The organism is Pseudomonas sp. F8002, from assembly GCF_013385495.1.
GTDB lineage: Bacteria > Pseudomonadota > Gammaproteobacteria > Pseudomonadales > Pseudomonadaceae > Aquipseudomonas.
In genome coordinates this window covers 253,847-364,475 of the sequence record NZ_JACAPW010000002.1, presented here as the reverse complement: position 1 = coordinate 364,475, position 110,629 = coordinate 253,847, and the positions used below count along the sequence as shown (strand labels likewise).

Genomic DNA, 110,629 nt, shown 5'->3' with positions numbered 1-110,629 from the left:
CCTTTATCTGTCCGCTTTACGAAAGGCTGGACAGGTAGTCGTCGTAACCAAATTCACGAACCACTTCGACTGTACCGTCGAGTTGTTTCACTACGATGGACGGCATTTTCAGGCCGTTGAACCAGTTTTTCTTGACCATGGTGTAGCCTGCCGTGTCGATGAACGACAGTCGATCGCCGATGGCCAGCGGCTGATCAAATTGGTACTCACCGAAGATGTCCCCGGCCAGGCACGACTTGCCGCACACCATGTAGGTGTGTTCGCCATTGCTTGGCGCCAGCTTGGCGTTCAGGCGATAGATCAGCAGGTCCAGCAGGTGGGCTTCGATGGAGCTGTCTACCACGGCGAGGTTCTTGCCGTTGTAGAGGGTGTCGAGCACGGTCACTTCCAGGGAGGCGCTGTTGGTGATCGCCGCTTCGCCGGGTTCCAGGTACACCTGCACGTCGTACTTCTGCGAGAACGCCTTGAGGCGCTGGCAGAAGGCGTCGATGGCATAGCCTTCACCGGTGAAGTGGATGCCGCCGCCGAGGCTGACCCAGTTGACCTTGTGCAGCAGCGCGCCGAAGCGTTCTTCGATGGTGTTGAGCATCTGGTCGAACAGGTTGAAATCGCCGTTCTCGCAGTTGTTGTGGAACATGAAGCCGGAGATTTGCTCGATCACACCTTCGATCTTCACCGGGTCCCACTCGCCCAGGCGGCTGAACGGGCGCGCCGGGTCGGCCAGCAGGTAGTCGGAGCTGCTCACTTGCGGGTTGACGCGCAGGCCGCGGGTCTTGCCTTCGCTGCGCTCGGCGAAGCGCTGCAGCTGGCTGATGGAGTTGAAGATGATCTTGTCGCAGTTGTCGAGCATCTCTTCGATTTCATCGTCGGCCCAGGCCACGCTGTAGGCGTGGGCTTCACCTTCGAACTTCTGGCGACCCAGCTTGAGCTCGTACAGCGACGACGAGGTGGTGCCGTCCATGTATTCCTGCATCAGGTCGAACACCGACCAGGTGGCGAAGCATTTGAGGGCCAGCAGAGCCTTGGCGCCGGACTGTTCGCGCACGTAGGCGATCTTCTGCATGTTGACCAGAAGCTTCTGTTTGTCGATGAGGTAGTACGGCGTTTTGATCATTTTCAGAGCCTGCGGCGGTGCCTGCCAAAAAAGGACACGCATTGTGCCCGCACTTGGGACAGATCGAAAGGTTAGTCAGCGGAATTTGCTGGCCCGGTTATAAGCTGGCCTGTGAATATGACAGCCCGTAGGTATGATGAGCCGCTTTGATAACGGACCACGGCTTGGGCGACGAGAGGTGAGAATGGACGCATGGACGCTGCATTGGCTGGAAGCTTCGGGGAGCCTGGCGCAGTTTCGCCCGGAGTTGATCCGAGAGTTTGAGGTTGCCTACGAGGCAATCGCGCAACTGCTGCCGCCGCCGCGGCTGGACATTCTGATCCAGGGGTTGCCGGGGGAGACCCTTCCGGAACTTGGCCTGGTGGGCCGTGCTTATCGCAGCACGATGTTCAGCATGACCCTTGATCCCGATAACCCGAATTTCCTCACCAGCCTGCGAAGCGGTGCATTGCGTCGACACGTGGTGCATGAGGTGCACCATTGCCTGCGCATGGCGGGCCCCGGTTATGGCTGGACGCTGGGGGAGGCGATGGTCAGTGAGGGCCTGGCCGGGCAGTTTGTGCGGCAGGTGCTGGGCAGTGAGCCGGAGTTGTGGGAGCGGGCGCTTGCCCCCCAGGAACTGCTGAGTGCCCCGGTAGACCGCCAGCTTCTAGAATCCACGTATTACGATCACAGTGAATGGTTCTTTGGTACCGGCGCGCGGCCAAGATGGCTGGGATACACGCTGGGCTACCAGATGGTGGAGGCCTGGCTGGCAAAACAGGGCGAGGTGGACGCCGCCACATGGGTCAATGTACCCGCCCAAGACATACTCGCCAATGCCGCCAAAGCGGGGTTGGTGGCCTGACTTTGAAACACAAGCCCACCAAACAACCCCTATCCCCTGTGGGAGCTGTCGAGCCTCAGCGAGGCTGCGAAGGCGGCGGCACAGCCGATAAATAAGCCGCCTGACACACCTCTATCGCAGCCTCGCTAAAGCTCGACAGCTCCCACATGACAAAAACGCACCCACACTGACATTAAACCGTCATCTCCCCCGAACGTATTCAGGCCGGTTGTCGTTGATCACCTGCATGAAGCCTTCTGATCAATTAATGATTTAGCGTGGGTTGCATGTTCGTCCTGTACCGGCTCAAACCCGCAGCGCAGATAAAAGCTTGCGCCCTCGTGGGTGTCGGTAGACAGGCGCACGACATGGAAGGATTGCGCAGCGCGTGCCAAAAGCTGGCCCACCAACGCTTTGCCCACCTGGCGTCCCCTTGATGCCCGTGCGACGTACACCCGGCGCAGCCTGCCAACCTCCGGACCGGCGTAAGGGTCATGGGACAAACCGCCAACGGCGATCAACTGCCCGTTGCTGAATACGCCCAAAAGACATTCGCCTGGCTGGTCGAATCGGTTGGCGTCGTTGTGCCACTCTGCAACGAGTCGCGTGAGAAACCTGAACCCTTCGGCGACGGCTTCTGCTTCCAATACCAGGATCTCTTCGGGCAACGCCGAGAGGGTGCGTATCGACAAACCGTCCTCTGATTCAGCCACTGCGATTCTCCAGATCCAGCCAAGCGGCCTTGGAGTCAACGCAGGAGTGCTCCTGCTTGCCAGGCAAGAGCGGCGTATCGAGTGTAGCGATTGCTATCGAGACCCAGTCTGGGTAAACACCATTGATATCGGACCAGAACATCGACGAGCCGCAGCGTGAGCAAAACTCACGAAACACACCCTCGGAAGATTCATAAGCCTTGAGCGTTTGCAGCGAAGACTCGATGTGCACCGACGATTTCGGAGCACTCGCGTATGTCGCGAAGGCGGAGCCATGACTCTTTTGGCATTTTTTGCAGTGGCAATGCGTCACAGCTTTCAGCGGTGTCGATACTCGGTAGCTGACCGCGCCGCACAGGCAGCTACCCTGGTGAAGTCCTTCCATGTTGATTCAATCCCAAGCTCAATGGAGTGACTATACCGCTCTCCCATGAGCCTTGAGCAAGTCCGGTTTTCGGTATGACGTATTGGTCTTCAACTTGGTCCACAACCGAGTGGCCAGCCGCGCAATCGCTGGCGGCAGGTCCTCCACGATAAACAGCTTGTCCATCACGCTTTTCGGCGGGTAGATCGCCAGGTCTTGCTTCACCTCAGGGGTCACCAGCTCATCCGCCGCGCTGTTGGGGTTGGCGTAGTGGATGCTGTTGCTAATGTTGGCAATCACCTTGGGCTCCAGCAGGTAATTCATATAGGCATAGCCGTTTTTCTCGTGCGGTGCACCCTTGGGCATCACCACCATGTCCAGCCACAACGTCGAGCCTTCGTCCGGGATCGAGTAGGCGATGCTGATACCGTTTTTCGCTTCCCTGGCGCTGGCGGCAGCCTGTACCACGTCGCCGTTAAAGCCGATCACTGCGCAGATATTGCCGTTCGCCAGGTCGCTGATGTACTTGGAGGCATGGAAGTACTGGATGTAGGGGCGGATTTTCAACAGCGCCTGCTCGGCCTTTTTGTAGTCGGCCGGTTCGTGGCTGTGGTGCGGCAGGCCCAGGTAGTTGAGGGTGATCGGCAGGATCTGCGTGGGGTTGTCGATAATCGCCACGCCGCAGGCGCTGAGTTTCTTGATGTTGTTTTCATCAAAGAACAGGCTCCAGGAATGGGTGACGTCGGTGGTGCCGAAGATCGCCTTGATCTTCTCGACGTTGTAGCCAATCCCCGCCGTGCCCCACATGTACGGGAAGCCGTACTGGTTGCCCGGGTCGTTGGTCTCCAGCTTTTTCATCAGCAACGGGTCGAGGTTTTTCCAGTTGGGCAGTTGGCTTCGGTCGAGCTTCTGGATCGCCCCGGCCTTGATCAGCCGCGAGAGGAAGTGGTTGGACGGGCTCACCACGTCATAACCGGTATTGCCGGTCATCAGCTTGGATTCCAGCACTTCATTGCTGTCGTGAATGTCGTAGGTCGCCTTGATCCCGGTCGCTTTGGTAAAACTGGTCAAGGTGTCATCGGCGATGTAGCCGTTCCAGTTGGAAATGTTCACTTCTTCGGCGGCGTACACAGCCGCCGGGAGCGCGCTGAGGATGACCGCCAGGGACAGACTGTTGATGTGCATGTGAATCACCTTTATCGAGGTTTCTTGTTCTAGATTTCTGTCCGCGCTCGAACCGTTTCCACGCCCATACGCAGCATGGCACCGATGTCGAACAACGGCCGGGGTGGCAGCCAGCCGGGCTGTGCCCTGTGCATCACAGAGTGCAGGAGCGAGGAAGTCTGGCCCGACGCCCACTCGGCCAGCAGTCGACCCCACAGCGTGCCGCGGGCCACGCCTGAACCGTTGCAGCCCGCGACGGCATACAGGTTGCTTTCGACCCGCGCGAAATACGGTTGGCCGCTGCGGGAGGCGCTCAAGTGGCCGGTCCAGGTGTAGTGGATGTCTTGTTCGGTCAGCCACGGGAAGCGTCGCTGCAAGCCCTTTACATGGTGTTGGCGCCGGTGCAACAGGTCGCCGTTGGACAAGTCCCGGGTGCGGTACTCCGCTGTGTTGCGGATCATCACCCGATGGTCCGGTGTCAGGCGCACCGTGGCACCCAGTGGCCGCGTGGACAGCACGCCCCACGGTTCCACTGCGCCGATCCGGCGGTATTCCTCATCGCTGAGAGGGCGGGTGAGGCTGGCGCTGAGTTCCATCGGGAACGTCGCACTGGCCTCAAGGCCCACCCGTGGAATAAAGGCGTTGAGGCACACCAGCACCTGGCCGGCTTCAATGCAGGCGTCCAGGCCGTCGGCGCGAATGCCGCCATTGGCCATGCGCTCAAGGCCGGTGATGTCGGTGTTCTCATAAAGCGTCACGTTGTCCGGCAGCGCTTCGAGCAAACCCTTCACATACTTCGCCGGTTGCAGCAAGGCGTTGCCGTGGCCGCACCAGATGGCGGCCTGGTAATGCTCGGTGCCGAGTGTCTGCGCGAGTGCGGCACCTTGCAGGAACTGCGCTGAAGCACCCGCGGCACGCAAGGTCGCCAACTTGGCATCCACATGCGCAAGCTTGTCGCGATCGTGCACGGCGAAGTAGTAGCCGCTGTCCCGAAAGTCGCAGTCGATGGCATGGCGGGCGATGCGCTCGCGCACTTCATCGCTGGCTGCGCGGGAGATCGCGGTGTCCACCTCAAAGTCAGCGAAGCCTGCGTTGCCCATCAGTTCACTTGCAGCGGGATGCTCATGGGCCACCACAAAGCCGGAATTACGCGCTGAGGCACCTTGGGCGGCGCGCTGGCGGTCGACGATCACGATGCGCGCCTCGGGGTGCATCTCGGCCAGGTTGTGGGCCGCACACAAACCGGTGATGCCGGCGCCGATCACCAGCCAGTCGGCTTTTTGTAGGCCGGTGAGTCGGTCCCGGGCGGGGAGGCTTTCAGTCTGGGCAATCCAGCCACATGTGTTTTCCATGAAGATCCTCGGCTGTATGCGTTGCTGGCATAAATAAGTTCGGGCTGCAGCTGGAATCTATAGGGCCTGCGGTGATACAACCAACGTTATAAAATCATCCAACCATTCGGAAAACGCATGGATAACATCCGTCACGTGCCTTCGCTGCAGGGCCTTCAGGCGTTGGTTGAAGTCAGCGACTGCGCGAGCTTCACCGTGGCTGCGCAGAAGCTGTGCCTGACCCAAAGCGCGGTGAGCCGCAAAATCCAGCAACTGGAAAGCCATTTCGGCGTGCCGATGTTCACCCGGACCAGCCGCAGCCTGCGCCTGACCGCCGAAGGTGAGCAGGTGCTGGCCAGTGCCCGGAGCATCCTGGCGCAACTGAAGGGGCTGGAGGATCGGCTCTCGCCTCGTAAACGTCCGTTTCGCATCCGCCTGCATGTGTCGCTGGCGGTGCGCTGGCTGCTGCCCAAGCTCAGCGATTTCTATCGCAACCATCCCGATATTTCCCTGGCAATCGAGACCGTCGCCACCGAGGTGGTCGAGCCGGCGAGTGACAGCGATGCCTACATCCTTTACCTGCCCAAGCCCTACAACGATCCTGCGCGCCTGACCTTGTTCCACGAATCATTGGTGCCGGTCTGCGCGCCGGGTTTGGGGCCACTGGCTTCCGTGGAACAGCTCGAACACTTTGCGCTGCTGCATCGTTCAGCCGACAAGCAGGACTGGACGGCCTGGCTGGCGGCCAATGGCGCGCGGTCGCTGGACGACTACCGGCATATCCCGTTCAACCTCGACGAACTGGCGCTGGATGCCGCTGCGCGTGGGCTTGGGGTGGCGATGACGGATCTGACGCTGGCGGCCGAGTCGATCGAACGGGGTGTGTTGGTGGTGCCGTTTGGTCAGCCGCTGGTGACCGGCGGGGTGTATGCATTGTGCTTGCAGCCATCGGCGGCGTCACACCCAGGCTGCGTGCTGATCATGCAGTGGTTTGGTCAGCAGGCGCGGCATGCTAACGTCACGTCTTGACTCTCTATCGCCAGCCCATCCATGAAAATGCCCGATATCGACGCCATCCAGGCGTTCGTTCTGGTCGCCGAACTCAAGAGCTTTACCCGCGCTGCCGATGCCATCGGCGGCACCCAGGCGGCTATCAGCCTGAAGATAAAACGCCTCGAAGAAAGCCTTGGCCGCAAGCTGCTGGAACGCACGCCGCGACGGGTCACGCTGTCGGCCCATGGCCAGATGTTTTTGGCCAGCGCCCGCCGCTTGCTGGACAACTACCAGGAAGCGATGAACTGTTTTGGCCCGCAGAAACGCACCTTGCGCGTGGGCGTCAGCCACCACATTGTCGGCGCCGATCTCAGCCTGTGGCTGCGACGTTTGGCGACCACCGACCCGGACGTGATCGTGGCGTTCAGCCTCGGCACCTCGCGGGATATGTTGATGAACTACGAGCAGGGCAAGCTGGATGTGGCGATGATCCTGCGGCACGACAACCGTCGTCAGGACGGCGAAGTGGTGGGCATCGAACGCTTTGGCTGGATGGCTTCCCACGACTTCGAATTGCGCCAGGGCGGGGCGTTGCCCCTGGCGATCCAGCCGGAACCCTGCGGCATGCGCAGCATGGTGATGGCGGCGCTGGCCGAGCAGAACCGTGCCTGGGAAGAGGCGTTCGTGGGCAGCGGGATCCTGGCGATCGGCGCTGCAGTGGTGGCGGGAATTGGCATCGGCGCGATGGTGGGGCGAATGGCGCCCGGTGGCTGCGTCGACGTGGAGCAGCGTTTCGACCTGCCGCCGCTGCCCAGTCGTGAAGTGGTGCTGTATACGGCGCAGCGGGACTCTCAGGCGCAAGCGTTGATCCGCACGTTGAGCGCCGATATTCCCGCCGATTGAACTAGAAAATCAGACGCCCGGCCCAGGCCATCAGCAGCGCCAGGCTGCCGATGCCGAGGAGTGTGAGCCCAAGGGCTACGAAGTGAACGAGGAGGGTGGTCAGTGGCTGCTGCTGTTCCATGTGGGGGCTTCCTTGGGGCTTGGGAAGCAAAAGTATGCTGAGCGGCCGGGCACCGAAACAGACGCCGCCAGCTATTTCAGTGATAAGCAAAACGAAGGCCCACCCACTCCCGTGCGCATGGAGCGTGAGCGCCGCGCGATCACTCAAGCCTGGGCGGTGCATTTCATCATGAGTGGAACTTGTGATCATCTCAAATAAAATGAGTTTGTCTCACTATCACTCGATCCCGACAATGGCTCCCATACAAACACATTGGAGCTTTACGTCATGGCTGTTGCCCATTCCCTTGGATTCCCGCGCATTGGTCGCGATCGTGAACTGAAAAAAGCGCAGGAAGCGTTTTGGAAGGGCGAGCTCGACGAAGCCGGCCTGCGCGCCGTAGGTCGTGAACTGCGCAAGACGCACTGGGACCTGCAAAAGAAAGCCGGCATCGAACTGTTGCCCGCCGGTGACTTCGCCTGGTACGACCAGGTACTGACTCACTCGCTGATGTTCGGTGTGATCCCCGAGCGTTTCCGCCCGGCCGACGGCAAAGCCACCCTGCACACCCTGTTCGGTATGGCCCGTGGCGTCAGTGACAACTGCTGCGGCGGTGCCCACGCCCAGGAAATGACCAAGTGGTTCGACACCAACTATCACTACCTGGTCCCTGAATTCAGCGCCGACCAGCAATTCCAGCTGGGTTGGGAGCAACTGTTCGAAGAGGTCAAGGAAGCCCGTGACCTCGGCCACACCGTCAAGCCGGTGGTCATCGGCCCGCTGACCTACCTGTGGCTGGGCAAGGCCAAGGGTGGTGATTTCGACAAACTCGACCTGCTGGACCGCCTGCTGCCGCTGTACGGCCAGATCTTCCAGCGCCTGGCGGACCTGGGCGTGGAATGGGTGCAGATCGACGAGCCGATCCTGGTGCTGGACCTGCCGCAGGATTGGAAAAACGCCTTCGAGCGTGCCTATAACCTGATCCAGCGCGACCCGCTGAAGAAGCTGGTGGCCACCTATTTTGGCGGCCTGGAAGAGAACCTCGGCCTGGCAGCCAACCTGCCGGTGGACGGCCTGCACATCGACCTGGTGCGTGCACCGGATCAGTACCCGACTATCCTCGATCGTCTGCCGGCTTATAAGGTGCTGTCCCTGGGCGTGGTCAACGGCCGTAACGTATGGCGCTGCGACCTGGAAAAAGCCCTGGCCACCTTGCAGCATGCTCATGAGCGCCTGGGGGATCGCCTGTGGGTGGCGCCATCCTGCTCGTTGCTGCACAGCCCGGTAGACCTGTGCCGTGAAGACAAGCTGGATGCCGAGTTGAAAAGCTGGCTGGCGTTTGCCGTACAGAAGTGCGAAGAAGTGGCGGTGCTGGCCCAGGCCGTGAACCAGCCTGAAGCGCCGAACGTGATCGCTGCCCTGGCCGAAAGCCGTGCCGTGCAGGCGGCCCGTGCCGCTTCGCCGCGTATCCACAAGCCGGCGGTGCAAGCCCGTGTGGCGGCGATCACCGCCAAGGACAGCCAGCGTGACTCGCTGTTTGCCCAACGTATCGAGAAACAGCGTGCCGGCCTGAACCTGCCGCTGTTTCCGACCACCACCATCGGTTCGTTCCCGCAAACCGCTTCGATCCGCCTGGCTCGCCAGTCCTACAAGGCCGGCAAGTTGAGCGAAGCCGAATACGTCGAAGCCATGCACAGCGAGATCCGCCACGCTGTCGAAGTGCAGGAAAACCTTGGCCTGGACGTGCTGGTGCATGGTGAAGCCGAGCGTAACGACATGGTCGAATACTTCGCCGAACAGTTGGACGGTTATGTATTTACCCGCTTCGGCTGGGTGCAGAGCTACGGTTCCCGTTGTGTGAAACCGGCGGTGATTTTCGGTGACCTGAGTCGTCCGAAAGCCATGACCGTGGAGTGGATCCGCTACGCCCAGGGCCTCACCAACAAGGTGATGAAGGGCATGCTGACCGGCCCGGTGACCATGCTGATGTGGTCGTTCCCCCGTGAAGACGTGAGCCGCGAAGAACAGGCGCGGCAACTCGCCCTGGCGATTCGTGACGAAGTGGTGGACCTGGAAGCCGCCGGGATCAAGATCGTGCAGATCGATGAAGCCGCGTTCCGCGAAGGCTTGCCGTTGCGCCAGGCGCAGTGGAAGGAATACCTGGATTGGGCCACTGAAGTGTTCCGCCTGTGCGCCTCCGGCGTGCGTGACGAAACCCAGATTCACACCCACATGTGCTACAGCGAGTTCAACGATGTGATCGAGTCCATCGCGGCGATGGATGCCGACGTGATCACCATCGAAACCTCGCGCTCGGACATGGAACTGCTGGAGGCATTCGAAGCCTTCGCCTACCCGAACGACATTGGCCCAGGTGTGTATGACATCCACTCGCCACGGGTGCCGGATGCCTCGGAAATGGCCAACCTGCTGCGCAAGGCAGCCAAACGCATCCCGGCCGAACGCCTGTGGGTCAACCCGGATTGCGGCCTGAAAACCCGTGGCTGGCCGGAGACTGAAGCGGCACTGATTCACATGGTGACTGCGGCGCGTCAACTGCGGGCCGAACTGGCCTGATCCAACACCCGGAATCACACGCCGGGTGAAGATCAAAAATGTGGGAGCTGGCTTGCCTGCGATAGCGGTGTATCAGTCGCCAAAGATGCACGCTGAACCGCCGCTATCGCAGGCAAGCCAGCTCCCACAGGAATCTCCAGCGCTCAGAAAACTGTGAAATTGCCAGTTACAACCCTAGCAGACTAGAATGCGATCAATTCTTAATTACGCTTGGGCCCCACCGCCCAGCGCGCCCCGGTGATCGGCATGTCGTCTCCCCTCAATCTGCATATCCAGGACCTGTACTGCGAACACCATGGATGGTTGCACCGTTGGCTGGACCGCAAGCTGGGCAACGCCAGCGATGCCGCCGACCTGGCCCATGACACGTTCATGCGCCTGCTCACCCGGCAAACCACCGGCAACCTGGGCGCCGAGCCACGGGCATTGCTGACCCATATCGCCAAGGGCCTGATGATCGACAGCTGGCGCCGCCAGGAAGTGGAACGCGCCTACCTGGAAACCATCGCCCACCTGCCCGAACAGCATGTACCTTCGCCGGAAACCCGCTGGCTGATCCTCGAAGCGCTGTACCGCATTGAGGCGATGCTGCGGGATCTGCCGGAAAAAACCCGCCAGGCCTTCCTGATGTCGCAGATCGACGGCCTGACCTATCAGCAGATCGCCGATGCCCTGGGTGTGTCGCTGATTTCGGTCAAACGCTACATGCGCGAGGCCTTCCTGGCCTGCCTGAGCGTGGCATGAGCCAGTCGATTGATCCGCTGATCCTCGGTGAAGCCGCCGACTGGATGGTGCAGTTGCAGTCCGGCAGCGCCACCGATGAGGACCGCCGCGCCATCGCCCAGTGGCAGGGCCGCAGCGCCCAGCATGCCCAGGCCTGGCAACGGGCGCAGGCTATTCTGGGGGACTTCAACAGCGTGCCGGCGGCGATTGCCGGCGATACCCTGAAGCGCATCGGGCACAAAAAATCCCTCGGCCGACGCCAGGCGCTCGGGTTGTTGCTGGCGGCCGGCCCGGCGGCCTGGCTGGCGTATCGGCAGGTGCCGTGGCAGCAGTGGACCGCCGACCAGCACACGGCCATCGGCGAACAAAGGAATCTCACCTTGCCCGACGGCACACGCATGCTGATCAACACCGGCAGCTCGCTGAATATCGCGTTCTCCGAGCAGGTGCGGCGTATCGAGCTGCTCAAGGGCGAAGTGCTGATCACCACCGCCAAGGATTCGGCCCATCGCCCGTTCATCGTCCAGACCCGCCACGGTACCGCCAGGGCCTTGGGCACGCGGTTCAGCGTGCGGGTGGGTGAGCAGGCAAGCCGAGTGGCCGTGACCGAAGGCTCGGTGGAGTTGCTGGCGGCGCATGCCGGCCAGGGGGTGATCGTCAAGGCGGGCGAGCAGGGCGCCTTCAGTGTTGACCGGGTAGCCGCCGTCGAGCCGCTGGACGTCAGCACCCTGACCTGGGAGAACGGCATGCTGCTGGCCCAGCATATGCGCCTGGCGGACCTGCTGGATGAGCTGGGGCGTTATCGCGCCGGCGTATTGCGCTGCCATGCCTCGGTTGCCGACCTCACGGTGTCGGGTGCGTTTCCCCTGCGCGACACCGATGCCAGCCTGCACCTGTTGCAGGAAACCTTGCCGGTCAAGGTCAGCAGCCTGACCGGGTATTGGGTGACGGTCGAGCCGCGCTGATCTTTTTCAACTTTCGCTGATACCTTTTTCGTTGTCGCCCGGTGTAGGGGAGAACCCTCAACATTGCTCCGCGCCGACAGGAATGCCCATGACCGCCAGACCGCTCCCGTACTGCCCCCGTCCGTTGAAGGCTCTGAGCCTGGCGGTCGCCCTTGCCGCCGTCGCACCGCTGCAGAACGCCCAGGCAGAAGATGCTGCGCCAAGCAGTGCGGCGCGCAGCTATAACATCGCGGCGGAGCCGCTGGGGAATGTGCTGGCGCAGTTTGCGGCGTTGTCCGGGGTGCCGTTGTCGTTCGATTCCACGTTGCTCAACGATCAACAAAGCCCGGGGCTGCAAGGCAGCTACAGCGCACAATCGGGTTTTGCCCAGTTGCTGCAAGGCAGCGGCTACACCCTGCAAGGCACCGGCACCAACGGTTATACCGTGGTGCCCCAGGCCAGCGGCGGTGCGTTGGAGTTGGGCGCCACCACCATCAGCGGTGAAGCGAGCGGGGCGCAGGCAGACACGTATGCCGGTGGCCAGGTGGCACGTTCTGCACGCCTGGGCGTGTTGGGCAATCGGTCCATCAACGACGTGCCATTCAGCGTGGTCAGCTACACCTCGAAAACCATCGCCGACCAACAAGCGCGAACCGTCGGCGACGTATTGCTCAACGACGCGTCGGTGCGCCAGTCGTCCGGGTTTGGCAACTTCTCCCAGGTGTTCACCATTCGCGGGCTGCCGCTGAGCACCGATGACATCGCATTCAACGGCCTGTACGGCGTGCTGCCCCGGCAGATCATCACTACCGAAGCCCTGGAACGGGTGGAGCTGTTCAAGGGCCCGAATGCCTTCGTCAACGGCGTGTCGCCCTCGGGCAGCGGGATCGGCGGCAGCGTCAACCTGGTGCCCAAGCGCGCTGAAGACACGCCCACCCGCAGCGTCACCCTCGATTACGCCAGCGACAGCCAGGCCGGCGGCCACATCGACCTCGGCCAACGCTTTGGCGAGGACAACCGCTTTGGCGCCCGGGTCAACCTGGCGCGGCACGGCGGCGAAACCGCTGTGGATGACGAAAACAAAAGCTCGCAGTTGATCGCCGTTGCCCTGGATTATCGCGGCGAGCGCTTGCGGGTCTCTACCGACTTTGGCTACCAGAAAGAACGCATCAATAACGGCCGCTCGGTGGTCTACCTGACCGGCACCAAAGTCCCCAGCCCGCCCTCGGCCAAGGACAACTACGCCCAGGACTGGAGCTGGTCGCAGCTGGAAGACACCTACGGCATGGTCAACGCCGAATATGACTTGAACGATAACTGGACGGCCTACGCGGCAGGTGGCGCCAAGCACACTCGGGAGAACGGCCAGTATTCGTCGCTGTATGTCGCCAACGATGGCAGCGCCAAGGTGGGCTTCCTCTATTCACCCCATGATGAAGACAACAAAAGCGCCATGGCCGGCTTGAACGGGCACTTTGCGACGGGGCCGGTGACCCATCAGATGAACTTCGGGCTGTCGGGGATCTGGGGCGAGCAGCGCTCGTCCTACGAGGCGATCCTGCAAGCCAACCGCCAGCCCGGCAACCTGTACGACCCGACGCAAACGCCGCGACCTACCAACACCTATTTCGGCAGTGATATTCACGACCCGCGGGTTGTCGGCAAGAACCGCATCAAGAGTGCGGCGGTGTCCGACACCCTGGGCTTTTTGGATGATCGGGTGCTGTTGACCCTGGGCGTGCGGCGCCAGACCATCGAGGTGGACAGTTGGAACACGGCCACGGGGGCACGGGGTACACCGTACTCCGAGTCCATCACCACACCGGTCTATGGCCTGGTAATCAAGCCATGGGAGCACGTGTCGTTCTACGCCAACCGTATCGAAGGCCTGGCCCAGGGCCCGACGGCGCCACTCACGAACGTGACCAACCCCGGCGAAGTCTTCCCGCCCAAGCGCAGCAAGCAGACGGAAGCCGGGGTGAAGCTGGACTGGGAAAACTATGGCGCCACGCTGGGTGTGTACCGCATCGAACAGCCGAACAACGCGACCACCCGGTTCCCGGGCCAGAAGTTCGACACCTTCACTGTCGACGGTGAACAGATCAACAAAGGCGTGGAACTCAACGTGTTCGGCGAGCCCATCGACGGCCTGCGCCTGCTGGCCGGTGCCACCTGGATGGACACCGAACAGAAGAGCACTTCCAACGGCGCCACCGACGGCAACCGCGCCGCGGGTGTGCCGCGCTTCCAGTACAACGTCGGTGCGGATTGGGATGTGCCGGGCATCCAGGGTGCGGCGGTCAGCGCACGGATGCTGCGCACCGGGGGCGAATACGTCAACGCCGCCAACAGCCTGAGCATCCCGGCCTGGACCCGCGTCGACCTGGGGGCGCGTTATGGTTTCAAAGCGGATGACAAATACATCACCCTGCGCGCCAACGTCGAAAACGTAGCGAACAAGGCGTACTGGTCGTCGGCGTCGACGGCCAATAACTACCTGACCCAGGGTGAGCCGCGGACAGTGAAATTGTCGGCGACGGTGGATTTCTGAACCTGGGAAAACCTATCAGGTGATGAACAACCCGTGGCGAGGGAGCTTGCTCCCGCTGGGCTGCGAAGCAGCCCCAAAAAAAGGACACGGTGTTCTTTCAGGTGGCTCTCGATTGCCTTATTGGGGCCGCTTCGCAGCCCAGCGGGAGCAAGCTCCCTCGCCACAACAAGGCTGAATGTCCCTCGGTCAACCCGCGTTCACTTCAATCCGGTCAAAGCCCTTGAGGCGATACAGCATCACCGAGATCGCCCAACTGGCCACGAAGATCCCGATGATCATGTAGCCCAGCATCCCGAAACTGTCGTTCAGCGAGCCGATAAAGCTCCAGAACGATCCCTTCAGGTCCAACTGGTCACCCATCAACCCCAACGCCTCGATACTGCCGATCACCACCGCAACCACCACCGATACCAGGGTGATGGTCATGTTGTAGTAGATCTTGCGGATCGGCTTCATGTACGCCCAGCCGTATGCCCCCAGCATCAGGTGGCCGTCCAGCGTGTCCACCAGGGACATGCCGGCGCTGAACAGCAGCGGGAACACCATGATCGCCCACGGCGACAGCCCTTGAGAGGCCTGGGTCGCAGAAATCCCCAACAGGCCGATCTCGGTGGCCGTATCAAAGCCCAGGCCGAACAGGAAACCCAACGGGTACATGTGCCAGCTGCGGCTGATCAGGCGAAACACCGGGCGGAAAATCCGCGCCATGAAACCCCGGTCCGCCAGCAGCAGGTCGAAGTCGTCCTCCACATACGCACCGCCCTGGCGCACATGGCGCCAGGCCTTGTAGATCGCGTGCAGGATCACCAGGTTCATCAAGGCGATGACCAACAGAAACGAGGCCGAGACCGACGTGCCGATCACCCCGCCGATGGCCTTGAACCCTTCAAACCGCGCCTGCATCACCGAGGCCGCAAACGCGACGCCAATGGATGCCAGGACCACCACCGAAGAATGTCCCAGGGAGAAAAAGAAGCCCACCGCCACCGGACGTTTCTTTTCCTGCATCAGCTTGCGGGTCACGTTGTCGATGGCGGCGATATGGTCGGCATCCACCGCATGCCGCAGCCCGAAACCGTAGGCCAGGAGCGCGGTGCCGAGCAACACCGGATGCTCATGGAACGCCACCAGCGCCCAGATCCAGGCGACCACGTTAATGCCGATCAACAACCCGTAGATGCCAAACAGCTTGGCGCGAACCCGGGTGCTGGAGTCACTGAAAATCTGGGCAAGGCGTAGGATCATCAACACTACCTGTGTGCGTTGGAAACATTCAGACACGTTCCGAAACTTTATAGATTTTGTTTAGAGTGATGATGAAATTTGTGGAGTGAGTGAGGAGAGGATTGTGACGACGATGGAAAATGCAGCAATGGCGGTTATTGAGTTCTGGAAACAGGCGGGGCCCAAGCTCTGGTTTGCCAAGGATGAAGGGTTTGACCGGCGTTTTCGCGAGGCTTTCTACACCACGCATTTGCAGGCGGCCCGGCGCGAACTGGAGAGCTGGATGCAAACGCCGGAGGGCGCGCTGGCGTTGCTGTTGCTGCTGGACCAGTTCCCGCGCAATACCTTCCGTGGCACGGCGCATATGTTCGCCACCGACCCGCTGGCGCGTTTGTACGCGCGGCAGATGGTCGAGGCGGGGATGGACAAGTCGATCGAAACCCCGTTGCGGGCGTTTTGTTATTTGCCCTTCGAGCATTCTGAAGATCCCGGGGATCAACAGCTGTCGGTGGCCCTGAACAAGGACCTTGATGCCAATACCTACCGCTGGGCCAAGGAGCACGCCCGCATCATCGAGCGGTTCGGACGCTTTCCTCATCGTAATGAGGTGTTGACCAGGGTCACGACAGAGGAGGAGCGGGCGTTCCTGGAGGACGGTGGCTTTTCGGGCTAGGCCTCGGGTTCAGCCACTAAGTCTCTGACGCCCGCCTGGCGAAAACGCCGCACCCCCTTGAGATCAATCGCCCAGCGCAACGCTTCAGTCGCCGACGGACGTTCGCCTTGGGTAATCGCCGCGTCATCGGTGGTCAGTTTATTCAGGTAGCCCTTGGCGCCGCCGCGTTCGCTCCAGTAATGGGTGTGGCTGAGCCAGGACCTGGCGAGCCAGCCTTTCCATTTGCCCACGCTGACCGGCAGGTCCAGTACGCCGGGGCCCATCACCGGGCTGACCGGGCCGCCGACGATGTCGCCAAACAGGCCCAGGGGCGCGGGGAAGTAGAGGTTGGTCCAACGGGTCACGGCGAACGCCGCGGCATGGTGCAAATACAGGGGTGAAAATGGGCGACCGCCCACGGTGACGGGCAGCCGGCCGCTGTAGCCGTAGCCCTTATCGTCGAGCGTCGGCGGGCAGGCGGGGGCTTCGCGGCGTTCGATACGGCGCTGGAAGTCGCTCACGCTGCGGCCCAGCAACAGGCTGGCGTGGGCCATCGGGCTGCCGAGGGTGACGAGGTCAGTGATGCGCCACGGGTTGCCGAGGTTGCGTTGTTCGATAAAGGCTTCGGCTTGCTGTTCGCGGAACTTGAGGAGGCTTTGCAGGCGGCCGTCGAGGGCGTTTCCAGCCTTTGGCAGCGTGTCCTGGACCACCGGTTGCAGTCGCTCGTGGTTGGCGTAGCGGGCGGCGAGTTCCGGGCCGCCGGGGCGTAACTGATCGTGATGCTCGTGCCACAGGTAGCCGACGATGTCGTAGGCAATCACGCTGCCCAAACTGTGGCCGACGACGATGATGCGGTCGTAATCACCCTTGTCATGCAGGGCGCGCAGCAGGTCGACGCCATCGGCGCGGATCTGTTCGCGCACCACCACGTTCTGCGGGTTGGGGCTCAGGTAGCGGGCGGCATCGCCAAGGTATGACAGTGCCGAGTACTTCAGGGCCAGGCCGATCACCGCCAGCAGCACCGGGATCAGGGCGAAGGGGTTGTCGCTGTGGGGGAATCGGCCATACAGCGTCGCCAGGGTTCCGCTGACCAGCAGCACGAGCAGGGCCAGCAAGGCCCAGCGCGTGGCGCGCCAGATCGGCACGATGGCCGTCGGGATATCCCGGCGCGGGCGCTTGAAAATGTCCCATAGCCAACTGAGCAGGTGCCCGACCTTGGTGCCCTGCATCTTGTGGGCCCAGTAGTACTCGTAGAAATCGGTGGTGTTGCGACCCGCCGACTTCAACACGCGCAAATCGAAGTTGCGCGAAAACCGGTCGGGTTTGCTCCAGTAGAAAGGCGTCGCCTCGGGGGTGTCCGCCGGGATCGCCGCTTCGACGAAGCCACGCAGGGTATCCATCGGGCGCTGCTCGCCGATTCCGTGGATGACGACAACCGCTTGTTTCATCTAGTGATCGTTCCTTGATCCGCTTTTCGGGGCGTTACGGGTGGGGTTCAAGGGGCCATAGTATTGCCATTATCGATGGTATTCCAGCCAGGAATGCCCCCATAAAAACCGCGCATTTCATTTGCGCGGCGCGATCTCGTAGTGTGGTGCTCCCACCAAGGAGATGTCGCCGTGAACCATCGCCCGCTGAGCCTGTACGTTGACGCCCATTTCACCAGTCCCTACGCGATGTCGGCGTTTGTGACCCTGCGGGAAAAGGGCCTTGAATTTGAACTGCTCACCTTGAACCTCGACACGGCCGAGAACCAGACTGACGCGTACACGCACTTGTCGCTGACCGGGCGCGTACCGACCCTGGTGCAGGGTGAGTTTGCGCTGTCCGAGTCGTCGGCGATAACCGAGTACCTGGAGGATATGTTCCCGCAGGTGCCGGTGTACCCGGCCGAACCCCGCCAGCGGGCGAGGGCGCGGCAGGTGCAGGCGTGGTTGCGCAGTGACTTGATGCCGATTCGGCAGGAACGTTCGACCCTGGTGGTGTTTTACGGGCTCAAGGGCGAACCGCTGTCGCCGGTTGCTGAAGCAGCGGCCCACACGCTGATCAACGCGGCGCAGGCGCTGTTGGCCGACGGCCGCGACTACCTGTTCGGCGCGTGGTCGATTGCCGACGTGGACCTGGCCGTGATGCTCAATCGGCTGATCCTCAACGGTGACAGCGTGCCCGCCAACCTGGTGGCGTACGCCCAGCGCCAATGGCAACGGCCTTCGGTCCAGGAATGGGTCAAGCAGGCACGACCGTCGCTGTAGTCACACTCCTCAATTACAAAGTGAATCCTGGTCCATGAATATACTGTCGAGTGACTCCCGCCTGCCGCTGTACCAGCGTTTTCGGGATCATCTGATTGAGCAGATTGCCAATAATCACTGGCGCGCCGGTGCGGCTATTCCCCCTGAAGCGGTGTTGTCCACCCAGTACCAGCTGTCTACCGGCACCGTGCGTAAAGCGATCGAGGCATTGGTGGGCGAGGGCATTCTGGAGCGCCAGCAGGGCCGTGGTACGTTTGTGCGCCGCCCGAAGTTTCAATCGTCGTTGTTCCGGTGTTTCCGCTTCCAGGGCCCGGGCGGTGAATGTCAGCTGCCGCAGAGCCGGATCCTGTCGGTCAAGCCGGTGAAGGCGCCGTTGTCGGTGAGCGAGGTGCTGGGGCTGGCAGCGGATGCGCCGGTAATCTGCATCGTGCGGGTACACGTGCTGGACACCGGGCCAGTGCTGGCCGAGGAAATCTGGCTGCCCCGCGAGCGGTTCCAGGCGCTGCTGGACGTGGATCTGACCCGGCAGGGATTGCTGTTGTACCCCACCTACGAAGAAGTCTGCGGGCAAGTCGTGGCATCTGCCGAGGAAGCCCTCACCGCCGAGTCCATCGATGACGTGTGGGCCCGCTGGTTGCAGGTGCCGGTGGGCAGCCCGGTGATGGTGATCGAGCGGCTGGCCCGGGATTACGCCGGCCAACCCCTGGAGTTGCGACGCGGCCGTGGCCACGCCGAACATTTCCGTTATCGCGTGGATATACGCTGAGCTTGAGGCGCGGTGCTATTCGGCTTTGAGCAGCACCAGCCAGCTTTGCACCACCCGGCGGTCAAGGTCTTCCCAGTCGGCCATGCCCAGCACCCGGGTGGTGTTCAAGCCGCGCAAGTAGCCACGCAATTGCTGGGCAATCGCGTAGACCACTTCCGGTTCGGCGGCGTTGTCCAGCAGCACTTCCTCATAGTCGACCAGGTAATCGGCAACCCGCTCGCGAAACTCCGGAAGCACAGCTTCACGGATGCGATCGAAGGTTTTTTGGTGGGGCTTCATAGGCGTTCCTTATCATTTTGTGTGAGGCGGCCTGCACGACACTATTGCTCTAGATAATAGTCACCATCAAGTATTGCGAGTTCTGTTTTTCTGAAAAAGGAGGACAATTGCCATCATTGAACATGATGTGCAAGGACCCTGCGATGAGGACTTTTACCGGTTTGGCCCTGGTGGCGCTGCTGATGAGCACAATGGTTGGCTCTGCGTCGGCCGGGGGGCTTCAAGCCAGCCACCTGGCGCCAATCGTCGCCAGCCCGGTCGGGTTGCAGCATTCGCAATCGGTCGGCGTGCTCTACAGCGACAACACCCTCGACAACCTTGAGTACCTGGCGCGCTACCACGCCATGGCGGTCAATGGTGCCAAGGGCCAGCTGGACGAGCAGATTCGCCAGGCCTTCGTCGACAGTTCCGACCCGGACCTGGCGATTGACTGGCTGATGGCTTCGTTGCGGCACACCTTTGCCTCGGTCACCCGTTACGACAACCTTGATGCGCTGTTGCAGGCGCACCCGGATGTGGTGGTGATGCTCGATACCTACAACCAATTGCTGACCCAGCGTAACGATCGGGTGGAAGCGCGGTTTGTTGCCAAGTTCTATGACCTTGACCTGCAATACATCGCCAAAGCCGAGGGTTCGATGCAAATGCACTTGCCTAATGTGTGGGTACATGACAAAACGGCGCCCCAGATCGCTGCACAGATTGGGCAGCAGCGCGACGTTCAGTTGAACGCATTAAAGCAGTTCGATGCCTCGCTCAAGGCGTTGGTCGCTGCCGGTTAGCCCACTTCGTTTATTTTTCAGGAATTTTTATGCGCGTGTTGTTAGTGCCAGCGATGGCTTCTGCTTCTTTATTGATGACGGGCTGTGCATCCGCCCCCAATGCCCCAACCCTTACCCTGCAAACCGCCAAGGACCCTGAAGCCTACGTGCAGTGCGTAGTGCCCAAGTTCGAGAAAAACGGCATGACCTCCACGGTCACGCAGAATTCGCGGCATGCCCGGATCGTGGTGAGCAGCAAGATCGCCGCGGACAACATCCTCGAAGTCTACAAGTCCCAGGACGGCGGCAAGGTGTTCCTGTACGAGCGCAAGCCGTTGGCATCGACGTTCAAGCCGTCGCGGTTCGAGCATGCGGCGCAGGATTGCCTGTAATCGACGAGCGAGGATCTGATGTGGGAGCTGTCGAGCTTTAGCGAGGCTGCGATGGCATCGCTGCGGTATGACAGTGACACCGAGGTGATCCCATCGCAGCCTCGCTTAAGCTCGACAGCTCCCACAGTTGATCTTCATTGTCTTGAGCGAATGATTCAGCTCGGCTTTGGCTCGCTGCTGAACGTCTCGACCGCTTTCACCAACCCCTTGGCCGCCAACGCCACCAACTCACCGCCTTTTTGCGGGGTGGCCAGCGCCGGGTCTGAACCCATGCGCCCATCCGGGAATCGCGCGCGGAAGTCGCGGGCTTCGCGGATCGGGCCGGTGTTGGCGATTTGCGGCGAGTAGTCAGCCGACTTGATCGCGTCCGGGTAGGCCCATTGGGTCACGGCAATCTCCGACGGCGTGGCATGGCTGCCATGGCCCACCGGGAACTGCTGGTGCGCCAGCTCGTTCACGCCTTCCAGGTCCCACCAGTTGCACAGTTTCAGCGCATAACCCGACGGGCGCCCGCTGAAGCTGGCTTCGGCATACAGCTCGGAGAACGCCGCTTCGATCGAGGCAATATTGCCGCCGTGGCCATTGAGAAACAGGATCTTCTCGAAACCATGGCCTGCCAACGAGCGTACCCAATCACCAATCGCCGCGATAAAGGTCGAAGGGCGCAGGGAAATGGTGCCCGGGAAGCCCAGGTGGTGCTGGGCCATGCCGATGTTGAAGGTCGGGCCGATCAGGATGTCGGCGTTCTTCTGCGCTTCATGGGCAATGATTTCCGGGCACATCCAGTCGGTGCCCAACAGGCCGGTGGGGCCGTGTTGTTCGTTGGAGCCGATGGGAATCACGATGCTGCGGCTGCGTTCCAGAAACTGGCCAATCTCGATCCAGGTGGATTGATGTAAAAGCATCTCAGGTTCTCTCTCTCATCAAGCCCAGGAACACGGTGGAGTTCCTGGTGGCGTGAGCCGCATGGTGCACGGCAACAGCGAGAGCATCAACCGCCTTTGACAGTACCGGCACTTGCCATCTGGCGCGGCTTGCAGTTGAGGTAAGCCGAGGACTTCAGCCAGCGCTGGTCGGGGTACCAGGAAAACATGAACTGGCCGTCCTTGAGTTTGTCCACCACTTGGCGCGCTACCTGCGGGCGTACGGCGGGGCAGCCCTGGCTGCGGCCGATACGGCCTTCGCGCTTGCTCCACAATGGGCTTACATAGTCGGCGGCATGGATCACGATGGCGCGGTCCCGTGCACGGTCATTGAAACCCGGTTCCAGGCCGTCCATGCGCAGCGAGTAGCCGTGGGCGCCTTCGTAGCTCTCCTGGGTGCGGAACAAGCCAATGCTGGACTGGTAACTGCCTTCACGGTTGGAGAACTGGGTGGCGAAGTTTTCCCCGGATTTTTGTCCGTGGGCCACCAAATCCCGCAGCACTAATGTCTTCTTGCGCAGGTCGAAGATCCATAGGCGACGAGCGGTCGAAGGTTGGGAATAGTCGATCACCGCCAGCCGGTCGGACTGTTCGATGCCATTGCCCACCGCGCATTGCATGGCGCTCAAGGCTCTTTTCAGTACATCGGGGTTGAGTTCTGGAGCGGCGTGGGCGAGGCTGCTATACAGAGTAAGAGGTTTACCCGTGTCTGCGAGCGCAACGGTGCTCAGCGAGGCAAAGGTCGAGATGATCAGGCCGAGTCGGCAGCAAAAGGTCAGCATGTATAAAGCATCTCCGCCGTGGATGGGAGCTAAGCGATTGTTCAAAAAACACGCATGTTACTTGAGCATTTGCCTGCTCGTTGCACCGCTGGTCGCGACAGCCGAAGACCTGTTGGTGGTGTCGCCGGCCCCGGTGCAATTGGCGCTCTCGCAATTGTCGACCGTTTGCCCAGGCCCGGACGGGCAGGTCGATGCGCCTTCTCTGGCGCGTTTGCAGGCGTTTTATCAGCAGCAGGGCGACGTGGTGCTGTGGTCCGAGGGGGATCGCCGCGCCGCATTGCTAGCCCAACTGCAGTTGCTGGCCGACGATGGCCTGGATCCGACTCACTATAGACTGCCCCCGGCGGATGCCACGGGGAACGTGCTGTGCATCGACATCGGTACCAGCCAGCAGTACCTGCAAGCCCTGCAGGACCTGCATTTCGGCCGCTTGCAGCAGTCGCGCTTCGAGCCCGTCTGGCATTCGCAACCGGCCCCGGACCCCGACACCCAATTGCTGGCCATGGCCGAGGCCGGCATGCAGAACGTCGCCCAAGCCTTCGACCAGGCCCGCCCGAGCGCGCCGCTATACCTTGGCCTGCGCAGCGCCTACGCCGCCTTGCGCCAGCAACCGTTGCAGCATTGGGAAGCCGTGGCCAGCGGCCCGCTGTTGCGCCCGGGCATGGACGATTCGCGGGTGCCGCAACTGGCGCGGCGAATGGTCAATGGCGGCTACCTGAGCGCCACCTCCGCGGGGACGCAATACCGTGGCGAGTTGGTCAACGCGGTCAAGACCTTCCAGCAAAGCCATTCCCTGCAAGCCGACGGCGTGATCGGCCCCGGCACGGTCACCGAGCTGAACATCAGCCCGGCGATTCGCCGCGAACAATTGCGCATCAACCTTGAACGGTTTCGCTGGCTGTCCCGGGACCTGGAACCCGAGGGCGTGCTGGTGAACGTGGCCGCGGCGCAACTGAGCTTCTACCAGGGCGGCGTGCCCGTGTGGCAAACCCGCCTGCAAGTCGGCCGCGCCGACCGCCAGACGCCGCTGCTGAAGTCGCGCATCACCCGGCTGACCCTGAACCCCACCTGGACCATCCCGCCCACCATCATGCGCGAGGACAAGCTGCCGGCGATCCGCCTGAACCCCGAATACCTGCGCCAGCAGAACCTGCAAGTGCTCGACAGCCAGGGCAACCCGCTGGCACCGGAACAGGTGGACTGGTCGCACCCCGGCAACATCCTGCTGCGCCAGGGCGCCGGCCCGCGCAACCCGCTGGGCCGGATCGTGCTGCGCTTTCCCAACCCGTATTCGGTGTACTTGCACGACACGCCGAGCCAGCCGCTGTTCTCCAAGGGCCCGCGGGCCTTCAGTTCGGGATGTGTGAGGGTTGAGCAGCCGCTGCTGTTGCGCGACTTGCTGGTGAGCCCGGCGGAGAAGATCCGCACCGAAGAATTGCTGGCGACGGAAACCACCCACGAGTTCCGGCTCGCGACGCCGGTACCGGTGCTGCTGGGGTATTGGACGGTGCAGGTCGATGGCAAGGGCGCGTTGCTCTACGCGCCGGACATTTACGGGCGCGACCCGGTGTTGATGAAAGCGATGGAGAGTGCGCTCTAGGCGCTTAGCTGAGCGTTGATCATCGTCAGCGCCTCATGGGGAGACAAGCGCGCCGTATCGACGGTCAATGGCGACTCGACCCATGGCTCATATTCATGGGCCAGGACGGACTGCCAGGTGGGCGGCGTGAGCCCCGGAATATCGCTGGTGCGTGATTCCACGCGGCGTTGGTGTTCCGACATGTCGGAGCAAACCACCTGGATATTCACCAGCGGCATACCGGCGCTTAGCGCAGTGTCGCGCCACGCCTGACGACTTTCAGCCACCGGGTTAACGCAATCGACGACAACCGTGCGGCCCAGCAACAGGTTGCTCAACGCCAACGCATTGGCCACATGGTAACCGCTGCTGCCCACACCTTGCTCCAGGACCCCTGCGTCGCGGATGGCCTGCTCGATGGTGTCGATGCGCAGATACACGGCGACGGATTGGCCGGCAAGGGCCTTGGCAATCGTGGTCTTCCCGGTGCCGGGCAGGCCGCTGAACACAATAAGCATGGTCGATCCTTCGAAGGGGTGAGTCGGCTCAGTCTACGGGGCGACTCACTTCAAATAACAGGCGCTGATCCAGTCCGAAGGCTTGGGCGCGAGTTGTTCGGCCACCGGCAGATACCGGGCGTCCAACTGCGCCGCCAGCCAGTACAGCGTATTGCTGCTTTTCGGGTTCCATTCGCCGCTGTAGCCAGGCTCACCTACGCGGGCCCGGTCCCGGTCGAACTGCACGTGGGTATGCACGAACTCTTCGTGGCTGCGCTGGCCTTTGGCATACGGCGCAAGCCAGTCCAGTGCTTCGCTCAGCGAGCCGCCGTGGGGCGCGGTGACGTCCAGCCAGTTGCCGCCAATGCCGTAGGGCTTGGCCGCCAATGCGGCCTGCACCAGCGGCTCCAGGTCGTAGACCACATAGTGCAGGGCGTCACGGTCCTGGAAGTCGCTCACCGAGCCGTCGGGCAGTACGTTGTCGTTGATCTGTTGCCGGAACAGCTGGAAGGCCTGTTCGAGCATCTCGCGGTCGCCCAGTGCGGCGGCGGCCACCGTGACCAGTTTTACGCGGTGGCTCTGCCAGTTATTGGTGTTGGTGGCTTTCTTTTCGCCGTGGAACTGCTTGATGCGCTCGATATAGCCATTGCCCAGGTGGGTCAGCAGCGCGCGGGTGGCGTCGCGGGTCTGGGGGCGAAGGTCGCTGGCGGTGAGGGCGTAGGCGCTGATCAGCATGTCGAGGTTGGTTTCGTCGATCGGGTTGAAGTCCGGCTGGTAGGTGCTGGCCCACGCGCTCAGGTAGTCATCCACTTGCTTGAGGTAGCGCGTGTCACGGCTCAGGCGCCAGGCCAGGGCCGCTTGGCGCATGACTGGCCAATCCTTCTCGGCGGCGATGCTTTGCTCGCGGATGCCGTGGTTCGGCAGGGTACCTTCGGTGTGCAGATGGGGCAGGGCGTCGGGCTGGTCGCCGAGGTGGCGCTGGGCGGCAGCCAGCAGCGATTTGGAGGTCGGATTCGAGGTGGCGGGCTGGCAGGCACTCAGGACCTGGGGCGCGGCAAAGGCGGCGTTGGCGAACGCGGCGAGCAGCGCGGCGAGGGCCACGGTGTGCAGAGGGCGTTGGAGCATGCTGTTCCTCAGGGATGGATTGACCCGATCGGGGCGCAGCCACGCTACCATGCCCGTGATGGGAATTTGATGAAATACCCGCCAGCCCCCTATCCTAGCCCGCCAAGCCCGGTCGAGAACAGGACGCCCCATGACTTTGCAGTTCGTGAAGATGCACGCCCACGGTGATGATTTCATCGTGATCGACCGGCGCGGCCAGGATGACCCGATCACCGCTGAAATCGCCCGCCGCCTGGGTGACCGTCATCGCGGCATCGGCTTCAATCAATTGGCCGTGGTGCTCGACTGCACTGACGCGGCCGCCCGTATCAAATTCTGGAACCCCAACGGCACCCCGCTCGACACCTGCGGCAGCGCCACCCGAGGGGTTGCAGACATGCTGATGCGCGAAGCCGGCACTGCCACCCTCGTGCTGCGAACCAACCGGGGGCTGCTGACCTGCGTGCGCGAATCGGCGCAGCGGGTGTCGGTGGACATGGGGCGGCCGTCAGTGGGCTGGGAAGCTATTCCGCTGGCGCAAGCGATGGACACCGAACGCTTGCCGCTGGAGGGCGACCCGGCGGCGTGCAGCATGGGCAACCCGCATTGCACCTTCTTTGTCGACGACCTGGCGGCGGTCGATATCGCGACGCTTGGGCCGTCGTTGGAAACCCACCCGCTGTTCCCCAACAAGACCAACGTGCATTTCGTGCAAGTGCTGGATCGCAGCCATATCCGCCTGCGCATCTGGGAGCGGGGCGGCGGCATCCCGCAGGGCTCGGGCTCGTGCTGTTGTGGCGCGGTGGTCAACGGGATTCGTCGTGGGCTGTTGGATGACACCGTCGACGTGCAATGCGATGGCGGTACCGTGACGGTGCATTGGGATGGGCGTGGCGGCGTGGTGTTGACGGGGCCAGTCCAAACCGTTGTTCACGGCACTGTGGCTGCCGCGCTCATGGGTGGCGCAATGGAAAGTGCACACTGAAGATGGTGCCCCGGTCCGGGCTTGAGCTCACCGAAACACCTCCATCATGGGCCTTGGCAATTTCCCGCACGATAAACAGCCCCAGGCCAACGCTACGCACCTCACTGTCCTGCTCCGTGCCTCGGGTCATGGGCTCAAACAAGCCGGCCATCAACGCTTCGGGAATCGCCGGGCCGTGGTTGTGCACCGAGAGCCGGCTCTCTTGTGCGTCCTGGTGCGAGGTGACGGTAATCGGCTGTTGCAGGTCGCCGTACGCCACGCTGTTGGCCACCAGGTTGCCGATGATTTGTTGTATGCGGTCGGCATCCAGGAACGTGCGGGCGCTGCCCGTGGCGTGATGTTCGAGGGTCGCCGTGGGGAACGCCACTTGCAACTCGTCGAGACTGTCATGGGTGACGGCGTGCAGGTCGAGTGCTACGGGATTGATGCTGATGCCCTGGCCGACTCTGGCCTGGGTGAAGTCCAGCAAGTCGGCGATCATCCGCTGCGCCCGTTCGGTGGACAGGCCGATATGCCCCAGGAGTTGGCGCTCCTTGGGGCTGCGCTCGCCACGGGCGAGGAACTCCGAGGCCATCTTGATCGCGGTAAGCGGGTTCTTCAGGTCATGGCTGACAATCGCGACCATCTGCTCGGCAAACAGCGCCCGGCGCTGGGCGATTTCATAGGCGCTGCTCAGTTCGGCCTGGGCCTGCTGCAGCGCGACTTCAGTGGCGGTCTTTTCCTGCAACAAGGCTTCAGCCAGTTTGCGGGCATTGAGCAGTTCACGCTCGTACTTGTCGCGGTCGGTGGTGCCGAAGAGGGCCAGTTCGTTATAGGCAATGCCGGCATGTTCGTACCTGACGCCGTTGAGCAATACCGTGACGGTGCGTCGGTCACGGTGCAGCAGGTCGAGTTTTACTTCAGCGATGGAGCCCTGCATTTTCATCAGCGGCGCCAGGTGCGTCTGATGGAAGATCCGCCCGCCCATCGTCAGCAGGTCCTGGAACCGTCGTTCCTTCAACTCCTCGACGCTGAAGCCGGTCCAGTCGCTGAAGCACTGGTTGGCCTGCACGATGGTGCCGTCTTCCCGGGTGACTACCAAGGCGCAGGGCGCACCGTCGAACAAACGTTGAGAGTCCGGCAACGACAGGTTATCGGCTGGCATCGGCACCCACCCATGGCAACAGGAAACTGTCCATGGCCGCTGAACAGGCTCCGGGTGCGCTCATGTGCGGGCAATGCCCCACGTTATCGACCAGGCAGTACGTGCTGGCGGGCAACGCGGCATGCAGGTACTCACCGACGCACACCGGTGCGATCAAGTCGTCGGTGGATTGCAGAATCAGGGTGGGGGTCATCAGGCCCGCGATGTCCTGGCGGTTGTCCGACAGGAAGGTTACCCGTGCGAAGCGCTTGGCGATGTCCGGCTCGGTGCGGCAGAAACTGTTGGTCAGTTCTTCGCCGAGTGCAGGTTGCCCGGGTGCGCCCATGATTACCGGGGCCATGGTGCTGGACCAGCCGAGGTAATTGCTGTCGAGGGTATCGAGCAACGAATGGATATCGTCGAGGGTGAACCCGCCCGTGTAGTCACCGGAATCGATATAGCAGGGCGAAGGACCGATCATCACATGGGCGGCGATTGTTCCGGGCGCCTGGCGATCGGCCAGGGCGCCGATCATCGCGCTGACGGAGTGCCCCACCAGCACCACCGGGCCCACGGCGTATTCATCAACAATCTCGCCCAAGTCGTGGGCGTAGCCGGCGAGTGAGCTGTATTTTTCGCTGTCGTACGCGTCCAGATCAGACTGGCCAGCCCCCACCAGGTCATACAGCACCACGCGGAAACGGCCGGTGAAGTGTGGAAACAGATAATTCCACATGGTTTGATCACACCCGAAGCCATGGGAGAAAACCAGGGTCGAGGGACCGCTGCCATACACCCTGACGTTGTTGCGCTGCTGAAGGTCCATGGCGTTCTCGTGTAGGGCGTGTGTGGGGGTGGCGTAAGTCTAGATAGTCGGTGGCGTCGGGTCACCTGTTTATAGCGTCGATAGGGTAAAGTCGGCCGATTCAGGATGAAACTTCAGGTAACAAAACATGATGGTGTTCCTACGGCAATGTGTCTTGGGCTTGCTACTGATCGTTTCCGGCTCGCAGGTGTGGGCCGATACCGTTCCCCCGGCGCCGGTCACGGTTGCGCTGGACCGGCGCGTGATCGACCTGACCCAAACCCTCGACGCTGCCACTCAATCGCGTATGACCACGCAACTCGCCGGTCTGGAACAACGCAAGGGCGCACAGGTGGCGGTGATGCTGCTGCCGAGCACCGATGGCGTGGGCATCGAGGACTTCGCCAACCAACTGTTCCGCGCCTGGAAACTGGGGCGCAAGGACGTCAACGACGGCATCCTGCTGCTGGTGGCGAAGGACGATCGCAAGGTGCGGATCGAAGTCGGTTACGGCCTGGAAGGCGTGGTCACCGACCTGCTGGCCCACCGCATCATCGAAGAACACATCACCCCGGCGTTTCGCCAGGGCGATTACGCCGGCGGCGTGCAGCAGGCGGTGGACGACCTGACGCTGTTGGTGGACGGCGGCAATTTGCCCGAGGTGGCCAAGGCCGGTTTTCCGCCTGAAGCGTATGCGGTGCTCCTCGCGTTCATTTTCGGCGGGGTGGTCGGGGTATTGATGGGCGCCGAAAAACTCCCTTGGCGCCGGGCCCTGATGGCGGTGGTCGTTGTCACCGTGGCGCTGGTGGCGGTTGCGGGCGGCAAGGACTGGCCGGTCTATTTGCTGTTGCTGCCCCTGTGCATGCTGATCGGTGGCGCTACTTTCGGCGCGCTGTGGCAGGCGAGGGCGGCGTTTTACACCGTGCTGGTGCTGTTGGGCTATATCGCCGGCGTGCTGCTGACCGATAACTTCGTGCGCGAGATATCCCTTATTCACTGGCTGGCTTATCCATTCGCAGGGTTGCTGGTCCTGGGCCTGTATCTCGGCCTGTTCCTAGTGATGAAGAGCATGTGGCAAGAGAGCCAGGTGGGCTTTATCGTGCGGCTGGTGGCGGTGCTGGCGGTGTACGGGATCGTCGGGGCATTGATTGACAAGGGCGCCACGGGATGGCTGCTGGCGTTTCCTTTCGCTTCGTTCGCGGCGCTGTTCATCTTTGCCCACGGTATCAGCGGCGGGTCGGGGTCGGGGTCTGGTGGGGGCTCCAGCTCCTCCGGTTCGAGTTCCAGTTCCAGCAGCAGCTCATCGGGTGGTGGTGGTTCCAGTGGTGGGGGTGGGGCGTCGGGGAGTTGGTAAGCCTCCCCCGGAAGCTAGGCGGGCTTGTAGGCAATCCAGCCCTTGAAGCTGAAGCCCGCGTAGAACAGTTCCACACCTTCGAAGCCTGCCTCCCGTAGCAGCGCTTCATCGTCGTTGGGTGACAGCACCGGCAAGTGGCTGCTGATGGCGGCAATCGCCCGCAGGGCATCTTCAGCCGGTACGCCGGAATCCACGGCATAGGCCGCATAACGCTTCAGCCAGCGCGCTTTTTCCTCTGGCGACGACTGCGGGAAGCTGTGATGCGCCGCAATCAAAGGCGCGCCCGGCAACAAGCGCCGCCACAGTTCTTTCAAGGTTTGCAGACGCTCTTCGGCCGGGATGAAGTGCAAGGTCAGCAAGGACGTGGCGGCATCGAACGGCCCCTCGGGCGCGGTATCGATATAGCCTTCATGCAACTGCACTCGGGCCATCAGCGGACCCAAGGTGGCCTCGGCCAGCTTCAGCATCTCGGCAGACGGGTCCACCCCCACAAACTGCCACTCGGGCTGACTGTCGGCAAACTTCTTCAACTCCAGCCCACCGCCTGCGCCGAGTACCAATACCTTGCCGGTGGCCGAGACGCTTTCGCGCAGCAGCAGCGTGCTCATGCGCTGCAAGGACTCGAAACCCGGCACCAGCCTCACCGGGCCTTCGGCGTAGCGGGCGACAGCGTCGGGATCTGAAAACCAGGTCATTGCTGGCTCCTGTTGGCGGGGGAAGCGACAACCCTACTGGGGCAAATTCAGGCTGGCAATTGAAGAGATGTGCAGTTGTGTTAAAACGTTGCCTTTGCTGATTTTGAGAGTACCCCTCGAATGCTTCCCGACATGCTTATCCGCGATGCACGGCCTGAAGACGCGTTATGCGTTGGTGTGCTGGGCATGCAGGTTTTTCTCGATACTTACGCCACCGAAGGCATTCGCGACTCAATCGCCGCCGAGGCGCTGCAAGCGTTTTCGCCCCAGACGATTTCCGCGCTGATCGCCCAGCCGGGCACGGCCATCATCGTCGCTGAAGCGAACGGGCATCTGGTGGGGTTTGCCCAGGTGGCGATGGACACCAGCCATGCGCTGATCTCAACCCCGAAACCGGCGGAGTTGCAGCGGCTCTACATCCAGGAACGGTTTACCGGGCTCGGACTCGGCTACCGTTTGCTGCAAGCGGCTGAACAGCGTGCAGGGCAGGGTGGCGCTTCTTTGTTGTGGGCGACGGTGTGGGTCGGCAACGAGCGGGCGCTGGGTTTTTACCCGCGTCGTGGTTATGAGCTACTGGGGGCGCCTGCGTATACGTTCCAGAATGAAACCCATGAAAATCGGTTGTTTGGCAAAAGGCTTGGCGTCTAGCCGTCAGAGCGTTTTGCTGAGGAAAACCCGGCTGCTGCCTTGCGGGTCGCAGGGTATTTCACCAAAACGTACCCACCCATTCTTCTCGTAAAATTCCGGGGCCTGGAAACTGATGGTGTACAGCACCGCCGAGCGGCACCCTCGGTGACGGGCTTCGTCTTCGAACGCCTTCAGCAGCGATGTACCCAGGCCTGAACCACGCAGCGCATCGGGCAAATGGAACAGGTCGAGGAACGCCATGCCGAGGCTGGTTTTGCCGGTGATGCCGCCGAGGGTTTCACCGGTGTCGGGATCCTTGATCAGCACCGTCAACGGACGTCGGTCATTGGAGCCGGTGATGTGTTCGTTGAAGGCGGCGAGTCCCTTGCCGAGAAGCTGCTCGGCTTCGGCGTCTGGTTGGTCACCTATCTCAATCAAATGCTGTTTCATCAGGTTCTGCTCCCTGTCAAAGCCGTTCCCGCACCATCCGCATCAGCCGTTCACCCACCTGATCCACGCCTTTGTTTTGCGCAACCACCTGGGCACCTTCCATCAACAACGTCAGCTCTTCAGCCAGCTCCCCGGGCTTGCTCGCCTTGAGCTGCGTGCACAGCAGCTTCACCCGCTCAAACTGGCGTTTTTTATGCGCCTGGATCAGCGCTCGCGCAGGGTGATCGGCCTCCGGAATTTCCGCGAGGGTGTTGGTAAACGGGCAACCGCGATAGCCCGCCCGTTCCAGGTCGTCGACGATAAAAACCGCCAAGCCCAGCAGCTGTTCCCTGGGGGAGTCGGGGTGTTGCTGCGCCAGGCCATCCAGCACATCGCTGTAGCTTTCCGTCAGGCGCTCCAGCCACTCCAGCACCAGCGCATCCTTATTCTCGAAATGCCGGTACACGGTCATCTTGGTCGAGGCGGCCAGTGCCGCAATGGCATCCACGCTGACACGGGTGATGCCCTGTTCGACAAACAGCGTTTGCGCCGCATCGACGATCCGCTCGCGTGGCGGCAGTTGAGGTGTCCGTTGCGCACGCATGCACATTCTCCACTTGACAGCGATACCATTGAGTATCGCATGATACTTATCAGTATCGTCCGATACCGAAGAGTATTCATCATACCCGTTTGGAGGGTTTCATGTACCTGTCTGAATATGCCGATCAGGATGCTACCGGCCTGGCACGCCTGATCCACACCCACGCTGTCAGTGTCGACGAGGTGCGCGCGGTGGCCCTGCAAGCCATCTTAGCCGTCAACCCGCAGATCAACGCCTTGGTGGGAGCCTGGGACGATGAACCGGTTGCGGCCCAAGGCCCGTTCCATGGCGTGCCGCTGCTGCTCAAAGACCTGGGCGTCAGCGCCGCAGGCCGACGCAATGAACTCGGCAGCGCGCTCGCGCAGGGCTGCACCGCCGATGCCGACTCGGAACTGATGACCCGTCTGCGCCGCGCCGGCCTTATGCCGCTGGGCCGCACCACCACCCCCGAATTCGCCGCCAGCACCACCACCGAAAGCCGCTTTTCAGGCCCCACCCGCAACCCGTGGGACGTGCAGCGCAGCGCCGGTGGTTCCAGCGGCGGCTCGGCAGCGGCGGTGGCGGCGGGGTTGGTACCGGTGGCGCATGCGACCGATGGCGGCGGCTCAATCCGCGTACCCGCGTCCATGTGCGGCCTGTTCGGGCTCAAGCCGAGCCGTGGTCGCGTGCCCATGGGGCCGGACGTCGACGAAGTCTGGAGTGGTTTGGCAGTGCACGGGGTATTGACCCGTTCGGTACGCGACAGCGCTGGCATGCTCGACGCGATCCATGGCGGCGCGCCTGGAGATCCGTTTCACATAGCACCGCCAGAAAGCAGCTTTTCGGCGCTTGCCCAACGGGCGCCCGGTTCGTTGCGCATTGCCCTCCAGAGCCTGCCTTTAAACGGGCAGAAGCTGCATCCGGCGGTGGAACAGGCGCTGTTCAATAGCGCCAAACAACTGGAAGCACTGGGTCATCAGGTTGAAGAAATCCAGCCGGACATTGGCGTGAGTTGGGAAGCGTTTGTCGAACTCAATGCGCGTTTCTGGTCGTCGAACACGGCAGCCTGGATAGATGCAGTTGCCGGCGCGACGGGTCGTTCGATCAGTGCTGAATACCTGGAACCGGCGACACTGGCGTTGTATCGCCTGGGCAAGTCACTGCAAGCGACAGACCTGTTGGGTGCCCTGTGGGAACGCAACATCGTCGCGCGCCACATGGGTGACCTGTTCCAGCGATATGACGTGCTGCTGTCGCCCACACTGCCCGGGCTGGCGCCGATGATCGGCGACTACAACCAGGGCCAGGCGCAACTGGACGGGCGAGGGTGGATGAATCGAGTGTTTGCGCATTCGCCGTTTACCGCGCTGGCCAACGTCATTGGCGCGCCGGCGATGTCGGTGCCGCTGGGTCATGATTCCCGGAGCGGGCTGCCGATCGGCATGCAGTTCATGGGCGCGTTTGGCCAGGAGGGCATGTTGCTTGGCCTGGCGACGCAGCTGGAACGGGCAACGCCTTGGGCTGCACGTCGCCCGCACGTGTGGGCCGGGGGAAACCTGTAACCCAAGGCAAATGCTTTCCCTGTGGCGAGGGAGCTTGCTCCCGCTGGGCTGTGCAGCAGCCCCAAAACCAGTCACCAGGTCTCTGAAAAACCGCATCCACTGAATCAGGGGCGCTTCGCACCCCAACGGGAGCAAGCTCCCTCGCCACAGGGGGGAGTGCGATGGCTAGATATCCATCACCATCTCATGCCACGCCATCCCGCCGTGGTCCGACGCCGACGGCTGCACATAGCGATAGCCCATGCGCTTATACAGCTCCACATGGCGGTCCTTGCACATCAGGTGAATGGTCTTCTTGCCCATCGCCTGCATGCGCTGCAGGAACTCCGTCATCAAGCGCGTGGAGTAGCCCTTGCCTTGCTGGGCGGGATCCACCACCACCGACATGATCACCACATTCGGCGCATCGGCTGAATGCCCGACCAACTCCTTGAAGGCCTCATCCGACATCACCACTTCATCGGCGCAACCGCAGTTGATGAAACCGACCACAACACCATCCGCCTCCAGGATCAGAAAGCCTTGCGGGTACAGCGCAATGCGCGTGGCGATCTTTTCCAGGGTCGCGGCTTCGTCGCCTTCGTAGGCGGTGATTTCGATTTCGTAGCAACGGTTGGCGTCGGCGGGGTTGGCGTTACGGAAGGTGAGGGCGGGCATTGGGTTACCGGAGAAGTTGAACGACGGCCCCCATGATAAAGAAAGAACACCCCGACAGCACCGCCGAACACAAAACCCACTCACACCACCGACCCCCTGTGGGAGCCGTCGAGCTTTAGCGAGGCCGCGATGGCGGCCTTCCTGGAACCATCAATATTCGCCAAGCCGGATAACTGGAAAACCCGCAAATGCGGGTTTTCTCGTAACTGAGCCAGGCTCTATTAAACCCCACCCACCAACTTCCCCCCCTCCAACCGCCGCTTATACGCACTGTCCCGACTCGCCAACCAGAAATACAACGGCGACGTCACCACCAACCCCACCAACCAGGACAAATCCGCCCCGTTGATATGCGCCGAAATCGGCCCGACATACAGCGGCGTATTCATAAACGGAATCTGCACCACAATCCCCACCGCATACGCCACCAGCGCCTGGGGGTTGTACCGGCCATAAATCCCGCCATCCACCCGAAAGATCGAACCGATGTCGTACTTGCCCTTATGGATCGCATAGAAGTCGATCAGGTTGATCGCCGTCCACGGCACCAGTACCACCAGCAGCACCAGCACCATGTCCACGAAGTGCCCGATAAAATCCTTCGACGCAAACACCGCTGCAATCGAGCACGCCGCCAGCACCAGCACCGAGATCACGGCACGCGCCTTGGCGGTAGGGATCCAGCGGTAGGCAAAGGTCTGTACCAGGGTGATCAATGACAGCACGGCGCCGTACAGGTTAAGTGCGTTGTGGCTGATCACACTAAGCAGGAACAGCAACAGCATCAGCGGGCCAATGGAGCCGGTCGCCAGTTTGACCGCGTCCATGGTGTCCATGCCCACCGGCGTTGCCAGTACCGCAACCGCACCAAAGATGAACGACAGGCTGGAACCGAGCACGGTGCCCAAATAGGTGGTCCAGAAGGTCGACGCCACCGGCACATCCGCCGGCAGGTAGCGGGAGTAGTCAGACACATACGGCGCAAACGCGATCTGCCACAGCGCGGCCAGCGACACGGTGGCCAGCCAGCCGGAGATGTTGAAGTTACCGCGTGTCAGGAAGTCGGCCGTCTGCACATGGGTGAAGATGTAGCCGAACCCCAGCACGATGCCCGCGCCCAGCACCCAGGTGCCGATGCGGTTGAGGACGTGGATGAAGCGGTAGCCGATGATGCCGATGATCCCCGAGCCGATGGCGCCGATGACGATGCCTACCGGTACCGGGATCGCGTCGACGACGCCGTGCAGGGATTTGCCCGCCAATACGATGTTGGAGGCGAAGAAGCCGATGTACATCACGCCGGCGATCACCACCACCAGCAGTGCGCCGAGGGAGCCGAACTGGGCGCGGCTCTGGATCATTTGCGGGATGCCCATCTGCGGGCCCTGGGCCGAGTGCAGCGCCATCAGCACGCCGCCGACGAGGTGGCCGACGAGGATGGCGATGATGCCCCACACCAGGTTAAGGCCGAACAGTTGCACGGCCAGCGCGCCGGTGACGATGGGCAACGGCGCGATGTTGCCGCCGAACCACAGGGTGAACAGGTCTCTTACCTTTCCGTGGCGATCTTCCGGGGGCACGTATCCAATCGTGTGTTTTTCGATAAGCGGGGCGGAGGATGTTGCAGTGGTAACCATGACGAGCTCCAAGGCAAGGTGAGTACGTTGACGTACTTCGCTGGGCGGCGCGTGTGCGTCGCTTTTGTTGTTGGAGTGATCATGTGCAATGGTCACAGGGAGGTAAATTAGTAAGTTTGTTGCTATAGACCTTAAAAATAATATCTCGCGGGGTTTTTTGCTCCGGTATGTTGCATGCACTTGAATCAGTGTGAAAAAGCCGATTTTCACGCACTTGTTTGGGGCGAAATCCCACGTTTATGGAGGTCCCGATGGCTGCCTATAACCTGCGCCAGCTCAGATATTTTGTAACCACGGCCGAGTGCGGCAGCGTGGCAGAGGCCTCGCGCAAGCTCTATATCGCGCAACCGTCGGTGTCGACGGCCATCAAGCAACTGGAAGACAGCTTCGGCGTGCAGCTGTTTATCCGCCATCACGCTCAAGGGGTGTCGCTGACGCCGAGCGGTGCGCGGTTCTATCGCAAGGCCCTGGAGCTGCTGCGGGTGGCCCATGAGTTTGAGCAGAACGCCCTGGCAGACAATGACGTGGTGGCGGGGCAGATCGATATCGGTTGCTTCGAAACCGTGGCACCGCTGTATTTGCCGCGCTTGATTGCCGGTTTCCGGGAGCGTTGGCCGGGGGTGGAAATCCGTCTGCGCGATGGCGAACAACAGGAACTGGTGCAGGCGCTGACGGCCGGCAGTATCGATGTGGCGATGCTGTTTGAGCATGACCTGGGCAGCGCCATCGAGACCACGCCGCTGATGCCGCCGCAGCAACCCTATGCGTTGCTGCCGGCGGATCACCGGTTTGCGCAGCAGGCCAAGGTGTCGTTGGCGGACTTGGTGCTGGAACCGATGATTTTGCTGGATGTGCTGCCGAGCCGGACGTACTTCGTGAGCATCTTTGAAGAGCGTGGGCTGACGCCGAATATTGTCTTCAGTTCGCCGTCGATCGAGATGGTGCGCGGGATGGTGGGGCGCGGGTTCGGGTTTTCGATCCTGGTGACCAAGCCGTTTTCGCCGTATTCCTATGACGGGCAGAAACTGGTGTGCGTGCCATTGGCGGAGACGGTGACGGGGTCGGGGTTGTCGGCGGTGTGGTTGCGGCGGGCGCCGTTGACCAAGCCGGTGCAGTTGTTTGTGGAGTATTGCCGGGAAGAGCTGGCGCGGTTGTTAGGTTAGACACAGAACTAAAAATGTGGGAGCGGGCTTGCTCGCGAATGCGGTGGATCAGTCAATACATCGGGTGACTGTCACACCGCATTCGCGAGCAAGCCCGCTCCCACATTTGGCCCGCGTTTCAGGCGCGAATCGAGTCGAGCATGCGCAACAACATGGCATCGCAAGCCTTCAGTTGCGCAACACTCACAAACTCATCCGGCTTATGCCCCTGGTCCATGCTCCCAGGCCCGCACACCACCGTCGGAATGCCCGCCGCATCAAACAACCCACCCTCGGTCCCGAACGCCACGGTGCCAAATTCCCGCGAGCCGCAAAACGCCGCAATCAGCTCCGCCGCCTGGCTGCGCTGGTCGGTGGCCAGCCCCGGGTACGCCGACAACTCACTGAAGCGAATCGCACTCTGCCGGCTCACCGCCTGCATCCGCGGCAACACCTGCTGCATCGCATAGGCTTGCAGCTCCTCGGCCACTTCACCCGGGTCCATCGAGGGCAGGGCGCGCACTTCAAAGTCAAAACGGCAATCGGCAGGCACGATATTCAACGCCTTGCCCCCGGAGATCACCCCGGTTTGCACGGTGCTGAACGGCGGGTCAAAGCGCTCGTCCTGATGCACCTTGAGGCGCTGGCCGATTCGCCCCAGCTCACCAATCAACTCGGCCGCATACTCGATCGCATTCACGCCCTGGGGCGCATACGCCGAATGGCAGGCCTCGCCATGCACTTCACAGCGCATGGCGAGCTTGCCTTTATGGCCCAGCACCGGCTTCAACTCGGTGGGCTCGCCGATAATGCACAGCAGTGGTTTCACCGGCCATTGTTCCAGCACCTTGAGCAACGAACGCACCCCAAGGCAGCCGACTTCCTCGTCGTAGGACAGGGCGATGTGCACCGGCATGCGCAAGTCTGCGCTTGCCAAGGCCGGCACCAGCGCCAGTACACAGGCGATGTAGCCCTTCATGTCCGCCGTGCCCCGGCCAAACAGCTTGCCGTCGCGTTCGGTCAACTCAAACGGCGGCAACGTCCACGGCTGGCCATCCACCGGCACCACATCGGTGTGCCCCGACAGCACAATCCCGGGCACATTCGCCGGGCCGAGGGTGGCGAACAGATTGGCCTTGCTGCGCTCATCGTTGTAGATCAACTCGCAAGGCACGCCGAACCCTGCCAGGTAATCGCGCACGAACTCGATCAGCTTCAGGTTGGATTCGCGGCTGGTGGTATCAAACCCCACCAGCGCCTGCAGCAGTTCGCGGCTGGTGCTCATCGGTCGTCTCCGGCCACGCCGTAGCCAGGGGAGCGGTCCGGGGCGAGGGCGCGGTCGATGTAGTCCTGCACCTGTGGACGGTAGGCGTCCCAGAGCTTTTGCAGCTCGGCGATCGGCTGCTCGTCGGCCCAATCCACCCGCAGGTTGATGATCGGCCAGGTCAGCTCGCCCACCACCACCAGCGCGGCGGAATGCACCGGCCCGGCTTCGCCCCCGGCGGCAATGGCCGCATGCATCGCGGCCAGCAGGCGGTCTGCCAGTTGGCCTTCGCCTTGCTCGAAGGCCTTGACCATCGCCTCGATCACCGCGCGGTCGGCGAGCATATTGCCGGCGGCCACGCACTGTTCGCCCGACACCGCATTGTGGGTGCCAAGGGTTTCGTTGCCGCTGAAATGCACCGTGCGCCCGAGGTGATCAATCGCCGTCAGTTGCCGGTATTGGCTGTAGCCGTTGCGGGTCAGGGCCTTGTCTACGGCATCGGCAGGGGCAAGGCCTTGCTCCAATAGATCGAGTACGTCCGGGCCCAGGGCGGGCAGGGTGATGTTCTGGGTCGAGACCGCACCCACGCCGGGCCGCAGCCATGGGCAGCGGGCGCCCACGGCGATGCTCGATGAGCTGATGGCAATGCCCATCTGGCCGGTTTCCGCGCAGCGGGCGACGATTGAAAAGGTCATGTCGTGCCTCCTTGGGTTACTCGGGAATGACTGCAATCACGTCGATTTCCATCAGCCACTGTGGCTGGCCCAGGGCCGAAACCACCAACCCGGTGGAGATCGGGAACACGCCCTTGAGCCACTTGCCGACTTCCTGGTACACCGGCTCGCGGTAGCGCGGATCGATCAGGTAGGTGGTGGTCTTGACGATGTGGCTCAGGTCGCTGCCGGCCTCTTCCAGCAGTTGCTTGACGTTTTTCATTGCCTGTTCGGCTTGCGCGCGCGGGTCGCCAAGGCCCATCAGGTTGCCGTCGAAATCGGTGCCCACCTGGCCCCGTACATACACCGTGTTGCCGGCGCGTACGGCCTGGCACAGGTCATTGTCCAGGCTCTGGTTAGGGTAGGTTTCCTTGGTGTTGAACATGCGGATGCGAGTGTGAGTAGGCATCAAAAAAACTCCAGAAAAAAGTGATCAGGCGCTGACAGGTGAGGTGTGAACAACCGGTGTGGGTTCGCGGTACTCAAGGTATTGACGCTGGATGGCGATATGGTCGGCCACGTACTTGGCGTCATGCCACACGCCCCAGATAAACGACGAGCCCCGGCGCGACTGCCATGGCAAACCGAGGAAGTAGATGCCCGACTCGCTGGCTACGCCGCGCTGGTGCTGCGGCTTGCCGGCGGCGTCAAATGCATCGACCTTCAGCCAGCTGTAATCCACGGCAAACCCGGTTGCCCAGATGATTGAAGTGATACCGGCCTTGGCCAGGTCCAGTTCCAGGATCGGGTGCTTGATGCACTCGGCATCGGGGAATACGCGACGCGCTTCGGGCTCTGGCGGCAGGTCGAGGCCGTTACGCTCGATATAGGCATCCGCCGCATCCAGCAGGGCCAGGTAGTTCTCATCGCCGCGGGCCAGGTTTTCCACCAGGTTGGGCTGGAAGCTCGCAACGCTGCCGTTGAAGGATTGGGTCAGGCCGACCAGGGTCATGCCTTGTTGGGCCAGCTCGCGGAAGTCGATGGTCTTGCCGCCGTGGGCGCCGCTCACCGCAATGGTCACGTGCTCGCGGCCGGGTTTCATCGCGGCCTGGTCCCACTCACCCAACACGCCCAGCCACCAGCAGAAATCGCGGTTGCGATAGGCACGCGGTGGGCGGTCGTGAGCACCCACCGACAGGTACACCTGGCGCCCGGAGCGTTGCAGTTCGTCGGCGATCTGCACCCCGGAGGAACCCGCCCCCACCACCAGCACCGCGCCGGCCGGCAGTTGCGCGGGGTTGCGGTAGTCGGCGGAGTGGATCTGGTGCAGCGCGCTGTCTTGAGGGGCAATCGCCGGAATCACCGGCTTCTGGAACGGCCCGGTGGCCGCCACCACGCGGTTGGCTTCGATCACGCCCTCGCTGGTGTGGATGGTGAAGCCGGGGCGACCGATATTGCGCACCACCGAGGTCACGTCGACGCCGGTACGAATCGGTGCATTGAACTTGCGTGCATAGGCTTCGAAGTAGTCCGCCACACGCTCTTTCGGCGCAAAGCCATCGGGGGCGACGTTATCGAAGGCCAGGCCCGGAAAACGGTCATGCCAGGCCGGGCCGTTGGCGACCAGCGAGTCCCAGCGGCCGGTGCGCCAGCGCTCGGCGATACGGCTGCGCTCCAGCACCAGGTGCGGCACGCCTTGCTTGCTCAGGTGCTCGCTCATGGCGACGCCAGCCTGACCGGCTCCCACCACCAGCGTGTCTGTTTTTGTTATTGCTTGAGTCATGTGTCTGTCCTTGCGTAATGCAGTTGGATTCAGCTTGGGCATGGCTTCAAGGCTAGGGGGAGGGCGGTTTTTAATAAAATATTATTAAGCTGGGAAGTGAGCATAAATATCGGATGCAGGCTCACCCTATCGGGTGATTTCGAGGATGGAGCGGGTGTGCAACCATCCTTGCAGTTCTTTCAGCGAGTGTTTGAAGTGGAAAACGACCGGCTTTCTTCTGCGCAATGGTTCGAACAGATGGCCCGGGTGACCGATAGCATCGGGCAATCGGGGTTCGCCGCGACCTTGTTCGAGGCTCTCGGTTATCTCCAGCCGATCCAGGCCACCACGCTGTATTTCTACCCGCGCGGCGGCATGCCCAGTGCGCTGTTCGAGCTGGACGGGCCATGGTTGCCACAAGGCAATGTGCGCCAGTACCTGTCGGGGTTTTATCTGCTCGACCCGTTTTACGGGGCCTGTGTGGAGGGCGTCAGCTCCGGGTGTTACGAGCTGGCCGAGGTCGCCCCCGATCACTTCGAGCTCAGCGAATACTTCCAGTCGTTTTACCGCCACTCGCATCTGGAGGATGAGCTGAACTACATCCTGCAGTCGAGCAACGGCTCGAGCCTGGCGGTGTCGCTGGCCTTTACGCAAAAGCTCGACGCCACCACCACCGGGCAATTCAAACGCATCGCGCCGTGGGTGCTGGCGGTGCTGGGCAAGCATTTCGTTGGCCTGGATGCCCAGGGGGCGCGATTCGAAAACCTGCTGGAGCAGCGCATTCACTCGGCGCTGAACAACTTCGGCTCGTCGATATTGACCGAGCGGGAATGCCGGATCGCCCAACTGATCCTGCGCGGGCATTCCACCCGTTCGCTGGCCGAACGCCTCGACGTCTCGGAAGACACCATCAAGTCCCACCGCAAACACATCTACACCAAGCTCGATATCGGCGCGCAATCGGAACTGTTTGCCCTGTTTATCGATTCGCTGGCCGAAGCCCAGGGCGTCCTGAGCAAAGACCCCCTTGAAAGCTACATGAGCAAGCACCGCTGAGCGGCGTTGCTCGCCCTTGCGTCACTACTAATAAGAGAGAAATACCATGAACGTACCCGCCCAACTGAACCGCCTGACCGAGGACTACCAGAAGTCGGATGCGGCCCACCACATCCATGCATTTGTCGATCAAAAAGCGCTGAATGCCGAAGGCCCGCGGGTGATGGTGCGCGGTGAGGGCCTTTACCTGTGGGACAGCGAAGGCAAGCGTTACCTGGACGGCATGTCGGGCCTGTGGTGCACCCAGCTGGGTTACGGTCGCAGGGACTTGACCGCTGCCGCTGCCGCCCAGATGGACCAGTTGGCGTACTACAACATGTTCTTTCACACCACCCACCCGGCGGTGATCGAGCTGTCGGAGTTGCTCTTCAGCCTGTTGCCGGGCCACTACAGCCACGTGATCTACACCAACTCCGGCTCCGAGGCCAACGAAGTATTGATCCGTACCGTGCGCCGTTACTGGCAAGTGGTCGGCCAACCGCAGAAAAAAATCATGATCGGGCGCTGGAATGGTTATCACGGCTCCACGCTGGCGGCGTCTGCCCTGGGCGGCATGAAGTTCATGCACGAGATGGGCGGCCTGATTCCCGACGTGGCACACATTGACGAACCCTACTGGTACGCCCATGGCGGCGAGCTGACGCCTGCCGAGTTCGGCCGCCGCTGCGCCTTGCAGCTGGAAGAGAAAATCCTCGAGCTGGGCGCTGAAAACGTCGCCGGGTTTATCGCCGAGCCGTTCCAGGGCGCGGGCGGCATGATCTTCCCGCCGGAAAGCTACTGGCCCGAGATCCAGCGCATTTGCCGGCAATACGATGTGCTGCTGTGTGCCGATGAGGTGATTGGTGGCTTTGGCCGTACCGGCGAATGGTTCGCCCATCAACACTTCGGTTTCGAGCCCGACACCCTGTCCATCGCCAAGGGCTTGACCTCCGGTTACCTGCCGATGGGTGGCCTGGTGCTGAGCAAGCGCGTGGCCGATGCGCTGGTGGAGCGCGGCGGCGTGTTTGCCCACGGGCTGACCTATTCCGGGCACCCCGTGGCGGCGGCGGTGGCGCTGGCCAACCTCAAGGCGCTGCGGGACGAAGGCATCGTGCGCCTGGTGAAGAACGACACCGGACCGTACCTGCAAAAAATCCTCCATGAAGTGTTTGGCAATCACCCGATGATCGGCGAGATCCAGGGCACGGGCCTGCTCGCGGCCTTGCAGTTCGCCGAAGACAAGAGCACCCGCAAGCGCTTCGAGAACGAAAACGACCTGGCCTGGCGGTGCCGCACGTTTGGTTTCGAAGAGGGCGTAATCATTCGCTCGACGCTGGGCCGCATGATCATGGCGCCGGCACTGGTGGCCACGCGCACTGAGCTGGACGAGCTGGTTGAAAAGACCCGCATCGCCGTGGATCGCACCGCACGGATCGCGGGAAAACTCTGAAGTGACCAGCGCGCCACCCCAGGCGAGGGGTGGTGCGCAACCTCCATCAGGCAACGCTGAACGGCATCGATGCCATCGAATGCCGCGACGCCATGCATCCCCATTTCCAGGAGTCACCCATGAATACAATAACAAACGTGACCGATACACCCGCTCATCAATCCTCACCCAAAGCCGCCTCGTCCCGCCGCTTCCGTCAGCCGCTGGGTCTTATCGGGCTGGTGTTGTTCGGCCTGGCGTACATGGTGCCGCTGTCGGTGTTTACCACCTACGGGCTGGTGACCCAAATGACCAAGGGCCACTTGCCGACCGCCTACATGCTGACTCTCGCCGCCATGCTGCTGACGGCCTACAGCTATGGGCGCATGGTCCAGGCGCATCCCTATTCGGGCTCGGTCTACTCCTACACCCGCAAGGCGTTTGGCGCTTACTTCGGCTTCATCGCCGGGTGGACCCTGTTGCTGGACTACATCTTCCTGCCGTTGCTCAGCTATTTGCTGATCGGCATCTACATGTCCGAGTATTTTCCCGGGGTGCCGACCGCCGTGTGGGTGCTCGGCTCGATTGCCCTGGTGACCACGCTGAACCTGGTGGGCATCGAGTCCATCACCCGGGTCAACTGGATACTCATCGTCGCTCAGTTGGTGTTCATCGTGGTGTTCGTGGCGTTGTCGGTGCACACCCTGAGCGAGCAGTCCGCACCCGTGTCGCTGCTGGCGCCATTCCACCATGAAGGCTTCAGCGCGCCGCTGATCATGGCGGGCGCCGCGGTGCTGTGCCTGTCGTTTCTTGGCTTCGATGCGGTGTCGACCATGGCCGAGGAAACCCCCAACCCACGCCGCACCATCCCGTTGGCGATCATGGTGGTGTCGCTGTTCGGCGGCCTGCTGTTCCTGCTGGTTTCGTATTTCGCGCAAATGGTGTTCCCGCAATGGAACAGCTTCGTCGACCCGGATGCCGCCTCGGTGGATGTGATGCGCCGGGTGGGCGGCGAACTGCTGGTGACCGCCTTTACCGCAACCTATGTCGCCGGTTGCTTCGCCTCGGCGATGGTCTCCCAGGCCAGTGTGTCGCGGGTGCTGTTCGCCATGGGGCGTGACGGCGCGCTGCCCCGCGTGCTCGGCAAGCTGGTGACGAAAAAGCGCGTGCCCGCCACGGCCATCGTGCTGGTCAGCCTGTTCTCGCTGATTGCCTTGTTCATCACGCTGGATACCGTCGCCAACATGATCAGCTTCGGTGCGCTGTTTGCGTTCTCGGCGGTGAACCTGGCGGTGATCAAGCACTACCTGGTCGACCAGAAGTTGCGCGGCACCAGGAACTACTTGCTGTACGCGGTTGTGCCGGCGCTGGGGTTCCTCAGCACGATCTGGCTATGGAGCAGCCTTTCCAGCCTGTCGTTCACCATCGGCCTGTGCTGGATGGGGCTTGGGCTCCTGTGCCTGCTGGGCATCACGCGGGGGCTGCGCGTGAAGATGCCGGAACTGCAGATCGCCGAGTGAACCCCTCGTTTATCCATCGCCATTCATTGGGAGTACAACGTGTTCGACCTTAACTACTGGCAACAGCGTGTTGCCCGCCAGACGTTCATCAACACCGCCCTGATCGGTGGCCGCTCAGTGAATGCGGCATCCGGGGCGACCTTCGACGCCATTAATCCTGCGACCCAGCAGTTGCTGTCGCGGGTTGCAGCCTGCGGTGACGCAGAAGTCGACCTGGCCGTGCGCAGCGCACGCCAGGCCTTCGAGACCGGCCCCTGGCGACGGATGCCGCCGGTGGAGCGCAAGAAAATTTTGATCAGGCTCGCCGAATTACTGATGACCCACCGCGAGGAACTGGCGCTGCTCGATTCGCTGAACATGGGCAAGCCGGTGATGGACGCCTACAACGTTGACGTGCCCGGCGCCGCCAATGTGTTTGCCTGGTACGGCGAAGCCCTCGACAAACTCTACGATCAAGTCGCGCCCACCGCTCACAACGCGTTGGCAACCATCACGCGTGAAGCACTGGGGGTGATCGCGGCGGTAGTGCCGTGGAACTTCCCGCTCGACATGGCCGCCTGGAAACTCGCGCCGGCGTTGGCGGCCGGTAACAGCGTGGTCTTGAAACCTGCCGAGCAGTCGCCGTTTTCTGCCCTGCGCCTGGCCCAGCTTGCCCTGGAAGCCGGTGTCCCGGAAGGTGTGTTGAATGTAGTGCCCGGCCTCGGCGACAGTGCCGGCAAGGCCCTGGGGCTGCACCCCGACGTGGATTGCCTGGTGTTCACCGGCTCCACTCAGGTGGGCAAATACTTCATGCAGTATTCCGCCCAGTCCAACCTGAAACAGGTGTGGCTGGAGTGTGGCGGCAAGAGCCCGAACCTGGTGTTTGAGGACTGCCAGGACCTAAACCTTGCGGCGCAGAAGGCCGCCTTCGGCATCTTTTTCAACCAGGGCGAAGTGTGTTCGGCCAACTCCCGTCTCTACGTGCAACGCTCCATCCATGACGAGTTCGTCGAGCGCCTGATCGCCAAGTCGCGCGCCTGGATGCCGGGTGATCCGCTGGACCCCGGCAGTGCAGCCGGTGCCATCGTCGACAGTGAACAAACCGCACGCATCATGCACGCCATCAGCCAGGCCCAGGGGGAGGGCGCCAGGCTGTTGTGCGGTGGCGAACAGTTGAGCATCAACGGCTCCTCCAACTTTATCCAGCCAACCATTTTTGCCGGTGTGACCCACGACATGGCCCTGTCCCGCGATGAAGTGTTCGGCCCAGTGCTTGCCGTCAGCGCTTTCGACACGGAAGAGCAGGCGATACAGCAGGCCAACGCCAGCCTCTACGGCCTGGCGGCCTCGGTCTGGAGTGATGACCTCAACCGTGCGCACCGCGTGGCCCGTGCCCTGAATGCCGGGACGGTGTCGGTCAACACCATCGACGCCCTGGATGTGGCGGTGCCGTTCGGTGGTGGCAAGCAATCCGGGTTCGGGCGTGATTTGTCGCTGCACGCTTTTGACAAGTACACGCAGCTGAAAACCACCTGGTTTCAGCTGCGTTGACTCATGCGGTTATCCGGTCGTGTATTTATGCGTGCGCGACCGGCACAACTACAGGCAAAATCAGTGCGAACCCAGAGGGCTTTGAACACCATGGTCACTATTCGCGTAATGAGCACTGCCGACTACGACGCCGTGCTCGAACTGATGCAGAAAACGCCTGGCATCTCCCTGCGCGATGCCGACTCCCGCGAGGCCACTGAGCGTTACCTGGAGCGCAATCCAGGCATGAGTTTCGTCGCCGAGGTCGACGGGGGGCTGGTTGGGTGCGTGATGTGCGGGCACGATGGCCGGCGCGGGTATTTGCAGCACCTGCTGGTGCTGCCCGCGTATCGGCGCCAGGGTATTGCGAACGCGTTGGTTGAGCGCTGCCTCACCAGCCTGGCGCAATTGGGCATCCGCAAATGCCACCTGGATGTGTTCAAGACCAACGACAGCGCTGCCCGTTATTGGCAGGGCCAGGGCTGGCAGCTGAGGACCGATATTGATCGCTATTCGTTTACCCGGCCGGGTGACGAGAACGCCTGACGTCCATGGAGGGACAGATGCTCGAGATACGACGCGCCACGCTGGAAGATGCACAGGCAGCCTTCGACATTCGCCTGTTGGCCATACGCAGCCAATGCATCGGCGCCTATACGTCCGAGCAGATGATGTTGTGGACGCAAGGCGCAGCCAAGGACGGTTACGACACGCTGATGGACAAGCATTTTTACCTGGGCTGCGTGAACGCTGAACCTGTGGCCACCGGCATGCTGGATCTGGCGAACAACGAAATCGGTGCGCTGTTTGTGCTGCCCGGGTTTACCGGGCGCGGGATTGGCAAGCAGATATTGGTGTATCTGGAGGCGTTGGCGCGGGAGTTGGGGATTGAGGAAGTGATCCTGGACGCGACGTTGAATGCGGCGGATTTTTATCGGCGGTGTGGGTATGTGGGGACCGAGCAGGCCATCTATCATTCGCCGTCGGGGTTGCAGCTGGCCTGTATTCCTATGCGCAAACACCTCCACAATGTTCGCTGACCCACCCAAAACCTTGTGGCGAGGGGGCTTGCTGTGGCGAGGGAGCTTGCTCCCGCTGGGTCGCGAAGCGGCCCCAATAAAGCCAGCGCAATCTGACTGAAAGAACTCGCTGACCTTCTTGGGGCTGCTGCGCAGCCCAGCGGGAGCAAGCTCCCTCGCCACAGGTCATGTGTCGTCTTGGGTATTGAACTCCGTACGCAAACACCTGATCACCTCGCTCACCGAAGCTCCTTGAACCACCGGCGGCGTAGGGCTCTCACCAAACTCCCGCCAGATAAAAAGCGTCAGCTCCGCACCGTCGGTAGCCTTCTGCTGCGTCCCGAAATCCTGCAACACCCGATAGCGCTCATCCTGCCAGAACAGCGCTTCAACCCATCCATACACCGGTATGAAATGAAAGTGCAGCGGGAAGCCCGGCATATGCCCGAACCGGCTGATGTAAAGCCACTTGGGCTTCAACTGAGCCTCCATGACCCGCTGGGTTTTGGCCAGCAACCCACCCAGCTCCGCGAGCGCCGCATCGGGCATCTCGGCCAGTGAGTCAACCGGCGCCTTGGCACCCAGCATCAGGTAGCCCGGCAGTGCGGATGACAGGTGGTGATTGAGCAGCCAGTGCTCGGTCTCATGCACAACAAAGGATGGATCGATCTTCATCGACGGGCTTCCATGCGAAGAGGCTTGGCAGGATACCAAGAGTCATCGCCCTGTATCCCGCAAATGCAGCGGATCTGTCTCTATCGCGGCATTCACCTTATAGATACGGTTCATCCATACCTATTCAATGCCGAGAAAACCATGGACCTGACCGCAATCCCCTTTGGCACCACCGACTGGTCGACCCTCGAGCCGGTGATGCATCCCGGCGAAACCGGCAGTGCGTATTGGCGCACTTGCCAGTTCGGTTCAACCCGTGTGCGCATGGTCGAATACAGCGCCGGTTACCTGGCTGATCACTGGTGTTGGCGCGGGCATATCCTGCTGTGCCTGGAAGGTGAGCTGCACACCGAGCTGGAGGATGGCCGGCAGTTCACGCTGACTGCCGGGATGAGTTATCAGGTGGGCAATGACATGGAGGGGCATCGGTCATCGACTACCGTCGGGGCGAAGTTGTTCGTGGTGGATTGAGGCGTCAAGCCAGTCGCACAATCAACTTGCCGAAGTTGCGCCCCTCCAGCAGCCCGATAAACGCCTCAGGCGCTTGCTCCAGGCCCTCGACAATGTCTTCGCGCCACTTCAGCTTGCCCTGATCAATCCACTGCGCGGCTTCCTGCAAGAAGTCGTCCTGCTGCTCGTCAACAAACTCGGTCTGGATGAAGCCGCGCACTGTGAGGCTCTTGGCGAGGATGTCGTGCATAGTCGCCGGCAGTCGGTCGACCTGTTGCCCAGGCACCGAGCGGTCGTTGTAATGGGCGATCAGCCCACATACGGGTATCCGCGCAAAGTCATTGAGCAGCGGCCTCACGGCATCCCAAACCGCCCCCGAGACATTTTCGAAGTAAACGTCAATTCCATTGGGGCAGGCTTCGGCCAACTGCTGGGCAAAATCCGCTGCGCGATGGTCGATGACGGCATCAAACCCGAGTTCATTTTTCACGAATGCGCATTTCTCCGGCCCACCCGCGATACCCACCGCGCGTGCGCCCTTGATGCGGGCGATCTGGCCGACCACCGAGCCCACTGCGCCACTCGCCGCCGCCACTACCACGGTGTCACCGGGCTTGGGTTGGCCGATAGTGAGCAACCCCGAGTACGCGGTGAACCCCGGCATTCCAAGAACTCCCAGCGCTGTGCTGGGGTGGGCTATGCCCGGATCCAGAAGCCGCAGATCGAGGCCGTCCGAGAGCGCAAATCGCTGCCAGCCGGCATAGGCAAGCACGATGTCGCCCTCTTGCCACAACGGGTTTCGTGAATGTTTGATCCGCGCGACCGTGCCGCCCACCATCACCTCGCCGATGCCCACTGGCTCGGCATAGGATTTGGCCGCACTCATGCGCCAGCGCATGTAGGGGTCGAGGGACAGATAGAGGTTTTCCAGCAACACTTCGCCTTCGGCAGGCGCGGGAATCGCGCTGTACTCCACGCGAAAATCGCTGGGTTGCGGGCGCCCGTCGGGGCGGGCGGCCAGTACGATGCGTTGGTTCTGGAGCTGGGTCATGAGGCTCTTCCTGGTTGATAACGTTCCAGCAGGGTAGTCATGCTTAAGCTATCGAGGTAGGGTGATATCTATTGATTCAGGGTTAACCCAAACATGATATCTGACGCGTTTGAACCCTATCTGCTACGAACCTTTATCTCGGTATGCCAGCACGGCAGCCTGAGTGGCGCAGCCCAGCAGGCGGGCAGGGCGCAATCGGCCCTAAGCGCACAAATCCGCCGGCTTGAGGAGTTGCTAGGCCAGCGGCTGTTGCGCAGAACAGGTCGGGGCGTGGTGCCCACTACCGAAGGCGAACTGCTGCTCACCTACGCGACGCGCATTCTGGCCTTGGGCGAGACGGTAGCAGCGCGCCTGAAAGAGCGCACGGTGATGGGCAATGTGCGCGTCGGGCTCTCGGAAGACGTGGCGGTATCGGCGTTGCCGGCAGCGCTCGGCCGGCTACGGCGCGCCTGCCCGCATGTACACCTGGAGGTCGTTGTTGATCACGGCGACGCACTCGCCGAACGTTGGAATGACGGCGAGCTGGACGTGGCCATTGGCGTCAGCTCATCGTTCAACGCCGACCCTGTGCACGCCTGGAACGTCGAGCTGTACTGGGTGTGCGCGATTGATGAAGAAATCGATGCGGCGCTGCCGCTGGATGTCATCGTGTATGCCGAACCCTGTGCCTGGCGGCGCTTGATGTTTGATGCCTTGCTGAACGCCGGGCGGGATTTTCGGGTCACGGTGACCAGCCCGAACATTGGCGTAATCACCGCAGCGGTGGAGGGCGGATTGGGTGTGGCCTTGCTGCCGGCGGAGAATATTCGGCCGGAGACCATGCGCATCATTTCCCTGGCTGAAAGCGATGGGCCTATTTTGAGTGTCAACTACGGCCTGTACGCCGTTCCACGGCAAAGCGACAGCATCCGCGCGGCAGTGGAACTGCTCACCGAGAGTTTTCACGCGATGACTCAACCCTTGCGATAAACCCCCGCCAACTCCCGCGCCAGCCCAATGAAATTCTGCAACGGCGTCGACGGATTGAACGCGCGCCGCACCAGGGTGATCGGTGCCAGCAACCTGGGTCGCGCATCGCTGATCCGGCAGTACACCACGCTTTCGCGATGCACGTCGCGCATCGACGCCGGCACCACCGAGATGCCTTCGCCTGCGGCCACCAGGCTGACGTTGGTCAGCATGCGCTCCACTTCAAAGGCAATCTTCGGCTCGAAGCCGGCGTTCTGGCAGGCCTTGATCAGGTTGGCGTACATCCCCGGCGCGCCGGGGCGGCGGACCAGGATGAAGCGTTCGTCCTTGAGGTCGGCCATGGTGATTTTTGGCTCGGCACCCTTGAGCAGCGCATGCCCGACGGGCAGGGTCAGCAGCATTTCTTCGTTGAGCAATCGGTGGAACGTGAGGCTTTGGTGGTCGCCCACCGGTGCGCGGAGGATGCCGATGTCGATGCGTTTTTCGATGGTGTCTTCGGTGACTTCCCGGGCGCTGCCTTCGTTGATCGAGAGCTCCACGCCCGGGTATTGCTCGCGGTAGGCGCGGATGATTCGCGGGATCAGCGGGTGGGCGGCGGCGGAACTGGTGAAGGCAATGACCAACGTGCCTTCGATACCCTGGGCAGCGCGAGCCGCCTTGAGTGAACCTTGCTCGACGCGGGCGAGGATCACTCGCGCTTCATCGAGAAACACCAGTCCGCCGGCAGTCAGGTCGACGCCCTTGGGGTGGCGCTTGAACAGGTCGAATCCCAGCTCTTGTTCGAGGGCACGAATCTGTTGGCTGAGGGGCGGCTGCTGCATGTTCAGGCGAGCGGCAGCGCGGGTGAAATGTCGCTCTTCGGCCACCATGATGAAATAACGTAAATGGCGAAGTTCCATGGTGGTATATCCCGTGACAAGACTTTATTATTTGTGGCCTGAATGCGCCTTGGCGACCAATATGCCGAAAGTGGCCTGATCCGACAATAACAATAAATAAAAAGACCATGGAGCATTGATGTCGACCCGATTTTCGAATAACGCCACCTTGCCTATTTTGATTGCCATTGCTCTTGGCATGGTGTTGGGGCTTTTTTATCCGGGCGTGGCAGTCGAGATGAAGCTGCTCAGTGACGCCTTTATAAAAGTGGTCGGGTTACTGATGCCATTTCTGTTGTTTGTGCTGGTGTCGACCGGTGTCGCAGGTATCAAGCGCGAGCCCCACCATCGGCATGTAGTGGGGCGGATCGTGGTGTATTTCCAGCTGATGTCCCTTGCTGCATTGGTGTTGGGAATGTCGACGGGGTGGTTGTTCAGCCTGGATCATACGGCAGTTGCCAGCCTGGATTTTGATCATCTGACACCGCCTGCCGCGCCCGAAACGCTGCTGCACGAGCTGTCGATGACCTCGATTTCGTCCAGTCTTTACAAGGTTTTCACCCAAAGCCTGGTGCTCCAGGTGATGCTGGTGGCGGTGCTGTGCGGCCTGCTGCTGGGGCGTGGCGGCCAGGTCGCAAACCGCTGCCTCGGTTGGCTGGAAGCGGCGGTCGCCGGGTTGTTCTGGTTGCTGCGGTTTATCCTGAAGTTCGCACCGCTGGCGGCGTTTGGGGCGATGGCATTTGTGGTGGGAAAGTACGGTTTAAGTTCGGTGCTGCCGCTCTTGAAGTTCATTGTTGTTATTTACCTGGTTTGCGCGGTGTTCGTCATTCTAGTGTTCGCCACGATTACCCGCCTGCTCGGCGTTAAATTGAGCCGGCTAATTGCTTACTTGAAAGAAGAGTTGTTGTTGGTGACGTTCACCGGCTCTTCAGTGGCCGCACTTCCAGGTTGCGTCAGCAAACTTGAGGCGCTGGGCTGTGATCGCCAATTAGTGCGCCTGGTGTTGACCACCGGGTATACGTTCAACTTGGCCGGTACCAATCTTTACCTGACCACCGCCATCATGTTTCTGGCGCATCTGGCCGGGGTGGAGATTGCCGTGCCCGAGTTGCTGGCGGTACTGGTGATCTGCCTGTTTACCTCGCTGGGGTCTACCAGTGTGGCGGGCTCGGCGCTGTTTACCCTGATTGCTACCTTGAACATCCTGCAACTGGTGCCACTGGAAGGGGTGGGTTTGTTGTTGGGAGTGGAACGGCTGATGAAGTGTCGGTCGTTGACCAATGTGCTGGGCAATTGCGTGGCATGCCTGGCGATATGCGGGTGGCAGAAGTCGATTGACCGTGAGGTGTTGAAGCGGGAACTGAGTCACTGAGCCGAGCACATTCCTCAGGTAAAAGCAGATCAAATGTGGGAGCTGGCTTGCCTGCGATAGCGGTATGTCAGTCGATAAATCTGTTGTCTGACACTCCGCTATCGCGGGCAAGCCCGGCTCCCACATTCAGATCGCATTTCAGCCCTTGGCGTTGAGCAACTTGTCGAAGGCCTTGTCCAGGTTGCCTTCAGCACCTTTCAACTTCTCACGACGCTCCTTCAACCAGCTCTGGTCCGCGTCGAGATTCTTGCGCGCCTCCACCAGCATCCGCTTGACCTCTTCCGGCTGCGGCCCACCCGTACCCTTGCGAGTCTTGACCATCGTGGTCGGCGACAGCGCAGCACGGAAACCGGCCTCATCCAGCGGCAACGTATTCGGCGTCCATTTGTATTTGTCCGCGGCCTGGGTGTACAGCTTCTGCGCGTCCGCATACGCGAAGGTCTTCGGCGTGGTGCCATTGCTGCGCGCCTCGGTGACGATCAACGAGGCGAAGCTGTGGCCAATGCGGAACGGTACCTTGAACTGACGCTCCAGGGTGTCGGCCAACTCCATGGACGTGGTCCATTCCGACTCCAGCTCATCCAGCGCCCGCTGGGGGTTGATCTGCAGCGCATCGAGCACGGCATCCATGCTTTTGAACATGTCATCGGTGGACTGGAACAGCCCCAATGAATCGAACGCAAACTTGTAGTCGGTCATGCCGGTGGTGACGTTATGCGCGCGTAAGGTCACGGTTTGCGCCAGACCCACCACGTCCGAGGCCGATTCCCGAGTGCGCATCAACAACCCCGGGTTGCGTTTTTGCGGCATCGCACTGCTGGTGTAGGTGGACTCTTCGTCCAGCAGCAACCAGGGGCGGATCTGATGGTACTGGGTATGGATATCGCCAATCATCGCGCCGATGCGGATCGCTGAAGACGCCGCGAGGTTGGCCGCCTCGATCGGGATGTCGTAGGTCGACACCTGGCTCGAATCCAGGGAGTTTTCCCGCACGCCGTCGAACCCCAGCAACTCGGCCAGGCGTTCGCGGTTCAGCGGGTAAGCGGAGTTCGCCAGTACCGCGGTGCCCATCGGGCTCAGGTTGAGGCGAGTGTAGAGTTCACGGATGCGTTGGCCGTCGCGATCAAATGCGGCTTCGAACGCCAGCAGGTAGTGCGCATAGCTGATGGGCATGGCCTGCACGCCGTTGGTGTAGGCGGGCACCAGGGTGTCGATGTTCTTGTCGGCGATGTTCAGGATACGTTGGCGGGTGGCGTTCAGTGCCTCGCTGTAGGCCAGCACCTGGGAGCGCAGTTTGGCCAGGCGGTAGGTGGCGAGCATGTCCTGGCGGCTGCGGCCGGAGTGGATCAGCGACGCTTCCGGACCGATCTTGTCGGTCATGATTTTTTCCAGTTGCAGCACGTCTTCCGGGCGCTTGCCATCGGGCTGGTCGGCCTGGTCGATGGCAAAGCGCACGCCGCCGGCGATCTTGTGGCCCATGTCCGGCTTGACGATGCCTTCTTCGGTGAGCATCACGATCGAGGCTTTGTTGATGCGGTTCAACCAGGCGAACTGGGTTTGGGTCGGGTCGCCCTTGGCCTTGTGGGCGCTTTGCGAGGAGCCCGGCGTGGCGCCGACTTTGGCCGCCTGGGCGGCGCATTCTTCGGTGGTTTTGCAGGGCAACGCGCCGGTGTCGGCGGCGTAGGCGCCGTAACTGCTGAACAGGGCAAAGGCGACGGCCAGGTGGATCAGGCTTTTTCTGCTATTCATGTGCAACGCTCCGGGAAAAATCACAGCAAGGGCAGGGTGTAGCTGACGATAAAGCGGTTCTGGTCGATATCGCTGCCGCTGCCATTGCTGCGATACGTGCCATTGCGCCATTTCACTTCAAGGTTCTTCAGGGCACCGCTCTGGAACACGTAGCCAATATCGGTGTTGCGCTCCCACTCGGTGCCTTCCAGGGTTCGGGTACGCACGAAGTTGTCACCCTTGAGGTAGCGGGTCATGAAGGTCAGGCCGGGGATGCCGAGGGCGGCGAAGTCATAGTCGTAGCGGGCCTGCCAGGACTTTTCCTCGGGGTTGGCGAAGTCCGGCGAGATCATCACGTAGTTGACGAGGTAGGAGTCGGTACCGTCCAGGTGGGGGAAGCCGGTGGTGCCTTTCATGCGCTGGTAGGCGGCGCCGAACGAGTGGCCGTGGAGGCTGTAGGTGAACTTGGCACCGAAGGCCTGGTTGTCGATGTTGCTGTTGCCTTCCTTGCTGGAGTCGGCGTAACGCAGGTCGGTCTTGAACGACTGCGCGTCACCCAGTGGCAGGGTATGGACCAGGTTGAAGATGTGTTGCTTGTAGTTGTTCTCGAGGTTGGCGTAGTGGTAGCCGGTGACCAGGGTTTTGGTCCAGCTGTAGCTGGCACTGGCGAAGTCGAATTTATCGCTGGGCACGGCGCCCTTGATGCCTTTGCCGTCGACTTCGATGTCTGCATGGCCGCTGTCGTTACGCAGGGTGTTGCTGGTCAGGCGCCCGGCATCGAAGGTCAGGCCGGCGATGTCCTGGCTGGTCAATTGAGTGCCGCGAAAGGTCTGGGGCAGCAGCCGGCCATCGTTGGGCAGTACGGTCGGCAGCTTGGGGATCAGCGTGCCGAATTTGAGCACGCTTTTGGAGATCCGCGCCTTGGCGGTGGCGCCCATTCGACTGTAGCTGTCCGGTGCGCCATCCTCGCCCACGGGAAGCAGGCCGGTGTTTTGGCGGTCGGGGCTTGAGTCCAGTTTCAAACCCTGCAGGCCGATGGCATCGAGGCCAAAGCCCACCAGGCCTTCGGTGTAACCCGACTGGTAATTGAGGATCAGCCCTTGGGCCCACTCATCGCGTTTGGACTGGCTCGCGTTGGGCTGGCGGTAATCGCTGTTGAAGTAGAAGTTGCGAAATTCGAGGTCGGCCTTGCTGTCTTTGAAAAAGTCAGCTTCGGCAAAGGTTGGGAAGGCGAGGGTCAAACCGAGGGTGGCCGAAGTCAAGCCCAGGGTAATGGGGGATTTGTTCATTGTTATTCCCGTTGTCTGCTGCTTATTTTTAGAATTATCTGGCCGGACGGCGACAGGGAGACGCGTCCGGCTTGCGCAGGCTAACGAGTTGTATTGCAGATTGAAAATATATAGAAAGTGTTGATGCGAGACGAAAAAAGTATGAAGCGGATGCCCGATTTTTCAGACACTGAAGGGCCAATGTGGGAGCGGGCTTGCTCGCGAAAGCGGTGGATCAGTCAATACATCCGGTGACTGTCACACCGCATTCGCGAGCAAGCCCGCTCCCACACAAGCCCGCTCCCACATTTTGATCTGCGCTTTAGTGCATCTTGCTGTGATCCATGGTTTCCGTCGCATTCAACGCACGGGCTTGGGCCTTCACTTCGATCGACTGCTTTTCACCCTTGGCATTTTCCACGGTGACGGTCAGCGGCACCTGGTCGCCTTCCTTGATCTGGGCGGTGAGGTCGATCAGCATCACGTGATAGCCATCCGGGTCGAGCTTGACGGCCTTGCCGGCGGGCAATGGCACCGAGTCCACCGGGCCCATGCGCATCACGTCGTCCTTCATGGTCATCTCATGGATCTGCACGGTCTTGGCGACCGGCGACGCCACGCTGAGCAGTTTGCTGTCGCTGTCGGCGGTGACGGTCATGAACGCGCCGCTGGACGGCTGGCCCGGTACCGAGGCGCGTACCCAGGCGTCGGTGACCACTGCCTGTGCGCTGGCGTGGGCGGCGAGGCCCAGCAGGGAGAGACCGAGGGCGAAGCGCTTGAGGTGTTGAACGGCAGTCATTAGCAGACCTCCATGACGGTGAGCAGGTCTTCTGCGCACTCTTTGGCGTTAAGCGAGGCAGACAAGCCCAGGCGCAGGGTGCCCCGGGTGTCGAACACAAAGCTGGTGGCGGTGTGGGAGAGGGTGTAGCTGTCGCCGGCGGGGATCTTTTCATAAAAGATCCCGAACTCCTTGGCGGCCACGGCGATTTCTTCCGGGGTGCCGTACAGCGCCTGGAAGCTGGGGTCGAAGGCCTTGACGTAGGCGTCGAGTATCTTGGGCGTGTCGCGTTCCGGATCCAGGGTGATAAACACCACCTGCATGATCTTGCCGTCGCGGCCCATCAGTTTTTTCGCCTGGGCCATGCGCGCCAGGGTGGTCGGGCACACGGCCGGGCACTGGGTGAAGCCGAAGAACACCACCGGCATCAAGCCACGGAAAGAGCTCAAGGTGACGGTCTCGCCGTCGGTGTTCTTGAGCTTGAAGGTACGGCCCATGATCTTGTCGCTCAGATCCTTGCCGTACTTGAAGTTCAGTTTCGGGCTGTTGTCACAGCCGGCCAGCAGGCCCAGGCCCAGCAATCCCATGCCGGAGAGGACTTTGCGGCGGGTGAATAACGTACTCATCAACTGTGCATCCTGTGAAGCGCCTGGGTACCACGAAGCGTTAAATCAGGCGAGGAGAGCGTGGCATTCTAACAACCCGGGCCTCTGGGCGTAATCTGCGACGTTCTGTCACAGGCCCTGCCGAGCAAGACCAAATGTGGGAGCTGTCGAGCTTGAGCGAGGCTGCGAAGGGATCGGCTCGGTATTCCTGCAAGACCGTGGCGCCTGCATCGCAGGCTCGCTAAAGCTCGACAGCTCCTACAGGGGGAATGGTAAAGTCGCCGCCATGAAACTCTCCCGCCCGGACCGTTCACTCATTGCCTGGACCCTGTATTTTTGCGTCCTGTTCAATGTGTTCGTCTGCGGTTTGGGCCATGGGCAGATGATGGGGCTTGAGCTCAATGGCCTGGGCGGTCAGTTCTGCTCAAGCCTGGGTACCAAGGCGCCGGCCTCGGATGCCGGCCTGGGCAATCCGACGGCCAGCAGCTGGTCGAACTTCTTCGCCTGCCCGGTGTGCTCCGCCGTGACCCTGGGCATCGTCTTCCTGTTTTGCCTGGCCTGGCTGTTGGGCCTGGGGCAAAAGCCGCGCCCGGCCCATGAGCGGCGCAACAAGGCCCCTCCGCGGTATTCCTGGCCTTCGGCCAACCCTCGCGCTTCCCCTGCATTCTGACGTGTGCCCCGGGCTTCCTGATACCAGGAGGCGTTCTATCGTCACGAGTGTGAGTGCGTTCCATGAGCTCTATCCTGCCTTCCGGCGCTGCCCGCCTGGTCAGCAAGGCGTCGCGCCGTCCGTCCCGCGGCGACGTGTTGCTACCGTCTGTCGAATACCCGAGTAACGCCCGCTGTTTCGTCCACCTGGATGCACGGTTGCTGCCGTACTGGCACACCTTGTTCGACATCTGCCCCGGTTTGCTCAAGCTTGACCCGCCGGAGGGCTTGAACCTGTTTCGCAGTTTCATGACTTGGGCTTACCGCAACCGTCCCTCCCTGGACTGGACCTACCATGTAAACGTGTGCCGTTGGCTGCTCGGTTCGGTGTATCGCACGCAGATCGATGAAGAGCCCATCGAAGCGTTCATGACAGCGGCCGCGGCCCGTTGGGTCAGCGATGACACCAGCCAGGTCCGGGGCGTGGTTGTGGCCTGGCAAGGCGCGCCGCTTCAGGTGGTGGACTGGAAGCCGGGCAGTGGCGTGGCGCTGCAAAGGCTGCCGCCGCTGCCCTGGGATTTCGCCTGGTGCACGTTGGACAGCCAGGGGCAGTTCAGCGGGTGGTTGCCGGTGCCTTGAGGTTCTGCTCAATCCATTGGGCAACGCTGGTCACGGCGATCTGTTGTTGCCCATTGAAGGTAATGGCAGGGTCCCAGGCCACGCCGTTGCCTTGGGCGAAGGCCACCCGGTATTTCATCAGGTTGTCCTCGGGTGCAGCGGCCAGTTCCGCTTCCAGGTAGCGCACCGACCAGCGTTCGCGTTTGAGGGTGAGCCCCAGTTGCGCATCCACGGTATCGGCCAGCTCGCCGTAGGTCAGGGTGTCGCCGGCGGTGTACACCACCTGATTGGTGATCGGCGGCGTGCTGAACAGGATGCGTGCCGTCAGCAGGCCGATGTCCTCAGGCGTGGTGACGGTGACAGCGGTGTCCCAATCTCCCAATGCATGCACGGTATTCTGCGCCAGGTCGACGACGCCGAAGGACGGTTCAAACAGGAAGCTGGTGAACATCCCGGTGGAGACAATCACCCATTGCGTGCCTTGCTGGGAGCGCAGCAAGTCGCGCACGTCAAGCTGTTCATCCCAGAGGTCCTGGGCCGAACCGCGGCCGATCACGTCGTAGTCCACACCGAACTGCCACGGTACATAACGTTTCACACCGCCTGCGATGACCGCGCGGGTCAGCTTGCGCTGAGTGCCGGGGCCTGCGGCAAAGCCGATGCAACTGATCACGGTGTGATAGTCGGCGAACACCGTTGCCAGCTCGGCCTCGGAGCCATTGGCCAGGTCACCCGCCAGCAGCTCAATGCCCAAGGCGCGCAGTTCGATGATTTCCTGCTGTTTGGCCGGGTCGGGGGAGTTCAGTGTGGCGGGGCGCAGCAACGCCGTCACAGACACATTTTGCGGTGCAGCCAGGCGGGACAGTTGGCGCAGTACCGCCAGGCCCAGTTCGCCGGCGCCCAGTACAAGGATCGAAGCAGTCATAGGGGTCTCGGTTCAGGTGAAAGTCATGCCATGCTTGCAGAATTGCCGACCGCGCATAAGAAGGCACACCAGTGATACCGGGAGTAGAAGGTGGATAACGACGAGATCATCAGGCGCTCACAAGCCGCCTGTGAAGCCCTTAGCGCCGATGAAGACGGGCTCAAACGGCAGGTGCTGACCCATGCGGGAAACCGCTGGTCGTTGGGCATCGTGCACCTGTTGGGCGTGAACGGCCGGCTGCGCCACGCCGAGATCGGCCGACGCATGGAGGGCGTCACCCAGCGCATGCTCACGCGGACCTTGCGCCAGCTGGAGCGCGATGGCCTGGTGCTGCGCCATGACTTCCAGGAGGTGCCGCCCAAGGTCGAATACCAGCTATCGGAGTTGGGCAAACAGCTGCTGGTGCACATGATTCCGTTGTGGACGTGGGTGGTGGAAAATGCCGACGGATTCAGGCGATCCCGGGAGCAGTTCGACGCTGATCAGGCGCTGTGATCAAGACGTGGGCCGGCAGTCTGCACGTTTGCTCGCAGGCCCATCCTCGGGAAACAGGTGCGCATGCAGGTAGTCGATAAACACCCGCAGCTTGGGCGTTGGATGGCGGCCCGAAGGCCACATGATCCGGAAGTTCTCTGCTTCCGAACACGCCTCCAGCACCGGCACCAATTGTCCGCTGTCGAGCCATTCACGAATGGCGAAATCCGCCAGGTAGGCGATGCCGATACCTTGCACGGCAAAGCAGATGCGCGCTTCCAGGTTGTTGCAGACCATCGCGGCGGGCAGTGGGAAATCAGCTTCCACCCCGTCCTGGCGCAGGGGCCAGCGCTGCATTTTGCCGGTGTTGGGGTAGCGGAACTTGATGCATGCATGCTGAGCCAGGTCTTCCGGCCGTTGCGGCGTGCCGCGCTCGGCGAGGTAAGCCGGTGATGCTACCAGCAGCATCCGGTAGCCGCCGATCAGGCGCGATGTGAGGCGCGAGTCGGGCGCTTCACCGCTGCGCAGCACGGCGTCGTAACCTTCTTCCACCACGTCCACGCGGCGGTCGGTAAAGCTCAGGTCCAGCTGCACCTCGGGGTAGGCTTTCTTGAATTGCGCGAGCACCTGCAAGAACGGATGGCCCACCAGCGGCAGGCTGACCTTGAGCCGGCCACGAGGCGCCGACACGGTTTGCGAAAGCTCGGCTTCGGCTTCGTCGATCTCCATCAGGATGCGCCGGCTGCGCTCCAGAAACAGCTCGCCCTCGGCAGTCAGCGTGACGCTGCGGGTGCTGCGGTTGAACAGGCGCACACCCAGGCGTTCCTCCAGGCGTACCACGCTCTTGCCGACTGCCGAGGCCGTTACGCCCAGCACGCGCCCGGCGGCGACAAAGCTGCGGGTTTCGGCGACCTGCACAAAAACATTCAGGGTGTTGAGGCTGTCCATCGAGGCTCCGGTTTGGCTGAGGCGAGGCCTGGCTACCTTATCCCGATTGCGGAACAAAAGCTCCGTAGACAGTGGAGCCGGCGCCCCCTTAATCCCGTGAGGACAGGCCCATATCCTTGTGGCATTGCCCATTCACGAGGAATACCAAGATGACCGACACCATGAAACGCTGGGAAACACCTGCATTGGGACTGCACACACTGCGCCTTGCCGACGTGCCACGCCCCATCGCGAAGGCCGGGGAGGTATTGGTGCGCGTCGAGGCCGTCTCGCTCAATTACCGCGACGGTGAAGTGGTCGAAAACAGCATGGGTGCCGACCTCACATTCCCATTCACGCCGGCCTCCGACATGGCGGGCACGGTGGTCGCCGTGGGCGAGGGCGTTACGCGTTTCAAGGTGGGCGACAAGCTGCTGTCGACGTTTTTTGCCGGATGGGTCGATGGCGCTCCGCTGTCCTGGAGTGAAGCGCCGCCTCAGGGTGGCCCGCTCCCCGGCATGCTCGCCGAGTACGTGGCAACACCTGCCGAATGGTGCGTGCATGCGCCCCTCAGCCTCACCGCAGGGCAGGCCAGCACCTTGCCAGTGGCCGCCTTGACGGCGTGGATGGCGCTGTTCGAACTGGGCCACCTGCACGCCGGCCATACCGTGGTGGTGCAGGGCACCGGTGGCGTCTCGTTGTTTGCGGTGCAACTGGCTGCGGCCAATGGTGCCCGCGTTATCATCACCAGTAGCAGCGATGAAAAGATCGCGCGTGCCATAGAGCTGGGTGCCACCCATGGCATCAACCGCAGCCGGGTACCGGAATGGCACACGGCGGTGCAAGCGCTGACCGATGGGCGTGGCGCCGAACATATCCTGGAAATGGCCGGCGGTGACAACCTCACGCGTTCCCTGCACGCGGTAGCCAACGGTGGGCGCATCTCGGTGATCGGCCTGCTGGAGAGTGACCAATTGAATGCTCCGGTCATGGCCTTGCTTGGCAAGCGGGCCTCCATCATCGGCATCTCCGTGGGGCCGCGCCGCGCATTGGAAGATCTGATTGCCATGATCGACCGCCACGGCATCGAGCCGGTAATCGATCACACCTACGGCTTCGAGCAAGTGCCCGAAGCCTTCGCTCATCTCGGGCGCGGTGCGTTTGGCAAGATCGTGATCGAGGTCGGCCGGTGATCTACATCATTCTGGGTCTTTTCGGCCTGTACACCCTGGAGTTTGGTGTGGTCGGCATTTTACCGATGATCGTCGAACGTTTCGGCATCAGCGTGTCTCAGGCCGGGTTATTGATGGGCTTGTTTGCGCTGATCGTGGCGGTGCTGGGGCCTTTCCTGGTGCTGATGGCGTCGCGCCTGGCGCGCAAGAAAATCCTGGTGGGCGCGCTCTTTGGTTTTTCCGTGTGCAGCGTGCTGTCGGCGTTTGCGCCGAACTTCGAAACCTTGATGGCGTTGCGGGTAATTCCGGCGATGCTGCACCCGGTGTTTTTTGCCGCTGCGTTTTCCACCGCGGTGTCCTTGTACCCCAAGGACCGCGCGGCGCATGCCACGGCCCTGGCGGTGGTGGGCACCACCTTGGGCCTGGTGCTTGGGGTGCCGCTGACCACATGGGTGGGCGCGAGTATTTCCTATGAGGCATCGTTCTTCTTCTGCGCTTTGGCAACGGGGTTGGCAGGTGTCGGACTGCTGTTGAAACTGCCCCATCATGAACGCCCGATGCCGCTGAGTTTCGGCAAGCAACTGGCGGTGCTGCGCAGCCTGTCGGTGTGGCTGGCGATCATCGCGACGGTGCTGGTGTTCACCACGATGTTTTCGGTCTACAGCTATGCCGCCGAGTACCTCAGGACCCAGACCGGCATGGATGGCCAGGCCATCAGCATCATGCTGGTGATCTTCGGCGTGGGCGGCGTCACGGGCAACCTGTTGGTGGGCCGGTTATTGGGCAAAAGCATGGTGGCGACGGTGGTGCTGTACCCCATTGTGCTGGCGGCGGCGTACGTGGTCTTGTACGCGTTCGGCAGCCCGTCGTGGTGGTCGATGAGCTTGATTGTGCTGCTGTGGGGCGCTGCGCATACCTGCGGGCTGGTGGTCACGCAAGTCTGGCTGACCTCGTCGGCGCCCGAGGCGCATGAGTTCGCAACCAGCCTGTATGTGTCCTCGGCGAATGCCGGCGTGGTGATCGGGGCGTCCGTGGGCGGGCTGTTTATCAATGCATTCGGCACCACCGGAGTGATCGGCTGCGGCTTGATATTTGCCGCACTGTCATTGCTTGTTATTGGGTGGAAGGCCTTGGCGTTCGGAGGCGCCAAGGCATTGCCCGCAGACCTGTGCGCTGCGCATTAGGCCTGCGGGGCCATGGTCAACGCAGGGTGTAGCCGCCGTCGACCACCCAGTCCTGGCCAAACACACTGCGTGCGCCCTGGCTCAACTGGAACAGGATCACATCGGCAATAGCGCCCGGCTCCAGGAATTGCCCATTGAGCAGGCGCTGATTGACTGTGGTGGCAACGCCGCCCAACGCTTCGTCACTGAGCCCCAAGGTGCTCCAGATCGGCGTGGCGGTGGGGCCGGGCGATACCATGTTCAGACGAATGCCATGGGGCGCCAGCTCCACCGCCAGGGTGCGCATTTGCGCCCGCAAGGCGGCCTTCGAAGCAATATACGCGGCGAGCCCAGGGAAGGTCGCCAGCTCCAGGAATGTACCGATAAATACCACCGACGCCTGGGCGGCCATTTGCTCGCGTAGGCTGCCGAGGGTGTTGAGAGCCGCGGCTCCATTGACGGCCCATTGCCGGTCAAAGGCGGCCAGGTCCAGGCCATCGGCCAGTTGTGCGATCCCGGCATTGGGCACGAGGTAATCCACCGGTCCGATGGACGCCGTCAACTGCGCCAGGCGTGCCTGGTCGGCAGCCTGGGTGACATCCCCCGCCAGCCAGTAGAGCTGCTCGTCAAAACGCTCCGCCAATGCGCCCAATTCGCCAATCTGTCGCGACATGGCGACCACTTGCGCACCTTGTTCAAGCAGCTTGCAGGTGACAGCCAGGCCGATACCTGAACTGGCACCGGTCACTACGGCAAGGCGGTGGTTGAAGTCATTGTTCATGGGGTTCTCTTTATAGATTGCCAAAGGGGCGCGCAGCACTGATCAGGATTCATGCCATATGAAAAGTTCCTATAAATCAGTTGGATATATTTTTTGTAGTCGATATGACACGAGTGTTATGTAGTCCTTATGACGTGCTGTAGTCGTTATGACCAAGGCCCGTTTTCGAGCTGATCGAAGGCTTGGCTTTTTTGCGATAGTTGTTGGCGTTATCGCGATGACGGCACTGGCACTTTCCTTGGTTAATGGCGGCTGTTTTCTCTACGTCAGGCTCATTACGTCATGTCGCTTATTCCGCGCAAAAAAGTCATTCGCCAGGTGATCGCCACCCGTCAACGCTTGCAAGCCATCAGCGTGCTGGGCGCTACCGGTTCGGTGGGCGTCAACGTATTGGACGTTATCGCGCGTCACCCCGAGCGCTATAAAGTCTTCGCCCTCAGCGGGTTCACCCAACTGGAGCTGTTGAAAAAACAATGCTTGTTGCACCGTCCGGACTACGCCGTGGTGCCCACGCCGCAAGCCGTGGCGACGCTGCAGAAGCAACTGTTGGAGGAGGGCTCTCAGACTCAGGTAGTGGGCGGCGAAAGCGGTCTGAAATTCGTCGCCGGTCACCGGGATGTGGACACGGTGGTGGCCGCTATCGTCGGTGCGGCGGGCTTGAATGCAACGATGGCCGCCGTCGAGGCCGGCAAGAAAATCCTCCTGGCCAACAAAGAGGCACTGGTGATGTCCGGTGCGTTGTTCATGCAGGCGGTGCGCAGCAGTGGGGCGGTGCTGTTACCGCTGGACAGCGAGCACAACGCAATCTTTCAGTGCCTGCCGTCCCATGCTCAACACGGCCTGGCCCACGCGGGCGTGCGGCGCATTCTGTTGACTGGCTCCGGCGGGCCGTTTCGCCAAACGCCGATGGCGCAACTGCACAACGTAACGCCGGACCAAGCCTGCGCTCACCCGAAATGGTCCATGGGCCGCAAGATTTCGGTGGACTCGGCAACCCTGATGAACAAGGGACTCGAACTGATCGAGGCCTGTTGGTTATTCGGCGCCAGGCCGTCCCAGGTCGAGGTAGTGATCCATCCGCAAAGCGTCGTCCATTCGCTGGTGGATTACGTCGACGGCTCAATGCTCGCGCAGTTGGGGAACCCGGACATGCGCACGCCCATCAGCCATGCCCTGGCCTGGCCGCAACGGATCGATTCAGGGGTTGAACCACTGGATTTGTTCAAGGTGGCCCGGCTGGATTTCGAAGTACCGGACGAGAAGCGCTTTCCTTGCCTGGCCCTGGCGCGCGAGGTGGCGGATGTGGGCGGCACGGCACCGGCGTCGCTCAATGCGGCCAATGAAGTCGCGGTGCAGGCCTTTCTGGACGGACGCATCGGCTTCATGCAGATCGCCGAGTGCATCCGGCATGTGCTGGACAAGGAGCCGGTGGTGGCGGTGACGGACCTGTATGGCGTCATGGAGGCCGACGCCAGTGCCCGCCGGTGGGCACTCGGATGGCTGAATCAGCACTATCAGCGATGATCAGCCGTAGCTGACCCGGTCGCGAATCTTCAGCACAGCCTTATGGTCGGCCAGCACTTCCGGGAGTGAACTGCGCAGGTACTCCACCCAGGTTTTGATTTTTGCATCCAGGTAGTGCCGGGAAGGGTAGATGGCGTACAGGCTCAGTTCTTCCAGGCGGTACTCGGGCAGGACTCGCACCAGAGTGCCGCTGCGCAGCCCCTTGATTGCCGCATGCACCGGCAGGATGCCCACGCCCATGTCGTTGCTGATGGCGGTCTTCATGGCGTCGACCGAGTCCACCAGGAACGGCGAGCTGCTGATGGTGACGCTCTCCTGGCCACGGGGGCCGTCGAACGTCCAGTCTTCCAGCGGGATCACCGGGCTGACCAGCCGCAGGCAGGCGTGGCTGAGCAGGTCTTGCGGCGTTTGCGCGGCACCATGGTTTTTTATGTAGGACGGTGAGGCGCAGACGATGCTGTAGGTCGTGCCCAGTTTCTGTGAAACGTGGCTGGAATCGGGCAGGTCAATGGCCAACACAATCGACACGTCGAACCCTTCGTTGACCAGGTTCGGCGTGCGGTTGCTCATGCTCAGGTTGAACGTCACGTCGGGGTAGTTCTTGCGGTAGCATGCGATGGCGTCCACCACGTAGTGCTGGCCGATGCCTGTCATCGAGTGCACTTTCAACTGGCCGGTAGGGCGTGTGTGGGCGTCGCCGGCTTCCAGCTCCGCTTCCTCGACGGAGCGCAGGATTTGCTCGCAACGCAACAGGTAGCGTTTGCCGGATTCGGTCAGTGCGGTACGGCGTGTGGTGCGGTTGAACAGGCGGGTTCGCAGGTGGGTTTCAAGGTTGGAAATGGAGCGCGAAATATGGGTGGTGTTGCTATTCAACTGCACTGCCGCGCCAGTAAAACTGCCGACTTCGGCAACGCAGCGGAAGATGCGCATGTTCTGCAGGATGTCCATCGATGCTCTCCAGGTGGAACGTTTTTTAGTGTGGCATGAACTCATCCACGGCTGTAAACGCTATTTATTGTGGATTTTTACGTAACAGTCATTCACGTTTCTGATGACTTACCGGGGCGCATGGAAGCCCCTAGAGTCGCCGCCCCATTTCCCGTCAGCCGGAAGGTCGCGTGCCTCGACTCACTGTTCGTCGTTTCAATATCGCCGGTAGAGCGGGCCGCTGGCTGGTGTCGCTGCCCTGGCGCCGGGGCTTCATGGAGTGGGCCCGCAGCGATGGGGTGATGTGGATCTACCTGGGCAAGGTATTGATCGCCTCGTACCTGACCCTGTGGCTGGCGATGCGCCTGGAACTGCCACAACCGAGCACCGCGATCACCACTGTGTTTATCGTGATGCAGCCCCACAGCGGGCACGTCCTCGCCAAGAGTATCTATCGCTTCATCGGCACGTTGGTGGGCTCATCGTTCATGGTGCTGTTGATGGCCCTGTTTGCCCAGAGCACCGAGCTGTTTCTCGCGGGCCTGGCATTGTGGGTGGGGTTGTGTTCCGGTGGTGCCGCGCGCAATCGCAACTTCCGCGCCTATGGATTTGTGCTCGCCGGCTACACGGCGGTGATGGTCGGGCTTCCCGTGGTGGGCCATCCGCAGCAGGTATTCATGGCGGCCGTCTGGCGAGTGCTGGAGATCACCTTGGGGATCGTCTGCGCGACGCTGATTAGCGCCACCGTATTGCCTAAAACCTCCAGCGTGGCGATGCGCAACACGTTGTACCAACGCTTTGGCCGCTTTGCCGGATTTGTGCGGCAGCGCCTGCGTGATACCGGTGACCAGGCGGCCTTCGAGAGCGCCAACCTGGGGTTTATCGCCGAGGCCGTTGGCCTGGAAGTAATGCGCAGCGTCAGCGTGTTCGAAGACCCTTACATGCGCCAGCGCAATGGGCGAATCAACCGCCTCAACAGCGAGTTCATGGCGATCACCACGCGTTTCAACGCGCTGCATCAACTGCTTGAACGGGTTCGCCTGCGCGGTGGCGTGGAGGTGGTCCAGGCCGTCGATCCGGGGTTGATCGCGTTGGCCGAGCTGCTCAAACCCTTCGCCGGGCACCCATTGACGGACCGTGACGCGGCCGTGCTGTCCACCGAACTGAAAGTCTACAAAGCCGGCTTGCCAGACCGGGTCCGGCGCCTGCGTGCGGCGTTGCAACATACCGCTCCCGTAGCCGATGACCTGCTGGACTTTCACACCGCGTATGAACTGCTCTACCGCTTTGTCGACGAGCTGCACAGCTACGCCCAGACGCATGCGTCCCTCGCCGATCACAACCATGTGCGAGAGCAATGGAACGAACCGTTTCAACCTCGGACCAACTGGCTGGCGACCCTTGCGGCCGGGTTGCGCGCCGCGGTGGTGTTACTGGTGCTCAGTACGTTGTGGATTGCCACCAGTTGGCCCAGCGGCGCGGCCATGACCCTGGTGTCGGCGCTGACCGTAGGCCTGTCGGCGTTTTCTGCCAACCCTAGGCGCATGTCGTTTCAAATCGCCTGCGGTACGCTACTGGCAGCGGTGATTGGCATTTTCGAAGTGTTTTTCGTGTACCCGATGATCGACGGTTTTCCGTTGCTGTGCGTGGTCATGGCGCCGGTGATCGTACTGGGTTCGTTCTGGCTGGCGAGGCCGCAATTGGCCGGCTATGGCCTGGGCATGCTGGTGTTTTTCGGCACCAGCTCAGTGCCTGCCAACCTGACGCTGTACAACCCCTACGGGCTGATCAATGACTATCTCGCCATGGTGTTTGGCATGTTGGTGTGCGCCGCGGCGGGGGCGATTATCCTGCCACCCAACAGCCCTTGGCTGTGGCGCCGGCTGGAACAGGATCTGCGCCGCCAGGTGGTGGTTGCCATCAGCGCGCCGTTGCCGGCGCTGGGCTCCGGTTTCGAAAGCGGCACCCGCGACCTGCTCAACCAGGCCTACAACTTTGCGGCGGGCAGGGCATCGGTGCAGCATCGCCTGCTGCGCTGGACGTTCGTGGTACTGGACGTGGGGCACGCGATCATCGAGTTGCGCCGCGAGCAGGCCCGGTTGCCGGCGCAGGCCTGTTACGCCGAGAGCATGCCCTGGCGCCTCGCCATCCGGGCAATGGGTCGCGCACTGGTGCGGTTGTTCGTCAAGCCTGGGCCCGGTTATTTGCAGCGCGCGCTGGAGGCTGTCGAGCACGCCATTGAGTGCGTGCAACAGACCGATGAGCCATTCGCCGGGAACTTTGAGACTTCAGCCCTGAGACGGGTGGAAAGCTACCTGCACTTCATCCGCACCTCGCTGCTCGACCCGCAATCGCCGCTGGTCCACTACAACCAGCCGGGAGAAAAAGTGGCGCAATCGAGCGACTAGTTGGCGGGCCGGAAGGAGTCTGGATGAGCATCAATCTCTATACTCGAGGGGCATGATCTTTCAGGAGTTGCCCATGTACGCCGGTCTTTGCAATCACGCCTGGGTCGCTTCGATCATCGATGGCATTCGTGAACAACGTAGCGCGATCCGCGACCACCTGGAGGCCCAGTACCTGCTGGAAGTCGAAACCGCCCGACTCGCTGCGCGCCGTCGCACCCTGGAGGATATCCGCCGGTTGTGGCACGCCCTGGCGCGGCGTGGCGAATATAACCTCGGGGATCAACTCGACGATTTCGTCGACCGCGACCAGGCCTTGCACGGTGCGGTGGCCGTGGCTTCCCACAACGTGGTCTTGCAGTCGATGTACCGCGCATTCAGCTCTTCGTTCCACAGCCAGTATCTGGCGATTTTTGCCGACAACGAGTTGTATGAGCCGGGGCTTGAAGCCCATGCGCAAGTCGTCCAGGCGATTATCTTTGGCGATGAAGACGCGGCAGTCGAGGCGGTACGCGCGATGTTCGATCCCATGCTGGAAAAGCTCCGCTGGCTGTCGGAGCGAGACGGCACTGCAGCGTGAGTCGTTGTACTCGCAGTTGACTTAAGACCTCGTGGGAAGCCCGTTCCAGACGCCTGCGCGTCGTCCTCATTGTTACAAAAACTGGAAAAGTGAATGCCCGTTTTGGCGGCTGTTTTCACAACCGCCAGGCCTATATCGTGCGCGCCTCCCGTCGAATGAAAACACTGCAACACACAATAAAAAACGGCTGCCATCACTGGGTCGACGGGACAGTCGTGTTCACTGTTCGGAGCCTTCATGAACCACAAGACTTACCTGGCCCTGGCCGTTTCTTTCGGCGTTGTACAGCAGGCGGCTGCATCGGGTTTTATCGACGACAGTAAAGCGACCCTGGACCTGCGCAACTTCTATCTCAACCAGGACACGCGCAATGCCAAGGGGGCCTCGGACCGGGAATGGGGCCAGGCCTTCATGTTCAATTATCAGTCCGGTTTCACCGAGGGGGTGGTGGGCCTGGGGTTGGATCTGCAAGAGCTGTACGGCGTACGGCTGGATGCGTCAGGGCGTGCCGGCAAGGTGGGGGAGGACAACACACCCGGTAGCGTCTTCCCGCTGTCTGATGGCAAGGCTGCCAATGATTTCAGCAAGACCGGGGTCACCGGCAAAGTGCGCATCTCCCAGACCCAACTGAAAGTGGGCACGCTGATGCCCCGGGTGCCGGTACTGATGTATGAAGACGGCCGGTTGTTGCCCCAGACTTTTCGTGGCTACCAGGTGGACTCCAAGGACCTGAAAGACTTCAACCTCGTCGCCGGCAAAATCGAGCAGGTGCTTGACCGTAACTCCAGCAACGGCCAGGGCTTGTCCATCGCTGGCGCAAACGATCCGGTCAAGGGCACGTCCAGCAATCAGTTTTACTACGGTGGTGTGGATTACGCCGTAAGCAAGCAGATGCAGTTGCAGTATTACTACGCGAATCTTGAAAACTTTTACCAGCAACACTTCTTCGGCCTGTTGCACAACTGGCAGTTGCCGGTGGGCCAGTTCAAGAGTGACCTGCGCTACTTCCACAGTACCTCGGACGGTAAGAACTCCAGTGCGGCGGGGCGTGCCGAGGGCTACGTCAGCTCGGGTTACTACGGGCCGGGCGTCAACAATGGCAAGGTCGACAATAACCTGTGGAGTGCCTTGTTTACTTATTCGCTGCAAGGCCATTCGGTGAGCCTGGGGTATCAGAAAACCACGGGCGAAAGTGACTTCCCCCATATCAACCAGGGGCAGGGCCGCTCGGTGTATTTGATCACCAACTCCCAGTCGTTGAAGTTCGTCAACGCCGGGGAACAGGCCACGGTGGCCAGCTATGCCTATGATTTTGCGAACCTGGGCGTGGCGGGGCTGAAGACCAGCGTCACCTACATACATGGCAGCCACATCCGCACGGCAGGTCGTGACAATACCGAGTGGGAGCGGGACGTGCGGGTTGACTATGTGATTCCTGCCGGCACCTTCAAGGGGCTTGGGTTCATGTGGCGTGGTGCGGTGCTGCGGGGTAATGACAGCGCTGACAAAGACGAAGCCCGGTTGATGGTCAGCTACAGCATTCCCTTGCTGTAGGCCGGCTCAACGCTGGGCGAAATACCTGGCCGGGCTGCAACCGAACACCGAGCGGAACACGGCGATAAAGCTGCTGGAGCTTTCGTAGCCAATCGCGGCGGCGGTGCTGCTGACGCTTTCCCCCGCCGCGAGGTTTTCCAGGGCCACCATCATCCGCAAGCGTTGGCGCCAGGCGCCGAAGCCCATGCGGGTCTGGGCAGCAAACAGCCGCTCCAGGGTGCGTGCACTGGCGCCTACCTCGAAGGCGATTTCCTTGAGCGGCCGAGTGTCGTTGGGGTTTTGCTTGATCAGGTTGGCGGCGCGCACCGCGCGTTTATCCGAGGGTTCAGGCAGGTAAAAGGCGTCTTGCTCAAGCAATGCCAGGTGGTCCAGCAGCACGGTGCCCAGGCGGCTTTCGCGGCTGTGCTCGGGGTACTCGCCTGGCAGTTGCGCGCAGGCCAGGATCAGCTCGCGCACCAGCGTCCCGACATTTAACACTGCGCAGCGGGCCCACGGTGGAATGCTGGCCGCGCCCTGACGCACATATACGGTACGCATCGACACCTGACGCGAATGCTTGAAGGTGTGGCTGACACCTGGCGGAATCCAGAGCGCCCGCTGCGGTGGCAGAACCCAGATGCCTTCGGCCGTCAGTACCGTCATCGAACCTTTGATGGCGTACATGATTTGCGCGTGTTCCGGGTGAACGTGAGGTTCACGCAAGCCGGGCAAATACTCCCGGACCAAACCTTGCACGGGGGCCGCGCCAAACTTAATCGATGGGTGTTCAAGCATGGCGCGATCCCGATATTTTCTAGATAAGGAGGGATTTTGTGCCAGATCAAAAGGGCTGTAAAGCCGCAGTTTGGCCTACCGAAAAACCGTCGGATTGGCTAGGGCGCTTGGGTTTGCGGTTGGGTACTGTCGATGCTTTTGGCGTGCGCCCTTCAAGGAAACCTCACCGATGTCCATCGGAAAAAACTTCGCCGGCGTCATCGCCTTCATGAAAGTCGCGGCCAGCGAAAGCTTCAGCGAGGCAGCACGCGACCTGGGCATTTCAGTGCCTTCGGTGAGTCGCAGCATTACCCGCCTGGAAACCCAACTGGCGATCAAGCTGCTGGAACGCACGACCCACAGCGTAGCGGTCACGCAGGAAGGGCGCCGGTTTTTTCAAGAGTGCCTGCCCAGTGTCGAGCATCTGTTGCGCACGACCGAAGCGCTGAAACACGCTACCCAGTCGCCGTCCGGCGTAGTGCGCGTAAGCTCTACCGTGGGTTTTGGGCGCAAGTGCATTGCGCCGCTGTTGCCTGGGTTCTGTAAGTCCCACCCGGACATCACCCTCGAATTTGATCTGAATGATCGCCATGTGGATTTCGCCGAAGGTCGCGTGGATGTCGCGATTCGCAACGGGCGGCTGGAGGACGCCGATGTGATCGCCAGGCAACTGGCGCCGATGAGTTTCGTCACCTGCGCCGCGCCTGAGTACCTGCACTCAGCCGGCTACCCGCAGACCCTGGAAGACCTTGCGGCGCACAAGACTATCGCCTTTCGCCTGGCGCAGTCGGGCAAGCCGCATGTGTGGGAGTTTGAAGTCGACGGGCAGTTCATACGGCTGCCGTTGCCTTACAGCCAGTTGTTCAATGACCCGGAGCTAGTGGCGCTCGCGGCCGTAGCCGGCGGTGGTGTGGCACAGCTGGCCGGCTATCAGGCGCAGCACTGGATCGCGCAACAGCGTTTGATCGTTTTGCTGCCGGGTTATGCGGCGCAGGCGCGGGGCAGGGGGCATTACATCTGCTATCGGCAGCGCGACAAGATACCGCTGCGAGTCAAGCTGTTCGTCGACTACATGGTGCAAGCCTTCCAGGCATGACCATTGGGTAAAAGGCTTTTGCCTGGGTGCCTAATTGTCGCGGGTGGCGATGGCTGGGCACTATCCGGGTGATATTTATCACCGGGAAATCAATATGTTAAGCAAAGCTATCAAACCCTGGCTGGAATGGCTGTGGCTGCTGCCGTTCGCCGCGGCGCTGTATTATCCGTGGGCGCTGGCGTGGAGTAACCAGGCGCATGTGGCAGGCGCCGGCACCCCGGTCGTCCTGGCGCTGATCCTGAGTGCCTATGCGGTGCCGCTGTTGGCGTTTGCCTGTGTGTATGTCACCGGTGTTCAACCGGTCATGAGCGCACGCCTGGTCCTGGCGCGACGCTTGTCGTGCCTGGCGGTGGCTGCGCCTCCTGCGTACACGCTTATGGGCGTCTTGCTGTACCTGATGAAAATCGAGGGCCACGACATCGCGGTATGGAGCGGGCTGTGGCTGGCGCTGGCGGGCTTTTTTGCGATGGTGTCGTCAACGGGCCCGAGCATCAGCCTGGTGACCTTGGACAAGACCTATATCAAGCTGCGTGTCGCCCACGGCATCGCCTCGGTGGCGATCCTGTTGGTGTTTCTCGCGCCGCACCTGTTCAACCACCTCCTGGGTGTACTGGGTACCGATGTGCATAAGTCGGTGATGGACGTGCTGCGACGGGTGTATCGCAATGGCTGGCTGGAGCCGGTGATCATTGTCACGTTTTTCTTTCAGATTCTCAGCGGGCTGGTGTTGATTCGCCCGAAGACCGTCACGCGTGCCGACCTGCTGGACGCGTTACAGACCGCCTCCGGCGCCTATCTCTCGCTGTTTATCGCGTCCCATATCAACTCGGTGTTTACCCTGGCGCGTTACTTCGGCACCGACACCGATTACGCCTGGGCCGTGGCCGAGCCCGTAGGGTTATTGGCGGATCCATGGAGCATTCGGCTGCTGCCGCATTACTCGCTGGCGGTGTTCCTGCTGATTGGGCATCTGGGTTGTGGTTTGCGAGGTGTATTGCGTAATCACAATGTCAGCGAGTCACGCAGTTCGCTGTTGACCTGGCTGGTGATCGGCATGGGCGCCATAGTCACGATCATCATTACCAGCGGCATGCTGGGGGTCAGGGTTTAGGCTGTTTACGGCACCGTAAAAAGTATTGGCTTGTGTAATTCAAAGCACTCAACGTATTATCAAAGATCTTGCTTGGTTATATGATTGATGGGCATTGCGCCACTACTCCGGAATCTGTCCTTCCTGCAATGGGCTTGAGTACGGCGTGAGGCTTAGGCTGCGATGGACTGCGCAGCGCTCGTGAATCCTGAACCGTTGGTGTATCCGGGACACTGCGGCGCTGGAATTGCGGTTGCTGCGCAGCCCATCGCAGCCTCTTTCTTACAGGCGGCGGGGCTGGATGCTGTAGGCGCAGCGCCGGTCCCCGGAAATCAAATGCTCGCGCCGCTCCACCACATTCTCATCGCCCAGGGCTGCCTGGAAGATCTGCAGTTCCGAGCGGCAGAACCCCTGGCATTTACGGGCGGCGACGCAGATCGGGCAGTGGTTCTCCACCAGCAGCCAGCCATCGTCCAGCGGCTCCATCTGCGCCATGTACCCGGCGCGTTCGCGAATCTGTACCAGGATCTCGACTTTCTCCCGCAAGGTCGACGCGGCGGAGCAGGCCTGGGTGTATTCGTGCCTGGCCGTCGCTTCCATGCTGGCGATGACTTTTTCCACGCCTTCACTGCCAAAAATCCCTTCGATGGACTCGATCAGGTGCAAGGTCAGCACGCTATGGGAATCCGGGAATTTGCTCTGGGCGGTCTCGGTCAGGGTCCACTTCAAGGATGGCCGACCGGCACCCGAGATGGGGGCTGATACGCCGACGATCAACTCCGCGACCTGCAACTTCTGGATTTGCTGGCGGGCGGCTTCGGAGGTGATGTCCAGCAGCGCAGCCAGGTCCGTGGTTTTCAGTGGGCCACGGGTCTTGAGCAGGAACAGGATGCGGTCCCCGGTGGATGCCTGGCTGTCGTCGGTGGGTGTGGCGTTCATAGATCGGGAATAACCATGGAAGTGACCGGCTCATTTGACCACAGCACGCACGTTGGGGCACCCCTTGATCCGCGTGAAGGTACGGTTCCCGTTGATTTGTATCGAAAGCATTCTGCTGGCCCATTCCGGATTGTCCCCTCGCTACCATCGACCGCCTGCCCAACCCACGAGGGAAAAGGAATGAGTGAGACCCCCGATAGCCTGAACACACCACCCGAGGGATACAGCGACTGGCTGTCCGATCTCAAGAGTCGAATCCACTGCGCCCAGCAACGCGCCACCCTGGCGGTAAACCGCGAGCTGGTGTTGCTGTACTGGCAAATCGGCCAGGATATTCTGACCCGGCAAGCGCGGCAGGGCTGGGGGAGCAAGGTGATTGAGCGGCTGGCGCAGGATTTGCGTTCGGCGTTTCCGGAAATGAAGGGTTTCTCGCCGCGTAACCTGAAGTACATGCGCGCATTTGCGGAGGCGTGGCCGGACTCCGAATTTGTGCAACAGGCTGCTGCACAATTGCCCTGGGGCCATAACCTGGTGTTGCTGGACAGGCTGCCCGGGCCCGAAACCCGTCGCTGGTACATTGCCCAGGCCATCGAGCACAACTGGTCGCGCAACATCCTGGTGATGCAAATCGAAGGTCGCCTGCTGGAACGCAGCGGCAACGCGGTCAGCAACTTTGACGGACTGCTGCCCAAGGCGCAATCCGACCTGGCTCGCGAATCACTTAAAGATCCTTACCGTTTCGACTTCCTGGGCCTGTCCCTTGACGCGCAGGAGCGTGAAATCGAAAACGCCCTGGTCAAACATGTCACCGATTTTCTGCTGGAGCTGAGCGCCGGTTTTGCCTTCGTGGGTCGGCAGGTGTTGCTGGACGTGGGAGGCGAGGAGTTTTTCGTCGACCTGCTGTTTTATCACCTCAAGCTGAGGTGCTACGTGGTGATCGAACTCAAGGCCGGTAAATTCAAACCCGACCATCTGGGGCAGTTGGGCTTTTACCTCGCTGCGGTAGACGCCCAGCTCAAGCACCCGCAGGACAGCCCCACCATCGGCCTGCTGCTGTGCAAGAGCAAGAACGAAGTAGTGGCCGAATACGCTCTGCGTGACAGCTCCCGTCCTATTGGGGTTGCCGAGTATCAGCTGGTGGAATCCCTGCCGGCAGAGCTGCAAACCAGCCTGCCCAGCATCGAACAGATTGAACGTGAACTGGCAAGTGATCGCCCCTCCACGGCCAGTGCTTCGTAGTACTGTGCCGACAGGCTGGACATTGGCAATCGCGTCGGCACAATGAGCGCCTTGAAAGGAACTCACCCAAGGAAAGCCATGGCCCGCCGTATTCATTCTGCCTACCCAATGTTGTTGCTCGCTGGCGCGCTGATAGGCGCAGCGATGCCTGCCAGTGGCGCGTCCTTCGATTGTAAAAAGGCCTCCACCACGGTGGAAAAGTCCATTTGCGCCAGCCCTGAATTAAGCGAACTCGACACTACGCTGGGCCTGTACTACAGCCAGGCAATGGCCAAACTGGCACCCGACCAGCGCGACGAATTGCGCCGTGGCCAGCGCACGTGGTTGCAGACTCGCAACGCGTGTGCCGGTACCCCGGAACAATTGCCCGGCTGCCTGCAATCCCAACTGAGCCAGAGAGTGGTCGAGGTGGGAACCGTCACTCACAAAGACACCGCAGCCCTTGACGCAATCATTGCCAGTATTCCGTACCATCCGGCCCAGGCAGCAGAAGGGCTTCGGCGCTACCCGATGAACGATCTGGCCGCCGCCTGGTTGGTCTACCTGCAGCGTTTTGAACCTGATAGTGGCGTTACGGAGAATGAGGCAGAGGAGAATCGCAAGCAGGTTCTCATAGCACTCAAGGAAGACAGTTTTCCCTGGTCGATCTGGCAGGACCTGCAGAATGATCCTGCTGTCAGCCGTGACCGGGTGATGTTGACCTTGCTGCGCATGATGATCGAGCGCCAACAGTATGAGATGTACGCCGACCAACGCCCGTATGTGCACTGCTTTGTCTTCAGCCGGCAGGGCGAGGTCGCGTATGAGTCGTTCGGATCGTTGTACGGCTCCACCCGCGACAGTTTTGCGCCGATCTGTGCCCCACAGGGTGATCTGTTTGCACAGCCGGCCTGGAAGCGGCTGGACGATTCGTTTACCGCGCCTTTGTCCACTGCATCGCAGAACGAAGGCACCATCCGCTTTGCCAGCTACGCCGACTGGAACACGCTTTCCCTCAAGGCCACCGCGTCGCCTCGGCTGTTTCTCCAGCCAGGCACCGCAGCGCAGGCCCAGGACCCGGAATCAGCCCTGCGCAACTGGGGCGCGGATAAACAGTGGCCTGCCAGGCAACGCCAGCAAGCGCTGGCCGCCATTGAGCCCGCACGGCAAGCGACGAGTGACTGGCTGCAACGCGAGCGCGGCTTCTCTGCTGCTGATGCCAGGCAAGCAGCCCGGGAAATCGTTCGGCAGTGGATGAACCTGCGCCTGGACTTTATCGGCGGCCCCAGCGAGAACTAATCGGTCAACTGCCCGATTCTGGCACGGCCTTTTTGCCGGTCTTGGTACCGGGATGCTGGGTCGAGGTGCCTTTATGGCGCGTGCTCTTCACGGTTTTAGACGGTGCAGGTGCTTTCGTTTCAGCGTCCTTGTTGCCACTGCTGTCAGCCCCGGACGGGCTGCTGGGATAGGTGCCGGGCGGCAGTGCCGAGCCAGGAGCGCTGTTGCCGCTCAAGGCAGGCGTCTCGGGTGCGGTGTTGTCGCCGAAGGCCGCGTAGGCGGGTGCATACAGTACGAGCGCCAGGCTGGCGACAAGTACGATCCTTTGGGAAATGCTGGTCTTCATGACTCAATCCCTCTTGGCGATGGGGACCGAAGCCCGGAGCACATCCAGGCTTCGGCGACGCCTCAATCAAGACTTCTTGGAGCCTGGGGCGTGGCTATGAGCCCCGCCTTTTTTGCCCGCCTCAGAAGCCTTCTCGCGGTCATTGGCGAAGTTGCCGCCTGAACCCTGGCCGCCGCTTTTACGGTTTGGGTCTTTCTGGTCTTTGTGACCAGCACCTGGGGTAGTTTTTCCACTATTAGCCATTTTGAAAACCCTCAATGATGAGCGAATCAATGGTGTTGCCTAATTGGGAATCCTCCAGCCAATTCAAAGTTTGAAATAGTTTCCAGGCATGCGACGAATGGACATCAAGCCGCCATTGGCTTCGCGCCGGGTGCTTTCTTGTGCGCGGCTTTCATCGCTTCCATCTCCGCGCCCAGCTCTTCCAGCAAGGCCTTGCCCAACAGCTTCCTGGCCTGTGGGAACATCTCGCTTTCCTCTTCCTCGATATGGTGCTCCAACAGTTCCTTGACGACTTTCACCCGGCCGGAAAACTCGGTGGTGGAGGGCGAAGTCTGCTTCAGGTCCGGAAGGACGAGGGAGTCGACAGTGCGATGTTCTTCCTTGGCCTCGTGGTACATGATTTCCTGATCCTTGCCGCCGGCCTTGCGAAAAGCCGGGTAGAGGATTTCTTCCTCAAGGCGGGTGTGGAGGCTGATTTCCATTTCCAGCTTGGCCAGGAGCTCAGTGCGCTTCTTTACGCCGCGCTCGGTCGATTCACTGAGTTGATTCAGGATGGCTTTGACGCGTTCGTGGTCGGCCTTGAGAAGATCAATGGCATTCATGGGTGACACCTCACGGGTAGCGAAAGGGCGGGTCGAATTGCCCGCCTGTGCAGACCTCTACAGCATGAGTTGTACCAAGTTGAACAAAATATTTATCTGCTTATAAAACAATAGGTTATGTGTGATAAAAAGCGGCTCTGGTCGTGCAGGTTGCACGGTCGAGTGGTGGCTTGCATGCATTAAACAATGCTTAGCCGCCGCTGACTTTCCAGTGCTTGATGTCGTCGGCAAACACGATCTGCTCGACCTCATGGGCAATCCCGTAGGCCAGTGACTCGTGGGCGGCGATGACTTTTTCCTCGGCCGAGAGGCACTTGAAAATATCCAGGTGGGTTTCGGCGCTGGCGGTTTCCAGTTCGTAGATTTTCACGTAGCGCGCCAGGTCGTTGTCCAGGCTCGACAGGTATTCCCGCAGGCGCTGGTGGTCTACCGAGTTCTGGTTGAAGTACCAGTTCATCGGATGAATCAGGAAGCGCGAGTGTGGCGTGGTGATCCGGCGGTTTGCCGCCAGGAACATGATGATGCCCATGGACTCGATATTGCCCGCATTGATCGCACACAACGGCACCGGCAGGGACTTGAGGAAGGTGTAGAGGGTAAAACCGAAATTGGTGCTGCCGCCGGTGGTCGACAGGTTCAACAGCAACGAACTGGCGCCTTGATCGATCGCGTCCAGGCAGCAATCACGAAAGCGCTCGGTGGTGCCCTGATCGATCTGGCAGTGAAAGTGGATGATGTGCTCGGTCATCCCGGGCCTCCAAGGGGTAAAAGGTAGTGTCCGTTTGAGTCTAGAAGGTTACGGCCCGTGTGCCGCAACCGTTGGGCGAGAGCCATCCGTTGCAATTTTAATGAACCCTCGGGCGCGTTGCTTGACCTAACGCATACGACCTCAGGAGGATGAATCATGCAAATCGAATATGTCTGGATTGGCTTGGCGGTGATTCTGGTGCTGCTGGAACTGTGGGCGATCAACAGCGTTCTGCGCAGTGGCAGTGGCTGGGAGACCAAGGGTTTATGGCTGGTGGTACTGATCTTCATGCCGCTGTTGGGGCTGATCCTCTGGGCGCTGTTTGGACCCAAGGGTGTGAACCGGGCGACACATGCCACTGAGCATGGCAAAGGCTAAGACAGAATCGAAAAAAAACAGGCGCCCGAGGGCGCCTGTTTGCATTGGCGGGCGTCAGGCCGCCAGTGTCTTGGCAATGGCCTCATTGAACGCCGGCAAATCGTCGGGCGTGCGCGAGGTTATCAGGGTCCAGCCATTGGCCGGGCATTCCTTCACCTGCGTATCCACCCAGTTTGCTGCGCCGGCATTGACCAGGTCAGTGCGCACGCTTTTGTAGGAGGTGAGGGTCTTGCCGCCGATCACGCCGGCATCAATCAGGGCCCAAGGGCCATGGCAGATGGCGGCTACGGTTTTCCCGGCCTTGACGAAGTCGTTGATCAGCCGCAGTGCATCGGCGTCCTGGCGCAGGGTGTCGGCATTGACGGTGCCCCCGGGGATGACCAGTGCATCGAAGTCACTGCCGTGCAGGTCCGAGAGCTTGGCGTCGGACTCTACCGTCCTGTCTTTCTCGGTGTCCTTGAGAAAGGTCTGGGTGCTGCCACCTTTGCTGGAACCGTGGGTCACCGTGGCGCCGAAACCACGCAGGGCTTCCAGCGGCTTGAGCAACTCGTCGCGCTCGATACCGGTGTTGGAGGTGATGATCAGAATCTTCTTGCCGTGCAGTTGCGAACTCATGGTCGAGTGTCTCCTGAGTGGGTCAATGATTAATTGGCGTGTTGGGACTGCAACTCCTTGGCCATCTTCAGATGGGTTTCGAGAGTCGGCAGGGTCTTCTCGGCAAAAGCCTTCAGTTCGGCGTTATCCGAGGAGGCGGCTTCTTTTTTGAACAGGGCCACGGTGTCTTCGTGGGCCTTTACCTGGTTGTCGGCGTAAGCCTTGTCAAAGGACTCTTCACGGATTTCCAGGATCATTTTCTTGGCCTTGTCGGTGAGGCTGGCATCGTCGGGCACCTTGATGTCGAGCTTCGTCGCCAGGGCCGTCAGCTCCTGGTTGGCCTTGGTGTGGTCGGTGATCATGTGCTGGGCAAACGCCTTGATATCAGCGGCACCGCTCTTTTCCAGCGCCAGTTTGCCGGCTTCTACTTCGGTGATGCCGCCCTGGGCTGCGGCGTCAACGAAGTCATTGGAAGTGGCGGCCATGGCCACACCCATCGAGCCCGCGGCCAGCGCGAAGGTCAGTCCCATTTGTTTCATCAGCAAGTGCTTCATGATGCTTCTCCTGAAGAGTGGCGCGATGCCGTTACCTGACTGTTGAGCGGGTGCCTGAGCAAAAGGTTTAAATTAATTTGCGCTTATTTCTCCGGGCCGCAGCCCACGCAATTTCCTTGAACTATCAAAAAATCATGGGCTCTGCTGCATAACGGCTCCGCGCTGGAGCCTGATCTTTTAACAGCAGGAGAATCACCATGGGCACTGAAAAAACCACTGACAAAACCCCCAATGCAATCAGCTCCGAACAGGCGCAGAAAGGTCGCCAGCTTGACGAGAAGGACAGTTCCTTGCAGCGCCCAAACCCCAAGACTGAAACCGTTGATAAGGTGATCACGCCGACGTCCATCAAGGACACACAACGGCAAACCGAGCAGATCAACGAGCAAGCCGCCAAGGCCGAGCGCAAGCTGGGTCAGTGAAGAACGGAGGCAGTCATGGGTCGATCCATCAGCGCCGGGGAACTGGGTATTGAGCTCAAGCCCGGTGATGACAACGCACTGTTCAAGTGGTTTGTCGCCAGCTTCCTGATGGGCAAGCGCATTCAGGCGCAGATCGCGGCGCAGGCCTATCAGGTGATTGTGGTGAAGCATGGTCGGGACACCCCGCGCAAACTGCAACACTGCACCTCCCGCGAACTGGTGGCCATGCTCGGTGAGGCGCATTACGTGCGTTACGACGAAAGCACCGCGCAACGCCTGCTCGACCTCAGCAGCAAGTTGAATGCGGAGTACGCGGGCAGGATCAGCCATATCCACGATGCCAGTGCCGACCGTGGGGAGTTTGAAAAACGCTTGAATGCGTTCGAGGGCGTCGGGCCGAAGACGGTGGAGATTTTCATGAGGGATGCGGCGTCGGTGTTGTTCTGATGCCGATTTTTCTCGGTTGTGCCGGTTGGAGCCTGCCTCGTGAGCAATGGCCACGGTTTCCCCGGCAGGGCACCCATCTGCAACGTTATGCCGCGTGCTTGAATGCGGTTGAAATCAACAGCTCCTTCTACCGCCCCCATCGCCCGCAGACCTACGAACGATGGGCGCAGTCAGTGCCGTCGGGCTTTGGTTTTTCGGTCAAGGTGCCACGGCACATCACCCATGAATTACGTCTGCGTGACTGCGATACGGCATTGGATGAGTTCCTTGCACAGTGCCTGCAATTGGGCGACCGCCTGGGCTGCCTGCTGGTGCAATTGCCGCCTTCTTTAAGCTACAACCCGATCATTGCCGGCGGCTTTTTCACAGCCTTGCGTCAACGATTTGCCGGCCATGTGGTGCTTGAGCCACGGCATGCCAGTTGGGTGCAGGCCGAAGATTTGTTGCAGGATTTCCAGATAGGACGGGTGGCCGCCGACCCTCCGGTGATCGCTGAAGGTGACGTACCGAAAGGCTGGCAAGGCGTGCGTTATTGGCGTCTGCATGGTTCGCCGCGTATCTATCACAGCGCTTACGAAACCGAGCGTTTGTGCGCGCTGGCCGAGGTATTGATAGCGTCCCAGGAGGAGGGCATTCCGACCTGGTGTATTTTCGATAATACGGCCAGCGGTCATGCGCTGGTCGATGCGCTTGCCCTTCAAGCGATGCTCGCCCCTCAGGCATCCACTTGCATCACCTCCAGCCCCAGGCATTCATAAGCCTCGACGCTGCCCGGCGGCACGTGCCACTCGGTGATCAGGGTATGAATGCGGCTGCACGGTGCCACCACAAATGGCTCTACGGCGCCCAGCTTGTCGGCCAGGGTGACTGCCACCACGTGGGAGGCGCTGTCGAGCATAGCCTGTTTCACCGCCACTTCCTCGAAGTGCAACGAGCTGATACCGACCTGTGGATGCAGTGCGCACACACCCGTGAACAGCAGGTCGGCCTTGATGCCCTGGATCAGCCGCAATGCTTCATGCCCGCTGGCGGCCATGGTCACCGGGTTGAGTTGGCCACCGGCAAGGATCACCGTCACATTGGGATGTTCGGACAACGCGATGGCAATCATCGGTGAGTGCGTGACGGCGGTCAGCTTGATGGAATGCGGTAGTGACTGGGCGATTTGCAGGGTGGTGGTACCGGAGTCGAACAGCACGATCTGGCCGTCCTCCACGCGATCGGCGGCGAGTTGCGCCAGGTGGCGTTTGGTCGCGGTGGTTTCGCCAAACCGGGTGAAGAAATCCTTGCCGGTGTCCTTGGGCCGTGGCAGCGCACCTCCATGCACGCGCTGCAGCAGACCGGCGGAGGCGAGTTCGCCAAGGTCGCGGCGAATGGTGTCCTGGGAAACGGCGAAATGCTCCACCAACTCCGAGGCAGTGACTTTACCGTCGCGCTCCAGCAGCAACAGGATTTTCTGTTTGCGCAGGGAGGGCAGGTCGATGGCAGCATGGGTGTTATGCATGTTTTTGCTCGTTGATGCGTGTTTATGCGAGATTAATCAGCATTAGGCGCAAACGCAATGGGTTGGGGTGTCGGTGATGCCCTGCCGAGTGAGCTGAGCACCATGGAAAAACCACACCCGGTCCGGTACCAAACCCCATGGTTTCGATTCGCGAGGTGATGCAGGAGATTTTGCTGCCGCCAAGCTTTCCAACAGGGCATTACTGAGCAAAAAAATCGTAAAAAAGTAAAAAGAGTTGTCCACGAAAACCGTGGGTATCTCTGTGGATAACTTCGCTTGAGCCCGGCGGGTATGGCGATTTAACCTGCGGTTAATATTTGATCAGTCACTGTTTATGGCCAGTATGGGCAGGCTTTGCGCCTTGACAGGCACCGGCGAAACCGGTGCCGAAATGCAGATTTACGAGTCGTTTGGGCGCCCGGTGGAGGGCCCGGCAACCTGAGTGGCGCGCTTCGATTGCATCAGGCTGTCCAACGCCTGGCGATAACTGCTGCCGGCCAGTCGCATGCTGTCGTTATGAGTGGCACCGGGTACCAGCAACAGGTGTTTCGGCTGTTGGGCGGCGTCAAACAGTTGCTGGCTGAAGCGCGGTGGCACGAAGGCATCGGCGAGCCCGTGAACCACCAGCAGCGGCATGTGGATATCAGCGATCTTGTCAATGGAATCGAACTTCTGCGACAGCAGCCAGCGCACCGGCAATGACGTATTGGCTACTGCTGTGGCCACATCTGCCAGGGAGGTAAAGGTGGACTCGATGACCAGTCCGCGCACTGGCGGCGGCACCTGATTGTTCGCTGCCTGCTTGCCCAGTTCCACCGCGAGGTCGATGGCCACCGCGCCACCCAGGGAGTGCCCGTAGATGAGGCGCTTGGCAGGATCGGGTTGCAGCACCTGGAAGCGTTCCCAGGCAATGCGCGCGTCTTCGTACACGCTGGTTTCCGACGGCAGGTCGCCTCGACTCTGGCCGAAGCCGCGGTAGTCGATGGCCAGTACGGAAAAGCCCAGGGCCCGCAGCTGTTCGATGCGAAACAGTTGGCCAGTGAGGTTCCAGCGCACGCCGTGCAGGTAGAGAATTGCCGGCGCGTCCTTCTGTGCCGCTGGCCACCACCAGCCATGAATATTCTGCCCTGCCTTGAAACTCGCGGGTTTCAGGTCGAATTCCTGCACATCACGCGGCAACCCGCTGTACCAGCTGGCAGTGCCTGGCTCCACGCGAAACAGCAACTCGCGTTCCTTGTGTTGCAGCACGGCGCAACCCACGGGCAGGCCGATGATCAGGGCGGCCATGCACAGCAGGGGAAACCAGCGCAGGCCGAGACGGGACAGAAAACGTGAAGACATGAAGGTTCCAGGACACAGGCGAAGCACGGGTTTTAACAGATGCCCTGGCCGCGCAGGAAATATTCAGACGGTCGTCACCGGACATTGCTTGCAAAGTATTACATCGCCTCGTCCAGCAGAGAAAAGAAGTGCCCGGCCAAGGGGGAAGAATTGCTGGTGTTCCAGTTTAGGTAGAGCCCGATGCTGGAGGACGCGGCGGTGAGGGGCACAAACGCCACTTTGTCACGGGGCATCGAACGGGCAATGGACTGCGGCACCAGCGCCACACCAAACCCGCACGCCACCAGGCCAATCAGGGTGGGCAATTGATCGGCTTCCTGGACCACCCTTGGAGCGAAGCCCGCAGCCTCGCATAAAGCGATCAACTGGTGGTGATAGCCACTGCCCAATGCCTGGGGCGTGAACACAAAATCGGCGCCGGCAAAGTCCTTCAGCTCGATAGCGGCGTCACCCGCATTCGGATGGTCTGCGGGCAGCGCCAGCAGGATCGGTTCATCCAGCAGCAGCCGGGATTCGATGTTATCTGCCTGGCCTGGCAGGTAGCGCAAAAAAGCGATATCGGTATCACCACTCAACAAGGCCTTGGCCTGGTTGGCAGAGGGCATTTCCTTGATCACCAACTGAACCCTGGGGAACGCCAGGCGAAACTGCCTGAGGGTATCCAGCAACCACGGATAGCCGGTGATCGACACCGAGGTGATGGTGAGCGTGCCGGCGGTTCCCTGGGACACCTGCCGGGCTTGCTCAATGCCTTGCTGCAATTGCCCGAGGACGGTGTAGGCCGTCTGAAGAAACGCCGCCCCGGCTGGCAGCAGCTTCACGCCACGACGGTCACGCTGCAGCAGGGCAAACCCCAACTTTGCCTCCAGGCGATTGATCGCCTGGCTCAACGCTGGCTGCGCCATATGCAGGCGCTCCGCGGCCTGGTGAAAGTGCAGCGCTTCGGCAACGGCAACGAACTGGCGCAACAGGCGGGTTTCGATCATCTGGGCTGTTCCTTCAGGTAGATGGCGGTGTGGGGCTTGATACGGCGCAGGTATCAATATCGCTGTTTTTCAGTATTAAACAGGACGGCCACGGGTTGTTAGGGTGGAGTGCCTATCAGGAGAACGCGACGATGGACTTTACAGGTAAAACCGCAATCGTGACCGGTGCCGCCCGTGGCTTGGGGTTCAGCTATGCGCGCGAGTTGGCGCGACTCGGCGCGCAGGTGGTAATCAGTGATATCGGTGCCGACACCCTCGGCGATGGGGCTGATCCCCAGGTGGTACAGGCGGCCGCGCTGGCGCTGCAGGGTGAAGGCCTGCGGGTGGTTGGCCACGCGGGTGACCTGTCCGGCGAAGCGGGGTGTCGAGCGCTGATCGAGTGCGCCATCACGCATTTCGGGCAGCTCGATATCCTGATCCACAATGCTGGCTGGGTCGGCTATCAGCCCATCGAGGCCGCCGACGAGGCTTTCATCCGGCGGGCCATGGGCGTCAATGTCTATGCACCGATCTGGCTGTGCAAACACGCGTGGCAGCACCTCACGCGATCTGCCGCACCCCGCATTGTGCTGACCACCTCCGACCGTGCGATGTACACGCGCTACGTCCAGCCGGGGCTGGCGGCCTACAGCGCGGGGAAGATGGCGCAACTGGGGATCATGAATGCCTTGAGCGGGGAAGGGGCGGAGGCCGGGATCCTGGTCAATGCCATCTCACCCGTGGCCAAGACCCGCATGTGGGGCGTGACCGGCGAGCCGCACAACCTCAAGCCGGAATGGGTCACGCCTGGGGTGATCTTCCTGGCTTCGGCAGCGTGCCAGGACAGCGGCTATATCCTGCGTGCCAGCAACGGCCAGTTCACCGCCACGCGGTTCGCGGAAAATCCGGGGGTCGAGTATCCGGTTGACCTGGCGCGGGTCAACGCCTCGGACGCTGCGCAAGTCGCCGCGTCATGGCAAGCCATCAAGGACTGTTGACGGTCACGCCAGGTAAAGCGTCAGGCCCTGAGCTTCATAGGGTTGCAGCAGGGCACGCGGCGTACTGGCCAATGCGACGATCGCGCTGACGTGTGTCAGCTCCACCACCTGGTAGGGCGACGCGGTGTTGAGCTTTTCCGAGGTGGCCAGCACGATGGTTTCTGCGGCCGCGTGACACAACGCGCGCTTGACCACTGCCTCTTCATAATCGCCGGTAGACAGGCCGGCATTCGGGTGCACGCTGCACACCCCCATGAAATACAGGTCGGCATTGACCCGGCCGATGGCCTCCAGCGTGGCCGCCCCCACCCCCACCAGTGAGTGGCGAAACAGCCGCCCGCCGAGCATGATCACTTCAATCTGCGGATGATCCACCAGGGCCATGGCAATCGACGGACTGTGGGTGACCACGGTGGCAGTCAGGTCCGCCGGCAAGTGATGGGCCAGTTGCAGGCACGTGGTACCGCCATCGATAAACACCACCTGGCCGGGCTGCACCAGTTGCGCAGCCGTCCGGCCAATGGCGATTTTTTCCTCCGGTACCAAGTGTTCCCGAACCGAAAAATCAGCCATCGCGGGGGATGCCGGCAAGGCGCCGCCGTGCACCCGCAGCAGCAAACCTTCCTTGGCCATTTCCCGCAGGTCACGCCGTATCGTGTCCTCGGAAACCTCCAGTGCCTGGCTCAACTCCTTGGCAATCAGCCGGCCGTCGCGGTGCAGCGTATCCAGCAGGTGTTGTTTACGTTGTTGGGTCAGCATCGGAAGCTTCCTGCACGTTTTTTCTTGACTGTGCACGATTTTGCACGACATGCTGAATAACACAAGACAAAAAGGTCCTGCCATGGAAAACAGTCCCGTCCGCATCCACGCCGAAGAACTGCTCTCGGATAATTGGTATGTGCTGAAAAAGTACACCTTTGACCTGCGCCGCCGCGACGGCAGTTGGCAGTCCCAGACCCGGGAGATCTATGACCGGGGCAATGGCGCGACGATCCTGCTGTACAACCGCGAGCGGCGCACGGTGTTGCTGATTCGCCAGTTCCGCATGCCTACCTACGTTAACGGCTACCACGGTTACCTGATCGAGTCTGCCGCCGGCCTGCTGGACAATGCCAGCCCCGAGGAACGCATTCGCCTGGAGGCGGAAGAAGAGACGGGCTACCGTGTGGGCCATGTAGAAAAGATCTATTCGGCCTTCATGAGCCCGGGCTCGGTGACCGAGCGCATTCACTTTTTCATCGGCGAATATCAGCCTGGCGACCGAGTCAGTGATGGCGGCGGGCTGGAGGATGAAGGTGAGGATATCGAAGTGCTGGAGTTGGGATTCGAGGAGGCCCTGGCCATGGTGGACAGTGCCGAGATCGTCGACGGCAAGACCATCATGTTGTTGCAGTACCTTGAATTGCGGATGTTGAAAGAGGGCTGGTGATGTCGCGTCGGTTATCGCTTGCGCTGGCGGTGTTGCTGGCGGGATGCAGTGGTGTGAGCGCTGCGCAAACACCCGTCGGTGATGGTGGTGTTCCCGCGTTCTATACCTGGGCGGACAAGGTGCCCGCGTCACCCGGGCGGATGCTGCGCAGCGAGCCGTTGACCGATCAGCAAAGCCTGGTCGAGGCGGGGCAGAATATTCGCATCCTGTACACGTCCACCGACGGTCTCGATACCCATAAACGGATTGTCGTTTCCGGTGCGCTGTTCCTGCCCAAGGGCACACCGCCGCCGGGTGGCTGGCCGCTGATGGCGTGGGCCCACGGCACGGTGGGGAGTGCCGATATCTGCGCGCCGTCGTTCGCCGGTCGCAGCCCTCGGGATACGCGCTATCTCAATTATTGGCTGGCTCAGGGCTACGCGATTGTCGCTACCGATTACCAGGGGCTTGGGACGCCTGGCCTGCATCCGTATGGGCTGACCAGTCCGCTGGCCTATGGGGTGCTCGACAGCATTCGCGCGGTAGGGGCGGGTGGTTTCGAACTGTCCAAACGTGTGGTGGTGTTCGGGCAGTCACAGGGTGGCCGTGCTGCGTTTGCCACGGCGGTCTATGCGAAAGACTATGCGCCCGAGTTGGATATCGTGGGGGTGGTGGCGACCGGTACGCCTTACGCGGCCACCCATAAAACGGGAGGCAGTGCCGAGTTGGAAAAGGCCCGTAGTTCGGTGGTGCCGACCTTTGCCTATAACTTGCTGCGGCTGAGTACTGTCACGTTGTTTGATCCTGGGTTTGTGGCTGCGGATTACTTGAGCGAGCGTGCAGTGCCTGCGTTTGAGAGCAGCCGGCGGGATTGTTTGCATGCCATTGAGCAGCGGGTGATGGCTGATGGGCTCAGCTTCAATGACAGTTTCAAGCGGTCGCCGAAAGAGGCGCTCGACAAGGTTTATCGTGAGTCGGCGTATCCGACGTTGAAGACGGATATTCCGGTTTTTGTCGGTACGGGGGGGCGGGATCAGGATGTGTTTGTGCCGGGGCAAAAGGCGCTGGTCAGGGATGCGTGCAAGGTCGGGGACCGGATTGAATGGCATTTTTATCCTGAGCTGGATCACTCCGCTACGGTCAATGGTTCGCTCGTGGACTCGACGCCGTTTGTGCGTAAGGCGTTTGCGGGGGAGGTGATTGGTGGGAATTGTGGGGGGTAGCTTTTTTGGGGGGTATATCCGTTATTTGGGTAACGGCGACTTATGGTTTCGCTCTTACAGCGAGTCACTTTGGAAAAGCCGGAATGCCGGCCCAGCCCAAAGTAAGTAAAGGGAGCTGCCTCCGCCGCTTTATGTGGGAGCGGGCTTGCTCGCGAGAAACCTGAGAGCGCCACGTTGAATCAGGATACCCACGTCATCGTTAACGACCTTCGCGAGCAAGCCCGCTCCCACATTTGGACCGTGTCCGCCTTTGATTTTGCGGTTGCTTCACCCCACTCAAGCCGGCTGGTAGGCCGCTGTGAGAGCGCAACCCAATAGCGGCCATAACCGCAGCCACGGATATGCCCCCAACCCCATCACCCCAATTTCACATTCATGATAATCCGCGCGGTAAACACCAATTTCCCCTCCGCATCCAGCATCTCCACCGGCACCACCTTGTCACCCGCCGTTTGCCAGTCGATACCTTCGCCATTGGCCGTCGCCGTCACGCTGCTCTTGGCCTTGGCCAGATACTCCACCGTCATCCCCTTGGGAATCCACCGCGCACCCGCCGGCACGGAAACGTCCGTCATGGTTCCCGCCGCCAACTCCGCAGCGTTGCACATGGCAATGGCATGCACCGTGCCCAGGTGGTTGGTGATGGCCTTGCTGAACGGCACTTCCACCGAGGCAAACCCCGGACGCAACTGGGTCATCAACGGATTGATGGTGCTGAAGTAGGGCGCCATCTGGCACGCCAGTTTGCTGAACGCTTCGGGGCCAACGCTGTTGAACATGCTCAGGGCCTGACTCATGGTGCTGCCTCGCTGATTAAATGAATTTTACGGAATATTGTTCCGTTACAGAATAATGTTCTGTAACGGAACAGTATTCTGCCCATGGGAAATCTGTCAAGCTGCCCGGGCTTGTTCTTCTTCACTGACTGAGTTCCTGTTCAGAATGCAAACTCCGGATCTGCTTCAGCGTTGCTTCCCTGGCCGAAGGGCCGAATTGAAGCGCGATATCTTCAAGGCAGCCCTGGACCTGTTCAACGAGCAGGGCCTTGAAGCCACCACCATCGAGATGATCCGCGCGCGCTGCGATACCAGCGTCGGCGCCATTTATCATCACTTCGGCAACAAGGAAGGCCTGGTCGCCGCGCTGTTTTTTACCGCGCTGGAGGATCAGGCCGAATTGCGTGGGCGCTACCTTGAATCGGCCAAAACGGCGAAGGAGGGGGTGTACGCACTGGTCCACAGCTATGTCGATTGGGTGGACAGCGAACCGCAGTGGGCGCGCTTTCAGTACCACGCGCATTTCGCGGTGACCAAGGGCCCGTTCGCCGCTGAATTGGAAAGCCGCAATCAGGCGCGCAATGCGTTGCTGAAGGAGTGGATGGTGCTGCCTGGACGGGGTGATCAGCTCAGCCAGGTGCCCGCCGAACTCTTGCCATCACTGATCATCGGCCAGGCCGACAGCTACTGCCGTGCCTGGCTGGCCGGGCGCTCGGCCAGTAGCCCTCGGGTGTACCGGGAAACCCTGGCCGAGGCAGCGTGGCGCTCGGTGGGCGGCGCTTAGGGCGTCGCGTGCATCACGCACAGGGTGCGGGCGTTATCGCCACCCGATAGCGCTCGTCAAAATCATCCGCCAACTGTGCCAGCGTCACCTCTCCCAAACGCTGCAGCAGCAACGCCTGGGCATCGTCAAACGCCTGGTTCAGCGCCGCATTGACGGCCTGTTCCACCAGGCATTGCGGATGATCGGTGGACAGGCCGACGGCAAAGATCGACGACGTGCCAAGGGCATTGTGGATGTCCAGCAGGGTGATTTCACTCAGCGGCTTGCCCAGCATCCAGCCACCCTGATGGCCTTTTTCCGAACGCACATAACCTTTCTCCTTGAGCAGGCCCAGGGTGCGGCGTACCACCACCGCGTTGGTACCAAGCATCTGCGCGATGGTCTCCGAGGTGGCGCGTTCCTCGTGGCGGCCCATGTGGATCAGCACATGGAGCATGCGCGAAAGCCGGGTGTCGTTTCTCATCTGCAAGCCTCTGGAGTTCCTGCCCGAAAGTATCGTTCGTAACGATTGGAGTTGCGAGATGCTTGACGAGGTATTTTTATGTAACTTATGGTGTGTCGTGAGTGCCCGGCAACCGATGCAAGGGCCACCAGAGAGGTCATCTTCATGGTTTACGACGTGATTATCGTGGGCGGCAGCTACGGCGGAATGTCCGCCGGGCTGCAACTGGCGCGGGCTCGGCGCAAGGTGCTGGTGATTGACGCCGGGCAGCGGCGCAACCGGTTTGCGGCCACGTCCCACGGTTTCCTCAGCCAGGATGGCCAGCCGCCGGAGCTGATCGCTGCCGAAGGGCGAGGGCAGTTGATGGAATATCCGACGGTGACCTGGGTGCAGGACACCGCCGTTGAAGCGATTCGAAACCAGGATGGCTTCGTGGTGCAAACCCGTTGCAACGGTGAGTTCAACGCTAAACGCTTGATCCTCGCTACCGGCGTGGTGGATGAGTTACCCGAGGTCGAGGGGTTGAAGGAGCGCTGGGGCAAGCATGTGTTCCATTGCCCGTATTGCCACGGCTATGAACTGGATCAAGGCCGCATCGGCGTGCTGGCGACGTCGCCGCTGGCCATGCATCACGCGATGCTGCTGCCGGACTGGGGCACCACCACGCTCTTTACCAACGGCGCATTTGTGCCGGATGCCGAGCAGCAGGCGCAACTGGATCGGCGCGGGGTCAGCGTCGAAAGCTCGGCGGTGCGGCGGATTGTCGGTGAGCGGGCGGATGTGGAATTGGCAGACGGGCGGATGATCGCGCTGGACGGTATTTTCACCCTGTCCCGTACGCGCATGGCCAGCCCATTGGCCGAGCAGTTGGGCTGTGAGTTTGTCGAAGGGCCGACCGGGCCCTACCTGCTGACCAACGAGACGCGCCAGACCACCGTGCCCGGTGTGTTTGCCTGCGGCGATGCCAACCTGGCCGGCGGCTCGGTGGCGCTGGCGGTCGGCGAGGGTGTGCGCGCCGGGGTGGGCGCGCACTTTTCGATGATCTTCAACTGAGGTCAGCGCACCAGGCACGGCCGCTTGTTATCGAACGTCCAGCCCGGAATCATGAACTGCATCGCCACGCTGTCATTGCGCGCACCCAGGCCCATGCCTTTGTACAGTTCATGGGCGTGGGCCACGGCGTCCATGTCGATGTCCACGCCCAGGCCCGGTTTGGCCGGCACCTTGATGTGGCCGTCGACAATCTTCAGCGGAGCCTTGGTCAACCGCTGGCCGTCCTGCCAGATCCAGTGGGTGTCGATGGCCGTGATTTCCCCCGGCGCGGCGGCGGCCACCTGGGTGAACATCGCCAGGGAAATGTCGAAGTGATTATTGGAGTGCGAGCCCCAGGTCAGGCCCCATTCGTGGCACATCTGCGCCACGCGCACCGAGCCCTGCATGGTCCAGAAGTGCGGATCGGCCAGGGGAATATCCACGGACTGCAACTGGATCGCATGCCCCATTTCCCGCCAGTCGGTGGCGATCATGTTGGTGGCGGTGGGCAGCCCGGTGGCACGGCGGAATTCGGCCATGACTTCGCGCCCGGAGTAACCGTTTTCCGCGCCGCAAGGGTCTTCGGCATAGGCCAGCACATGATGCTGGTCGCGGCACAGGGCGATGGCTTCTTTGAGTGACCAGGCGCCGTTGGGGTCCAGGGTAATGCGCGCATCGGGGAAGCGTTCGGCCAGTGCAGTCACCGCCTCGATTTCGTCGCCGCCGCGCAGTACGCCGCCTTTGAGCTTGAAGTCATTGAAGCCGTATTGCGCCTTGGCCGCCTCTGCCAGACGCACGATGGCTTCGGGCGTCATGGCCTGTTCATGACGCAGGCGGAACCAGTCTTCGGCATCGTCTTCACTGCGATAGGCCAGGTCGGTCTGCTGGCGATCACCGATGTAGAACAGGTAGCCGAGCATCTTCACCGCGTCGCGCTGCTGGCCTTCGCCGAGAAGGGCAGCCACCGGGACTTCGAGGAACTGGCCGAGCAAATCCAGCAGCGCGGCTTCCATCGCCGTGACGGCATGGATGGTGATGCGCAGGTCAAACGTCTGCAAACCCCGGCCCGCCGAATCCCGCGCGGCGAAGGTCTGGCGCATGGCATTGAGGATGCTCTGGTACTGGCCGATGGGCTTGCCGATCACCAGGCTGCGGGCGTCTTCCAGGGTCTCGCGGATGCGTTCGCCGCCGGGTACCTCACCGACGCCGGTACGGCCGGCGCTGTCGGTAAGGATCACGATATTGCGCGTAAAAAACGGCCCGTGGGCACCGCTGAGGTTGAGCAGCATGCTGTCGTGGCCGGCCACCGGGATGACTTGCAGGCCGGTAACGACCGGGGCGCTGTTGGCGTGGTGCTGGTGTTCTGTGTTCATCGTGTAGTCCTTATTTGCTCAAGACGGGGGCGGGTTGCAGCACGCTGCTGGTGGTCGGGCCGGGCAGTGTCCTGGCGAAAAACACCAGGATGGCCGCAAGGATCGAAGTGCCCGCCAGGCCATACAAACCGCCCTGGATCGAGCCGGTGGTCTGTTCCAGGAAACCAAAGGTGGTGGGCGCGACAAACCCGCCGAGGTTGCCGATGGAGTTGATCAATGCGATCACCGCCGCGGCGATGCGTGCATCCAGGTAACCCTGGGGAATCGGCCAGAACAGCGAGGACGCCGACTTGAAGCCGATCGCCGCGAAGCAGATGGCGATAAAGGCAAAGATCGGCCCGCCGGTAGTGGAAAGGAACATGCCGACGGCGGCGATCAACAGTGCCGCAGCGACCCATGCTTGCTGGAACTTGAATTTGCCCGCCAGTGCCGCGAAGGCGTACATCGCGATGATCGAGATCAACCATGGGATGGAGTTGTAGAAACCCACCTGGATGTCGCTCAGGTCGCCCATCTTTTTAATGATGCTCGGCAACCAGAAAGTGGCGGCATAGATCGTCAGTTGGATGCAGAAATACAGGGCGCAGAACAGCATGATCTGACGGTCCTTGAGCAGCTTGCCCAGGGTCGGCTTGACCGTGGTGGCGGCGTCACGCTCGCGCTGTTCGCGGTCGATCTCGCCCACCAGCGCATCCTTTTCTTCAAGGCTGAGCCACTTGGCGTCGTGGGGCTTGGAGTCCAGCCAGAACCACACGAAAAAGCACAGCAGCACCGACGCCATGCCTTCGATGATGTACATCCACTGCCAGCCATGCAGGCCCAGCCCGGTGATTTGCAGCAGCACGCCGGACAAGGGGCCGGAGATCAGCGAGGCGAGGGCCGAGCCGCTGAGGAAGATTGCAATCGCCTTGCCGCGTTCGACGCCGGGCAACCAGCGAGTGAAGTAGTAGATCACCCCGGGAAAGAAGCCGGCTTCGGCCACGCCCAGCAGGAAGCGCAGGATGTAGAAGTGGGTTTCGTTCTGAATGAAGGCCATCAATGTGGCGGTGATGCCCCAGGTGAACATGATGCGGGTCAGCCAGATGCGCGCGCCGACTTTTTGCAGGAGCATGTTGGACGGCACTTCGAACAGCGCGTAGCCGATGAAAAACAACCCGGCACCGAAGCCGTAGGCGGCCGCGCCAATGCCCAGGTCGTGCTCCATATGGGTACGCACAAAGCCGATGTTGACGCGGTCAATGTAGTTGACGATGAACATGATCACGAACAGTGGGAGCACATGGCTCTTCACCTTCTTGATCGCGCGGGCCAGGACCGGGTCGGTGGCAGGCGCAGCTGTCGCAGGGCTGGAAGGGGTCACGAGGTCAAACTCCCACTGATTATTGTTGTGCGGGGACGTATTTGGGTTGCCGGAGATGTCTGACAACTTGATAGACATCATACAACTGCATTTTCAGAGATGGCAACCCTCTGTAGGAGCGAGCTTTCTCGCGAAAATCGTCAACGATTACGCGGTGTGGTGCAATGTTTGCACTGCGACGGGTTTTTTCGCGGGCAGGCTCGCTCCTACAGGTATTTGTTTGTTGTCATACAAGTTGGCTCGTCTAAGAATGCTAGTATTGCCAGGCGCCCCAGAACGGAATTCCTGATGCAAAACCCCAGCTCGGCACCTCATCGCAAGCGCTCCCCGGGCCTTGCCCACGACATTGTCACCGCATTGACCCAGCAGATTCTCCTGGGACAGATGGCGCCGGGTGAGAAGCTGCCATCCGAGTCCGCTATCGTGGGCGAGTACGGCGTCAGTCGCACGGTGGTGCGCGAAGCGCTTTCCAAATTGCAGGCCGCCGGGCTGGTGGAAACCCGCCACGGTGTCGGCACCTTTGTGCTGGAGCGCGACGAGCGCCACGGCCTGCACCTGACCCACGACACCGCCGCCAGCGTGCGCGGCATTCTTGAACTGCGCATGGGCCTGGAAACCCAGGCAGCCGCCCTGGCAGCCTTGCGCCGTACCGATGAACAACTGCAGCAGATGCGCCAGGCACTGGATGATTACCAGGACTCGCTGGCCAACAACGACAGTGCCGTTGAGCCTGACGTGCGCTTCCATCGCCTGATCGCCCAGGCCACCGGCAATACCTATTTCACCGACGTGATTTATCACCTGGGCCACTCGGTAATCCCACGCACCCGGATCAATGCCGAGGAACGCGGCGACGCGGACCTGATGGAACTGGGGCGCCTGGCGAACCTTGAGCACGAGGCGATCCTGAAAGCCATCCGCCGCCAGGACCCGGACGCGGCCCGGGCCGCCATGCTGTTGCACTTGAGCAACAGCCTGGAGCGGATGACAGGAGAGTAGGCGGGGCTATTTGCTGTCCAGGAAGTCCAGCAGCGCGGCATTGAACAGCGTCGGGTCCTGCAGGAATGCGAAGTGGCTGGTGTTCGGCAGAATCAGCAGGCCCGCTCCCGGAATGGTCGCCGCGATGTATTCGGTGTGTTCTCGCTTGATCGCCTCATCGTGGTCGCCGTCGACAATCAGGATCGGAGTCTTGATGGACGCCAGTTGCGCGTCGGTCCAGTTGGGTTGGCTGGCCCACATATGGCTGATCTGCTCGACGAAGGCGTCGTACTCTTTTGGCGTCGGCGAGTGCCTGGCGTACTCCTTGCCGGCGCGCTCGATGAAGGCGGCGAAGGTCGGGTTTTTCTCTACGCCATCCTTGACCCCGGAGGTCTGGGTGTTGGCGGCAAAGGCGAACACCTTGCCGATACGGTCGGGGTGGCGCAGGGCGAGATCTATACCGATGATTGCGCCGTCGCTCCAGCCGACGATATCGGCGCGGGGGATTTTCAGGCTGTCGAGTACGGCGACCACATCATCGGCCATCAAGTCGTAACCGAAGGGGTTCTCGTCCCGGGAACTGCGCCCGTGGCCACGGCTGTCGAGGCTGATGACCGTGTGTTTGGCAGCCAGCGCCTTGACCTGGTTGCCCCAGTAATCGGAATTGGACAGGCCACCGTGCAGCAGGATCACCGGCGAACCATGCCCTGTCTTGGTGTAGTAGACCTTGATGCCATTGACGGCGGCATAGCCGGTCTTGGCCCCCGCAATCGGCGCCGGGGTGGGCGGAAGGGTTTCCCAGCGTTCCGCGGCCTGAACCCCGGAGAGGGACAGCAACAGGCAGGCAGCTGCCAATAAGCGACGTGACATGGCGATTCCTTTTTTGTGAGCAGGTTGAGGTCATCCGGCCAGATGTGCGCTCGACTCTAGCACCGTGCCTACCTTGGGAAACACGCATTTTTTCCTATCAAAAACGCCCTTTGGAAAGAGAAAAATACAGTTATATCAATGGAATAAATTTGTCTTTTGCAGCGGGTGGGCTAAGGGTTTCAACTGATGGTTTTTTCGGTCATTCCCGGCAGGGGCATTTTCTTCAATACCGCGATCCGTCCTCCCCTTAAGGTTCAGCTCATACCTGCACAACAACAAGGAACTGCAATGAGCTTGATCATTTCCATGGCCGCTTTTGCTTTGGCCACCTCCATCACGCCGGGACCGGTGAATGTGGTGGCCATCAGTTCGGGGGCGCGCTTTGGGTTTGCCGCCAGTCAAAAGCACGTGGCTGGAGCCGCGTTGGGATTCACCTTGCTGCTGGTGTTGATCGGCCTGGGGCTGCATGAGGTGCTGGTGCGCTGGCCGCTGCTGACCCAACTGATTCAATGGGGCGGGGTGGCGTTCCTGTTGTACATGGCCTGGAAGCTGGCAGTGGACGATGGGCGCCTGGACGCTGAAGGCACGGCCGCGGCGCCGTCGATGCTCTATGGGGCGATCATGCAATGGCTCAACCCCAAGGCCTGGCTGGCGTGTGTGGCAGGCATGGGGCTGTTTGTCGCCGATGGCGATGCGCAGCAAGTCTGGCTGTTTGCGACGATCTACTTGGTGATTTGCTACTTGTCGGTGGCGTGCTGGGCGTACGCCGGGACGTTCCTGCGCCGCTACCTGAGCAACCCCCGGGGCATGCGCCTGTTCAATCGCTCGATGGCCGCCTTGTTGGTGGCCAGCGTGGGGTATCTGCTGCTGGCCTGAGTCAGCCGCGATATTGCCCGGGCGTTGCCGCCAGGTGCTGTTTGAACGTGCGCTGGAAATGCGCCTGATCAGAAAAGCCGGCCGCCAGTGCGACGTCGGCAATCAACTGGCCGCTGCGCAACTGGGTGCGGGCAAACTGAATACGGCGATTGACCAGGAATGCGTGGGGCGTCATGCCGTAATACTGCTTGAACGCACGAATCAGGTACGACGGCGACAGTTCAGCCGCCTGGCAAATGTCTTCGAGCTTCAGGGCCTCGGTGCAATGCTCGCGAATATAGTCGGCGGCGCGTTCCAGTTTGTGATTGACCTCACGCACCGGGGTTGTCGAAGGATTGAGGCGCTGCTGCACCTCGGTGAAAAAACTCACCACTGCACTCTGCTTGTGCAGGTGTTCGGCGTGGTTGTCCACCAGCACCTCATACAGCTCGTTCAGCCCGCTGTACAGCGCGATATCCGTGGTGTGGGTGGCGGTGAACGGTCGAAAGTCCTGGTCCTTGCTGAAACCCAGCTGGTGCTGCAGGTCGGTCAGCCAGGCCGTATCGATATACAGCATGTGATAGGACCAGGGCAGATCATCAATGGGGTTGCAGGCGTGGACATCCCCGGGGTTCATCAAGACCACGGTGCCGGCGCTGATCTTGAAGGTCGATGCCCCATGGATGTACAGGCTCTGCCCGGCCGTGATCGCGCCGATGGAAAAGTGCTCGTGGGCGTGGCGGGTGTAGCAGACCTTCCGCCCGTCGGCGATGGTGCGAGCCTCAATGAACGGCAGGCGTTCGTCGCGCCAGAAGGACGGGGCAGTCGGTTCGAGGGGCGATCGCATCACTACAAGTCTCACCGGGAAACAATGCAGTGAATGATTACACAGAAACCGGCCTGCAACGTTTCATTTCATGGTTTCGGGTTCCATTCTGCGCAGGAAACCGATCCGCGGATCTACGCCGTTGATGGCGTCTGCCAGGGAAAGGGGTTGCTTCGCCGCCGCTCGCGCCTCATCGGCGCCTACCAGCAAGTGCTGGTCAATCACGATGCTGGCAATGGCCAGGCTGCGTGGCGAGGTGAAGGTGTTGGGTACCACAGGGCCCGGCCCATAGACGGCAGGCAGCTCGGCAAAACGTTGGGCAATGACCGTCGCGTGTTGCTGCCCGTTGGGAATGGTGCCGCGCGCGTACGCTGACCAATCGATCGGCAGCGGGCTGCCTTGGGTATTGCCGGTGCGCAGGGCCTGTTCGAATATTTGCAGGGTCAGGCCCGGTAATGGGGCAACCTTCAGTTGCTTTGGGAGAAATTCGTAGAAGCGCTTGTCGCCGGCGTACCTGCACAACACCAGCACCCCGAATCTCCCGATGCCCGATGTCTGCCCGCCAGCACTGGTGCGTGACGTTTGCAGGCGATGGAATTCCAGGCTGCCATATTCCATGCCTTTACGGCTAAGCAGGGGCAGTTGTGACATCCAATACACGATCGACTGTAGCAGCGCGGCGCGCACCGCCGTGTAGCGCTTCTCGAACTCGGCCGCGAAAGTGGAATGGATTGACCCCAACTCATCGAACCGTGACGCCATGCTGGCGAAATCAACGTCCTTGAGGGTCGAGCGCCATTGCGTTGTGCCTTTGGTCAGCTTGCCTGCCATGTGCAACTGAACCAGGGAAACGGCGGTATTGGCGGCGATATCCGGCTCCGAGCGGTTACCAGGCCTGGCCTGCCATTGTATGACCATTCGCTCCAGATCGGTGCTACCGGCAAACACCCGCTGAAGATCCTGCAAGGCTATCTCATACAGGCTGGTATGCCCGTTCTTCTTCAACTCGGAACTGATCTGCAACTGGTTGAGCTGCTCGTTCAACGCGGCAATGGCGCGATTCTTCTGCGTGGTACTGTGCCCATCAACGTTTTTGGCCAGTACTCCGTTGGCCACGGCCCAGTCGACGATCGGCAGACTGCCTCGGCGAACCCGGCGGGAGGGCATGATGAAGTAGATCACCGCCATGAAGTCGGTGAAGCGCATGGCCCGTGATGCACCCGGTGTTTCAGCTTCGATCAGGTCCACGTATTGCTTGAAATGTACCCAGGTATGGGAACTCATGTACGACACCTCATCAGGGATGTCCCGCACCAGGAATTCCGGGGCGATGCCCGCCAGCAACAGGTGCGCGGCCATGGGTACGGCGCTGGTGCGCAGGACCTTGAACTGGACCATGGCTTCTACGGCGTTACGGACTTCATGGAAGGTCAGGCCCCAGTTGTAGGAATCGGTCAGGTCATAGCCGGCGACAGTGGCCCGCTGCTTACCAGCATTCGCGTCCAGGCTGAGAATCAGTGCGGCAAACAACAGTGCGTTTCTGCTGGCACGGGTGTTTGCAGCGCTGGCGTGTTCACCGTACCAGCCCACGGTTTCCGATAGCCGCGCGGCCAGTGCCTGGGCCGGGGGCGATGCCAATAGTTGGTGCAGCAGCAGATCAGCCTCGGCGCGCACCTGGTCACGGTTTTTTTCGCCGACGATTGTTTCGCTCAGGTAGTCGAACAGTTTTACGTCCTGGTTGGGCAGGAAGGCGGCGACGGTCTGCAGCACCTGTTTGCGTTGCGCCGCCAGCAGTGGCATCACCTGCAATGCCCGCCAGTAGTTGCCGTGGCGTGGCTGTTTGGTTGTCGGGATGCGCAGGATGCGTGCCGTGGCATGGGCTTCGTCACGGGTAGCCGGTAGCGCCATCTGGTAGAGGTTGAGTAACTGGCGCAAGCTGACCTGGCCATTGGTGCTGATGCGCCCGCCGGATTGGCGGGCCAGTTCCAACAGGGGTTCGGCCATCGAGGTCAGGCTTGAAAGCGGTGTGTCCGCACGGGTGAGTACCTTGGGCGCATCGTCCAGCGCGTAACCACTGAGTTCGCCGTCCGCGTTCAGTACATACACCCGGGCAAGGTTGAATTGGCGGGTGGCGCTCACGCGTTGAAAGGCCGATTCCTGGCGCAAACCTGCGAGCAGTTGCGCCCCTTTGTCCACCAGCATGGCAAAGGGCGAGTCAGCCGCCAGGTTGAACGTCATGTCCAGGGTGCTAGTGAGCTGCGTATCGAGGGTGATCGACTTGAGTGCTGCTTGCATGGTGTAACGGTCATTGAGGACTGCGATATGGCGCATGTGTTTGCTGACGGCCACCAACGAGTGGGCGGCCGAGCTGACATAGGGAAACGTCGCTGCGCTGGTGGCGCGCAGTTGTTCCACCAGGACCTGAACGTCCCCTGCACTGGCAGGACGGGGTAGCCGATACGCCGTCATCAGCGCGGCCAGGCTGAGGCTGGCGTCCGGCAATATGTCGGTATGGGCGAGATTGGCCAGGCGCTCCAGCTCATCCCATTGCTGATTCAGCGCTGAGTTGTTGGAGCGATCCAGAGGTGAGGTATTGGCCTCGCGGCCGTCGGTCACGGCGATCACTACTTTTTGGTCGACGGAATAGCGGTAAGTGGGGGCAGCGCCTTGACTGGCAGGGTTGAGGCTCGCGAACTCTTCGCCCTGCGTCACGGCGTAAAGCAGCTGTGCCGCGTACTTTAAGGTGCTCGACAACATTGAGTCCGAGTCCAGCGTGCATCGTTGCAGGTAGAGCTGCAGCCAATCGAAAGGCGGGCTGCCGTTTGTACTTTGTTCCAGGAGCGTCTGCAGCGCATCGGCCAGTTGTTGGTAATCCCGCTGCTCTTCGGTCAAGCGCTTGCGCAGGGTGGATTTGAGCCGCCCGCTTTCATCGACACCGGGCAGCGTGTCGAGGGTATGGATCTCTTCGAGAATCACCTGAGCCTGCAAATGATTGGTCGGTAACGGGTAGCCATAGAAGGGCAATACCAGGTTCAGAGGCAGTGTCCTCGAATGAGGTTCGACGAGGTTTTCCATGAATGGCAAGCCGGCGTTGACCGTATCGATAATCTGCACCACCTCCAGGATCGGATTCGCGACGCGCCACCAATCAGAGTCTTTGTCCAGGGTGAAGGTGTACGGTGTTTTGACCGTGCCTTCCAGGATCGTGGCCTGCAGATCGCCGCCCCGAAACACCAGGCTCGCCAGTTCCAGGTCATGGCGTGAGGCCCACTCACGGAAGGCCGGGCGGCCGATGGCGTCACAGAAGAGCCGCACCCAGCGACCGAGCATGGTATTTTCCGGCACGCTGATCAAGATGGGGTCGGTTGCCGGGGTGGTGCCTTGGGCAACCAGTCTGATCAAACCGGCGATCAGTTCGGCGATCAGCACTTGATCGTCCTTGAGGCGCAATGCCTGGTGCTTGATCAGGTCCAGGGCGGAGGGAGAAATATTCTTCAACAGGTGGGACAGAAAGGGTAAGTCATCCATGGCGTTCAGGCTCTGTGCAAGGTCGCCCACGTGCTATGGGCGACCGGAGCCTGCATCGTCGGATGGGCCGGGCCAGAACAAAAGACGTACCTTCCTGATGGGATGTAGCCCGAGTCGACTGCCGTTGCAAGCGCTACGGCAGTCTGGCGTTTGGGCTCAAAAATCCCAGCGAGTCGCCAATTGCAGGCTGCGCGGCTCGCCGTAGAAACCGGTACCGAAGTTGCCCAGGCCGGTGTAGTACTTTTTGTCGAACAGGTTCTTCACGTTCAACGTGGTGCTCAGGTGCTCGTTGAAGCGGTAGCGCGCCATCACGTCCACCAGGAAGTAGCTGTCCTGGGTAATGCGTGAGTTGTGGCCGAAATTCACCGAGTCGTTGGGATCGGGCTGGAACACATTGCCGAAGAACTCGCTCTGCCAATTCACGCCGCCACCCACGGTCAGGTTCTCCAGGGCGCCGGGCAGGCGATAGGTGTTGAACAACCGCACCACTTGCTGGGGCGTGGTGGTTTGCAGCACAGAGCCATAGACGTAATCGCCGTTGGCGTCACGGCTGTGCTGGTAGGTGTAGCCCGCGGAGACGTTCCAGCCGTCCAGCACTTCACCGGCCAGTTCGACTTCAAAGCCCTTGGTGGTGGCGCCGGCAATCGGGCGATACACCGAGTCGGTCTCAAACCCGGAAACGTACTGCGCAACGTTGTCCTGTTCGATGCGGAATGCGGCGAAGCTGGCGTTCAGGCGGCCGTCGAAGAAAGCGGCCTTGAGCCCGGCTTCGTAGGTATCGCCTTCAATCGGATCGAGCAACTTGCGGTCGACGTCCTTGCTGTTTTGCGGTTTGTAGATCTTGGTGTAGCTGGTGTACACCGACCAGATGTCATTCAGGTCGTAGACGATGCCGGCATAGGGCGTGACGACGCCGGTCTGGCGGTAGGTGAAACGGTTGTCGGCCTTGGTCGGGTCGTAGAAGTCGGTGTTGTCGGTGCCGCTGAAGTTGCTGACGCGGGTGCCAAGGATCACCGACAGGTCATCGGTGGGTTTCAAGCGCGTGGCCAGGTACGCGCCGGTCTGGCGTTGCACGATGTCGTTCTGGCCGCTGCGGGGAATGTCAGGCTTTGGGTATTCGCCGCGCCAGTCGTAAATGCTGCCGCCCACGGGCGGGTAGATCGAGCCGTACACCGGCACGTCCTGTTTCGAGCGGGTGGCCATGAAACCCATGATCAATTCATGCTCGCGCCCGAACAGGCTGAAGGGGCCATTGAGGTTGATGTCCAGGGTGTTTTGCACCTGGTCACCCTTGTATTTGCCCATGAACATGTACATCCCGTCGCCCGTGACCGGGTCCGGGTTGCCGCCGCTGGCGGAGGCGAGCAGGGTGTCGTGCTGGCTGCGCTTGCGGTCGAGGCTGACTTTCAGCGACCAGTCGTTCGTGAGCTTTTGTTGCACCGAGGCAAACAGGGTCTGGTTCTGGAAGTCGCGACGGCTCCAGTCGGCGGCCGGGTTGAAGGACCGCGAGAAGTCGGTGCGTGAACCGTTGCTGAAGTACATCGGGAAGCCGGTCCAGCTGGCGCCACGGGAGCGGGTGTCCTGCTGGTCGATGCCGAAGGTCAGCAGGGTGTCCGGCGTCAGGTCGGCTTCGAGGATGCCGTAGGCGATATCTTTGGTGTTCTGGTAGTGGTCCAGGTACGACTGGCGATCCTGATACACGCCGACGAAGCGCCCGCGCACGTTGCCGGAGTCGGTCAAAGACCCGGAAATATCGCCTTCGGTGCGGTAGTTGTCCCACGAGCCGAAGGTCTGGGTGACCGAGGCCTTGAAATCCCGGGTGGGCTTTTTGCGAATCAGGTTGACCGTGGCCGAAGGATCGCCGGAGCCGGACATCAGGCCGGCTGAGCCCTTGATGATTTCCAGGCGGTCATACACCGCCATGTCGGTGCTGGTGGTGCCGTAGTCATACACGCCGTCGTAGGTGGAGTTGACCCCGTCGTACTGGAAATTGGTGATCGGCAGGCCGCGGCTGGAAAACTCCCAGCGCTCGCTGTCGTAGTTCTGCACGCTCACACCGGGCGCACGGCGCAGGGTGTCGGCGATGCTGGTGGAGCCCTGGTCGTCCATTTGCTGGCGGGTGATCACCGTTACCGACTGCGGCGTCTCGCGCATCGACAACGCCAGGCCGGTGGCCGAAGCCATGGCGCCGGTGGTGTAGGAGTGCGTGTCTTCGGTAGTGGCGCCCAGGCCTTCGCCGGAGATGGTGGTGGCGCTTAGTTCCAGGGCGCCGGTGTTGGCCGGAATCAACTCCAGCACGTAGCCGTTGTTGCCCTGGGGCACGGCCTGCAAGCCGCTGCCTTGCAACAGCCGTTGCAAACCGCTGGCCGGGGTGTAGCTGCCGTTGAGGCCCGGGCTGGTTTTGCCGCTGGCCAGGCTGTTGTGGCCGGCGAAAAAGATCCCGGACTGCTCGGCGAAGCTGTTCAGCACGTTGACCAACGAACCCGCGGCGATGGTGTAGTGGCGGGCCGTTTCCTGAGTCGACGGCGACTCGGCGGCTTGCGCGTCGAGCGCGCCCAGGCACAACAAGGTAGCAGTAACGGCCAGCGCCAGCGGGCGCAAAGTGAAGCGAACGGGTTGCGACATGAACATTCCCTTTGGATCAAATCGATCGGCGAATTGAAAGCATCTGCAGGGTTAACCGAACGAGTTTTGGAAAAGGGAACTGACGGCTGAAAGTTTTTATGTGCCTGGGTGTTTGGGCCTGACCGTGACCCACCACGGCATGAGCGTGTCGACCTGAATCGGCAGCGCGGCCTGTAGCAGGCGCAGTGCGTGGTCGCTGTCTTTGAGGGGGAACGAACCCATTACCGGCAATTGCGCCACGGCTGGATCACAGCCCAGGTGGCCTGGGCGAAAACGATTGAGTTCGGCGACCAGTTGGCCAAGCGGCAGGTTGTCGGCCAGCAGTACGCCACGGCTCCAGGCCTCACGGGTGGCGGATGCGGGTGAATGGAGATTGAACCCATCGCGGGTGAAGGCCACTTGTTGCCCGGCCTCGATGATTCGTTGTTGCCGGCTGGCGGCGGTGCGCACTTCGACCCGACCTTCAAACACATTGAGCACGGTGCTGTCGCCGTCCTGCAACACGCTGAAGCGGGTGCCCAGGGCGCGCAGGCGGCCCTGTTGGGTCTCCACCAGGAACGGGCGGTTCGGGTCCTTGGCGGTCTCGATCAGCACTTCGCCGAAACGCAGGTGCAGCAAGCGCTGGACCCGGTCAAAACGTACATCCAGGGCGCTCAAGGCGTTCAGCCACAGTCGGCTGCCATCGTTCAGCAGCGCTTCGCGGGTTTCACCGCCGGCGGTTGCGTAATCCGCACTCCAGCCTCCCACCAACCGGGGCAGGGCGGTGTTGCGCCAGGTGCCCCAGGCCAGCGTTGAACCGGCACACAGCACCAGCAGGGTCTTGAGCGTCTGGCGCCGAGAGCTGCGCAACGCACGGCTGGCGCTGTGGGATTGCTCGGCCAACGGCGCAAAGCGTTGGCTGACCCGCTCTACATAGCCCCAGGCGGCCTGGTGTTCCGGACTTTGCCCGAGCCATGCCTGCCAGTGCTGGGCAGCCTCTGGCTGATCCTGCAGGCGTACGTACCATTGGGCCGCTTGCTCAGGGCTGGCATGGCTGAGCTTTCCGGGGCTGTTCACTCCACGAGCATCCCGTCCAGTTCGGCTTCCAGCACCGCACAATGCAGCAGCGCCTGGGCCAGGTATTTTTTCACCATCCGTTCGCCTACCCCGAGCTGTTCGCCGATCTGCTTGTAGGGCGTACCGTGCAACTGCGCCAGCAGGAACGCTTCGCGCACCTTGTGGGGCAGCCGCGCGAGCATGGCGTCCACTTCGTACAGGGTTTCGACAATGATTGCCCGCTGCTCCGGCGACGGTTGCAGGGCTTGCGGCCGGTCCGCGAGGCTTTGCAGCCACGCTTGTTCCAGTTGGCGCCGGCGCCAGTGATCAATGCACAACCCCCGGGCGATGGTGGCCAGGTAGGAGCGCTCCCGCGTCTCATCGGCGTCGGCCGGCGGGCGCTTGAGTACCCGAATGAAGGTGTCATGGGCCAGGTCCGCCGCATCCCAGCGATTGCTCAGGCGCCGGCGCAGCAGCCCCAGCAGCCAGGAATGGTGATTGCCGTAGAGGTCGCTGAACGAGGTGGACGGGGTCGACACAGTATCCATGTGGCGCAGAAGCCTTGGCGTAAATAAGAATTGGTCGCGATTAAACCAAAGGGCCGGGCACTGCGCAAATGATATTGGTTTGCTTTTGCGGCGTTGTCAGAGCCCACGCTTTTCGGCAATCCATGCGGTGGCCAGGTCGATAAAGGCCCGCAGTTTCGGTTGGCTCTGGGTTCGGGCGGGGAAATACAGGTACAGCCCGCTGCTTGGCGGTACGAAAGATTGCAGCACGGGCTCCAGTGCGCCTGAAGCCAGGTCCTCCATGACCTCGAAATCACTCACGTACGCCAGGCCCTGGCCGGCCCGCGCGGCGGCGATCATCAGGTTGCGGTCATTGACGATCAACCCGCCTTGAACGCCGACCGTAAATTCCCGGCCCGCCCGCTCGAATTCCCAGCGGTGTGCCATGCCCGAGGTCAGGAAGCGATAACCGATGGTTTGATGGGCCGTGAGCGCTTCCGGCGTTGTCGGCTTGCCGGCCTTGGCAAAGTAGGCGGGAGAGCCCACTACCGACCAGTTCAGGTCCGGGGTCAGGCGCACGGCAACCATGTCTTTGTCGATGGATTCCCCCAGGCGAATACCGGCGTCGAAGCCCTCGGTCACCAGGTCCACCGTGGCATCGTCGAGGGAAATATCCAGCACCACATCGGGGAAGGCCTCGCGAAAACGCGGGATCAACGGCTCGATCAGCAACGTGCCCGACAACCTTGGCACCGTCAGCCGCAGGGTGCCCATGGGCCGGTCGCGGTAGCCACTGAGGGCCGCCAGCGCTTCGTCAATCTCCCCGGCGGCGGGGCGCAGGCGGCTGTAAAGCGTCATGCCGGCCTCGGTCAGCGCCACCCGGCGCGTGGTGCGCTGGAACAGCACCACACCCGTGCGCTTCTCCAGGGTCTTCACCGCATGGCTGACCGCCGTCGGTGTTACGCCGAGGCGTGCAGCGGCCTGGGTGAAGCTCTTCAGTTCGGCCACGGCGAGAAATTCGGTCAAGCCATTGAAGGGATCAAGGTTCATCGGTCAGCCATTATGAAATTCTGTTTCAGAGTGCTTGTAGCACGAGACGGTTTTTCAGGCTAATGCCTCAGCGTACCTTGGCTTCACATTCACTCCATCAGGTACGGATCATGACAACGGCACATTCCTTCAAGCGTGTTTGGCTGGTAACCGGGGCTTCCCGGGGCATCGGCGCGAAAATCGTCGCGGCAGCACTGGCCCACGGTGATGCGGTGGTGGCGACGGCCCGCAACGCCCATACCGTTACCGAACGCTTCGGTGAGCAACCCGGGCTGCTGGCGGTGCAACTGGACGTGACCGACGAATCCCAGGCTGCCGACGTTGCCCGTGCCGCCATTGAGCACTTCGGGCGCATTGATGTGTTGGTCAACAATGCCGGTTTTGGCCTGCTGGGCGCGGTGGAGGAGGCGTCTGCCGATGAGGTTCGCCGCTTGTATGAAACCAACGTGTTCGGGCTGCTCAATGTCACCCGCGGTGTATTGCCGTTCATGCGCCAGGCGCGCAGCGGGCACGTGATCAATATTTCGTCGGTGGGCGGCTTCCGTTCGGGTGCGGGGTTCGGCACGTACTGCTCGACCAAGTTTGCCGTTGAAGGGTTGAGCGAGGCGCTGCACGCAGAGCTGGCACCCTTGGGCGTCAAGGTGACGGTGGTGGAGCCGGGTTATTTCCGCACCGACTTCCTGGATGGCAACTCCCTGGTGGAGTCGCCCCTGATCATCGACGACTACGCCGCCACGTCCGGCGAGGTGCGCAAGCTGGCCAAGGTCTACAACCAGCAGCAACCGGGTAACCCGGAGCTGCTGGCAGTGGCCATGATCAAGCTGGTGGAAGCGCCGCATCCGCCGATGCGCCTGGCCCTGGGCACCGACACGTTGCAGGCGATCGAGGACAAGCTGGCTTACGTCAAGGAAGAGACCGCCGCCTGGCGTGAACTGTCGGCCTCAACCGATTTCTGACACCCAATGGCGTAGCAGCTGTCGAGCCGCCGCTTCGCTGGGGCTCGACAGCTGCTACGGTGGTTCTACTGCTAGGGGCCGGGCACCAAAAACGCCGCCTCCAGCAGTTGCCGGGTGTAGGCATGCTGGGGGTTGGCGAAGATCGCGGGTGCATCTCCCTGTTCAACCGCCTGCCCGTGTTTTACCACCATCAGTTGGTGACTCAAGGCCTTGACCACCGCCAGGTCGTGGCTGATGAACAGGTAGGTCAGGTTGTACTTGGCCTGCAGGTTGCGCAGCAGCTCCACCACCTGGCGCTGCACGGTACGGTCGAGGGCCGAGGTCGGCTCATCCAGCAAAATCAGCCGGGGCTTGAGCACCAGTGCGCGGGCAATAGCGATGCGCTGGCGTTGGCCGCCGGAGAATTCGTGGGGGTAGCGATTGCGGGTTTCCGGGTCCAGGCCCACTTCCTTCAGCGCGGCGATAATCGCCGCTTCCTGCTCGGCGGCAGTGCCCATCTTGTGGATACGCAGGCCTTCGCCGACGATCTCGCTCACGCACATGCGCGGGCTCAGGCTGCCAAACGGATCCTGGAACACCACCTGCATTTCCCGGCGCAGCGGGCGCACCTGTTGCTGGCTGAGCTTGTCCATCTGATGGCCTTCGAAGCGAATGCCACCCTTGCTCGCAATCAGCCGCAAAATTGCCAGGCCCAGGGTGGATTTGCCCGAGCCGCTTTCACCGACGATGCCCAGCGTCTGGCCCTGGGGCAGGCTGAAGTTGATGCCATCCACCGCCTTGACGTAATCGACGGTATTGCGCAGGAAGCCTTTCTTGATCGGGAACCAGACCTTCAGGTCATCGACTTCCAGCAACGGCGGGCCGACTTCATTGGTGGCGGGGCCGCCGCTGGGTTCCGCTGCCAGCAGCTCCTGGGTGTAAGGGTGCTGCGGCGCCTGGAACAGGCTTTCGCATTCGGCCTGCTCGACGATGCAGCCTTTTTGCATCACGCATACCCGGTGGGCAATGCGCCTTACCAGGTTCAAGTCGTGGCTGATCAACAGCAAGGCCATGCCCAGGCGCGCCTGCAATTCCTTGAGCAGCTCCAGGATCTTCAGCTGCACGGTGACGTCGAGTGCCGTGGTCGGTTCGTCGGCGATCAGCAGTTCCGGCTCATTGGCCAGGGCCATGGCGATCATCACCCGCTGGCGCTGGCCGCCGGACAGCTCGTGGGGCAGCGCCTTGAGGCGTTTATGGGGCTCGGGTATGCCCACCAGTTCCAGCAGCTCCAGGGTGCGTTTGGTGGCCACCTTGCCGGTAAGCCCCTTGTGCAGGCCGAGCACTTCGTTGATCTGCTTCTCGATGGAGTGCAGCGGGTTCAACGAGGTCATCGGTTCCTGGAAAATCATCGCAATCCGGTTGCCGCGGATATGCCGGATGGTCTTTTCCTTCAGGGTCAGCAAATCGTGGTTGGCGTACTGGATCGTGCCCGACGGGTGACGTGCCAGCGGGTAGGGCAGCAGGCGCAAAATCGAGTGCGCCGTGACCGACTTGCCCGAGCCGCTTTCGCCCACCAGTGCCAGGGTTTCGCCGCGCTTGATATCGAAGCTGACGTTGTTCACCACCCGCTGGTGGCTGTTGCCTACGACGAACTCGACGGAGAGGTCGCGGACTTCGATCAGATTGTCCTGATTCATCTCATTTCCTCGGGTCGAAGGCATCGCGAGCGGACTCGCCGATAAACACCAGCAGACTCAACATGATCGCCAGCACGGCAAACGCACTCATGCCCAGCCACGGCGCCTGCAGGTTGGATTTGCCCTGGGCCACCAGTTCACCCAGGGACGGCGAGCCGGCCGGCAGGCCAAAACCCAGGAAGTCCAGCGCGGTTAGGGTGCCGATCGCGCCGGTCAGGATGAACGGCATGAAGGTCATGGTGGAGACCATGGCGTTGGGCAGGATATGGCGGAACATGATCGCGCCGTTCTGCATCCCCAGCGCCCGGGCCGCCCGCACATATTCCAGGTTACGCCCGCGCAGGAACTCGGCGCGCACCACGTCCACCAGGCTCATCCAGGAAAACAGCAGCATGATCCCCAGCAGCCACCAGAAGTTGGGTTGCACGAAGCTGGCGAGGATGATCAACAGGTACAGCACCGGCAAGCCGGACCAGATCTCCAGGAAACGCTGCCCGGCCAGGTCGACCCAGCCACCGTAGAAGCCCTGCAACGCGCCGGCGATCACGCCGATGATCGAGCTGAGCACGGTGAGCGTCAGGGCAAACAGCACGGAAATCCTGAAGCCGTAGATCACCCGCGCCAGCACATCGCGGCCCTGGTCATCGGTGCCCAGCAGGTTGTCCCGTGACGGCGGGGCGGGGGCCGGAACTTTCAGGTCGTAGTTGATGCTCTGGTAGCTGTACGGAATCGGCGCCCACAACGTCCACGCGTCCTTGGCCTTGAGCAGCTCCTGGATATACGGGCTCTTGTAGTTGGCTTCCAGCGGGAATTCGCCGCCGAAGGTGGTCTCGGGGTAGCGCTTGAGCGCCGGGAAATACCAGTCGCCGTCGTAGTGCACCGCCAGCGGCTTGTCGTTGGCGATCAACTCGGCGCCCAGGCTCAGGCCGAACAGGATCAAAAACAGCCACAGCGACCACCAGCCACGCTTGTTGGCCTTGAAACGCTCGAACCGGCGACGATTGAGGGGGGATAGATTCATCTCAATGCTCCCGGCTGGCGAAGTCGATGCGCGG

At 61.3% G+C, this 110,629-nt stretch carries 112 protein-coding genes (1 of these 112 only partly in view); 52 read left to right on the top strand and 60 right to left on the bottom strand.

Annotated elements, in window-relative coordinates:
• Positions 1-16: 16 nt before the first annotated feature.
• On the bottom strand, positions 17-1,114 hold the full coding sequence (locus tag HX811_RS04050; RefSeq protein WP_003211413.1) for a carboxynorspermidine decarboxylase: 1,098 nt from the start codon (positions 1,112-1,114) through the stop codon (positions 17-19).
• A gap of 184 nt (positions 1,115-1,298) precedes the next feature.
• Between HX811_RS04050 and HX811_RS04045 the strand changes: the two genes are divergently transcribed.
• Positions 1,299-1,961, top strand: coding sequence for a DUF2268 domain-containing putative Zn-dependent protease (locus tag HX811_RS04045; RefSeq protein WP_177044852.1), 663 nt, complete (start codon positions 1,299-1,301; stop codon positions 1,959-1,961).
• A 218-nt stretch (positions 1,962-2,179) separates the two neighbouring features.
• On the opposite strand, the gene HX811_RS04040 is transcribed toward HX811_RS04045, so the two are convergent.
• The 4 genes from HX811_RS04040 to HX811_RS04025 are packed head-to-tail and all read right to left on the bottom strand — an operon-like array spanning position 2,180 to position 5,533.
• Complete coding sequence (locus tag HX811_RS04040) at positions 2,180-2,653, bottom strand: GNAT family N-acetyltransferase (protein WP_177044850.1); 474 nt, start codon at positions 2,651-2,653, stop codon at positions 2,180-2,182.
• Complete coding sequence (locus HX811_RS04035; RefSeq protein WP_003210231.1) at positions 2,646-3,038, bottom strand: GFA family protein; 393 nt, start codon at positions 3,036-3,038, stop codon at positions 2,646-2,648. The genes HX811_RS04040 and HX811_RS04035 overlap by 8 nt, the downstream gene beginning before the upstream one ends.
• A 30-nt stretch (positions 3,039-3,068) precedes the next feature.
• Positions 3,069-4,202, bottom strand: coding sequence for a polyamine ABC transporter substrate-binding protein (locus HX811_RS04030; protein WP_177044849.1), 1,134 nt, complete (start codon positions 4,200-4,202; stop codon positions 3,069-3,071).
• A 29-nt stretch (positions 4,203-4,231) separates the two neighbouring features.
• A complete protein-coding gene (locus HX811_RS04025; protein ID WP_177044848.1) occupies positions 4,232-5,533 on the bottom strand; it encodes an FAD-binding oxidoreductase in 1,302 nt (433 codons plus the stop codon).
• A gap of 117 nt (positions 5,534-5,650) precedes the next feature.
• Between HX811_RS04025 and HX811_RS04020 the strand changes: the two genes are divergently transcribed.
• From HX811_RS04020 to HX811_RS03995, 6 genes are all read left to right on the top strand, one after another.
• Positions 5,651-6,541 carry a LysR family transcriptional regulator gene (locus HX811_RS04020; RefSeq protein WP_177044847.1) on the top strand — a complete coding sequence of 297 codons (891 nt, stop codon included), beginning with the start codon at positions 5,651-5,653 and terminating at the stop codon, positions 6,539-6,541.
• A gap of 21 nt (positions 6,542-6,562) precedes the next feature.
• The gene (locus tag HX811_RS04015) at positions 6,563-7,408 is read left to right on the top strand and encodes a LysR family transcriptional regulator (RefSeq protein WP_256344376.1); all 846 of its coding nucleotides are present in this window, start codon (positions 6,563-6,565) and stop codon (positions 7,406-7,408) included.
• A 388-nt stretch (positions 7,409-7,796) separates the two neighbouring features.
• Positions 7,797-10,085, top strand: coding sequence for a 5-methyltetrahydropteroyltriglutamate--homocysteine S-methyltransferase (metE, locus tag HX811_RS04010; RefSeq protein ID WP_177022010.1), 2,289 nt, complete (start codon positions 7,797-7,799; stop codon positions 10,083-10,085).
• 246 nt (positions 10,086-10,331) lie between these two features.
• Positions 10,332-10,829, top strand: a complete 498-nt coding sequence (locus HX811_RS04005; protein ID WP_177044846.1) for a sigma-70 family RNA polymerase sigma factor — start codon at positions 10,332-10,334, stop codon at positions 10,827-10,829.
• A complete protein-coding gene (locus tag HX811_RS04000) occupies positions 10,826-11,773 on the top strand; it encodes a FecR domain-containing protein (RefSeq protein ID WP_177044845.1) in 948 nt (315 codons plus the stop codon). Before HX811_RS04005 ends, HX811_RS04000 begins: the two co-directional genes overlap by 4 nt.
• Before the next feature lie 88 nt (positions 11,774-11,861).
• Positions 11,862-14,303, top strand: a complete 2,442-nt coding sequence (locus HX811_RS03995) for a TonB-dependent receptor (protein ID WP_177044844.1) — start codon at positions 11,862-11,864, stop codon at positions 14,301-14,303.
• A gap of 186 nt (positions 14,304-14,489) precedes the next feature.
• On the opposite strand, the gene HX811_RS03990 is transcribed toward HX811_RS03995, so the two are convergent.
• Entirely contained in the window at positions 14,490-15,548 is a 1,059-nt protein-coding gene (locus HX811_RS03990; RefSeq protein ID WP_003210212.1) for a HoxN/HupN/NixA family nickel/cobalt transporter, read from the bottom strand.
• 127 nt (positions 15,549-15,675) lie between these two features.
• Between HX811_RS03990 and HX811_RS03985 the strand changes: the two genes are divergently transcribed.
• Positions 15,676-16,200 carry a DUF924 family protein gene (locus HX811_RS03985; RefSeq protein WP_256344373.1) on the top strand — a complete coding sequence of 175 codons (525 nt, stop codon included), beginning with the start codon at positions 15,676-15,678 and terminating at the stop codon, positions 16,198-16,200.
• Here the strand turns inward: HX811_RS03985 and HX811_RS03980 are convergent.
• Positions 16,197-17,627, bottom strand: a complete 1,431-nt coding sequence (locus HX811_RS03980; RefSeq protein ID WP_177044841.1) for a hypothetical protein — start codon at positions 17,625-17,627, stop codon at positions 16,197-16,199. The genes HX811_RS03985 and HX811_RS03980 overlap by 4 nt on opposite strands.
• A gap of 171 nt (positions 17,628-17,798) precedes the next feature.
• Between HX811_RS03980 and yfcF the strand changes: the two genes are divergently transcribed.
• Both yfcF and HX811_RS03970 read left to right on the top strand, forming a co-directional pair.
• Positions 17,799-18,431 carry a glutathione transferase gene (gene yfcF, locus HX811_RS03975; protein WP_177044839.1) on the top strand — a complete coding sequence of 211 codons (633 nt, stop codon included), beginning with the start codon at positions 17,799-17,801 and terminating at the stop codon, positions 18,429-18,431.
• A gap of 34 nt (positions 18,432-18,465) precedes the next feature.
• Positions 18,466-19,197, top strand: coding sequence for a GntR family transcriptional regulator (locus tag HX811_RS03970; protein WP_003210205.1), 732 nt, complete (start codon positions 18,466-18,468; stop codon positions 19,195-19,197).
• A gap of 15 nt (positions 19,198-19,212) precedes the next feature.
• On the opposite strand, the gene HX811_RS03965 is transcribed toward HX811_RS03970, so the two are convergent.
• Positions 19,213-19,476, bottom strand: a complete 264-nt coding sequence (locus tag HX811_RS03965) for a hypothetical protein (protein ID WP_008435390.1) — start codon at positions 19,474-19,476, stop codon at positions 19,213-19,215.
• Positions 19,477-19,619: 143 nt separating this feature from the next.
• Here HX811_RS03965 and HX811_RS03960 point away from each other — a divergent pair, with 143 nt between their 5' ends.
• The gene (locus HX811_RS03960; protein ID WP_023658765.1) at positions 19,620-20,258 is read left to right on the top strand and encodes a hypothetical protein; all 639 of its coding nucleotides are present in this window, start codon (positions 19,620-19,622) and stop codon (positions 20,256-20,258) included.
• Positions 20,259-20,287: 29 nt separating this feature from the next.
• Positions 20,288-20,629 (top strand): hypothetical protein, encoded by a 342-nt coding sequence (locus HX811_RS03955; protein WP_003210199.1) that lies wholly within the window; start codon positions 20,288-20,290, stop codon positions 20,627-20,629.
• A 155-nt stretch (positions 20,630-20,784) separates the two neighbouring features.
• Here HX811_RS03955 and HX811_RS03950 read toward each other — a convergent pair whose 3' ends face one another.
• Together HX811_RS03950 and HX811_RS03945 are read right to left on the bottom strand one after the other, a co-directional pair.
• The gene (locus tag HX811_RS03950; RefSeq protein ID WP_008435386.1) at positions 20,785-21,534 is read right to left on the bottom strand and encodes a creatininase family protein; all 750 of its coding nucleotides are present in this window, start codon (positions 21,532-21,534) and stop codon (positions 20,785-20,787) included.
• Positions 21,535-21,620: 86 nt separating this feature from the next.
• Positions 21,621-22,334 carry a murein L,D-transpeptidase catalytic domain family protein gene (locus HX811_RS03945; RefSeq protein ID WP_023658766.1) on the bottom strand — a complete coding sequence of 238 codons (714 nt, stop codon included), beginning with the start codon at positions 22,332-22,334 and terminating at the stop codon, positions 21,621-21,623.
• Between the two features lie 37 nt (positions 22,335-22,371).
• On the opposite strand from HX811_RS03945, the gene HX811_RS03940 reads away from it, so the two are divergent.
• Complete coding sequence (locus HX811_RS03940; RefSeq protein ID WP_177044837.1) at positions 22,372-23,934, top strand: murein L,D-transpeptidase; 1,563 nt, start codon at positions 22,372-22,374, stop codon at positions 23,932-23,934.
• On the opposite strand, the gene HX811_RS03935 is transcribed toward HX811_RS03940, so the two are convergent.
• On the bottom strand, positions 23,931-24,431 hold the full coding sequence (locus HX811_RS03935; protein WP_177044835.1) for an AAA family ATPase: 501 nt from the start codon (positions 24,429-24,431) through the stop codon (positions 23,931-23,933). The two genes, HX811_RS03940 and HX811_RS03935, sit on opposite strands and share 4 nt — an antisense overlap.
• Positions 24,432-24,476: 45 nt before the next feature.
• Positions 24,477-25,535 carry an alginate lyase family protein gene (locus tag HX811_RS03930; RefSeq protein WP_177019944.1) on the bottom strand — a complete coding sequence of 353 codons (1,059 nt, stop codon included), beginning with the start codon at positions 25,533-25,535 and terminating at the stop codon, positions 24,477-24,479.
• A gap of 130 nt (positions 25,536-25,665) precedes the next feature.
• Between HX811_RS03930 and dapF the strand changes: the two genes are divergently transcribed.
• Positions 25,666-26,499 carry a diaminopimelate epimerase gene (gene dapF, locus HX811_RS03925; protein WP_177044833.1) on the top strand — a complete coding sequence of 278 codons (834 nt, stop codon included), beginning with the start codon at positions 25,666-25,668 and terminating at the stop codon, positions 26,497-26,499.
• Here dapF and HX811_RS03920 read toward each other — a convergent pair.
• Both HX811_RS03920 and HX811_RS03915 read right to left on the bottom strand, forming a co-directional pair.
• Positions 26,468-27,643: a PAS domain-containing sensor histidine kinase gene (locus HX811_RS03920; RefSeq protein ID WP_177044831.1), complete on the bottom strand. Its 1,176-nt coding sequence runs from the start codon at positions 27,641-27,643 to the stop codon at positions 26,468-26,470. The two genes, dapF and HX811_RS03920, sit on opposite strands and share 32 nt — an antisense overlap.
• Entirely contained in the window at positions 27,630-28,448 is an 819-nt protein-coding gene (locus HX811_RS03915) for an alpha/beta fold hydrolase (protein ID WP_177044829.1), read from the bottom strand. Before HX811_RS03915 ends, HX811_RS03920 begins: the two co-directional genes overlap by 14 nt.
• Before the next feature lie 127 nt (positions 28,449-28,575).
• Here HX811_RS03915 and HX811_RS03910 point away from each other — a divergent pair, with 127 nt between their 5' ends.
• On the top strand, positions 28,576-29,781 hold the full coding sequence (locus HX811_RS03910; RefSeq protein ID WP_177044827.1) for a YgcG family protein: 1,206 nt from the start codon (positions 28,576-28,578) through the stop codon (positions 29,779-29,781).
• Positions 29,782-29,795: 14 nt separating this feature from the next.
• Here HX811_RS03910 and HX811_RS03905 read toward each other — a convergent pair whose 3' ends face one another.
• Complete coding sequence (locus tag HX811_RS03905) at positions 29,796-30,476, bottom strand: class I SAM-dependent methyltransferase (protein ID WP_177044825.1); 681 nt, start codon at positions 30,474-30,476, stop codon at positions 29,796-29,798.
• Positions 30,477-30,608: 132 nt separating this feature from the next.
• On the opposite strand from HX811_RS03905, the gene HX811_RS03900 reads away from it, so the two are divergent.
• Positions 30,609-31,124, top strand: a complete 516-nt coding sequence (locus HX811_RS03900) for a GNAT family N-acetyltransferase (protein ID WP_256344371.1) — start codon at positions 30,609-30,611, stop codon at positions 31,122-31,124.
• A gap of 3 nt (positions 31,125-31,127) precedes the next feature.
• Here HX811_RS03900 and HX811_RS03895 read toward each other — a convergent pair whose 3' ends face one another.
• On the bottom strand, positions 31,128-31,553 hold the full coding sequence (locus tag HX811_RS03895; RefSeq protein WP_008435362.1) for an N-acetyltransferase: 426 nt from the start codon (positions 31,551-31,553) through the stop codon (positions 31,128-31,130).
• Between the two features lie 16 nt (positions 31,554-31,569).
• On the bottom strand, positions 31,570-32,136 hold the full coding sequence (locus HX811_RS03890; protein ID WP_177019951.1) for a TetR/AcrR family transcriptional regulator: 567 nt from the start codon (positions 32,134-32,136) through the stop codon (positions 31,570-31,572).
• A gap of 101 nt (positions 32,137-32,237) precedes the next feature.
• On the opposite strand from HX811_RS03890, the gene HX811_RS03885 reads away from it, so the two are divergent.
• Positions 32,238-33,677, top strand: a complete 1,440-nt coding sequence (locus tag HX811_RS03885; protein ID WP_177044821.1) for an amidase — start codon at positions 32,238-32,240, stop codon at positions 33,675-33,677.
• A gap of 165 nt (positions 33,678-33,842) precedes the next feature.
• Here the strand turns inward: HX811_RS03885 and HX811_RS03880 are convergent, their stop codons facing one another.
• Together HX811_RS03880 and HX811_RS03875 are read right to left on the bottom strand one after the other, a co-directional pair.
• Positions 33,843-34,334, bottom strand: coding sequence for a GNAT family N-acetyltransferase (locus HX811_RS03880; protein ID WP_177044820.1), 492 nt, complete (start codon positions 34,332-34,334; stop codon positions 33,843-33,845).
• A 221-nt stretch (positions 34,335-34,555) separates the two neighbouring features.
• Positions 34,556-35,971, bottom strand: a complete 1,416-nt coding sequence (locus HX811_RS03875; protein WP_003210161.1) for a cytosine permease — start codon at positions 35,969-35,971, stop codon at positions 34,556-34,558.
• A gap of 251 nt (positions 35,972-36,222) precedes the next feature.
• Between HX811_RS03875 and HX811_RS03870 the strand changes: the two genes are divergently transcribed.
• Entirely contained in the window at positions 36,223-37,134 is a 912-nt protein-coding gene (locus HX811_RS03870; protein WP_003210159.1) for a LysR substrate-binding domain-containing protein, read from the top strand.
• Positions 37,135-37,252: 118 nt separating this feature from the next.
• On the opposite strand, the gene argE is transcribed toward HX811_RS03870, so the two are convergent.
• The 4 genes from argE to HX811_RS03850 are packed head-to-tail and all read right to left on the bottom strand — an operon-like array spanning position 37,253 to position 40,855.
• Positions 37,253-38,398, bottom strand: coding sequence for an acetylornithine deacetylase (gene argE, locus HX811_RS03865; protein WP_102606138.1), 1,146 nt, complete (start codon positions 38,396-38,398; stop codon positions 37,253-37,255).
• Positions 38,395-39,072, bottom strand: a complete 678-nt coding sequence (locus tag HX811_RS03860; protein ID WP_003207324.1) for a DUF1028 domain-containing protein — start codon at positions 39,070-39,072, stop codon at positions 38,395-38,397. The genes argE and HX811_RS03860 overlap by 4 nt, the downstream gene beginning before the upstream one ends.
• 16 nt (positions 39,073-39,088) lie before the next feature.
• Positions 39,089-39,499 carry a RidA family protein gene (locus tag HX811_RS03855; protein ID WP_177044819.1) on the bottom strand — a complete coding sequence of 137 codons (411 nt, stop codon included), beginning with the start codon at positions 39,497-39,499 and terminating at the stop codon, positions 39,089-39,091.
• 24 nt (positions 39,500-39,523) lie between these two features.
• Complete coding sequence (locus tag HX811_RS03850) at positions 39,524-40,855, bottom strand: flavin-containing monooxygenase (protein WP_371132352.1); 1,332 nt, start codon at positions 40,853-40,855, stop codon at positions 39,524-39,526.
• A 195-nt stretch (positions 40,856-41,050) separates the two neighbouring features.
• On the opposite strand from HX811_RS03850, the gene HX811_RS03845 reads away from it, so the two are divergent.
• From HX811_RS03845 to HX811_RS03820, 6 genes are all read left to right on the top strand, one after another.
• Entirely contained in the window at positions 41,051-41,848 is a 798-nt protein-coding gene (locus HX811_RS03845; RefSeq protein WP_102370257.1) for a helix-turn-helix transcriptional regulator, read from the top strand.
• A gap of 46 nt (positions 41,849-41,894) precedes the next feature.
• Entirely contained in the window at positions 41,895-43,277 is a 1,383-nt protein-coding gene (locus HX811_RS03840; protein ID WP_177044818.1) for an aspartate aminotransferase family protein, read from the top strand.
• A gap of 119 nt (positions 43,278-43,396) precedes the next feature.
• On the top strand, positions 43,397-44,776 hold the full coding sequence (locus tag HX811_RS03835) for an APC family permease (protein ID WP_177044817.1): 1,380 nt from the start codon (positions 43,397-43,399) through the stop codon (positions 44,774-44,776).
• 39 nt (positions 44,777-44,815) lie between these two features.
• Entirely contained in the window at positions 44,816-46,306 is a 1,491-nt protein-coding gene (locus HX811_RS03830) for an aldehyde dehydrogenase (protein WP_177044816.1), read from the top strand.
• Between the two features lie 27 nt (positions 46,307-46,333).
• Entirely contained in the window at positions 46,334-46,831 is a 498-nt protein-coding gene (locus HX811_RS03825; RefSeq protein WP_256344370.1) for a GNAT family N-acetyltransferase, read from the top strand.
• A 17-nt stretch (positions 46,832-46,848) separates the two neighbouring features.
• Entirely contained in the window at positions 46,849-47,325 is a 477-nt protein-coding gene (locus tag HX811_RS03820; RefSeq protein WP_177044815.1) for a GNAT family N-acetyltransferase, read from the top strand.
• A gap of 165 nt (positions 47,326-47,490) precedes the next feature.
• Here HX811_RS03820 and HX811_RS03815 read toward each other — a convergent pair whose 3' ends face one another.
• Positions 47,491-47,979, bottom strand: coding sequence for an HIT family protein (locus HX811_RS03815; protein ID WP_102368849.1), 489 nt, complete (start codon positions 47,977-47,979; stop codon positions 47,491-47,493).
• Between the two features lie 141 nt (positions 47,980-48,120).
• Here HX811_RS03815 and HX811_RS03810 point away from each other — a divergent pair, with 141 nt between their 5' ends.
• Complete coding sequence (locus HX811_RS03810) at positions 48,121-48,450, top strand: DHCW motif cupin fold protein (RefSeq protein WP_003207343.1); 330 nt, start codon at positions 48,121-48,123, stop codon at positions 48,448-48,450.
• 4 nt (positions 48,451-48,454) lie between these two features.
• Here HX811_RS03810 and HX811_RS03805 read toward each other — a convergent pair whose 3' ends face one another.
• Positions 48,455-49,480 (bottom strand): NADP-dependent oxidoreductase, encoded by a 1,026-nt coding sequence (locus tag HX811_RS03805; RefSeq protein ID WP_177044814.1) that lies wholly within the window; start codon positions 49,478-49,480, stop codon positions 48,455-48,457.
• A 93-nt stretch (positions 49,481-49,573) separates the two neighbouring features.
• Between HX811_RS03805 and HX811_RS03800 the strand changes: the two genes are divergently transcribed.
• Positions 49,574-50,449, top strand: a complete 876-nt coding sequence (locus HX811_RS03800) for a LysR family transcriptional regulator (RefSeq protein WP_023658772.1) — start codon at positions 49,574-49,576, stop codon at positions 50,447-50,449.
• Here the strand turns inward: HX811_RS03800 and HX811_RS03795 are convergent.
• Complete coding sequence (locus HX811_RS03795) at positions 50,434-51,348, bottom strand: LysR family transcriptional regulator (RefSeq protein ID WP_003207349.1); 915 nt, start codon at positions 51,346-51,348, stop codon at positions 50,434-50,436. The two genes, HX811_RS03800 and HX811_RS03795, sit on opposite strands and share 16 nt — an antisense overlap.
• 118 nt (positions 51,349-51,466) lie before the next feature.
• On the opposite strand from HX811_RS03795, the gene HX811_RS03790 reads away from it, so the two are divergent.
• Positions 51,467-52,699: a cation:dicarboxylate symporter family transporter gene (locus HX811_RS03790; protein ID WP_177044811.1), complete on the top strand. Its 1,233-nt coding sequence runs from the start codon at positions 51,467-51,469 to the stop codon at positions 52,697-52,699.
• Positions 52,700-52,837: 138 nt separating this feature from the next.
• On the opposite strand, the gene HX811_RS03785 is transcribed toward HX811_RS03790, so the two are convergent.
• From HX811_RS03785 to HX811_RS03770, 4 genes are all read right to left on the bottom strand, one after another.
• On the bottom strand, positions 52,838-54,448 hold the full coding sequence (locus HX811_RS03785) for an argininosuccinate lyase (protein ID WP_003207353.1): 1,611 nt from the start codon (positions 54,446-54,448) through the stop codon (positions 52,838-52,840).
• A 20-nt stretch (positions 54,449-54,468) separates the two neighbouring features.
• Positions 54,469-55,716 carry an OprD family porin gene (locus HX811_RS03780; protein WP_008435327.1) on the bottom strand — a complete coding sequence of 416 codons (1,248 nt, stop codon included), beginning with the start codon at positions 55,714-55,716 and terminating at the stop codon, positions 54,469-54,471.
• 301 nt (positions 55,717-56,017) lie between these two features.
• Positions 56,018-56,494, bottom strand: a complete 477-nt coding sequence (locus HX811_RS03775; protein WP_003207356.1) for a copper chaperone PCu(A)C — start codon at positions 56,492-56,494, stop codon at positions 56,018-56,020.
• On the bottom strand, positions 56,494-57,099 hold the full coding sequence (locus HX811_RS03770) for an SCO family protein (RefSeq protein WP_003207358.1): 606 nt from the start codon (positions 57,097-57,099) through the stop codon (positions 56,494-56,496). Before HX811_RS03770 ends, HX811_RS03775 begins: the two co-directional genes overlap by 1 nt.
• A 265-nt stretch (positions 57,100-57,364) precedes the next feature.
• Here HX811_RS03770 and HX811_RS03765 point away from each other — a divergent pair, with 265 nt between their 5' ends.
• Positions 57,365-57,748 (top strand): DUF2946 domain-containing protein, encoded by a 384-nt coding sequence (locus tag HX811_RS03765; protein WP_003207359.1) that lies wholly within the window; start codon positions 57,365-57,367, stop codon positions 57,746-57,748.
• 62 nt (positions 57,749-57,810) lie between these two features.
• Positions 57,811-58,365, top strand: coding sequence for a putative natural product biosynthesis protein (locus HX811_RS03760; RefSeq protein ID WP_003207361.1), 555 nt, complete (start codon positions 57,811-57,813; stop codon positions 58,363-58,365).
• Here the strand turns inward: HX811_RS03760 and HX811_RS03755 are convergent.
• A complete protein-coding gene (locus HX811_RS03755; protein ID WP_177044809.1) occupies positions 58,340-59,269 on the bottom strand; it encodes an aromatic alcohol reductase in 930 nt (309 codons plus the stop codon). The two genes, HX811_RS03760 and HX811_RS03755, sit on opposite strands and share 26 nt — an antisense overlap.
• 90 nt (positions 59,270-59,359) lie before the next feature.
• On the opposite strand from HX811_RS03755, the gene HX811_RS03750 reads away from it, so the two are divergent.
• Positions 59,360-59,764 carry a helix-turn-helix domain-containing protein gene (locus HX811_RS03750; RefSeq protein ID WP_003207365.1) on the top strand — a complete coding sequence of 135 codons (405 nt, stop codon included), beginning with the start codon at positions 59,360-59,362 and terminating at the stop codon, positions 59,762-59,764.
• Here the strand turns inward: HX811_RS03750 and HX811_RS03745 are convergent, their stop codons facing one another.
• A complete protein-coding gene (locus tag HX811_RS03745) occupies positions 59,765-60,691 on the bottom strand; it encodes a LysR family transcriptional regulator (protein WP_003207367.1) in 927 nt (308 codons plus the stop codon).
• Between the two features lie 149 nt (positions 60,692-60,840).
• Between HX811_RS03745 and HX811_RS03740 the strand changes: the two genes are divergently transcribed.
• Both HX811_RS03740 and HX811_RS03735 read left to right on the top strand, forming a co-directional pair.
• Complete coding sequence (locus HX811_RS03740; RefSeq protein WP_003207368.1) at positions 60,841-61,863, top strand: NAD(P)-dependent alcohol dehydrogenase; 1,023 nt, start codon at positions 60,841-60,843, stop codon at positions 61,861-61,863.
• Positions 61,860-63,026: an MFS transporter gene (locus tag HX811_RS03735; protein ID WP_003207370.1), complete on the top strand. Its 1,167-nt coding sequence runs from the start codon at positions 61,860-61,862 to the stop codon at positions 63,024-63,026. The genes HX811_RS03740 and HX811_RS03735 overlap by 4 nt, the downstream gene beginning before the upstream one ends.
• Positions 63,027-63,042: 16 nt before the next feature.
• On the opposite strand, the gene HX811_RS03730 is transcribed toward HX811_RS03735, so the two are convergent.
• Entirely contained in the window at positions 63,043-63,786 is a 744-nt protein-coding gene (locus HX811_RS03730) for an SDR family NAD(P)-dependent oxidoreductase (RefSeq protein ID WP_177008595.1), read from the bottom strand.
• 282 nt (positions 63,787-64,068) lie between these two features.
• Here HX811_RS03730 and ispC point away from each other — a divergent pair, with 282 nt between their 5' ends.
• Positions 64,069-65,310, top strand: a complete 1,242-nt coding sequence (gene ispC, locus HX811_RS03725) for a 1-deoxy-D-xylulose-5-phosphate reductoisomerase (RefSeq protein ID WP_087692420.1) — start codon at positions 64,069-64,071, stop codon at positions 65,308-65,310.
• Here the strand turns inward: ispC and HX811_RS03720 are convergent, their stop codons facing one another.
• The gene (locus HX811_RS03720) at positions 65,311-66,258 is read right to left on the bottom strand and encodes a LysR family transcriptional regulator (RefSeq protein WP_177044807.1); all 948 of its coding nucleotides are present in this window, start codon (positions 66,256-66,258) and stop codon (positions 65,311-65,313) included.
• Between the two features lie 254 nt (positions 66,259-66,512).
• On the opposite strand from HX811_RS03720, the gene HX811_RS03715 reads away from it, so the two are divergent.
• The 3 genes from HX811_RS03715 (at position 66,513) to HX811_RS03705 (ending at position 70,776) form a co-directional block, all read left to right on the top strand.
• Positions 66,513-68,645 (top strand): FUSC family protein, encoded by a 2,133-nt coding sequence (locus HX811_RS03715; RefSeq protein WP_087692419.1) that lies wholly within the window; start codon positions 66,513-66,515, stop codon positions 68,643-68,645.
• Positions 68,646-68,718: 73 nt separating this feature from the next.
• The gene (locus HX811_RS03710; RefSeq protein ID WP_003207381.1) at positions 68,719-69,222 is read left to right on the top strand and encodes a FadR/GntR family transcriptional regulator; all 504 of its coding nucleotides are present in this window, start codon (positions 68,719-68,721) and stop codon (positions 69,220-69,222) included.
• Between the two features lie 237 nt (positions 69,223-69,459).
• The gene (locus HX811_RS03705; RefSeq protein WP_177044805.1) at positions 69,460-70,776 is read left to right on the top strand and encodes an OprD family outer membrane porin; all 1,317 of its coding nucleotides are present in this window, start codon (positions 69,460-69,462) and stop codon (positions 70,774-70,776) included.
• Between the two features lie 6 nt (positions 70,777-70,782).
• Here HX811_RS03705 and HX811_RS03700 read toward each other — a convergent pair whose 3' ends face one another.
• Positions 70,783-71,511 carry a helix-turn-helix transcriptional regulator gene (locus tag HX811_RS03700; protein ID WP_158213527.1) on the bottom strand — a complete coding sequence of 243 codons (729 nt, stop codon included), beginning with the start codon at positions 71,509-71,511 and terminating at the stop codon, positions 70,783-70,785.
• 208 nt (positions 71,512-71,719) lie between these two features.
• On the opposite strand from HX811_RS03700, the gene HX811_RS03695 reads away from it, so the two are divergent.
• Entirely contained in the window at positions 71,720-72,625 is a 906-nt protein-coding gene (locus HX811_RS03695) for a LysR family transcriptional regulator (RefSeq protein ID WP_003207388.1), read from the top strand.
• Positions 72,626-72,719: 94 nt separating this feature from the next.
• Positions 72,720-73,736, top strand: a complete 1,017-nt coding sequence (locus HX811_RS03690) for a hypothetical protein (protein ID WP_177008590.1) — start codon at positions 72,720-72,722, stop codon at positions 73,734-73,736.
• Positions 73,737-73,997: 261 nt separating this feature from the next.
• Here HX811_RS03690 and HX811_RS03685 read toward each other — a convergent pair whose 3' ends face one another.
• A complete protein-coding gene (locus HX811_RS03685) occupies positions 73,998-74,654 on the bottom strand; it encodes a metalloregulator ArsR/SmtB family transcription factor (RefSeq protein ID WP_177044803.1) in 657 nt (218 codons plus the stop codon).
• Positions 74,655-74,834: 180 nt separating this feature from the next.
• On the opposite strand from HX811_RS03685, the gene HX811_RS03680 reads away from it, so the two are divergent.
• Together HX811_RS03680 and HX811_RS03675 are read left to right on the top strand one after the other, a co-directional pair.
• The gene (locus HX811_RS03680) at positions 74,835-75,893 is read left to right on the top strand and encodes a YhcG family protein (RefSeq protein WP_177044801.1); all 1,059 of its coding nucleotides are present in this window, start codon (positions 74,835-74,837) and stop codon (positions 75,891-75,893) included.
• 78 nt (positions 75,894-75,971) lie between these two features.
• Positions 75,972-77,171, top strand: coding sequence for a lysozyme inhibitor LprI family protein (locus HX811_RS03675; RefSeq protein ID WP_177044799.1), 1,200 nt, complete (start codon positions 75,972-75,974; stop codon positions 77,169-77,171).
• Positions 77,172-77,175: 4 nt separating this feature from the next.
• On the opposite strand, the gene HX811_RS03670 is transcribed toward HX811_RS03675, so the two are convergent.
• The 4 genes from HX811_RS03670 to HX811_RS03655 all read right to left on the bottom strand — a co-directional run bounded on the left by HX811_RS03670 (position 77,176) and on the right by HX811_RS03655 (position 79,068).
• On the bottom strand, positions 77,176-77,496 hold the full coding sequence (locus HX811_RS03670) for a hypothetical protein (RefSeq protein ID WP_177044797.1): 321 nt from the start codon (positions 77,494-77,496) through the stop codon (positions 77,176-77,178).
• A gap of 66 nt (positions 77,497-77,562) precedes the next feature.
• Entirely contained in the window at positions 77,563-77,739 is a 177-nt protein-coding gene (locus tag HX811_RS32170) for a KGG domain-containing protein (RefSeq protein WP_177045051.1), read from the bottom strand.
• A gap of 104 nt (positions 77,740-77,843) precedes the next feature.
• Positions 77,844-78,320, bottom strand: coding sequence for a hemerythrin domain-containing protein (locus tag HX811_RS03660; RefSeq protein WP_008435010.1), 477 nt, complete (start codon positions 78,318-78,320; stop codon positions 77,844-77,846).
• Positions 78,321-78,510: 190 nt separating this feature from the next.
• The gene (locus HX811_RS03655) at positions 78,511-79,068 is read right to left on the bottom strand and encodes an ATP-dependent Clp protease proteolytic subunit (RefSeq protein ID WP_008435011.1); all 558 of its coding nucleotides are present in this window, start codon (positions 79,066-79,068) and stop codon (positions 78,511-78,513) included.
• 156 nt (positions 79,069-79,224) lie between these two features.
• Between HX811_RS03655 and HX811_RS03650 the strand changes: the two genes are divergently transcribed.
• Positions 79,225-79,446: a PLD nuclease N-terminal domain-containing protein gene (locus tag HX811_RS03650; RefSeq protein ID WP_003207401.1), complete on the top strand. Its 222-nt coding sequence runs from the start codon at positions 79,225-79,227 to the stop codon at positions 79,444-79,446.
• Between the two features lie 54 nt (positions 79,447-79,500).
• Here the strand turns inward: HX811_RS03650 and HX811_RS03645 are convergent, their stop codons facing one another.
• Together HX811_RS03645 and HX811_RS03640 are read right to left on the bottom strand one after the other, a co-directional pair.
• Entirely contained in the window at positions 79,501-80,061 is a 561-nt protein-coding gene (locus tag HX811_RS03645) for a type 1 glutamine amidotransferase domain-containing protein (protein WP_003207402.1), read from the bottom strand.
• 29 nt (positions 80,062-80,090) lie between these two features.
• On the bottom strand, positions 80,091-80,594 hold the full coding sequence (locus HX811_RS03640; protein WP_003207404.1) for a DUF4142 domain-containing protein: 504 nt from the start codon (positions 80,592-80,594) through the stop codon (positions 80,091-80,093).
• 197 nt (positions 80,595-80,791) lie between these two features.
• On the opposite strand from HX811_RS03640, the gene HX811_RS03635 reads away from it, so the two are divergent.
• Genes HX811_RS03635 through HX811_RS03625 form a run of 3 tightly spaced genes read left to right on the top strand, consistent with a single transcriptional unit; the run spans position 80,792 to position 82,221 of the window.
• On the top strand, positions 80,792-81,016 hold the full coding sequence (locus HX811_RS03635; RefSeq protein WP_087692412.1) for a hypothetical protein: 225 nt from the start codon (positions 80,792-80,794) through the stop codon (positions 81,014-81,016).
• Positions 81,017-81,031: 15 nt separating this feature from the next.
• The gene (locus HX811_RS03630) at positions 81,032-81,463 is read left to right on the top strand and encodes a hypothetical protein (RefSeq protein ID WP_003207407.1); all 432 of its coding nucleotides are present in this window, start codon (positions 81,032-81,034) and stop codon (positions 81,461-81,463) included.
• Positions 81,463-82,221 carry a DUF72 domain-containing protein gene (locus tag HX811_RS03625; protein ID WP_177044795.1) on the top strand — a complete coding sequence of 253 codons (759 nt, stop codon included), beginning with the start codon at positions 81,463-81,465 and terminating at the stop codon, positions 82,219-82,221. The genes HX811_RS03630 and HX811_RS03625 overlap by 1 nt, the downstream gene beginning before the upstream one ends.
• On the opposite strand, the gene HX811_RS03620 is transcribed toward HX811_RS03625, so the two are convergent.
• The 3 genes from HX811_RS03620 to HX811_RS03610 all read right to left on the bottom strand — a co-directional run bounded on the left by HX811_RS03620 (position 82,179) and on the right by HX811_RS03610 (position 85,294).
• The gene (locus HX811_RS03620; protein ID WP_003207411.1) at positions 82,179-82,967 is read right to left on the bottom strand and encodes a DeoR/GlpR family DNA-binding transcription regulator; all 789 of its coding nucleotides are present in this window, start codon (positions 82,965-82,967) and stop codon (positions 82,179-82,181) included. The two genes, HX811_RS03625 and HX811_RS03620, sit on opposite strands and share 43 nt — an antisense overlap.
• 399 nt (positions 82,968-83,366) lie before the next feature.
• Positions 83,367-84,308 carry an alpha/beta hydrolase gene (locus HX811_RS03615; protein ID WP_003207412.1) on the bottom strand — a complete coding sequence of 314 codons (942 nt, stop codon included), beginning with the start codon at positions 84,306-84,308 and terminating at the stop codon, positions 83,367-83,369.
• 98 nt (positions 84,309-84,406) lie between these two features.
• Positions 84,407-85,294: a LysR family transcriptional regulator gene (locus tag HX811_RS03610; RefSeq protein ID WP_177044793.1), complete on the bottom strand. Its 888-nt coding sequence runs from the start codon at positions 85,292-85,294 to the stop codon at positions 84,407-84,409.
• 131 nt (positions 85,295-85,425) lie between these two features.
• On the opposite strand from HX811_RS03610, the gene HX811_RS03605 reads away from it, so the two are divergent.
• Positions 85,426-86,271 (top strand): SDR family NAD(P)-dependent oxidoreductase, encoded by an 846-nt coding sequence (locus tag HX811_RS03605; RefSeq protein WP_177008584.1) that lies wholly within the window; start codon positions 85,426-85,428, stop codon positions 86,269-86,271.
• Between the two features lie 3 nt (positions 86,272-86,274).
• On the opposite strand, the gene HX811_RS03600 is transcribed toward HX811_RS03605, so the two are convergent.
• Positions 86,275-87,030, bottom strand: a complete 756-nt coding sequence (locus HX811_RS03600; protein ID WP_177044791.1) for a DeoR/GlpR family DNA-binding transcription regulator — start codon at positions 87,028-87,030, stop codon at positions 86,275-86,277.
• Between the two features lie 82 nt (positions 87,031-87,112).
• On the opposite strand from HX811_RS03600, the gene nudK reads away from it, so the two are divergent.
• Together nudK and HX811_RS03590 are read left to right on the top strand one after the other, a co-directional pair.
• Positions 87,113-87,700: a GDP-mannose pyrophosphatase NudK gene (gene nudK, locus HX811_RS03595; protein WP_087692406.1), complete on the top strand. Its 588-nt coding sequence runs from the start codon at positions 87,113-87,115 to the stop codon at positions 87,698-87,700.
• Positions 87,700-88,902 carry a lipase family protein gene (locus HX811_RS03590; RefSeq protein ID WP_177044790.1) on the top strand — a complete coding sequence of 401 codons (1,203 nt, stop codon included), beginning with the start codon at positions 87,700-87,702 and terminating at the stop codon, positions 88,900-88,902. Before nudK ends, HX811_RS03590 begins: the two co-directional genes overlap by 1 nt.
• A gap of 356 nt (positions 88,903-89,258) precedes the next feature.
• Here HX811_RS03590 and HX811_RS03585 read toward each other — a convergent pair whose 3' ends face one another.
• A complete protein-coding gene (locus HX811_RS03585; RefSeq protein WP_008435232.1) occupies positions 89,259-89,699 on the bottom strand; it encodes a hotdog fold domain-containing protein in 441 nt (146 codons plus the stop codon).
• A 145-nt stretch (positions 89,700-89,844) separates the two neighbouring features.
• Here HX811_RS03585 and HX811_RS03580 point away from each other — a divergent pair, with 145 nt between their 5' ends.
• Positions 89,845-90,462: a TetR/AcrR family transcriptional regulator gene (locus tag HX811_RS03580; RefSeq protein ID WP_032899370.1), complete on the top strand. Its 618-nt coding sequence runs from the start codon at positions 89,845-89,847 to the stop codon at positions 90,460-90,462.
• A 13-nt stretch (positions 90,463-90,475) separates the two neighbouring features.
• Here HX811_RS03580 and HX811_RS03575 read toward each other — a convergent pair whose 3' ends face one another.
• Positions 90,476-90,925: an Rrf2 family transcriptional regulator gene (locus HX811_RS03575; RefSeq protein WP_008435227.1), complete on the bottom strand. Its 450-nt coding sequence runs from the start codon at positions 90,923-90,925 to the stop codon at positions 90,476-90,478.
• A 144-nt stretch (positions 90,926-91,069) separates the two neighbouring features.
• On the opposite strand from HX811_RS03575, the gene HX811_RS03570 reads away from it, so the two are divergent.
• Positions 91,070-91,957: an NAD(P)/FAD-dependent oxidoreductase gene (locus tag HX811_RS03570; protein ID WP_177044789.1), complete on the top strand. Its 888-nt coding sequence runs from the start codon at positions 91,070-91,072 to the stop codon at positions 91,955-91,957.
• Positions 91,958-91,959: 2 nt separating this feature from the next.
• Here the strand turns inward: HX811_RS03570 and gudD are convergent, their stop codons facing one another.
• Entirely contained in the window at positions 91,960-93,309 is a 1,350-nt protein-coding gene (gudD, locus tag HX811_RS03565; RefSeq protein WP_003207434.1) for a glucarate dehydratase, read from the bottom strand.
• Between the two features lie 10 nt (positions 93,310-93,319).
• On the bottom strand, positions 93,320-94,669 hold the full coding sequence (locus HX811_RS03560) for an MFS transporter (RefSeq protein WP_008435222.1): 1,350 nt from the start codon (positions 94,667-94,669) through the stop codon (positions 93,320-93,322).
• A gap of 288 nt (positions 94,670-94,957) precedes the next feature.
• On the opposite strand from HX811_RS03560, the gene HX811_RS03555 reads away from it, so the two are divergent.
• Positions 94,958-95,668 (top strand): FadR/GntR family transcriptional regulator, encoded by a 711-nt coding sequence (locus tag HX811_RS03555; protein WP_008435219.1) that lies wholly within the window; start codon positions 94,958-94,960, stop codon positions 95,666-95,668.
• Between the two features lie 6 nt (positions 95,669-95,674).
• Here HX811_RS03555 and HX811_RS03550 read toward each other — a convergent pair whose 3' ends face one another.
• Entirely contained in the window at positions 95,675-96,517 is an 843-nt protein-coding gene (locus HX811_RS03550; RefSeq protein ID WP_003207440.1) for an alpha/beta fold hydrolase, read from the bottom strand.
• 288 nt (positions 96,518-96,805) lie between these two features.
• Here HX811_RS03550 and HX811_RS03545 point away from each other — a divergent pair, with 288 nt between their 5' ends.
• Positions 96,806-97,393, top strand: coding sequence for a LysE family translocator (locus HX811_RS03545; RefSeq protein ID WP_177044788.1), 588 nt, complete (start codon positions 96,806-96,808; stop codon positions 97,391-97,393).
• A 1-nt stretch (position 97,394) separates the two neighbouring features.
• Here the strand turns inward: HX811_RS03545 and HX811_RS03540 are convergent, their stop codons facing one another.
• The 6 genes from HX811_RS03540 to HX811_RS03515 form a co-directional block, all read right to left on the bottom strand.
• Positions 97,395-98,219, bottom strand: a complete 825-nt coding sequence (locus tag HX811_RS03540; protein ID WP_177045049.1) for an AraC family transcriptional regulator — start codon at positions 98,217-98,219, stop codon at positions 97,395-97,397.
• Between the two features lie 63 nt (positions 98,220-98,282).
• Positions 98,283-101,726, bottom strand: a complete 3,444-nt coding sequence (locus HX811_RS03535; RefSeq protein WP_177044787.1) for a hypothetical protein — start codon at positions 101,724-101,726, stop codon at positions 98,283-98,285.
• A gap of 156 nt (positions 101,727-101,882) precedes the next feature.
• Positions 101,883-104,351 carry a TonB-dependent siderophore receptor gene (locus HX811_RS03530; RefSeq protein ID WP_371132349.1) on the bottom strand — a complete coding sequence of 823 codons (2,469 nt, stop codon included), beginning with the start codon at positions 104,349-104,351 and terminating at the stop codon, positions 101,883-101,885.
• A gap of 96 nt (positions 104,352-104,447) precedes the next feature.
• Complete coding sequence (locus HX811_RS03525; protein WP_177044784.1) at positions 104,448-105,407, bottom strand: FecR domain-containing protein; 960 nt, start codon at positions 105,405-105,407, stop codon at positions 104,448-104,450.
• Positions 105,404-105,934, bottom strand: coding sequence for a sigma-70 family RNA polymerase sigma factor (locus HX811_RS03520; RefSeq protein WP_003207452.1), 531 nt, complete (start codon positions 105,932-105,934; stop codon positions 105,404-105,406). Before HX811_RS03520 ends, HX811_RS03525 begins: the two co-directional genes overlap by 4 nt.
• A 96-nt stretch (positions 105,935-106,030) precedes the next feature.
• Complete coding sequence (locus HX811_RS03515) at positions 106,031-106,942, bottom strand: LysR family transcriptional regulator (protein ID WP_177044782.1); 912 nt, start codon at positions 106,940-106,942, stop codon at positions 106,031-106,033.
• A gap of 110 nt (positions 106,943-107,052) precedes the next feature.
• Between HX811_RS03515 and HX811_RS03510 the strand changes: the two genes are divergently transcribed.
• Positions 107,053-107,898 carry an oxidoreductase gene (locus HX811_RS03510; RefSeq protein WP_008435212.1) on the top strand — a complete coding sequence of 282 codons (846 nt, stop codon included), beginning with the start codon at positions 107,053-107,055 and terminating at the stop codon, positions 107,896-107,898.
• Between the two features lie 71 nt (positions 107,899-107,969).
• Here HX811_RS03510 and HX811_RS03505 read toward each other — a convergent pair whose 3' ends face one another.
• The 3 genes in view from HX811_RS03505 to HX811_RS03495 are tightly spaced (at most 1 nt apart) and all read right to left on the bottom strand, a layout consistent with a single transcriptional unit that may run on beyond the window.
• Positions 107,970-109,574, bottom strand: a complete 1,605-nt coding sequence (locus HX811_RS03505; protein ID WP_003207458.1) for an ABC transporter ATP-binding protein — start codon at positions 109,572-109,574, stop codon at positions 107,970-107,972.
• A gap of 1 nt (position 109,575) precedes the next feature.
• Positions 109,576-110,595: an ABC transporter permease gene (locus HX811_RS03500; RefSeq protein WP_008435209.1), complete on the bottom strand. Its 1,020-nt coding sequence runs from the start codon at positions 110,593-110,595 to the stop codon at positions 109,576-109,578.
• Position 110,596: 1 nt separating this feature from the next.
• Positions 110,597-110,629, bottom strand: the 3' end of a protein-coding gene (locus tag HX811_RS03495; protein ID WP_008435207.1) for a microcin C ABC transporter permease YejB. The gene runs 1,041 nt beyond the window's last position; only the last 33 of its 1,074 coding nucleotides appear in the window; its start codon lies beyond the right edge, outside the window — the gene reads right to left on this strand; it ends in the stop codon at positions 110,597-110,599.

What these genes read in the sequence shown, in the direction of transcription:
- HX811_RS03690 (WP_177008590.1), top strand. Translation starts at nt 72,720, where the DNA reads ATGTTAAGCAAAGCTATCAAACCCTGGCTGGAATGGCTGTGGCTGCTG.
- HX811_RS03920 (WP_177044831.1), bottom strand. Translation starts at nt 27,643, where the DNA reads ATGCCAGCCGATAACCTGTCGTTGCCGGACTCTCAACGTTTGTTCGAC.
- HX811_RS03835 (WP_177044817.1), top strand. Translation starts at nt 43,397, where the DNA reads ATGAATACAATAACAAACGTGACCGATACACCCGCTCATCAATCCTCA.
- HX811_RS03935 (WP_177044835.1), bottom strand. Translation starts at nt 24,431, where the DNA reads ATGCTTATTGTGTTCAGCGGCCTGCCCGGCACCGGGAAGACCACGATT.
- HX811_RS03600 (WP_177044791.1), bottom strand. Translation starts at nt 87,030, where the DNA reads ATGCTGACCCAACAACGTAAACAACACCTGCTGGATACGCTGCACCGC.
- HX811_RS03965 (WP_008435390.1), bottom strand. Translation starts at nt 19,476, where the DNA reads ATGAAGCCCCACCAAAAAACCTTCGATCGCATCCGTGAAGCTGTGCTT.
- HX811_RS03890 (WP_177019951.1), bottom strand. Translation starts at nt 32,136, where the DNA reads ATGCGTGCGCAACGGACACCTCAACTGCCGCCACGCGAGCGGATCGTC.
- HX811_RS03515 (WP_177044782.1), bottom strand. Translation starts at nt 106,942, where the DNA reads ATGAACCTTGATCCCTTCAATGGCTTGACCGAATTTCTCGCCGTGGCC.
- argE (WP_102606138.1), bottom strand. Translation starts at nt 38,398, where the DNA reads ATGAGCACCAGCCGCGAACTGCTGCAGGCGCTGGTGGGGTTTGATACC.
- HX811_RS03650 (WP_003207401.1), top strand. Translation starts at nt 79,225, where the DNA reads ATGCAAATCGAATATGTCTGGATTGGCTTGGCGGTGATTCTGGTGCTG.
- HX811_RS03740 (WP_003207368.1), top strand. Translation starts at nt 60,841, where the DNA reads ATGACCGACACCATGAAACGCTGGGAAACACCTGCATTGGGACTGCAC.
- HX811_RS03505 (WP_003207458.1), bottom strand. Translation starts at nt 109,574, where the DNA reads ATGAATCAGGACAATCTGATCGAAGTCCGCGACCTCTCCGTCGAGTTC.
- HX811_RS03960 (WP_023658765.1), top strand. Translation starts at nt 19,620, where the DNA reads ATGAGGACTTTTACCGGTTTGGCCCTGGTGGCGCTGCTGATGAGCACA.
- HX811_RS03630 (WP_003207407.1), top strand. Translation starts at nt 81,032, where the DNA reads ATGGGTCGATCCATCAGCGCCGGGGAACTGGGTATTGAGCTCAAGCCC.
- HX811_RS03545 (WP_177044788.1), top strand. Translation starts at nt 96,806, where the DNA reads ATGAGCTTGATCATTTCCATGGCCGCTTTTGCTTTGGCCACCTCCATC.
- HX811_RS03990 (WP_003210212.1), bottom strand. Translation starts at nt 15,548, where the DNA reads ATGATCCTACGCCTTGCCCAGATTTTCAGTGACTCCAGCACCCGGGTT.
- HX811_RS04025 (WP_177044848.1), bottom strand. Translation starts at nt 5,533, where the DNA reads ATGGAAAACACATGTGGCTGGATTGCCCAGACTGAAAGCCTCCCCGCC.
- HX811_RS03510 (WP_008435212.1), top strand. Translation starts at nt 107,053, where the DNA reads ATGACAACGGCACATTCCTTCAAGCGTGTTTGGCTGGTAACCGGGGCT.
- HX811_RS03605 (WP_177008584.1), top strand. Translation starts at nt 85,426, where the DNA reads ATGGACTTTACAGGTAAAACCGCAATCGTGACCGGTGCCGCCCGTGGC.
- HX811_RS03855 (WP_177044819.1), bottom strand. Translation starts at nt 39,499, where the DNA reads ATGCCTACTCACACTCGCATCCGCATGTTCAACACCAAGGAAACCTAC.
- HX811_RS03820 (WP_177044815.1), top strand. Translation starts at nt 46,849, where the DNA reads ATGCTCGAGATACGACGCGCCACGCTGGAAGATGCACAGGCAGCCTTC.
- HX811_RS03625 (WP_177044795.1), top strand. Translation starts at nt 81,463, where the DNA reads ATGCCGATTTTTCTCGGTTGTGCCGGTTGGAGCCTGCCTCGTGAGCAA.
- HX811_RS03685 (WP_177044803.1), bottom strand. Translation starts at nt 74,654, where the DNA reads ATGAACGCCACACCCACCGACGACAGCCAGGCATCCACCGGGGACCGC.
- HX811_RS04000 (WP_177044845.1), top strand. Translation starts at nt 10,826, where the DNA reads ATGAGCCAGTCGATTGATCCGCTGATCCTCGGTGAAGCCGCCGACTGG.
- HX811_RS03745 (WP_003207367.1), bottom strand. Translation starts at nt 60,691, where the DNA reads ATGGACAGCCTCAACACCCTGAATGTTTTTGTGCAGGTCGCCGAAACC.
- HX811_RS03540 (WP_177045049.1), bottom strand. Translation starts at nt 98,219, where the DNA reads ATGCGATCGCCCCTCGAACCGACTGCCCCGTCCTTCTGGCGCGACGAA.
- HX811_RS03555 (WP_008435219.1), top strand. Translation starts at nt 94,958, where the DNA reads ATGCAAAACCCCAGCTCGGCACCTCATCGCAAGCGCTCCCCGGGCCTT.
- HX811_RS03760 (WP_003207361.1), top strand. Translation starts at nt 57,811, where the DNA reads ATGAGCTCTATCCTGCCTTCCGGCGCTGCCCGCCTGGTCAGCAAGGCG.
- HX811_RS03520 (WP_003207452.1), bottom strand. Translation starts at nt 105,934, where the DNA reads ATGGATACTGTGTCGACCCCGTCCACCTCGTTCAGCGACCTCTACGGC.
- HX811_RS03585 (WP_008435232.1), bottom strand. Translation starts at nt 89,699, where the DNA reads ATGAGTCAGGCCCTGAGCATGTTCAACAGCGTTGGCCCCGAAGCGTTC.
- HX811_RS03810 (WP_003207343.1), top strand. Translation starts at nt 48,121, where the DNA reads ATGGACCTGACCGCAATCCCCTTTGGCACCACCGACTGGTCGACCCTC.
- HX811_RS03985 (WP_256344373.1), top strand. Translation starts at nt 15,676, where the DNA reads ATGGCGGTTATTGAGTTCTGGAAACAGGCGGGGCCCAAGCTCTGGTTT.
- HX811_RS04045 (WP_177044852.1), top strand. Translation starts at nt 1,299, where the DNA reads ATGGACGCATGGACGCTGCATTGGCTGGAAGCTTCGGGGAGCCTGGCG.
- HX811_RS03635 (WP_087692412.1), top strand. Translation starts at nt 80,792, where the DNA reads ATGGGCACTGAAAAAACCACTGACAAAACCCCCAATGCAATCAGCTCC.
- HX811_RS03870 (WP_003210159.1), top strand. Translation starts at nt 36,223, where the DNA reads ATGGCTGCCTATAACCTGCGCCAGCTCAGATATTTTGTAACCACGGCC.
- HX811_RS03720 (WP_177044807.1), bottom strand. Translation starts at nt 66,258, where the DNA reads ATGGACATCCTGCAGAACATGCGCATCTTCCGCTGCGTTGCCGAAGTC.
- dapF (WP_177044833.1), top strand. Translation starts at nt 25,666, where the DNA reads ATGACTTTGCAGTTCGTGAAGATGCACGCCCACGGTGATGATTTCATC.
- HX811_RS03575 (WP_008435227.1), bottom strand. Translation starts at nt 90,925, where the DNA reads ATGAGAAACGACACCCGGCTTTCGCGCATGCTCCATGTGCTGATCCAC.
- HX811_RS03995 (WP_177044844.1), top strand. Translation starts at nt 11,862, where the DNA reads ATGACCGCCAGACCGCTCCCGTACTGCCCCCGTCCGTTGAAGGCTCTG.
- HX811_RS03670 (WP_177044797.1), bottom strand. Translation starts at nt 77,496, where the DNA reads ATGAAGACCAGCATTTCCCAAAGGATCGTACTTGTCGCCAGCCTGGCG.
- nudK (WP_087692406.1), top strand. Translation starts at nt 87,113, where the DNA reads ATGGAAAACAGTCCCGTCCGCATCCACGCCGAAGAACTGCTCTCGGAT.
- HX811_RS03775 (WP_003207356.1), bottom strand. Translation starts at nt 56,494, where the DNA reads ATGACTGCCGTTCAACACCTCAAGCGCTTCGCCCTCGGTCTCTCCCTG.
- HX811_RS03655 (WP_008435011.1), bottom strand. Translation starts at nt 79,068, where the DNA reads ATGACCGAGCACATCATCCACTTTCACTGCCAGATCGATCAGGGCACC.
- HX811_RS32170 (WP_177045051.1), bottom strand. Translation starts at nt 77,739, where the DNA reads ATGGCTAATAGTGGAAAAACTACCCCAGGTGCTGGTCACAAAGACCAG.
- HX811_RS04035 (WP_003210231.1), bottom strand. Translation starts at nt 3,038, where the DNA reads ATGGAAGGACTTCACCAGGGTAGCTGCCTGTGCGGCGCGGTCAGCTAC.
- ispC (WP_087692420.1), top strand. Translation starts at nt 64,069, where the DNA reads ATGTCGCTTATTCCGCGCAAAAAAGTCATTCGCCAGGTGATCGCCACC.
- HX811_RS03710 (WP_003207381.1), top strand. Translation starts at nt 68,719, where the DNA reads ATGTACGCCGGTCTTTGCAATCACGCCTGGGTCGCTTCGATCATCGAT.
- HX811_RS03530 (WP_371132349.1), bottom strand. Translation starts at nt 104,351, where the DNA reads ATGTCGCAACCCGTTCGCTTCACTTTGCGCCCGCTGGCGCTGGCCGTT.
- HX811_RS03900 (WP_256344371.1), top strand. Translation starts at nt 30,609, where the DNA reads ATGCTTATCCGCGATGCACGGCCTGAAGACGCGTTATGCGTTGGTGTG.
- gudD (WP_003207434.1), bottom strand. Translation starts at nt 93,309, where the DNA reads ATGAACACAGAACACCAGCACCACGCCAACAGCGCCCCGGTCGTTACC.
- HX811_RS03845 (WP_102370257.1), top strand. Translation starts at nt 41,051, where the DNA reads ATGGCCCGGGTGACCGATAGCATCGGGCAATCGGGGTTCGCCGCGACC.
- HX811_RS03790 (WP_177044811.1), top strand. Translation starts at nt 51,467, where the DNA reads ATGTCGACCCGATTTTCGAATAACGCCACCTTGCCTATTTTGATTGCC.
- HX811_RS03715 (WP_087692419.1), top strand. Translation starts at nt 66,513, where the DNA reads ATGGAGTGGGCCCGCAGCGATGGGGTGATGTGGATCTACCTGGGCAAG.
- HX811_RS03570 (WP_177044789.1), top strand. Translation starts at nt 91,070, where the DNA reads ATGGTTTACGACGTGATTATCGTGGGCGGCAGCTACGGCGGAATGTCC.
- HX811_RS03905 (WP_177044825.1), bottom strand. Translation starts at nt 30,476, where the DNA reads ATGACCTGGTTTTCAGATCCCGACGCTGTCGCCCGCTACGCCGAAGGC.
- HX811_RS03955 (WP_003210199.1), top strand. Translation starts at nt 20,288, where the DNA reads ATGCGCGTGTTGTTAGTGCCAGCGATGGCTTCTGCTTCTTTATTGATG.
- HX811_RS03780 (WP_008435327.1), bottom strand. Translation starts at nt 55,716, where the DNA reads ATGAACAAATCCCCCATTACCCTGGGCTTGACTTCGGCCACCCTCGGT.
- HX811_RS03660 (WP_008435010.1), bottom strand. Translation starts at nt 78,320, where the DNA reads ATGAATGCCATTGATCTTCTCAAGGCCGACCACGAACGCGTCAAAGCC.
- HX811_RS03910 (WP_177044827.1), top strand. Translation starts at nt 28,576, where the DNA reads ATGATGGTGTTCCTACGGCAATGTGTCTTGGGCTTGCTACTGATCGTT.
- HX811_RS03620 (WP_003207411.1), bottom strand. Translation starts at nt 82,967, where the DNA reads ATGCATAACACCCATGCTGCCATCGACCTGCCCTCCCTGCGCAAACAG.
- HX811_RS03770 (WP_003207358.1), bottom strand. Translation starts at nt 57,099, where the DNA reads ATGAGTACGTTATTCACCCGCCGCAAAGTCCTCTCCGGCATGGGATTG.
- HX811_RS03500 (WP_008435209.1), bottom strand. Translation starts at nt 110,595, where the DNA reads ATGAATCTATCCCCCCTCAATCGTCGCCGGTTCGAGCGTTTCAAGGCC.
- HX811_RS03915 (WP_177044829.1), bottom strand. Translation starts at nt 28,448, where the DNA reads ATGGACCTTCAGCAGCGCAACAACGTCAGGGTGTATGGCAGCGGTCCC.
- HX811_RS03615 (WP_003207412.1), bottom strand. Translation starts at nt 84,308, where the DNA reads ATGTCTTCACGTTTTCTGTCCCGTCTCGGCCTGCGCTGGTTTCCCCTG.
- HX811_RS03765 (WP_003207359.1), top strand. Translation starts at nt 57,365, where the DNA reads ATGAAACTCTCCCGCCCGGACCGTTCACTCATTGCCTGGACCCTGTAT.
- HX811_RS03815 (WP_102368849.1), bottom strand. Translation starts at nt 47,979, where the DNA reads ATGAAGATCGATCCATCCTTTGTTGTGCATGAGACCGAGCACTGGCTG.
- HX811_RS03590 (WP_177044790.1), top strand. Translation starts at nt 87,700, where the DNA reads ATGTCGCGTCGGTTATCGCTTGCGCTGGCGGTGTTGCTGGCGGGATGC.
- HX811_RS03785 (WP_003207353.1), bottom strand. Translation starts at nt 54,448, where the DNA reads ATGAATAGCAGAAAAAGCCTGATCCACCTGGCCGTCGCCTTTGCCCTG.
- HX811_RS03850 (WP_371132352.1), bottom strand. Translation starts at nt 40,855, where the DNA reads ATGCCCAAGCTGAATCCAACTGCATTACGCAAGGACAGACACATGACT.
- HX811_RS03675 (WP_177044799.1), top strand. Translation starts at nt 75,972, where the DNA reads ATGGCCCGCCGTATTCATTCTGCCTACCCAATGTTGTTGCTCGCTGGC.
- HX811_RS03550 (WP_003207440.1), bottom strand. Translation starts at nt 96,517, where the DNA reads ATGTCACGTCGCTTATTGGCAGCTGCCTGCCTGTTGCTGTCCCTCTCC.
- HX811_RS03970 (WP_003210205.1), top strand. Translation starts at nt 18,466, where the DNA reads ATGAATATACTGTCGAGTGACTCCCGCCTGCCGCTGTACCAGCGTTTT.
- HX811_RS03875 (WP_003210161.1), bottom strand. Translation starts at nt 35,971, where the DNA reads ATGGTTACCACTGCAACATCCTCCGCCCCGCTTATCGAAAAACACACG.
- HX811_RS03640 (WP_003207404.1), bottom strand. Translation starts at nt 80,594, where the DNA reads ATGAAGCACTTGCTGATGAAACAAATGGGACTGACCTTCGCGCTGGCC.
- HX811_RS03930 (WP_177019944.1), bottom strand. Translation starts at nt 25,535, where the DNA reads ATGCTCCAACGCCCTCTGCACACCGTGGCCCTCGCCGCGCTGCTCGCC.
- HX811_RS03800 (WP_023658772.1), top strand. Translation starts at nt 49,574, where the DNA reads ATGATATCTGACGCGTTTGAACCCTATCTGCTACGAACCTTTATCTCG.
- HX811_RS03895 (WP_008435362.1), bottom strand. Translation starts at nt 31,553, where the DNA reads ATGAAACAGCATTTGATTGAGATAGGTGACCAACCAGACGCCGAAGCC.
- HX811_RS03695 (WP_003207388.1), top strand. Translation starts at nt 71,720, where the DNA reads ATGTCCATCGGAAAAAACTTCGCCGGCGTCATCGCCTTCATGAAAGTC.
- HX811_RS03755 (WP_177044809.1), bottom strand. Translation starts at nt 59,269, where the DNA reads ATGACTGCTTCGATCCTTGTACTGGGCGCCGGCGAACTGGGCCTGGCG.
- HX811_RS03840 (WP_177044818.1), top strand. Translation starts at nt 41,895, where the DNA reads ATGAACGTACCCGCCCAACTGAACCGCCTGACCGAGGACTACCAGAAG.
- HX811_RS04030 (WP_177044849.1), bottom strand. Translation starts at nt 4,202, where the DNA reads ATGCACATCAACAGTCTGTCCCTGGCGGTCATCCTCAGCGCGCTCCCG.
- HX811_RS03645 (WP_003207402.1), bottom strand. Translation starts at nt 80,061, where the DNA reads ATGAGTTCGCAACTGCACGGCAAGAAGATTCTGATCATCACCTCCAAC.
- HX811_RS03580 (WP_032899370.1), top strand. Translation starts at nt 89,845, where the DNA reads ATGCAAACTCCGGATCTGCTTCAGCGTTGCTTCCCTGGCCGAAGGGCC.
- HX811_RS03805 (WP_177044814.1), bottom strand. Translation starts at nt 49,480, where the DNA reads ATGACCCAGCTCCAGAACCAACGCATCGTACTGGCCGCCCGCCCCGAC.
- HX811_RS03795 (WP_003207349.1), bottom strand. Translation starts at nt 51,348, where the DNA reads ATGGAACTTCGCCATTTACGTTATTTCATCATGGTGGCCGAAGAGCGA.
- HX811_RS03980 (WP_177044841.1), bottom strand. Translation starts at nt 17,627, where the DNA reads ATGAAACAAGCGGTTGTCGTCATCCACGGAATCGGCGAGCAGCGCCCG.
- HX811_RS04005 (WP_177044846.1), top strand. Translation starts at nt 10,332, where the DNA reads ATGTCGTCTCCCCTCAATCTGCATATCCAGGACCTGTACTGCGAACAC.
- HX811_RS03535 (WP_177044787.1), bottom strand. Translation starts at nt 101,726, where the DNA reads ATGGATGACTTACCCTTTCTGTCCCACCTGTTGAAGAATATTTCTCCC.
- metE (WP_177022010.1), top strand. Translation starts at nt 7,797, where the DNA reads ATGGCTGTTGCCCATTCCCTTGGATTCCCGCGCATTGGTCGCGATCGT.
- HX811_RS03860 (WP_003207324.1), bottom strand. Translation starts at nt 39,072, where the DNA reads ATGACCTTTTCAATCGTCGCCCGCTGCGCGGAAACCGGCCAGATGGGC.
- HX811_RS03680 (WP_177044801.1), top strand. Translation starts at nt 74,835, where the DNA reads ATGAGTGAGACCCCCGATAGCCTGAACACACCACCCGAGGGATACAGC.
- HX811_RS03880 (WP_177044820.1), bottom strand. Translation starts at nt 34,334, where the DNA reads ATGCCCGCCCTCACCTTCCGTAACGCCAACCCCGCCGACGCCAACCGT.
- HX811_RS04015 (WP_256344376.1), top strand. Translation starts at nt 6,563, where the DNA reads ATGAAAATGCCCGATATCGACGCCATCCAGGCGTTCGTTCTGGTCGCC.
- HX811_RS04050 (WP_003211413.1), bottom strand. Translation starts at nt 1,114, where the DNA reads ATGATCAAAACGCCGTACTACCTCATCGACAAACAGAAGCTTCTGGTC.
- HX811_RS03825 (WP_256344370.1), top strand. Translation starts at nt 46,334, where the DNA reads ATGCGTGCGCGACCGGCACAACTACAGGCAAAATCAGTGCGAACCCAG.
- HX811_RS04020 (WP_177044847.1), top strand. Translation starts at nt 5,651, where the DNA reads ATGGATAACATCCGTCACGTGCCTTCGCTGCAGGGCCTTCAGGCGTTG.
- HX811_RS03610 (WP_177044793.1), bottom strand. Translation starts at nt 85,294, where the DNA reads ATGATCGAAACCCGCCTGTTGCGCCAGTTCGTTGCCGTTGCCGAAGCG.
- HX811_RS03705 (WP_177044805.1), top strand. Translation starts at nt 69,460, where the DNA reads ATGAACCACAAGACTTACCTGGCCCTGGCCGTTTCTTTCGGCGTTGTA.
- HX811_RS03950 (WP_008435386.1), bottom strand. Translation starts at nt 21,534, where the DNA reads ATGCTTTTACATCAATCCACCTGGATCGAGATTGGCCAGTTTCTGGAA.
- HX811_RS03945 (WP_023658766.1), bottom strand. Translation starts at nt 22,334, where the DNA reads ATGCTGACCTTTTGCTGCCGACTCGGCCTGATCATCTCGACCTTTGCC.
- HX811_RS03885 (WP_177044821.1), top strand. Translation starts at nt 32,238, where the DNA reads ATGTACCTGTCTGAATATGCCGATCAGGATGCTACCGGCCTGGCACGC.
- HX811_RS03730 (WP_177008595.1), bottom strand. Translation starts at nt 63,786, where the DNA reads ATGAACAATGACTTCAACCACCGCCTTGCCGTAGTGACCGGTGCCAGT.